Source organism: Rhodobacter sp., assembly GCA_020637515.1.
In the GTDB taxonomy this organism is placed as follows: Bacteria; Pseudomonadota; Alphaproteobacteria; order Rhodobacterales; family Rhodobacteraceae; genus Pararhodobacter.
In genome coordinates, this window is sequence record JACKKG010000001.1 from 2,991,443 (window position 1) to 3,106,165 (window position 114,723).

Annotated in this window: 105 protein-coding genes, 2 tRNA genes and 1 riboswitch (2 of these 108 only partly in view); of the genes, 40 read left to right on the forward strand and 67 right to left on the reverse strand. The window is 69.4% G+C overall.

Annotated elements, in window-relative coordinates; genetic code table 11:
- From H6900_14590 to H6900_14600, 3 genes are all read right to left on the reverse strand, one after another.
- Positions 1-1,464: the 5' portion of a phosphatidylserine/phosphatidylglycerophosphate/cardiolipin synthase family protein gene (locus H6900_14590; protein ID MCC0074509.1), read on the reverse strand. Its footprint begins 69 nt before the window's first position; the window shows 1,464 of its 1,533 coding nt (coding positions 1-1,464); the start codon lies at positions 1,462-1,464; the stop codon falls past the left edge of the window.
- The gene (locus H6900_14595; GenBank protein MCC0074510.1) at positions 1,461-2,180 is read right to left on the reverse strand and encodes an endonuclease/exonuclease/phosphatase family protein; all 720 of its coding nucleotides are present in this window, start codon (positions 2,178-2,180) and stop codon (positions 1,461-1,463) included. The genes H6900_14590 and H6900_14595 overlap by 4 nt, the downstream gene beginning before the upstream one ends.
- A gap of 72 nt (positions 2,181-2,252) precedes the next feature.
- Positions 2,253-4,034 carry an alpha/beta hydrolase gene (locus tag H6900_14600; GenBank protein ID MCC0074511.1) on the reverse strand — a complete coding sequence of 594 codons (1,782 nt, stop codon included), beginning with the start codon at positions 4,032-4,034 and terminating at the stop codon, positions 2,253-2,255.
- Positions 4,035-4,479: 445 nt separating this feature from the next.
- Between H6900_14600 and H6900_14605 the strand changes: the two genes are divergently transcribed.
- Positions 4,480-6,063 (forward strand): gamma-glutamyltransferase family protein, encoded by a 1,584-nt coding sequence (locus H6900_14605; GenBank protein MCC0074512.1) that lies wholly within the window; start codon positions 4,480-4,482, stop codon positions 6,061-6,063.
- Between the two features lie 103 nt (positions 6,064-6,166).
- On the opposite strand, the gene H6900_14610 is transcribed toward H6900_14605, so the two are convergent.
- Genes H6900_14610 through H6900_14620 form a run of 3 tightly spaced genes read right to left on the reverse strand, consistent with a single transcriptional unit; the run spans position 6,167 to position 8,453 of the window.
- The gene (locus H6900_14610) at positions 6,167-6,937 is read right to left on the reverse strand and encodes an ABC transporter permease (GenBank protein MCC0074513.1); all 771 of its coding nucleotides are present in this window, start codon (positions 6,935-6,937) and stop codon (positions 6,167-6,169) included.
- Entirely contained in the window at positions 6,937-7,683 is a 747-nt protein-coding gene (locus H6900_14615) for an ABC transporter permease subunit (protein MCC0074514.1), read from the reverse strand. Before H6900_14615 ends, H6900_14610 begins: the two co-directional genes overlap by 1 nt.
- Before the next feature lie 5 nt (positions 7,684-7,688).
- Complete coding sequence (locus H6900_14620) at positions 7,689-8,453, reverse strand: transporter substrate-binding domain-containing protein (GenBank protein MCC0074515.1); 765 nt, start codon at positions 8,451-8,453, stop codon at positions 7,689-7,691.
- Positions 8,454-8,593: 140 nt separating this feature from the next.
- Here H6900_14620 and H6900_14625 point away from each other — a divergent pair, with 140 nt between their 5' ends.
- From H6900_14625 to H6900_14640, 4 genes are read left to right on the forward strand one after another with little or no spacing between them, the layout of a single operon-like run.
- Positions 8,594-9,463, forward strand: coding sequence for an amidinotransferase (locus H6900_14625; GenBank protein MCC0074516.1), 870 nt, complete (start codon positions 8,594-8,596; stop codon positions 9,461-9,463).
- Positions 9,460-10,104 (forward strand): TetR family transcriptional regulator, encoded by a 645-nt coding sequence (locus H6900_14630; GenBank protein MCC0074517.1) that lies wholly within the window; start codon positions 9,460-9,462, stop codon positions 10,102-10,104. The genes H6900_14625 and H6900_14630 overlap by 4 nt, the downstream gene beginning before the upstream one ends.
- Position 10,105: 1 nt before the next feature.
- On the forward strand, positions 10,106-11,284 hold the full coding sequence (locus H6900_14635) for a pyridoxal phosphate-dependent aminotransferase (GenBank protein ID MCC0074518.1): 1,179 nt from the start codon (positions 10,106-10,108) through the stop codon (positions 11,282-11,284).
- Entirely contained in the window at positions 11,281-12,831 is a 1,551-nt protein-coding gene (locus H6900_14640) for a 5-guanidino-2-oxopentanoate decarboxylase (protein MCC0074519.1), read from the forward strand. Before H6900_14635 ends, H6900_14640 begins: the two co-directional genes overlap by 4 nt.
- A gap of 93 nt (positions 12,832-12,924) precedes the next feature.
- Here the strand turns inward: H6900_14640 and clpX are convergent, their stop codons facing one another.
- Together clpX and H6900_14650 are read right to left on the reverse strand one after the other, a co-directional pair.
- Entirely contained in the window at positions 12,925-14,205 is a 1,281-nt protein-coding gene (gene clpX / locus H6900_14645) for an ATP-dependent Clp protease ATP-binding subunit ClpX (protein ID MCC0074520.1), read from the reverse strand.
- 114 nt (positions 14,206-14,319) lie between these two features.
- Positions 14,320-14,946: an ATP-dependent Clp protease proteolytic subunit gene (locus H6900_14650; protein ID MCC0074521.1), complete on the reverse strand. Its 627-nt coding sequence runs from the start codon at positions 14,944-14,946 to the stop codon at positions 14,320-14,322.
- Between the two features lie 287 nt (positions 14,947-15,233).
- Here H6900_14650 and H6900_14655 point away from each other — a divergent pair, with 287 nt between their 5' ends.
- From H6900_14655 to H6900_14665, 3 genes are all read left to right on the forward strand, one after another.
- Positions 15,234-18,032 carry a molybdopterin-dependent oxidoreductase gene (locus tag H6900_14655; GenBank protein MCC0074522.1) on the forward strand — a complete coding sequence of 933 codons (2,799 nt, stop codon included), beginning with the start codon at positions 15,234-15,236 and terminating at the stop codon, positions 18,030-18,032.
- A gap of 79 nt (positions 18,033-18,111) precedes the next feature.
- Complete coding sequence (locus H6900_14660) at positions 18,112-18,858, forward strand: 4Fe-4S dicluster domain-containing protein (GenBank protein MCC0074523.1); 747 nt, start codon at positions 18,112-18,114, stop codon at positions 18,856-18,858.
- Position 18,859: 1 nt separating this feature from the next.
- A complete protein-coding gene (locus H6900_14665; GenBank protein ID MCC0074524.1) occupies positions 18,860-19,732 on the forward strand; it encodes a dimethyl sulfoxide reductase anchor subunit in 873 nt (290 codons plus the stop codon).
- Between the two features lie 96 nt (positions 19,733-19,828).
- Here the strand turns inward: H6900_14665 and H6900_14670 are convergent, their stop codons facing one another.
- The 6 genes from H6900_14670 to H6900_14695 all read right to left on the reverse strand — a co-directional run bounded on the left by H6900_14670 (position 19,829) and on the right by H6900_14695 (position 26,538).
- Positions 19,829-20,605, reverse strand: coding sequence for an enoyl-CoA hydratase/isomerase family protein (locus H6900_14670; GenBank protein ID MCC0074525.1), 777 nt, complete (start codon positions 20,603-20,605; stop codon positions 19,829-19,831).
- A gap of 70 nt (positions 20,606-20,675) precedes the next feature.
- Entirely contained in the window at positions 20,676-21,125 is a 450-nt protein-coding gene (locus H6900_14675) for a cytochrome c-type biogenesis protein CcmH (protein MCC0074526.1), read from the reverse strand.
- A gap of 5 nt (positions 21,126-21,130) precedes the next feature.
- A complete protein-coding gene (locus H6900_14680) occupies positions 21,131-23,107 on the reverse strand; it encodes a heme lyase CcmF/NrfE family subunit (GenBank protein ID MCC0074527.1) in 1,977 nt (658 codons plus the stop codon).
- 82 nt (positions 23,108-23,189) lie between these two features.
- Positions 23,190-24,317, reverse strand: coding sequence for a glycosyltransferase family 1 protein (locus H6900_14685; GenBank protein MCC0074528.1), 1,128 nt, complete (start codon positions 24,315-24,317; stop codon positions 23,190-23,192).
- Positions 24,298-25,941: a hypothetical protein gene (locus tag H6900_14690; protein ID MCC0074529.1), complete on the reverse strand. Its 1,644-nt coding sequence runs from the start codon at positions 25,939-25,941 to the stop codon at positions 24,298-24,300. Before H6900_14690 ends, H6900_14685 begins: the two co-directional genes overlap by 20 nt.
- 90 nt (positions 25,942-26,031) lie before the next feature.
- Entirely contained in the window at positions 26,032-26,538 is a 507-nt protein-coding gene (locus H6900_14695) for a flavin reductase family protein (GenBank protein MCC0074530.1), read from the reverse strand.
- Positions 26,539-26,712: 174 nt separating this feature from the next.
- On the opposite strand from H6900_14695, the gene H6900_14700 reads away from it, so the two are divergent.
- From H6900_14700 to preA, 3 genes are all read left to right on the forward strand, one after another.
- On the forward strand, positions 26,713-27,645 hold the full coding sequence (locus tag H6900_14700; GenBank protein MCC0074531.1) for a nucleoside hydrolase: 933 nt from the start codon (positions 26,713-26,715) through the stop codon (positions 27,643-27,645).
- Between the two features lie 214 nt (positions 27,646-27,859).
- On the forward strand, positions 27,860-29,203 hold the full coding sequence (locus H6900_14705; protein ID MCC0074532.1) for an NAD(P)-dependent oxidoreductase: 1,344 nt from the start codon (positions 27,860-27,862) through the stop codon (positions 29,201-29,203).
- 23 nt (positions 29,204-29,226) lie between these two features.
- A complete protein-coding gene (gene preA, locus H6900_14710) occupies positions 29,227-30,531 on the forward strand; it encodes an NAD-dependent dihydropyrimidine dehydrogenase subunit PreA (protein MCC0074533.1) in 1,305 nt (434 codons plus the stop codon).
- A 76-nt stretch (positions 30,532-30,607) separates the two neighbouring features.
- On the opposite strand, the gene H6900_14715 is transcribed toward preA, so the two are convergent.
- On the reverse strand, positions 30,608-31,066 hold the full coding sequence (locus H6900_14715) for a hypothetical protein (protein MCC0074534.1): 459 nt from the start codon (positions 31,064-31,066) through the stop codon (positions 30,608-30,610).
- Positions 31,063-31,647: a PAS and helix-turn-helix domain-containing protein gene (locus H6900_14720; GenBank protein MCC0074535.1), complete on the reverse strand. Its 585-nt coding sequence runs from the start codon at positions 31,645-31,647 to the stop codon at positions 31,063-31,065. The genes H6900_14715 and H6900_14720 overlap by 4 nt, the downstream gene beginning before the upstream one ends.
- Positions 31,648-31,699: 52 nt before the next feature.
- Here H6900_14720 and H6900_14725 point away from each other — a divergent pair, with 52 nt between their 5' ends.
- The 10 genes from H6900_14725 (at position 31,700) to H6900_14770 (ending at position 43,294) form a co-directional block, all read left to right on the forward strand.
- Complete coding sequence (locus H6900_14725; protein MCC0074536.1) at positions 31,700-33,013, forward strand: acetylornithine deacetylase/succinyl-diaminopimelate desuccinylase family protein; 1,314 nt, start codon at positions 31,700-31,702, stop codon at positions 33,011-33,013.
- 15 nt (positions 33,014-33,028) lie between these two features.
- The gene (locus H6900_14730) at positions 33,029-34,504 is read left to right on the forward strand and encodes an ABC transporter substrate-binding protein (GenBank protein MCC0074537.1); all 1,476 of its coding nucleotides are present in this window, start codon (positions 33,029-33,031) and stop codon (positions 34,502-34,504) included.
- A gap of 94 nt (positions 34,505-34,598) precedes the next feature.
- Entirely contained in the window at positions 34,599-35,546 is a 948-nt protein-coding gene (locus tag H6900_14735) for an ABC transporter permease (GenBank protein MCC0074538.1), read from the forward strand.
- Positions 35,547-35,548: 2 nt separating this feature from the next.
- Positions 35,549-36,364 carry an ABC transporter permease gene (locus H6900_14740; protein ID MCC0074539.1) on the forward strand — a complete coding sequence of 272 codons (816 nt, stop codon included), beginning with the start codon at positions 35,549-35,551 and terminating at the stop codon, positions 36,362-36,364.
- Positions 36,361-37,968, forward strand: coding sequence for an ABC transporter ATP-binding protein (locus H6900_14745; GenBank protein ID MCC0074540.1), 1,608 nt, complete (start codon positions 36,361-36,363; stop codon positions 37,966-37,968). Before H6900_14740 ends, H6900_14745 begins: the two co-directional genes overlap by 4 nt.
- Positions 37,958-39,406 carry an aldehyde dehydrogenase family protein gene (locus H6900_14750; GenBank protein ID MCC0074541.1) on the forward strand — a complete coding sequence of 483 codons (1,449 nt, stop codon included), beginning with the start codon at positions 37,958-37,960 and terminating at the stop codon, positions 39,404-39,406. The genes H6900_14745 and H6900_14750 overlap by 11 nt, the downstream gene beginning before the upstream one ends.
- Before the next feature lie 4 nt (positions 39,407-39,410).
- Positions 39,411-40,148, forward strand: coding sequence for a glucose 1-dehydrogenase (locus H6900_14755; GenBank protein MCC0074542.1), 738 nt, complete (start codon positions 39,411-39,413; stop codon positions 40,146-40,148).
- Entirely contained in the window at positions 40,132-41,148 is a 1,017-nt protein-coding gene (locus tag H6900_14760) for a P1 family peptidase (GenBank protein MCC0074543.1), read from the forward strand. The genes H6900_14755 and H6900_14760 overlap by 17 nt, the downstream gene beginning before the upstream one ends.
- Positions 41,148-41,951 carry an alpha/beta fold hydrolase gene (locus H6900_14765; protein MCC0074544.1) on the forward strand — a complete coding sequence of 268 codons (804 nt, stop codon included), beginning with the start codon at positions 41,148-41,150 and terminating at the stop codon, positions 41,949-41,951. The genes H6900_14760 and H6900_14765 overlap by 1 nt, the downstream gene beginning before the upstream one ends.
- Positions 41,948-43,294: a tetratricopeptide repeat protein gene (locus H6900_14770; GenBank protein ID MCC0074545.1), complete on the forward strand. Its 1,347-nt coding sequence runs from the start codon at positions 41,948-41,950 to the stop codon at positions 43,292-43,294. Before H6900_14765 ends, H6900_14770 begins: the two co-directional genes overlap by 4 nt.
- Positions 43,295-43,346: 52 nt before the next feature.
- Here the strand turns inward: H6900_14770 and H6900_14775 are convergent, their stop codons facing one another.
- Entirely contained in the window at positions 43,347-45,257 is a 1,911-nt protein-coding gene (locus H6900_14775; GenBank protein ID MCC0074546.1) for an FAD-dependent monooxygenase, read from the reverse strand.
- A gap of 156 nt (positions 45,258-45,413) precedes the next feature.
- Between H6900_14775 and H6900_14780 the strand changes: the two genes are divergently transcribed.
- Positions 45,414-45,845, forward strand: a complete 432-nt coding sequence (locus H6900_14780) for a MarR family transcriptional regulator (GenBank protein ID MCC0074547.1) — start codon at positions 45,414-45,416, stop codon at positions 45,843-45,845.
- Here the strand turns inward: H6900_14780 and H6900_14785 are convergent.
- The 20 genes from H6900_14785 to H6900_14880 all read right to left on the reverse strand — a co-directional run bounded on the left by H6900_14785 (position 45,832) and on the right by H6900_14880 (position 66,263).
- The gene (locus H6900_14785) at positions 45,832-46,188 is read right to left on the reverse strand and encodes a hypothetical protein (GenBank protein ID MCC0074548.1); all 357 of its coding nucleotides are present in this window, start codon (positions 46,186-46,188) and stop codon (positions 45,832-45,834) included. The two genes, H6900_14780 and H6900_14785, sit on opposite strands and share 14 nt — an antisense overlap.
- A gap of 47 nt (positions 46,189-46,235) precedes the next feature.
- Entirely contained in the window at positions 46,236-47,879 is a 1,644-nt protein-coding gene (recN, locus tag H6900_14790; protein ID MCC0074549.1) for a DNA repair protein RecN, read from the reverse strand.
- 23 nt (positions 47,880-47,902) lie between these two features.
- The gene (locus H6900_14795; protein MCC0074550.1) at positions 47,903-48,748 is read right to left on the reverse strand and encodes an outer membrane protein assembly factor BamD; all 846 of its coding nucleotides are present in this window, start codon (positions 48,746-48,748) and stop codon (positions 47,903-47,905) included.
- Positions 48,749-48,918: 170 nt separating this feature from the next.
- On the reverse strand, positions 48,919-49,845 hold the full coding sequence (locus H6900_14800; GenBank protein ID MCC0074551.1) for a UDP-3-O-acyl-N-acetylglucosamine deacetylase: 927 nt from the start codon (positions 49,843-49,845) through the stop codon (positions 48,919-48,921).
- A gap of 225 nt (positions 49,846-50,070) precedes the next feature.
- Complete coding sequence (gene ftsZ / locus H6900_14805; GenBank protein MCC0074552.1) at positions 50,071-51,849, reverse strand: cell division protein FtsZ; 1,779 nt, start codon at positions 51,847-51,849, stop codon at positions 50,071-50,073.
- A gap of 231 nt (positions 51,850-52,080) precedes the next feature.
- Positions 52,081-53,415, reverse strand: coding sequence for a cell division protein FtsA (ftsA, locus tag H6900_14810; GenBank protein MCC0074553.1), 1,335 nt, complete (start codon positions 53,413-53,415; stop codon positions 52,081-52,083).
- A complete protein-coding gene (locus H6900_14815; GenBank protein MCC0074554.1) occupies positions 53,415-54,326 on the reverse strand; it encodes a cell division protein FtsQ in 912 nt (303 codons plus the stop codon). Before H6900_14815 ends, ftsA begins: the two co-directional genes overlap by 1 nt.
- A 278-nt stretch (positions 54,327-54,604) precedes the next feature.
- A complete protein-coding gene (locus H6900_14820; GenBank protein MCC0074555.1) occupies positions 54,605-55,519 on the reverse strand; it encodes a D-alanine--D-alanine ligase in 915 nt (304 codons plus the stop codon).
- A gap of 84 nt (positions 55,520-55,603) precedes the next feature.
- Complete coding sequence (gene murB / locus H6900_14825) at positions 55,604-56,542, reverse strand: UDP-N-acetylmuramate dehydrogenase (protein ID MCC0074556.1); 939 nt, start codon at positions 56,540-56,542, stop codon at positions 55,604-55,606.
- Between the two features lie 103 nt (positions 56,543-56,645).
- Positions 56,646-58,049, reverse strand: a complete 1,404-nt coding sequence (locus H6900_14830; protein ID MCC0074557.1) for a UDP-N-acetylmuramate--L-alanine ligase — start codon at positions 58,047-58,049, stop codon at positions 56,646-56,648.
- 7 nt (positions 58,050-58,056) lie between these two features.
- Positions 58,057-59,169 carry a UDP-N-acetylglucosamine--N-acetylmuramyl-(pentapeptide) pyrophosphoryl-undecaprenol N-acetylglucosamine transferase gene (locus H6900_14835; GenBank protein MCC0074558.1) on the reverse strand — a complete coding sequence of 371 codons (1,113 nt, stop codon included), beginning with the start codon at positions 59,167-59,169 and terminating at the stop codon, positions 58,057-58,059.
- Complete coding sequence (locus tag H6900_14840) at positions 59,169-60,335, reverse strand: cell division protein FtsW (protein MCC0074559.1); 1,167 nt, start codon at positions 60,333-60,335, stop codon at positions 59,169-59,171. The genes H6900_14835 and H6900_14840 overlap by 1 nt, the downstream gene beginning before the upstream one ends.
- A 96-nt stretch (positions 60,336-60,431) precedes the next feature.
- Positions 60,432-61,337 (reverse strand): EamA family transporter RarD, encoded by a 906-nt coding sequence (gene rarD, locus H6900_14845; GenBank protein ID MCC0074560.1) that lies wholly within the window; start codon positions 61,335-61,337, stop codon positions 60,432-60,434.
- Between the two features lie 97 nt (positions 61,338-61,434).
- Entirely contained in the window at positions 61,435-62,823 is a 1,389-nt protein-coding gene (locus H6900_14850) for a UDP-N-acetylmuramoyl-L-alanine--D-glutamate ligase (GenBank protein ID MCC0074561.1), read from the reverse strand.
- 70 nt (positions 62,824-62,893) lie between these two features.
- Positions 62,894-62,970: transfer RNA gene (locus tag H6900_14855), tRNA-Asp, on the reverse strand.
- 91 nt (positions 62,971-63,061) lie between these two features.
- Positions 63,062-63,805 (reverse strand): gamma-glutamylcyclotransferase, encoded by a 744-nt coding sequence (locus H6900_14860; GenBank protein MCC0074562.1) that lies wholly within the window; start codon positions 63,803-63,805, stop codon positions 63,062-63,064.
- A gap of 87 nt (positions 63,806-63,892) precedes the next feature.
- Positions 63,893-63,969, reverse strand: a tRNA-Asp gene (locus H6900_14865).
- Between the two features lie 47 nt (positions 63,970-64,016).
- On the reverse strand, positions 64,017-64,760 hold the full coding sequence (gene pssA, locus H6900_14870) for a CDP-diacylglycerol--serine O-phosphatidyltransferase (GenBank protein ID MCC0074563.1): 744 nt from the start codon (positions 64,758-64,760) through the stop codon (positions 64,017-64,019).
- A 44-nt stretch (positions 64,761-64,804) separates the two neighbouring features.
- Positions 64,805-65,503, reverse strand: a complete 699-nt coding sequence (locus H6900_14875; protein ID MCC0074564.1) for a phosphatidylserine decarboxylase — start codon at positions 65,501-65,503, stop codon at positions 64,805-64,807.
- A gap of 163 nt (positions 65,504-65,666) precedes the next feature.
- Positions 65,667-66,263: a LysE family translocator gene (locus H6900_14880; protein MCC0074565.1), complete on the reverse strand. Its 597-nt coding sequence runs from the start codon at positions 66,261-66,263 to the stop codon at positions 65,667-65,669.
- A gap of 91 nt (positions 66,264-66,354) precedes the next feature.
- Between H6900_14880 and H6900_14885 the strand changes: the two genes are divergently transcribed.
- From H6900_14885 to H6900_14895, 3 genes are all read left to right on the forward strand, one after another.
- Positions 66,355-66,807: an Lrp/AsnC family transcriptional regulator gene (locus H6900_14885; GenBank protein MCC0074566.1), complete on the forward strand. Its 453-nt coding sequence runs from the start codon at positions 66,355-66,357 to the stop codon at positions 66,805-66,807.
- A 101-nt stretch (positions 66,808-66,908) separates the two neighbouring features.
- Positions 66,909-68,255, forward strand: a complete 1,347-nt coding sequence (gene aroA / locus H6900_14890) for a 3-phosphoshikimate 1-carboxyvinyltransferase (GenBank protein ID MCC0074567.1) — start codon at positions 66,909-66,911, stop codon at positions 68,253-68,255.
- A 1-nt stretch (position 68,256) separates the two neighbouring features.
- A complete protein-coding gene (locus H6900_14895; protein MCC0074568.1) occupies positions 68,257-68,763 on the forward strand; it encodes a hypothetical protein in 507 nt (168 codons plus the stop codon).
- A 71-nt stretch (positions 68,764-68,834) separates the two neighbouring features.
- On the opposite strand, the gene H6900_14900 is transcribed toward H6900_14895, so the two are convergent.
- Positions 68,835-69,800, reverse strand: coding sequence for an MBL fold metallo-hydrolase (locus tag H6900_14900; GenBank protein ID MCC0074569.1), 966 nt, complete (start codon positions 69,798-69,800; stop codon positions 68,835-68,837).
- Positions 69,801-69,894: 94 nt separating this feature from the next.
- Between H6900_14900 and H6900_14905 the strand changes: the two genes are divergently transcribed.
- Positions 69,895-70,497, forward strand: coding sequence for a (d)CMP kinase (locus H6900_14905; GenBank protein MCC0074570.1), 603 nt, complete (start codon positions 69,895-69,897; stop codon positions 70,495-70,497).
- Positions 70,498-70,651: 154 nt separating this feature from the next.
- Here H6900_14905 and rpoH read toward each other — a convergent pair whose 3' ends face one another.
- From rpoH to H6900_14920, 3 genes are all read right to left on the reverse strand, one after another.
- Positions 70,652-71,542: an RNA polymerase sigma factor RpoH gene (rpoH, locus tag H6900_14910; GenBank protein ID MCC0074571.1), complete on the reverse strand. Its 891-nt coding sequence runs from the start codon at positions 71,540-71,542 to the stop codon at positions 70,652-70,654.
- A gap of 97 nt (positions 71,543-71,639) precedes the next feature.
- A complete protein-coding gene (locus tag H6900_14915) occupies positions 71,640-73,091 on the reverse strand; it encodes a PLDc N-terminal domain-containing protein (protein MCC0074572.1) in 1,452 nt (483 codons plus the stop codon).
- Positions 73,092-73,094: 3 nt separating this feature from the next.
- Entirely contained in the window at positions 73,095-74,294 is a 1,200-nt protein-coding gene (locus H6900_14920) for a hypothetical protein (protein ID MCC0074573.1), read from the reverse strand.
- 115 nt (positions 74,295-74,409) lie between these two features.
- Here H6900_14920 and H6900_14925 point away from each other — a divergent pair, with 115 nt between their 5' ends.
- The 3 genes from H6900_14925 to H6900_14935 all read left to right on the forward strand — a co-directional run bounded on the left by H6900_14925 (position 74,410) and on the right by H6900_14935 (position 75,860).
- Positions 74,410-74,814, forward strand: a complete 405-nt coding sequence (locus H6900_14925) for a hypothetical protein (protein ID MCC0074574.1) — start codon at positions 74,410-74,412, stop codon at positions 74,812-74,814.
- A gap of 131 nt (positions 74,815-74,945) precedes the next feature.
- Positions 74,946-75,341, forward strand: a complete 396-nt coding sequence (locus tag H6900_14930) for a hypothetical protein (protein MCC0074575.1) — start codon at positions 74,946-74,948, stop codon at positions 75,339-75,341.
- 138 nt (positions 75,342-75,479) lie between these two features.
- Complete coding sequence (locus H6900_14935; protein MCC0074576.1) at positions 75,480-75,860, forward strand: hypothetical protein; 381 nt, start codon at positions 75,480-75,482, stop codon at positions 75,858-75,860.
- A 67-nt stretch (positions 75,861-75,927) separates the two neighbouring features.
- Here H6900_14935 and H6900_14940 read toward each other — a convergent pair whose 3' ends face one another.
- Positions 75,928-76,959 (reverse strand): RluA family pseudouridine synthase, encoded by a 1,032-nt coding sequence (locus H6900_14940; protein ID MCC0074577.1) that lies wholly within the window; start codon positions 76,957-76,959, stop codon positions 75,928-75,930.
- On the opposite strand from H6900_14940, the gene H6900_14945 reads away from it, so the two are divergent.
- On the forward strand, positions 76,958-77,263 hold the full coding sequence (locus tag H6900_14945; GenBank protein MCC0074578.1) for a hypothetical protein: 306 nt from the start codon (positions 76,958-76,960) through the stop codon (positions 77,261-77,263). The two genes, H6900_14940 and H6900_14945, sit on opposite strands and share 2 nt — an antisense overlap.
- Positions 77,264-77,353: 90 nt before the next feature.
- Here H6900_14945 and trmB read toward each other — a convergent pair whose 3' ends face one another.
- Positions 77,354-78,088 carry a tRNA (guanosine(46)-N7)-methyltransferase TrmB gene (trmB, locus tag H6900_14950; GenBank protein ID MCC0074579.1) on the reverse strand — a complete coding sequence of 245 codons (735 nt, stop codon included), beginning with the start codon at positions 78,086-78,088 and terminating at the stop codon, positions 77,354-77,356.
- Positions 78,089-78,315: 227 nt separating this feature from the next.
- On the opposite strand from trmB, the gene miaB reads away from it, so the two are divergent.
- From miaB to H6900_14990, 8 genes are all read left to right on the forward strand, one after another.
- A complete protein-coding gene (miaB, locus tag H6900_14955; protein ID MCC0074580.1) occupies positions 78,316-79,638 on the forward strand; it encodes a tRNA (N6-isopentenyl adenosine(37)-C2)-methylthiotransferase MiaB in 1,323 nt (440 codons plus the stop codon).
- A gap of 302 nt (positions 79,639-79,940) precedes the next feature.
- A complete protein-coding gene (locus tag H6900_14960; protein ID MCC0074581.1) occupies positions 79,941-80,465 on the forward strand; it encodes an OmpA family protein in 525 nt (174 codons plus the stop codon).
- A gap of 17 nt (positions 80,466-80,482) precedes the next feature.
- A complete protein-coding gene (locus H6900_14965) occupies positions 80,483-80,815 on the forward strand; it encodes a hypothetical protein (GenBank protein MCC0074582.1) in 333 nt (110 codons plus the stop codon).
- 271 nt (positions 80,816-81,086) lie between these two features.
- Positions 81,087-82,046, forward strand: a complete 960-nt coding sequence (locus tag H6900_14970; protein ID MCC0074583.1) for a PhoH family protein — start codon at positions 81,087-81,089, stop codon at positions 82,044-82,046.
- Positions 82,043-82,582 carry an rRNA maturation RNase YbeY gene (ybeY, locus tag H6900_14975; protein ID MCC0074584.1) on the forward strand — a complete coding sequence of 180 codons (540 nt, stop codon included), beginning with the start codon at positions 82,043-82,045 and terminating at the stop codon, positions 82,580-82,582. Before H6900_14970 ends, ybeY begins: the two co-directional genes overlap by 4 nt.
- A 19-nt stretch (positions 82,583-82,601) precedes the next feature.
- A complete protein-coding gene (locus tag H6900_14980; protein ID MCC0074585.1) occupies positions 82,602-83,507 on the forward strand; it encodes a CBS domain-containing protein in 906 nt (301 codons plus the stop codon).
- A 2-nt stretch (positions 83,508-83,509) separates the two neighbouring features.
- Positions 83,510-85,090 carry an apolipoprotein N-acyltransferase gene (gene lnt / locus H6900_14985; GenBank protein MCC0074586.1) on the forward strand — a complete coding sequence of 527 codons (1,581 nt, stop codon included), beginning with the start codon at positions 83,510-83,512 and terminating at the stop codon, positions 85,088-85,090.
- Between the two features lie 10 nt (positions 85,091-85,100).
- Positions 85,101-85,149: riboswitch (SAM riboswitch) on the forward strand.
- An 8-nt stretch (positions 85,150-85,157) separates the two neighbouring features.
- Positions 85,158-86,324, forward strand: coding sequence for a methionine adenosyltransferase (locus H6900_14990; GenBank protein MCC0074587.1), 1,167 nt, complete (start codon positions 85,158-85,160; stop codon positions 86,322-86,324).
- Between the two features lie 124 nt (positions 86,325-86,448).
- Here the strand turns inward: H6900_14990 and nagA are convergent, their stop codons facing one another.
- The 7 genes from nagA to H6900_15025 form a co-directional block, all read right to left on the reverse strand.
- Positions 86,449-87,600 (reverse strand): N-acetylglucosamine-6-phosphate deacetylase, encoded by a 1,152-nt coding sequence (nagA, locus tag H6900_14995; GenBank protein ID MCC0074588.1) that lies wholly within the window; start codon positions 87,598-87,600, stop codon positions 86,449-86,451.
- A gap of 57 nt (positions 87,601-87,657) precedes the next feature.
- Positions 87,658-88,359 carry an urea ABC transporter ATP-binding subunit UrtE gene (gene urtE / locus H6900_15000; GenBank protein ID MCC0074589.1) on the reverse strand — a complete coding sequence of 234 codons (702 nt, stop codon included), beginning with the start codon at positions 88,357-88,359 and terminating at the stop codon, positions 87,658-87,660.
- Position 88,360: 1 nt separating this feature from the next.
- A complete protein-coding gene (gene urtD / locus H6900_15005) occupies positions 88,361-89,131 on the reverse strand; it encodes an urea ABC transporter ATP-binding protein UrtD (protein MCC0074590.1) in 771 nt (256 codons plus the stop codon).
- Positions 89,128-90,189, reverse strand: a complete 1,062-nt coding sequence (gene urtC, locus H6900_15010; GenBank protein MCC0074591.1) for an urea ABC transporter permease subunit UrtC — start codon at positions 90,187-90,189, stop codon at positions 89,128-89,130. The genes urtD and urtC overlap by 4 nt, the downstream gene beginning before the upstream one ends.
- Before the next feature lie 3 nt (positions 90,190-90,192).
- Complete coding sequence (gene urtB / locus H6900_15015) at positions 90,193-91,845, reverse strand: urea ABC transporter permease subunit UrtB (protein ID MCC0074592.1); 1,653 nt, start codon at positions 91,843-91,845, stop codon at positions 90,193-90,195.
- Positions 91,846-91,908: 63 nt separating this feature from the next.
- The gene (gene urtA, locus H6900_15020; protein MCC0074593.1) at positions 91,909-93,183 is read right to left on the reverse strand and encodes an urea ABC transporter substrate-binding protein; all 1,275 of its coding nucleotides are present in this window, start codon (positions 93,181-93,183) and stop codon (positions 91,909-91,911) included.
- Between the two features lie 368 nt (positions 93,184-93,551).
- Entirely contained in the window at positions 93,552-94,121 is a 570-nt protein-coding gene (locus H6900_15025; GenBank protein ID MCC0074594.1) for a winged helix DNA-binding protein, read from the reverse strand.
- On the opposite strand from H6900_15025, the gene H6900_15030 reads away from it, so the two are divergent.
- Positions 94,099-97,713 carry a hydantoinase B/oxoprolinase family protein gene (locus tag H6900_15030; protein MCC0074595.1) on the forward strand — a complete coding sequence of 1,205 codons (3,615 nt, stop codon included), beginning with the start codon at positions 94,099-94,101 and terminating at the stop codon, positions 97,711-97,713. The two genes, H6900_15025 and H6900_15030, sit on opposite strands and share 23 nt — an antisense overlap.
- A gap of 135 nt (positions 97,714-97,848) precedes the next feature.
- Here H6900_15030 and H6900_15035 read toward each other — a convergent pair whose 3' ends face one another.
- From H6900_15035 to H6900_15105, 15 genes are all read right to left on the reverse strand, one after another.
- The gene (locus H6900_15035) at positions 97,849-98,664 is read right to left on the reverse strand and encodes a phosphate ABC transporter ATP-binding protein (protein ID MCC0074596.1); all 816 of its coding nucleotides are present in this window, start codon (positions 98,662-98,664) and stop codon (positions 97,849-97,851) included.
- A 1-nt stretch (position 98,665) separates the two neighbouring features.
- The gene (pstA, locus tag H6900_15040) at positions 98,666-100,039 is read right to left on the reverse strand and encodes a phosphate ABC transporter permease PstA (GenBank protein MCC0074597.1); all 1,374 of its coding nucleotides are present in this window, start codon (positions 100,037-100,039) and stop codon (positions 98,666-98,668) included.
- On the reverse strand, positions 100,036-101,400 hold the full coding sequence (gene pstC, locus H6900_15045) for a phosphate ABC transporter permease subunit PstC (protein ID MCC0074598.1): 1,365 nt from the start codon (positions 101,398-101,400) through the stop codon (positions 100,036-100,038). The genes pstA and pstC overlap by 4 nt, the downstream gene beginning before the upstream one ends.
- A 59-nt stretch (positions 101,401-101,459) precedes the next feature.
- Complete coding sequence (locus H6900_15050) at positions 101,460-102,458, reverse strand: substrate-binding domain-containing protein (GenBank protein ID MCC0074599.1); 999 nt, start codon at positions 102,456-102,458, stop codon at positions 101,460-101,462.
- Positions 102,459-102,645: 187 nt separating this feature from the next.
- Positions 102,646-103,566 carry a carbohydrate kinase gene (locus H6900_15055; GenBank protein MCC0074600.1) on the reverse strand — a complete coding sequence of 307 codons (921 nt, stop codon included), beginning with the start codon at positions 103,564-103,566 and terminating at the stop codon, positions 102,646-102,648.
- Between the two features lie 147 nt (positions 103,567-103,713).
- The gene (locus H6900_15060; GenBank protein MCC0074601.1) at positions 103,714-104,166 is read right to left on the reverse strand and encodes an SRPBCC domain-containing protein; all 453 of its coding nucleotides are present in this window, start codon (positions 104,164-104,166) and stop codon (positions 103,714-103,716) included.
- 125 nt (positions 104,167-104,291) lie between these two features.
- Positions 104,292-105,050, reverse strand: coding sequence for a squalene/phytoene synthase family protein (locus tag H6900_15065; protein MCC0074602.1), 759 nt, complete (start codon positions 105,048-105,050; stop codon positions 104,292-104,294).
- Positions 105,051-105,090: 40 nt separating this feature from the next.
- On the reverse strand, positions 105,091-106,077 hold the full coding sequence (locus tag H6900_15070) for an alpha/beta fold hydrolase (protein MCC0074603.1): 987 nt from the start codon (positions 106,075-106,077) through the stop codon (positions 105,091-105,093).
- Positions 106,078-106,140: 63 nt separating this feature from the next.
- A complete protein-coding gene (locus H6900_15075; protein MCC0074604.1) occupies positions 106,141-106,344 on the reverse strand; it encodes a helix-turn-helix transcriptional regulator in 204 nt (67 codons plus the stop codon).
- Complete coding sequence (locus H6900_15080; protein MCC0074605.1) at positions 106,341-106,742, reverse strand: hypothetical protein; 402 nt, start codon at positions 106,740-106,742, stop codon at positions 106,341-106,343. Before H6900_15080 ends, H6900_15075 begins: the two co-directional genes overlap by 4 nt.
- 57 nt (positions 106,743-106,799) lie before the next feature.
- Positions 106,800-108,422, reverse strand: coding sequence for a citramalate synthase (locus tag H6900_15085; GenBank protein ID MCC0074606.1), 1,623 nt, complete (start codon positions 108,420-108,422; stop codon positions 106,800-106,802).
- 138 nt (positions 108,423-108,560) lie between these two features.
- A complete protein-coding gene (locus H6900_15090) occupies positions 108,561-110,012 on the reverse strand; it encodes a cysteine--tRNA ligase (protein ID MCC0074607.1) in 1,452 nt (483 codons plus the stop codon).
- A gap of 138 nt (positions 110,013-110,150) precedes the next feature.
- Positions 110,151-111,107, reverse strand: coding sequence for a DMT family transporter (locus tag H6900_15095; GenBank protein ID MCC0074608.1), 957 nt, complete (start codon positions 111,105-111,107; stop codon positions 110,151-110,153).
- A gap of 80 nt (positions 111,108-111,187) precedes the next feature.
- Positions 111,188-111,541: a DUF5368 domain-containing protein gene (locus H6900_15100; GenBank protein MCC0074609.1), complete on the reverse strand. Its 354-nt coding sequence runs from the start codon at positions 111,539-111,541 to the stop codon at positions 111,188-111,190.
- Between the two features lie 12 nt (positions 111,542-111,553).
- A complete protein-coding gene (locus H6900_15105; protein ID MCC0074610.1) occupies positions 111,554-112,870 on the reverse strand; it encodes an NAD(P)/FAD-dependent oxidoreductase in 1,317 nt (438 codons plus the stop codon).
- A gap of 245 nt (positions 112,871-113,115) precedes the next feature.
- Between H6900_15105 and H6900_15110 the strand changes: the two genes are divergently transcribed.
- A complete protein-coding gene (locus tag H6900_15110; protein ID MCC0074611.1) occupies positions 113,116-113,598 on the forward strand; it encodes an Rrf2 family transcriptional regulator in 483 nt (160 codons plus the stop codon).
- A gap of 43 nt (positions 113,599-113,641) precedes the next feature.
- On the opposite strand, the gene H6900_15115 is transcribed toward H6900_15110, so the two are convergent.
- A complete protein-coding gene (locus H6900_15115; GenBank protein ID MCC0074612.1) occupies positions 113,642-114,250 on the reverse strand; it encodes a TIGR02281 family clan AA aspartic protease in 609 nt (202 codons plus the stop codon).
- A 72-nt stretch (positions 114,251-114,322) separates the two neighbouring features.
- A protein-coding gene (locus H6900_15120) for a MarC family protein (protein ID MCC0074613.1) crosses the window boundary here: on the reverse strand, positions 114,323-114,723 show its 3' portion. It continues 211 nt past the right edge of the window; only the last 401 of its 612 coding nucleotides appear in the window; its start codon lies beyond the right edge, outside the window — the gene reads right to left on this strand; the stop codon is at positions 114,323-114,325.

Below are 114,723 nucleotides of genomic sequence, written 5' to 3' on the forward strand. Positions count from 1 at the left end.
GGGTTCCAGGTGGGTCCGTTCGGCGGCACCGCGCGACCATTGCGGGCGGGTCCCGTCGAGACCGACCTCCCAGGCGCAGGCCGGGCGGGTCAGGTCGTTGAAGATCGCTTCGAGGTCGGCAACCAGCACGGGATCGGCAAAGGTGATGCCCAGTTCGGTGTTCAGAAAGGCCGAACGCAGGTCGAAGTTGAACGAGCCCACGAAGGCCCGGGCGCCATCGACCACGAAGGCCTTGGAATGCAGCATCCGGTCAGGCCCCTGATAGGTGGACACCTCGAAGATGCGCACGCCCTCGGCGAGCAGGCGCGCGCGGTACCAGCGATAGGCGCCGTAGACCAGCAGATTGTCGGCCAGTGCCAGCCCGTTGGTGACCACGTGCACCTGCACGCCGCGCCGTTGCAGGGCGATCAATGCGCGCAGCCCCTGCACGCCCGGCACGAAATACGGGGTCATGATGCGCAACTCGCGTTCGGCGGATTGCAGCAGTGGCAGCAAGGCCTCGGGCAGCCAGTCGGCGCGCCCGGTGCCCAGCGCCTTTTCCGGCGGGTCGCCCAGGAAGGCGAGCGACCCGGTCCAGCGCAGCCGGTCCAGGGCCAGGACCGTGTCCGCGGCCTGCATCGACGGCAGCGCCAGCACCTCCAGCCGCGCGCGAGTCTCGGGCGATCGCAAGAACCGCGCGAGCCGCGTGCGGAACCGCTTCAGCCGCGTGCGCTTGCCGGGCCAGAGGGTGCGGATCGGCAGCGCCACGTCGGAGTTCCAGAAGCGATCGAAGTGGGCCTCGGCCTGACGCAGCACGGGCCCCGCCAGCAGCGCATCGAGGTCGTCATAATCCACCCCGCGGCCCTGCCCGGCGAGGGCACCGAAATAGGCGTCGCCGACGTTGCGCCCGCCTGTCATGGCCAGCCGGCCGTCGGTGATCCATAGCTTGCCGTGCATCCGCCTGTTGTAGGGCAGCAGGGTCAGCACCATTTCCAGCCCGCGCAACAGCCCGCGGTCGCGGCGGCGGATCGGGTTGAACAAGCGCAGTTCGATCCGCGGGTGGCGATCCAGCGCGCGATAGACGGGATCGTGGTTCAACACGTTCACGTCATCGAGCAGCATGCGCACCCGCACGCCGCGATCGGCGGCGTCGAGCACCGCCTGCGCCAGCAACCGGCCGGACAGGTCGTCGTCCCAGATGTAATACAGCAGATCGAGGCTGCGCTCGGCCAGCCGCGCCATGGCGAGACGCAGGGCCAGGGCCTCGGTCTCGGCGGGGACCAGGCGGGCCCCCGAAAGGCCGGGATGCGCGGCCTCGGGTCCGTCGAGCAGGGCGTCCAGGGTGGTGTCCCCGGCGGGGGCGAGCGCCCGGGACGGCGCGCCGCGCCGCAGCTTGGCAAAGCGGCCGGCGGCAAAGAGCGCAGCCAGCGCCAGCGTGCCGGCCAGCGCCAGCGCCAGTGCCAGCCACAGGGGCCAGCCGCTCATGCCCCCAACCTGAGCCGGGCGCGCAGCGGAAGGTGGTCCGAGGCAAGCCGCGACAACGGCGTGTCATGCGGCGCCAGATCGCTGAGTTCCGCCAGGTTCGAGCCGATGATCCGGTCGAGCGGCAGCATCGGCCGGCGGGCCGGAAAGCTGGCCACCGCGCCGGCCCGGCTGACCGCGTCCAGCCCGTGTTTCAACGGCATCAGCGAACATCCGGGCCCGCGCCGCCATTCGTTCATGTCGCCCATCATCAAGGTCGGGCGCTCGGGGTCGATCTCGTCCGCGAGGCGGCGGGACTGCTGCCAACGCGAGGATTTGAGCAGGCCCAGATGCGCGCCGATCACGCGAATCGGCTGATCGCCGAACCGCAGATCGGCGACGATCGCGCCGCGCGGCTCCAGCCCGGGCAGGTCGATCAGGCGCACATCACCCACCTCGGCCCCGCGCGCCAGAATGAGGTTGCCGTGCCAGCCATGGGCCAGGTCGCCCTTTCGGTCGTGCAGGGGCACCGGCGTCAGGCCGGTCGCGTGGTGGACCTCGTCCAGGTCGAGCACGCCCTGACGGTCGCCAAAGCGCCGATCGACCTCTTGCAGGGCCACAAGATCGGCGCCCATCTCGCGCAACACGGCGATGATGCGGTGCGGGTCGCGGCGACGGTCCGCGCCGACGGCCTTGTGGATGTTGTAGGACCCGACGGTCAGTTGGGGGCGGTGCGGCATGGGGTCCTGTCGTTCGGCGGTTTCGGGGCGACTATAGGGCGTGCGCGCGGCCCGGGGCAATCCGTCCGCCCCTTAGGGCAGCAGACACGATCGCGCAAAGGCCGCGACCTCGGCCACAACCCGGTGAGGCTGGCTGTAGAGCAGAAGCTGACCCTCGCCCTCGATCTCGATCAGGCGGGCGCGTGGCCAGGATTGGGCGAACTGCTGCACGCTCTGGAAACTGACGACCGGGTCCAGCGTGCCGTGGATCAGCCGCATCGGATACTCGGCCGTGGCCATGAGTGCCGTCCAGTCGCGCGTCACATGCCAGGCATCGACGCGGAACGCCTGCTGGCCCTGCGCGACGGTATAGCGATAGCCGTCGGTGATCCGCCCGACCAGCCCCAGCCGGTCGGCCACCGCACGGTCCTGGCTGCCCTCGGCATAGAGCGGGGTCATGAACCGTTCGGCGTTGCGGCTGTCGATCTGGGCGATGCCCGCACGAAGCACCGCGGGCAACAGCGCCGGTGCGAAACGCGCGGTCAGGGCCATTGCGCGTTGCCGGGGGGTCATGGTGGCGAATTGTTCGATGCTCTTGATCGGCACGCAACCGGCAACGCCCACCATCCCGGCAATGGTCGTTTCCAGCCGCGCCGCCGCGGTATGCGCATAGACCGCGCCCGCCATGTGCCCCAGCGTGATCGCCCGTCGCACGCCCAGCCGCGCCAGCACCGCGGCCAGGTCCCGGGCAAAGACGTCGGGGGCCTCGCGGACCCGCGGATCGCGGTAGGAGCGGCCGAAATTCGCCCGCTCGGGGGCGATCAGCCGCAGCCCTTCGCGCATCAGATGCGGCGTGATCCCCTGCAAGGCGCCGTGCCCCTCGAGCATGCCATGCACGAAGACCACGGGCAGGCCGTCCTCGGGGCCCAGCAGCGTGACCGGCATCGACCGTCCGTCCCCGACATCGACGTTGATCTCGGCCCGGGCGTCGGCGCCGGCGCCGGCGTCGGCCTCGGGGTTGGGGCCGGCGCCGGCATCGGGCCCGTGCAGCATCAACACCGCGATCAGCCGCATCAGCTCGGACTGCCCGGCGGTGCGGGTCTTGGCAAAGACCGATTTGACCTGCGCCCGCAGGGTGTTCAGGGACCGGCCCGTGCGCGCGGCGATGGCGGGCAGATCGCCGCCCCGGGCCAGTTCGCGCACCAGTTCGGTTTCGCGCGGGGTCAGGCGAAAGCTTTCGACCAGCAGCCCCGCCAGCGCCGGCGTCCAGCCGATCGCCATCGGCCGCAGTTCGGCGACGAACCCGGCGCCGGCCGGGTCGCGTGCCGTCACCAGAGCCAGCAACCCGCCGCCCGGCAGATCGGCGCGCGGACCGCCGGATGCCTCGGCCAGGGACAGCACCGCAAAGCGCCCCGACGCCGGCGCGCGGCCCAGCAGGGTCAGGAACGCGGTGAACCGGGTGGCCGAATCGGGTTCCAGCGCGGCGCGGATGGTTTCCAGCGACAGCTCGTCAGCCCCGAACAGCGCCGCCACCTCAGACCCGGCATGCAGAATGCTGCCAGTCCGGTCCAGCCGGATCAGCGGGTCCTCGGCCATGGGCGCCAGCGGCACCACCGCGCCGCGCCCCATCCGTTCGAACAGCGCCAGCGCCCGGCGGAAATGCGTCTCGATCACCGGGTCGTCCACATGCCGCGAGGCCTGCCCCTCGGTCACGTGCAACTCGCCCAGCCGCCGCGCCGCCTGATCGACATAGTCGCCCCAGTCGGACATGAAACTGTCGAAATGCTCAGGGCGCAGCACGACCTCGTAGATGCTGCCGATCAGCCGCGCGCGATCCGTGTCCAGGGCTTGGTCGGGCGGAAAACCGTCGGTCATGGCATTCTCATCGTGCAAGGTGTTGGCACTTTGCCTCACATTCCGCGACTTGGCGAGGGAATTAACCCGAATGGGTGAAGCCGGGACCCGCGAATCCCTTCATTCTTGCCGCATTGAAGTAACCTTCTGTTTTCAGAAAGTCTTTACCGGCGGGTGGCGTGACGATCGCCAGCGAGCCGTCGCCATCGGAGGGGGTCAGACCTGGCCCCCTGCCCATGGCGGGGGTGAGTTCATCGCTGGGCGCACATCCGAGCGTCAAAGCCCGCCGGACGCCTTGCGCGGGCGTTCACGAAAGCCCGTCACGGGGCCGGGCCGTGCCCTGACGGGCGCGCCCGGTCCTTTGCCTGCCTTGTCCCGGTTCCCTCGGACTGGCCCGGATCGGATGGGGCCTTCCCTTTACCGGGCTCCGCACCCTATCCTGCGCCGCACACTCAGGAGGGGGCCGATGCGCGATTTCCAGAAACCTGGCCGTTCGGCGGTCTATGCGGACAACGGGATGGTGGCGACCTCGCACCCGCTGGCGGCGCAGACGGCGATCCGCCTGCTGCAAGACGGCGGCAACGCGGTGGACGCGGCGATCGGCGCCGCCGTGCTGCTGGGCCTGTGCGAGCCGCAGATGACCGGCCTCGGCGGCGATCTCTTCGCGCTGATCAAACCGGCGGGCGACGAACGCATCGTCGCGCTGAACGGCTCGGGGCGGGCCCCGGCGGCGCTGGATGTCGAGGCGATGCGCGCCCTCGGCCCCTCGGTCCCGGTCTACGGTGTCGAAGCCGTGACCCTGCCCGGCGCGGTCGATGCCTTTTGTCGGCTCAACGCCGACTGGGGGATGCTGGACCTCGCGCAGACGCTGGCCCCCGCCATCCACTATTTCGACGCCGGCGTTCCGGTCGCACCGCGCGTTGCGCGCGACTGGGCCGAGGCCGGGCACCTCCAGCACGAGGCCCGGCGCCACTTCCTGCCCGGCGGCACGGCGCCGCGCGCAGGCGACCGCTTCGCCCTGCCCGGCCAGGCCGAGGTTCTGCGCCGCATCGCACGGGACGGGCGCGCGGGCTTTTACGAGGGCGAGGTGGCCGAGGACATGGTCGCCACGCTGCAAGCTCTGGGCGGCGCCCATACGCTGGACGATTTCGCCGCCGTCGCCTGCGACTATTCCGAGCCGGTCAGCGGCCAGTATCGCGGGCATGAACTGATCGAGCACGCCCCCAACGGCCAGGGCGCGACGGCTCTTCTTCTGCTCAACATCCTGTCGCATTTCGACCTCGGCGCGATGGACCCGTTCGGCGCCGAACGCACCCACCTCGAGGCCGAGGCCACCCGCCTTGCCTATGACGCGCGCAACCGGTTCCTTGCGGATGCCGATCACGTCACCCGCCTGGCGCACATGCTGGCGCCGGACACCGCCGCGCGTCTGGCCGCCCTGATCGACATGGACCGCGCCATGGCTCAGGTGCAGCCGCTCAGCGAACAGGTGCACAAGGACACGATCTACATCACCGTCGTGGACCGCGACCGCATGGCGGTGTCACTGATCTACTCGGTGTTCCACAGCTTCGGCTCGGGGCTGGCTTCGGCGCGCTTCGGGATCGGTTTCCAGAACCGTGGCGCGGGCTTCACGCTGGAAACCGGCCACCCGAACGAGGCCGCGGGCGGCAAGCGGCCGATGCACACGATCATCCCCGGAATGCTGCGCCACGAGGGCAGGCTGACGATGCCCTTCGGGGTGATGGGGGGCGCCTACCAGCCCTGCGGACACGCGCGGCTGGTGTCGAACCTGGTGGACTACGGCCTCGGGCCGCAGGCCGCGATCGACGCGCCGCGCGCCTTTGCCGGGCTCTTTTCCGGCCAGGACGGGCTGGCGCTGGAAACCGGCTACGACAGCGGCACCTTTGCCGCCCTCGCGGCCAAGGGGCACCGGATGCGCTGGTCGGCCGAACCGCTGGGCGGCGCGCAGGCGATCACGCTCGATTCCCGCGGCGTGCTGATCGGCGCCTCGGACCCGCGCAAGGACGGGTGCGCGCTGGGCTACTGAGATCGCGCCCCCCCCTTCTTTGTGCCGGAAATATCCTCGGGGGTATCCAAAGGGGGTGGAAAACCCCCTTTGGCGGGGGGTGCGGGGGGCTGGCCCCCCGCCTTTACCCCAGCCCCCGCGCGAACCGCCGCTCCAGCCGGCGAAAGGCCAGCACGATCAACCCCGCAAAGACCAGATAGACCAGCGCCAGCAGGATCAGCGGCTCATAGATGATGAATGTGTCCTGCCGCACCCGGCTGGCCACCGCGTAGATCTCGATCACCGTGATCGTCGCGACCAGCGGGGTCGATTTCAGTTGCAGCACCGTCTCGCCGCCCAGCGTCGGCAGGACCCGCGCCAGCGCCTGCGGCAACCAGATGCGGCGGAACACGGCCAGCCGCGAGAACCCATAGGCCCGCGCCGCCTCGAGCTGGCCATGGGGCACCGAACGGAACGCCCCGCGCATCACCTCGCCCTCGTAGCCCGCATAGCTCAGCGACAGCGCCAACAAGGCATAGGGCCACGCCTGCCTGAGGATCGGCCATAGATCAGAGTGGCGGATCCAGGGATATTGCGGGAACAGGCTGCCCAGCCCGTAATAGATCAGCCAGATCTGCAACAACAGGGGCGTGCCCCGGATCAGCGTGCAGAACCAGCGCGCCGGCAGCGCCAGAACGCGCGGCCCGGCCGCCTGCGCCAGCCCCAGCGGCACGGCCAGCGCAAAACCGATCCCCGTGGACAGCACCAGCAGCCAGGTCGTGCGCCACAGCCCTTCGGCCCCCAGCGCCGCATAGCGCGGGATCCAGTCCCAGCGCAGCGCCACCGCCGCCCAGACGGCCAGCGCCAGCGCCAGCCCGATCAGCACCAGCCGGTGCGGTTGCAGCAGCGCCCGCATCAGGCGCGGGCCCCGGCGTGGCCGCGCCGGTAGCGGGCCTCGATCCAGCCGAAGACGCGGGCCGAAACCAGCGTCATGATGAGATAGAGCGCGCCGGCCGCCAGGAAAAAGGTGAAATACGCCCGGGTCGAACTGGCCGCCTGCCGGGTTTCAAGCGTCAGTTCGCTGAAGCCCACGATCGCCAGCAGCGCCGTGTCCTTGGTGGCGATGAGCCACAGGTTCGACAGGCCCGGCAGCGCCAGCGGCAGCATCGCCGGAACCGTCACGCGACGAAAGACCTGGACCGCGTTCATGCCATAGGCGCGCGCGGCTTCGATCTGCCCCCGGGGCACCGCCTGGATGGCGCCGCGCAGCACCTCGGTCGCATAGGCGCCCTGCACCACCCCCAGAACCCCGATCCCGGCGGCCAGGCCCGAGATTTCGACCGGCCGATACCCCAGCGCCCCGAGCGCCTGGTTCAACAGGTCGGTGCCGGCGTAATAGAGCAGCAGGATCAGGATCAGTTCGGGCACCGCGCGCACCACGGTCGTATAGACCGCCAGCAGGTCGCGCGTCACCGGCCCGCCGCCCAGCTTGCCCAGCGCGCCGGCGGTGCCGATCGCGCAGCCCAGCCCGAACGCCCCCAGCGCGATGATCAGCGAATTGGCCGCACCGCGCAGCAGATTGGCGCCCCACCCCGGCGGTGACAGCGACAAAAGCGCGGCCGAGGCTTCAAGCCCCGGCCACGCCTGGAACAGCCCGTCCAGCAAGGTCAGCCGCCGTAGATCGAGGTCGCGAAATAGCGCGACGTGATCTCTTCATAGGTGCCGTTCGCGAGAATCGCCGCGATCCCACGGTTGATGGCCTCGAGCGTGGCGGTGTCGCCCTTGCGCACCCCCGCGCCGATGCCGCGGCCCAGAATCGCCTCGTCCATCGCCACCGGCCCCAGCGACACGCAGCAGCCGCCCGCGTCCGAGGCCAGGAAAGGATCCATCGCCAGGCTGTCCGCCAGCGTCGCGTCGATCCGCCCCGAGGCCAGGTCCTGGTTTGCCTCGTCCTGGGTCTGATAGGTGCGGATCTCGGTCTGCCCCTCGAAATAGTGCTGCGCGTAGTCCTGGAAGATGGTCGAGACCTGGACCCCCAGAACGCGGCCGGCCAGCCCCTCGGGCGTGGCGCTCATGCCCATGTCTTTCTGCGCCACGACGACCACCGGGGTGTTGTAGTAGGGGTCAGAGAAATCAATGGTTTGCAGGCGGTCCTCGGTGATCGTCATCGACGCCATGATGACGTCGATCCGCCCCGAGACCAGCGCCGGGATGATGCCGTCCCAGGCGGTCGGCGTGATCTCGCAATCGACCGCGGCGGCGGCGCAGACGGCGTGGATGATGTCCACCTCCCAGCCGACCCACTGGCCCGCGGAATCGGGCGCCGCGAACGGCGGATACGGCTCGGCGGCGATGCCGACACGCAGCGGGTCCGCCAGGGCCGCCCCCGCCACCAAGGCCAGCACGGACGCCGTCACGAAGATTTTCCTCATCGTCTACTCCTGTCGTTGCGGCGCTGTTTGTCGCGCCTGTGGATCGCCCTTGCACCGTCCGTCGGCCCGGGCGAATGTCCTTGTAGAAGGCCAAAACCTGCGCAATTATTCAAGCGTATAATTACGCCGCGAGATCCCCCATGCCCCATGGCGCCGAAGACCGCTCGAAACCCCTGGCCCGCGTCCTCATGCGCGCCCCTGGCCCGGCAATGGCCGCCGCCGACCCCGGCGCCTGGCATTACGGCCCCGGCTTCGACCCGGCAAGGGCCGAAACCCAACACGCCGCACTTGCAGCCATCGTCGCCGCTTCGGGCGCGGAAATCCACTGGATTCCTTCGGTTGACGACGATTTGTCGGACGCGGTTTTCGTGCAGGACCCGTCCTTTGTCACCCGCGCCGGGGCGGTGGTGCTGAACATGGGCAAGCCCCTGCGGCGGCGCGAACCCGCGCTGCACCGCGCCACCTACGAGGCACTGGGCGTGCCGGTGCTGGGCCAACTGTCCGGCGACGCGACGGTCGAATCCGGGGATTGCGTCTGGATCGACCCCGACACGCTGGCGATCGGGCGCGGCGCGCGCACCAACCAGGCGGGAATCGACGCTGTCGCCGCCTTGCTGGCGCCCCATGGGATGCGCGTGCAGGCCTATGACCTGCCCTATTGGACCGGCCCCGAGGCCTGCCTGCACCTGATGTCGCTGATCTCGCCCCTGGGGCCGCGCATGGCGCTGATCCACGCGCCGCTGTTGCCCTATGCGCTGTGGGCAGAACTGACCGCGCGCGGCTGGACCTTGCTGCACGCCCCCGAGGACGAATTCACGGCCTCGAACGGGCTCAGCCTGAACGTCTTGATGCTGGCGCCGCAAGACGTGGTGATGGTGGACGGCTTTCCGCGCACGCGCGCCCTGATGGAGGCCCACGGCTGCCGTGTGCAGGTGTTCCAGGGGGACGCGCTGTGCATCGCCTGCGAGGGCGGGCCGACCTGTCTGACCCGACCGGTGCTGCGCGCATGAGCGGTGCGCAGACCGGCCCGGGGCGCAGGCCCTTTGTCCGCATCGGCGAGGAAGGCCGCCGCGCCGCCCTGATCGAGGCGACGCTGGACCTGATCGCCCAGGGCGGGCCCCAGGCCGCCACGGTGCGCGCCATCGCCCTGCGCGCGGGCGTCACGCCGGGATTGATCCGGCACTATTTCGCGACCAAGGAAGATCTGGTCGCGGCCGCGCACGAATCCCTCATGACCGGCCTGACCGAGGCCAGCGGCGCCACACTGGACGACCTGCCGGACGATCCCCTGGCGCGGCTGGCGGGCTTTCTGGCGGCCGCCGTCGGGCCACCGGTGACCGATTCGCGGGCGGTCGCGCTGTGGGCGGCCTCGATGCAGCTGGTGCCGCGCGACGCCGCGATGCGCGCGGTGCACGAGGCGACCTATCTGGCCTTTCGCGACCGGCTCGAAGGGTTGATCGCCGATGCGCTTGACGCGGCGGGGCGGGACACGGCCGACACCAGGGCGCTGGCGATCGCCGGCAACGCCCTGCTCGACGGGCTCTGGATCGAGGCCGGCGCCCTGCCCGACCATTTTCGCGATGGCGAAATGAAGGGGATTGCCATCAAGGCGTTCTCGCGTCTTCTTGAACTGGAATTGCCCGAGGATTGATATGAAATATGCCGCCGTGACCGAACAGCTTGCCGGGCTGGGGTCGGACAAGTGGACCCTGAGCCTGGCCGCGCGCAAACGGATCGACGCGGGCCAACCGGTCATCAACCTGACAATCGGCGAACCCGATGTGCCGACGCCCGACTGGCTGATCGACGCCGCCTGCGCCGCCATGCAGGCCGGGCGGACGGGCTATTCCAACGGGCGCGGCGAGCCGTCGTTGCTGTCCGCCCTGTCGCGCCGCTACACCGAACGCCTGGGCCGCGAGATCGGCCAGAACCGGTTCCTCTGCCTGCCCGGCACCCAGACGTCACTGTATCTGGTGCTGCGTGCCCTGTGCGAACCGGGCTGCGAGGTCATCCTGAGCGATCCGATGTATGCGACCTATGAGGGGCTGATCCGGGCCTCGGGGGCGATTCCGGTCGGGGTCCGGCTGCGCCCCGAGATGAGCTTTCGCCTGCAAGCCTCGGATATCGCGGAAAAGATCACCCCGGCGACGCGCGCAATCCTGATCAACACGCCGCACAATCCGACCGGCGCCATCCTGGGACCGGCCGAACTGGCGGCGATCGGCGCGCTGGCGCAGGCGCACGATCTGTGGATCGTCTCGGACGAGGTTTACGGCGATCTCACCCACGCCGGGCGGCCCTTCACCTCGGCCCTGGCCGATCCCGCGTTCGAAGATCGCACCGTGATCGCGGCGTCGATCTCGAAAAGTCACGCAGCGCCCGGATTTCGCTCGGGCTGGGTGGTCGGCCCGGTCGAATTCTGCACCCGCGCGCTGCCGTTGAGCGAGACGATGCTGTTCGGCTCGCAACCCTTCATCGCCGACATGACCGCGCAGGCTGTGCTGGCGCCGCCCACCCTGGCCCAGGGTATGGCCGCGCGCATGGCGAACCGGGCGCAGATCCTGTTCGACGCGCTTGACGGGGTCGCCGGCCTGAATGTCCACCGCCCCGAGGCCGGCATGTTCGCATTGCTTGACATTCGGACATTGTCTGACAATTCACTCGACTTCGCGCTGGACCTGCTCGACCGTACCGGGGTCGCGGCCATGCCGGGGGCGTCGTTCGGGCCGGCGCTGGAAGGCTGGCTGCGCATCGCGCTCAATGCCTCGGACGCCGACACGCACGAAGCCTGCCGCCGCATCCGCGCCCACGCCGAACGGAAAGCCGCATGAACACCGTCGCGCAAACCCTTGTGGATTGGCTGAAAATCCAAGGGGTCGAGGTGATCTTCGGGATCCCGGGCGTGCACACGATCGAACTGTATCGGGCGCTGGCCGGCGCCGGAATTCGTCACGTCACCCCCAGGCACGAGGCCGCCGCCGGCTTCATGGCCGACGGTTACGCGCGGATTTCGGGGCGCTTCGGCGTCGCGCTGGTCATCACCGGGCCCGGCGTTACCAACATCCTGACGCCGATGGCGCAGGCCCGCGCGGACAGCGTGCCGGTGCTGGTCATTTCCGGGGTCAACCGCCGCGACACGCTGGGCAAGGGGCTGGGGTATCTGCACGAACTGCCGGACCAGCGCGCCCTGACCCGCACCCTGGGCCCGGCCCTGCACCTGGAGGACCCGCAGGCGTTGCCCGGGCTTCTGGCCCATGCCGGACGGGCGTTGACCACCGGGCGGGGCGGCCCGGTGCATATCGAGGTTCCGCTGGATCTGATGGCGGCCAAGGCCCCGACAGCGGCCGCGCTGGCACATCCCGCGCCCGCCTTGCCCGATCCCGCCAAGGCCCGCGCCCGTTTGCGCGCCGCGCGGCGGCCGGTCATTCTGGCCGGCGGCGGATGCCGCCGCGCCGGGCCCGAACTTCAGTCCCTGGCCGAGGCCCTGGGCGCCCCCGTGATCCTGACGACCAACGCGCGCGGGCTGATGCATGGCCATCCCCTGACCGTTCCCGCCAGCCCCAGCCTGGGCCCCGTGAGCGATCTCATCCGGGGCTCGGATCAACTGCTTGTCGTCGGCTCTGAACTTGGCCCAACGGATTGTGACATGTATGGCAAGGGCGGGATGCCCGACCTGTCCGGCATGATCCGCATCGACATCGACGGCGCGCAGCTGGCGCGTTACCACGCGGCGCTGACCTTGCAGGCCGATGCTGCGGCGATCCTGCCCAAACTGGCCCCGCCGGCGCCTGCCCCCGGCGGCGCCGAGCGCGCGGCCGCGACCCGCGCCGCAGCCTTTGCCGCCCTCCCCGAGGTCTACCAGGCCGAGGTCCGGATGCTCGACGCCCTGCGTGCCGCGGCGCCGGGGGCGATCCTGGTCGGGGATTCCACGCAGACCGTCTACGCCGGCAACCTCTATTACGACCACGACCGGCCGGGCGGCTGGTTCAACGCCGCCACCGGCTACGGCGCGCTGGGATTCGGACCCTGTGCGGCGATCGGCGCCGCGCTTGCCGATCGCGACGCGCGCGTGCTGTGCCTGACCGGGGACGGCGGGCTGATGTTCCACCCGGGCGAATTGCGCACCGCGCTGGACGAGGGGCTGAACGTGACCTTTGTCGTCTTCAACAACAACGGCTATGGCGAGATCGCCGACGCGATGCGCGAGGCCGGCGTCGAGGTGATCGGCTGCACCCCCTCGGCCCCGGACATGGGGGCCTTGGCCGAGGCCATGGGCCTGCCCTTCATGCGCGGCACCGACGCCGACCTGCCGGCACTCGCGGGAGGGCTGAAAGGGCCCTGCGTGATCGAGATCCTGCGCCCCTCGGTGCGGCCCTGATTTGTCAGGCAATCGCAGCCGGACACCCTTTGCCGCCCCCTGAAACGCGAAACGCCCCGGAAATCCGGGGCGTTCTGCAATTCCGGTGGCCGTTCAGCCGGCCGAGGAGCTGGCGCCCTGCGGCTTGGCATCGGCGTAGATCATCAACGGATGCGTGCCCGAGGTGACCGCCTCTTCGTTGACGACGACCTCCTGCACGTTTTCCATGCCCGGCAGTTCGAACATGGTATCCAGCAGGATATCCTCCATGATCGACCGCAAGCCGCGCGCGCCGGTCTTGCGGGCGATCGCCCGGCGCGAGATGGCGCGCAGCGCATCGTCGGTAAAGGTCAGTTCCGCGCCCTCGATCTCGAACAGGCGCTGATACTGCTTGACCAGCGCGTTCTTGGGCTCGGTCAGGATGGTCACCAGGGCGTCTTCGTCCAGATCGGTCAGCGTCGCGATTACCGGCAGACGGCCGACGAATTCGGGGATCAGGCCGAATTTCAGCAGATCCTCGGGTTCGAGCTGTTGCAGCGCCTCGCCCACGGTGCGTTTGGATTCGTCCTTCACATCGGCGCCAAAGCCGATCGCCGTGCCCTTGTTGCGCTGGGAAATGATGCGTTCCAGCCCGGCAAAGGCCCCGCCGCAGATGAACAGGATGTTGGTCGTGTCCACTTGCAGGAATTCCTGCTGCGGATGCTTGCGACCGCCCTGCGGCGGCACGCTGGCGACCGTCCCCTCCATCAGCTTCAACAGCGCCTGCTGCACCCCCTCGCCCGACACGTCGCGGGTGATCGAGGGGTTGTCGGACTTGCGCGTGATCTTGTCCACCTCGTCGATATAGACGATGCCGCGCTGCGCGCGTTCGACGTTGTATTCCGACGCCTGCAACAGCTTGAGGATGATGTTTTCCACATCCTCGCCGACATAGCCGGCCTCGGTCAGCGTCGTCGCGTCGGCCATCGTGAAGGGCACGTCGAGGATCCGCGCCAGCGTCTGAGCCAGCAGGGTCTTGCCGCAGCCGGTCGGGCCGATCAGCAGGATGTTCGACTTGCTCAGCTCGATCTCGCCGCCCTTGCCGGCCTTGCCGGAAAAGCCCAACCGCTTGTAGTGGTTGTGCACCGCCACAGAGAGCACGCGCTTCGCACGCTCCTGGCCGATGACATAGTCGTCCAGCACCTTGCAGATATCGCGCGGCGAGGGCACGCCGTCGGTCGTCTTGAAGCCCGAGCCCTTCGTTTCTTCGCGGATGATGTCCATGCACAGCTCGACGCATTCGTCGCAGATGAACACGGTCGGGCCCGCGATCAGCTTGCGGACCTCGTGCTGGCTTTTGCCGCAAAAGGAACAATACAGCGTGTTCTTGCTGTCATTGCCGGAGGAATGAGCCATTCGACACCTCGTGCTCGTCGTCGGTTCGGGCCTTCTGACGGGCCATTTCGTCAAGGTTAGGCCAGCATGGGGGCGGGAACAATGGCAAAATTGCACCCGCCCGCCCTTGTGGGATCAGGCGTCCGCCGGGGTCTTGTCGCGGCTGCTGAAGATTTCGTCGATCAGGCCCCAATCCTTGGCGGCCTCGGGCGTCATGAAATTGTCGCGCTCCAACGCGGATTCGACCTTTTTCAAGGTCTGGCCGCAGTGTTTGACGTAGATCTGGTTCAGCCGTTCCTTGAGGTCCAGGATCTCGCGCGCATGGATCGAGATGTCGGTCGCCTGGCCCTGGAACCCGCCCGAGGGCTGGTGCACCATGATCCGGCTGTTGGGCAGCGAAAAGCGCATCCCCTTTTCGCCCGCCGCCAGCAGCAGCGAGCCCATCGAGGCCGCCTGCCCGATCACCATGGTCGAGACCTTGGGCCGGATATACTGCATGGTGTCGTAGATCGACAGGCCCGAGGTGACGACACCGCCGGGGCTGTTGATATACATCGAGATTTCCTTGGACGGATTCTCGGCCTCGAGGTGCAGCAACTGCGCCACGATCAGCGACGCCATGCCGTCATGCACAGGGCCGGTGACAAAGATGATCCGCTCCTTCAACAGGCGCGAGAAGATGTCATAGGCTCGTTCGCCGCGGCTGGTCTGTTCGACGACCATCGGCACAAGGTTCATGTAGGTTTCAATCGGATCGCGCATCGCTCGGGCCTCGTTGCTGGCGGTCTGTTGTCGTGTGTAGGCGGCAAGTCTTGACCAAGACTTAGCCTTCCGATCCCCCCCCCGCAAGGGGCGCAGCCCGGCAGCCTCTCACGGCCGGGTGACCCGCGGGGGTCGGCGGGTGTTCTGGCGCCATTGGACAGGCGGAATTGGCACTATGCCCCGGCGGCCGGGTGCTGTCAGTAGATGACTGTAGACATTCGAAGCAATAACATATTCCTTTATGTGCAGCCCTGCCACGCGACAGGGTGGCCCGAGGGGAGGAACTCATGCCGCGCCAGCCCGCGCCCGATCTGTCGCCGCGCGTCTCGGAGGAAGTCCGCCAGACGACGTGCTACATGTGCGCCTGCCGATGCGGCATCAACGTGCACCTCAAGGGCGGCAAGGTCGCCTATATCGAGGGCAACCGCGATCACCCGATCAACAAGGGCGTGCTTTGCGCCAAGGGGTCGGCGGGGATCATGCAACACCTCAGCCCGGCGCGGCTGCGCAAGCCCCTGAAGCGGGTCGGACCGCGCGGTTCGGGCGACTTCGTCGAGATTTCCTGGGACGAGGCGCTGGCCACCGCGACCGCCTGGCTGAAGCCCCTGCGCGAGACGGCGCCCGAAAAACTGGCCTTCTTCACCGGCCGCGACCAGTCGCAAAGCTTCACCGGCTGGTGGGCGCAAAGCTACGGCACCCCCAATTACGCCGCGCATGGCGGATTCTGTTCGGTGAACATGGCCGCCGCCGGGATCTATACGATGGGCGGCGCGTTCTGGGAATTCGGCCAGCCCGATTGGGACCGCACGAAGCTGTTCATGATCTTCGGCGTGGCCGAGGATCACGATTCCAACCCCATCAAGATGGGCCTGGGCAAGCTGAAGGCGCGTGGCGCGCGCGTGATCGCCGTGAACCCGGTGCGCACGGGCTACAACGCCGTCGCCGACGATTGGCTGGCGGTCACGCCCGGCACCGACGGGTTGCTGATCCTGGCGCTGATCCACGAATTGTTCCGTCTGGGCAAGATCGACCTGGATTACCTGATCCGCTACACCAACGCCCCTTATCTGGTGAACGCCGAGGAGGGGGCCGAAAAGGGCCTGTTCCTGCGCGATGCGACCGGCACGCCGCTGGTGGTGGACCGGCGCACCGGCCAGCCCGCGTGCTGGAACGCCGACGGGGTGCAGCCCGATCCCGCCGCCGACTGTAACGGCCACAAGACCGTGCTGCGGCTGATGGCGGAACGCTACCTGGACCCCGCCCACGCGCCCGAGGCTGTCGCCGACCGCTGCGGCATCCCCGCCGCGCGCATCCGCGCCGTGGCGGCCGAACTGGCCCGCGTCGCGTTCGAGGAAGAGATCGTCCTGAACCAGCCCTGGACCGATTTCCGTGGCCAGCGGCACGAAACCATGGTGGGCCGTCCTGTCAGCTTCCACGCGATGCGCGGCATCAGCGCGCATTCCAACGGCTTCCAGACCTGCCGCGCGCTGCATGTGCTGCAAATCCTTCTGGGCTCGGTCGAAACGCCCGGCGGCTACCGCTTCAAGCCGCCCTACCCCAAGGCCGTGGAAACCCACCCCAAGCCGCACGCCGGCGTGACCCCGGGCCAGCCGCTGGACGGGCCGCACCTGGGCTATCCCCTGGGGCCCGAGCACCTGCTGGTCAACGCGGACAACTCTGCCAAACGCATCGACAAGGCCTTTACCTGGGACAACCCGATGTCGGCGCATGGCATGATGCACATGGTCATCGCCAATGCCCACGCCGGCGATCCCTACAAGATCGACACGTTGTTCCTGTATATGGCCAACATGGCCTGGAACTCGACCATGAACACGTCCGAGGTGATGCAGATGCTCACCGATACGGACGAGAGCGGCACCTACGTGATCCCGCGCATCATCTATTCCGACAGCTATTCGTCGGAAATGGTGGCCTTTGCCGATCTGGTGCTGCCTGACACCACCTATCTGGAACGCCACGACTGCATCTCGATCCTGGATCGCCCGATCGGCGAACCCGACAGCATGAACGACGCCATCCGCTGGCCGGTGGTCGAACCCGACCGCGACGTGCGCGGCTTCCAGTCCGTGCTGCTGGACCTGGGCGTGCGGCTGGGTCTGCCCGGCATGGTGAACGACGACGGCACGGCGCGCTATCGGGACTATGCCGATTACATGGTGCGCCACGAACGCCGCCCGGGCATCGGGCCGCTGGCCGGCTGGCGTGGCAACGGCGACGGCATCGGCCGGGGCGAGCCGAACCCCGAGCAGTTGCAACGCTACATCGACAACGGCGGCTTCTTCACGTCCCATATCCCCGAAGGCGCGCAGTTCTTCAAACCCTGGAACCAGGGCTATCAGGACTGGGCGGTGTCGCGCGGCCTGTTCGACAAACCGGCGCCCTATCTGTTCAGCCTGTATTCCGAACCGCTGCGCCGCTTCCAGCTGGCGGCCGAAGGCCACGGCGAGCGCCAGCCGCCCGAGCGCCTGCGCGCGCGCATCAAACAGACCCTGGACCCGCTGCCGGTCTGGTACGAACCCTTCGAGGACACGATGGTCAGCCCTGAGGCCTTCCCGCTTCACGCGCTCACCCAGCGGCCGGCGGCGATGTATCATTCCTGGGGCACGCAGAACGCCTGGCTGCGGCAGATCCACGGCATGAACCCGCTCTATGTGCCGCGCAAGGTCTGGGAACAACACGCCTTTTCCGAGGGCGACTGGGCCTGGCTCACCTCGGCCCATGGGCGCATCAAGGTGCCCGTCGCGCGCATGGACGCGCTCAACGACAACACCGTCTGGACCTGGAACGCCATCGGCAAGCGGCGCGGCGCCTGGGCGCTCAGCCCCGACGCGCCCGAGGCCGAAAAGGGCTTCTTGCTGAATCACCTCATCTCGGAACTGCTGCCCGATCGCGGCGATGGCCACCGCTGGTCCAATTCCGACCCGGTGACGGGCCAGGCCGCCTGGTTCGACCTGCGCGTGCGCATCGAAAAGGCCCCGCCCGGCCCGCCGTCCGAGCCCGCGCATCCCGCGCAGGCATCGCCCGTGGGGCAAGGCCCCGCCACCCTCGCCCGCCATTCCTGAGGCGCCCGGCCATGCCCCATCGCCCCACGCCCCCGCACAACCCGGCCCCCAATGGCGACACGGCCCGAAAGGCGCGCCCATGACCACGCTGCCCGCACAGACCGAACGCAAGCTCGGCCTTGTCATCGACCTGGATACCTGCGTCGGCTGCCACGCCTGCGTGGTGTCCTGCAAGGGCTGGAACACCGAAAATTACGGCGCGCCGCTGTCCGATACCGACCCCTACGGCAAGGACCCGGTCGGCACCTTCCTGAACCGCGTGCACGCCTATGAGGTCACGCCCCAGGACAACGCGCCCTTCACCGTCCATTTCCCCAAGTCGTGCCTGCATTGCGAGGACGCGCCCTGTGTCACCGTCTGCCCCACCGGCGCCAGCTACAAGCGCACCGAGGACGGGATCGTGCTGGTCAACGAGGACGCCTGCATCGGCTGCGGCCTGTGCGCCTGGGCCTGCCCCTACGGCGCGCGGGAACTGGATGCCCTGGCGGGCGTGATGAAGAAATGCACGCTCTGCGTGGATCGCATCTACAACGACACCCTGCCTCAGGAAGACCGGGTCCCCGCCTGCGTCCGCACCTGCCCCGCCGGCGCACGCCATTTCGGCGATTTCGCCGACCCCGATAGCACGGTGTCGCAGCTTTCGCGCGAACGCGGCGGGATCGAACTGATGCCCGAACTCGGCACCAGGCCCGTCAACCGCTACCTGCCGCCCCGGCCCCGCGACACGCTGCAAGGCTGCGCCGACCCGGCCCCCGCCACCGATCCCTCGACCGAGGGGCTGACCGGCTTCCTCGGCTGGATCGACCGGACGCTCGCGAGGTTCTGACATGTATCCCGCCCCCTCGATCATCGTCTTCACCACGCTTTCGGGCCTGGGTTTCGGCCTGCTGGCCTTTCTCGGTGCGGGGGTCATCCTGCCCACCGGCCTGGCGGCCTTTGTCTGGTTCGCCCTCGGCTATGCGCTCGCGCTCGTCGGGCTGGTGGCCTCGGCGTTTCACCTGGGCCACCCCGAACGCGCGCTCCGGGCCTTCACCCAATGGCGCACCAGCTGGCTCTCGCGCGAGGCGGTGCTGTCAACCCTGGCGCTGCTGGCCATCGCCCCGCACGCCGCGGGCCTGGTGTTCTGGGCCACGCCCGTGCCCGTGGCGGGCGCGATCGGCGCGGCGCTGTGCCTGGTGACCGTCTTCGCCACCTCGATGATCTACGCGCAACTCAAGACCGTGCCGCGCTGGAACCACTGGAGCACGCCGGTCCTGTTCCTGCTGGCCGCGCTGACCGGCGGCGCGCTGCTCACCGGGTCGGGCTACACGGCGCAGATGCTGCTCGCCTGGCTGGCCGTGGCGATGGTGCTGCACTGGCTGATCGGGGACGGCCAGTTCGCGCGCCGGGGTACCACGCTGGGCACCGCGACCGGCCTCGGCCCGCTGGGCCGCGTGCGCCAACTCGAACCGCCGCACACCGGCGGCAACTACCTGCTCAAGGAAATGGCCTATGTCGTGGCCCGCCGCCACAGCCGCGTGCTGCGGGTGATCGCGCTGACGCTGGCCTGCGTGCTGCCGTCGATCCTGCTGTGGACCGCGCCCTATTCCCTGCCCGCGCTGGCGCTCGCCGTCGTGCTGCACCTCGCCGGCATGGTGACGCAACGCTGGCTCTTTTTCGCCGAGGCCGAACACACCGTCGCCCTCTACTACCGGGGCTGAGCGCGCGCTTCTTTGTGCCGGAAATATCCTCGGGGGTTTCTCAAGGGGGTGGAAAACCCCCTTGAGGCGGGGGTGCGGGGGCGGCAGCCCCCGCTGCTACCGGCCCTCGAACCTGGCCGGACGCTTCTCAAGGAACGCCATCACCCCCTCGCGAAAGTCGCGCGTCGCGCCCATCTCTTCTTGCAGCCGCGCCTCGACATCGAGCTGCGCGTCCAGGTCGTTCACCATGCTGGCCCTGAGCGCGCGCTTGACCGCGCCGTAAGCCAGCGTCGGCCCCTTGGCCAGTTGCGCGGCGCGCGCGCGCCAGTGGGCGGCGAACTCCGCGTCGGGCACACTGGCCCAGATCAGGCCCGCGCGCGCCGCCTCGTCGGCCGGAACGGGTTCGGCGAACAGCGCCTGGCCCATCGCCCGCGCGAACCCGGTCAGGCGCGGCAACCAGTAGGTGCCGCCCGCGTCGGGGATCAGGCCGATGCGGGTAAAGGCTTGCAGGAACACCGCCGATTGCGTGGCGATCACCACGTCCGCCGCCAGGGCCAGGTTCGCCCCCGCCCCCGCCGCGGCGCCGTTGACGGCGGCGATGACCGGCACCGGGCAGTCGTAGATCGCGCGCAGCATGGGCTCGTATTCCTCGCGCAAGATGCGGCCCAGGTCGATCTCGCTGACCGCCGCGCCGTCGCCCAGATCCTGACCCGAGCAGAACGCCCGCCCCGCTCCGGTCAGCACCACCACCCGCATCCGCGCGCCCAGGTCGCGCACCGCGGCGGTGATCTCGGCCCGCATCTGGGCGTTGAGCGCGTTCATCAGCGTCGGACGGTTCATCGTGATGACGCCGACACCGTCGTCCTCGGTGATGGTCAGGGTCTTGTAGATCATGGCACGCTCCCTCGCGGTTTGCCGCCAGACTAGCCGTCTCGCGCCCCCGAGGCAAAGCCGCAACCTTGCGTCACTCGCCGAGGATTTCCTTGAGCCGCGCTTCTTCCTCGGGGCTGAGCCCGGCGTCGCGGCTGGCGGCCCTGCGCCGACGCGCCGCGGCCAGGGCGACCCCCAGGGCCAGCAGCAGCAGCACCGGCCCCGCCGCCCACAGGATCAGGTTCGACCCGGTGGCGCGCGGCTCCAGCAGGATATACTCGCCGAACCGGTCCACCATGTATTGAACGGCCTGGTCGTTCGTGTCGCCCGCCAGCAGGCGCTCGCGCACCATCAGCCGGATGTCGCGGGCGATGTCGGCGTTGGAATCGTCAACGCTTTCGTTGCGGCAGACGACGCAGCGCAGCCCCTCGGTGATGACCCGCGCCCGCGCTTCCAGCGCCGGATCGGACAACATCTCGTCAGGCTGCACGGCCAGCGCCGGGACCGACCAGACCAGCGCCAGGATCAGCAGCAGGACCCGCATCGCCCTCACTCCGCCGGGGTGGCCAGCGGCGCGGCGGCGCGACGCGCCCCCGCCGCCATGCGATACCGCCGGTCGCTGAGCGAAACCACGCCCCCCAGCGCCATGATGAGCACGCCCAGCCACAGGCAACTGGCGAAGGGCTTGACATAGGTTCTCAGCGCCCAGCCGCCCCCGTCCTGCGGATCGCCCAGCGCGATATAGATGTCGCGGGTCAGCGCATAGTCGATCGCGGCCTCGGTCGTGGGCATGCCGGCGGCGGGATAGACCCGCTTTTCGGGCGCCAGCTCGGCCACCAACTGGCCGTCGCGCTCGATCGTCACATGACCCATCGAGGAAATGTAGTTCGGCCCCTGCACGCGCTCGACCCCGGTCAGGGTGACGGTGTAGCCGTCATGCACGAAGCTTTCGCCGATCTGCGCGACGCGGATATCCTCGGTCGACCAGCCCAGCACCGCCGAGACGGCAAAGATCGTGACCCCCAGCCCGGCATGGGCCAGCGCCTTGCCCCAGTCCGCGCGCGGCAGCCGGGTGATGCGCGCCAGGCGCGCGCCGATCCCCTGCCGGCCGCTGCGCTGCCAAAGGTCCGCCAGCGCCCCGATCACCAGCCAGGTCCCCAGCGCCACGCCCACCGGCGCCAGCACCGAGCGGCCCGTTTGCACCGTGAACGCCAGCGCCCCCAGCGCCACCGCCAGCACCGCGACACCCCACATCGCGCGCAGCGCCCGGCCCAGGTTGCCGCGTTTCCACGGGATGACCGCGCCCACCGGCAGCACCACGGCCAACGCCACCATGAAGGGCGTAAAGGCCGCGTCGAAGAAGGGCGCGCCCACCGACAGCACGCGGCCAAAGGCCAGTTCGCTGACCAGCGGCCACATCGTGCCGGTGAACACCACCAACGCGGCCACGGCAAGCAGCACGTTGTTCAGCACCAGCGCCGATTCGCGGCTGACCAGGGCGAAGACGCCCTTGGCCTCGAGCGCGGCACCGCGCAGCGCGAAGAGCGTCAGTGCGCCGCCGACGAAGACGGCGAAAATCAACAGGATGAACACACCGCGTTCGGGGTCCGAGGCAAACGCATGGACCGAGGTGATGACGCCCGATCGCACGATGAACGTGCCCATCAGCGAAAAGCCGAATCCCAGGATCGACAACAGGATGGTCCAGGCCTTCAGCGTCTCGCGCTTTTCCACCACGATCGCGGAATGCAGCAGCGCGGTGGCGAACAGCCAGGGCATGAAGCTGGCGTTCTCGACCGGGTCCCAGAACCAGAACCCGCCCCAGCCCAACTCGTAATAGGCCCACCACGATCCCAGCCCGATGCCGATGGTCAAAAAGATCCAGGCGGCCAGCGTCCAGGGGCGCACCCAGCGGCCCCAGGCGGCATCGACCTTGCCCTCGATCAGGGCGGCGACGGCAAAACTGAACGCCATGCTCAGCCCGACATAGCCCAGATACAGGAACGGCGGGTGGAACGCGAGGCCCGGGTCCTGCAACAGCGGGTTCAGGTCATGCCCGTCGAAGGGCGCCATGTCCGTGCGCAGGAACGGGTTCGAAGTGAAGATCATGAACGCCATGAAGGCCGCCCCGATCGAGGCCTGCACCCCCAGCACCCGCGCTTGCAGGCTGGCCGGAAGATTGCCCCCGAACCAGGCCGCGCAGGCCCCGAACAGCGACAGGATCAGCACCCACAGCAAAAGCGAGCCCTCGTGATTCCCCCAGACGCCGGAAATCTTGTAGAGCAGCGGTTTCAGCGAATGCGAGTTGTTGATCACCAGCAGGACCGAAAAGTCCGAGGTCACGAACGCATAAGTGAGCGCGCCGAAGCTCAGCGCGATCAGCACGAATTGCAGGCCGGCCATGGGATTGGCGGCGGCCATCCAGTCGGCCCAGCCCCGGTGCGCGCCGTAGAGCGGCACGACGGTTTGCAGGATCGACAGGCCAAAGGCCAGGATGAGGGCGAAATGTCCGAGTTCTACGATCATGCCCGTTGCTATACCGCGCCCCGCCCGCCCCGCAAAGCACGAAGCCGTCACAAACCTGCGACAGGGTGCCCCGGGGGCCGCCCTAGGTCAGGACGCGCGCCATGCCCCTGGCGAACGCATCCGACGCCAGCCAGTCATGCAGCGCCTCGAACGCCTGGCGGGCCAGCTTTTCGCGCAGGTCCGCGTCCGCCAGAAGCCGGCGCACCACAGCCTCGAAATCGGACAGGTCCCAGGCCACCGGCGCATAGGTTTCCCAGGGGATGAAGATGTCGGGTGTGGTTTCGACATGGGCCATGTCGGGCTTGACCAGCACCGCGCCGGCCAGCACCGATTCATAGTCGCGCCAGCAGACCTCGCCATAGCCGAAGGGCGAAAAGGCCAGTTTCGAGCGCGCCATCTCGGCCATGAATCGCGGCAGCGGCAACCCTTCGCCCTGCGGCACGGCCAGATCGGACAGGGGCGCAAGCGCGGCCTCGGCCTCGGCGCGCATGGCCTGATACCAGGGCGTGCCCTTGACGGCGAATCGCGCGTGCAGGTCCAGCGGGCGCGGCCCCTGCGGGCGGTGGCCCAGCAGGCCGGGCAAGAGGTTGGGCGCGGTCGCAAAGGACGCGCCCAGCACCACCTTGTCCAGGAATCCCGGGGGGATGGCAAAGCACTGCTCGGGCGCGGTGATGCCGAATCGGCGGTTGTAGTGATCCGTCAGATTGGTGTCGCCGCGCGTCGGGCGGCCATAGGCCGAACGATCGCGCAGCAGGTTCTTCTTGACGTAGAGATCGACGAACGGGTCCATCCGCGCGGCGTTGCGCAGATCGGTCGGCGCGAACCAGTCGAAACAGACCAGCCGCGCGCCCGGGTTCCAGTCGCGCAGGCGCTCGATCAGCCGGTGCAGGTCGGCATCGGGCAGGTCGAACGGCGTCTGAAAGCCGACGACGTCCGCGCCCGTGGCCACCGGCCGCGCGCCGCGCAGCACGGAACCGAGGTCCGCCTCGCGCACCTCGGCGCCGTAGAGGCGGCGCAGGTCTTCGGCGTAGTGATGGAAGGGGAAGATCTGGCTTTGCGGGATGCGCTCGGGCTGGGTGACCAGCAGAAGCTTGCAATCGGCACCGGAAAAGCGCCGGCTCAGGGCGCGGCCGCGCAGTCCCTCGGCCCGGCGCCTGCGGGCAAACAGGCGCAGGCGATTGCCGACAGCATCAAGCCCCGCGATGGACATCGGTCACGACTCTCTCTCCTTTCGGCGCGGCCCGGCGCAGGCGGGCCTCCAGCGCCATGAGACGCCGGGCTTCCTGTGCAGACATGCCCTCGACGAACGCGTGATGCAACCTGTAGATGTCCGCCGGGCCCCGCCGCAGGGGCGACGCCTGGGTCGCCGCGCGCACCCCTTGCAGCGCGCCGCCGGGACCGGCCATCGCGGCGACCCGCAAGGTGTCCAGGATGTTGGCCAGCCGGTGCGCGCGCAGCCGGGGCAGCGGCTGGTTGCGGAACCCCTCGGCAAAGGGGATGTCGGCATAGGCGGGAAAGGCGCGGGCGATGGCGTCGTCGTGCAGCCGCTGGTCGCAGGTGACCGACCAGGGCAAGGACAGGCCCAGGGCGACGAAATCAGGGTCCAGATAGGGGCTGTCCACCATCGCCGCGCCCCCCAGCACGGCGGTGCCGGTAAAGGCGATCTCGCGCCGCGTTCGGTGCCAGAACCAGAAGGCCTGATAGGGATCCGGCCAGTCCGCATAGGCGCGGATCTCGCGCGCCATGCGGTCCGTCGCGGCCTCGTCCAGATCGGGGGAATAGAGCGGCCCGGCGCAGCCGCTGTGACCGTGCCGGTTGTTGACCCGTGCGTGCCCGTCCATCAGCGCGCGCGCGATGCCTTCGAAATCGTCGCGCCCGGCGCGCTCCATGAAACCGGCCGCGTCGTCGTCGGGATTGGTCAGGATGTCGCCACCGATCCCGTCCAGCGCGGCATAGGCGCTGCCGGTCAGGAAATCATGCGTCGGCATCATCTGCGCGTGTTCGTCCGCGCAAAGCTGGGTCATCAGCAGCCCGCGCAGGCTGTCGCGCAACCGAAAGCGCGGGGCGCCCATCACGCGGTGGGTGACGCCGGTGCGGGCCGCGACGGCGCGGGCGGCCTGAACCTCGGCGTTGAGGACGTGGCCGCCGTGGTGAAAGGTCAGCGCGGTGTCGGGCAACCGCCCCTGGTGGGCCATCTCCAGCAAGATGTGCCGCGAATCCCGCCCGCCCGACAGCGGCAGCGCGATCGGGCCGTCCCAGCTGTCCAGAAAGCGGCGGATCGCCGCGCGCGGCAGCTCGATGAAGCCCTCGACCGCGGCCTCGCGGCTGATGTCCAGCGTGCGCGGGGCGGGGGTGTGGTCCTCGACCGTGGCGTGACCCGCGCGCCAGGTCAGGCGCCCGCCCGGGGGCAGCACGCGGATATGGCGAAACGGGGTGTCGTTGCCGACGAGATTGCCGAACCGGTGAAAGACCGCCAGCGCCACGGGGTCGGGCGCGGGATCGGCGCCCGCCGCCAGCAATTGCAGGATCGAAGGCGACACCCCCACCTGCGCGCCCTTGATGTAGACGAACAGCTGGAGGAACCCCAGCGGATCGACCCCGGCGGTCAGCGTCTCGCCGTCCCAGGACCATTCCCCCCAGGCGCCGCGCGGGCGCAGGTCCCCCGGCACCCGGCGCCGGTGGCCGACGAACCCCTGCGCAACGCCGCTCAGCCCCCCCTGCCCGTCGATGAACAGATAGGGCGTCGCGTCGCCATCCGCGATCCAGGGCCGCGATTCGAGCGCCGGCTCGCCCAGACCGGCGCCGCCGGCCGCCGAGGTTCCGATGTCTTTCACTGCCACTGTCCCCGCTCTGTGGTTGCGGCCTTCGTGCCCCGGGCCGGCTTTCGCAAAGGGTAGCCGCGCCCCCGGCCACGGGCAAGCCGCTCAATCATGGAAGCCGCCGAAATGCCCGCCGTGAAAGACCAGCGGGGCGCCCTTGCGGTGCCGGACGGCCAGCACCCGGCCTACGACGATGGCGTGATCGCCGCCCTGGTGGACCGCCTCGCGGGCGCATTCGAACACCGCCAGGCAGCCGGGCAGCACCGGCACGCCCTGCGCCGAGAACGCCACCCCGGGCAGGTCGAAACCCTGCGCATGACGGGAGAAATGCGCCGCCAGGTCGCGCTGCGCGGCGGCCAGCACGTGAACGGCGAAATGCGGCGCCGCGACCAGATCGTCAAAGCGCCGCGACGCGCGCGCGGGCGACCACAGCACCAGCGGCGGGTCCAGTGACACCGAGGCGAAACTGTTCGCCGTGATCCCCAGGGGGCCCTGCGCGCCCGGGGCGGTGACCACCGTCACGCCGGTCGCAAAGGCGCCCAGCGCGTCGCGAAAGGCGCGGCTGTTGGCGGCGTCGGGAACAAAGTCGGCGGGTTCGGTCGGTTCGGTCATGCCACGCGCGCGTTGAAGGGTCACTCGGGCCGTCCTTAGCCCGATTTCGGCCCCGGCTACCAGCGAAAGCCGGCCATTTTGCGGCGCGCGGCGCGATTGCGGCGGGCTGTTGCGGGCGGCTCGACAAGGCCGCGGGAAAGCACTAGCGTCGCGGTTTTTCCGACCGGAGCGCGCATGTCTCGCAAGATCATCATCGATACCGATCCAGGTCAGGACGACGCCGTGGCGATCCTGCTGGCGCTGGCCTCGCCCGAGCTGGAGGTGCTGGGACTCACCTGCGTGGCCGGGAACGTGCCGCTGGCGCTGACCCAGACCAACGCGCGCAAGGTCTGCGAACTGGCCGGGCGGCGCGACATCAAGGTCCATGCCGGCTGCGACCGGCCGCTGACCCGCCGGCTGATCACCGCCGAACATGTGCACGGCAAGACCGGGCTGGACGGGATCGACCTGCCGGCGCCGACGATGCCCTTGCAACCGCAACACGCAGTCGATTTCCTGATCGACACGCTGCGCGCCGAAGCCCCCGGCAGCGTCACGCTGGTGCCGATCGGCCCGCTGACCAACATCGCCATGGCGATGCGCAAGGCCCCCGACATCGTCGCGCGCATCGGCGAAATCGTCCTGATGGGCGGCGCCTATTTCGAGGTCGGCAACATCACCCCCGCGGCCGAGTTCAACATCCACGTGGACCCGGAAGCGGCGGCGATCGTGTTCTCCTCGGGCTGTCCGCTGGTGGTGATGCCGCTCGATGTGACGCACAAGGCGCTGACCACCCGCCCCCGGATCGAGGCCTTCCGTGCGCTGGGTTCGATCGGCCGGGTCGTCGCCAGCTGGACGGATTTCTTCGAGCGTTTCGACATGGAGAAATACGGCAGCGAGGGCGCGCCGCTGCACGACCCCTGCACGATCGCCTATCTGCTGGAGCCTGCATTGTTCACCGGGCGCCGGATCAATGTGGAGATCGAGACCGGCAGCGCGCTGACGCTGGGCATGACCGTCGCCGACTGGTGGCGGGTGAGCGGCCGGGCGCCGAACGCGCTGTTCATGGGCGATATCGATGCCGAGGGGTTCTATGCCTTGCTGACCGAGCGGCTGGGGCGGCTCTAGGCGGCGGGGGGCTGCCGCCCCCCGCCCCCCCCCGCTTCAAGGGGGGCACGCCCCCCTTGAAAATCCCCGTGCGTATTTCAGACAAGATGATGGGGCCCGGCGCCGCTTTTCCGGGCGCGCGTGGTTATTTTCGGTCTTCTCGTTTTTTATCAGTTGATAAAATTTGGAACCGTGGCACTCTGGGGAAAAACACCAGCCAACCCGGAGGTAGCCCGTGGCCCATTCCCCGCAGACCGGCGGCATCGTCGCCGCGCGTCTGGACAGCGCCGAGATCGCGGCGCATTTCGACGATCTCTACCCGATGCTGGACGATCACGAGGCGCGCGTCGCCGCCGATCGCTGCTATTTCTGCCATGACGCGCCCTGCATCACCGCCTGTCCGACGGACATCGACATTCCGCTGTTCATCCGCCAGATCCAGGCCGGGATGCCCGATGCGGCGGCGCGCACCATCCTGGCGCAGAACATCCTGGGCGGCATGTGTGCCCGGGTCTGCCCCACCGAAACGCTGTGCGAAAGCGTCTGTGTGCGCGAGGTGGCCGAGGGGGCGCCGGTCGAGATCGGCCGCTTGCAGCGGTATGCGACGGACGGTTTGCTGCTGGCGAACGACCATCCCTTTGTCCGGGCACCCGAAACCGGCAAGCGGGTGGCGGTGGTCGGCGCGGGTCCGGCGGGTCTGGCCTGCGCGCATCGTCTGGCGATGCTGGGGCACCAGGTGGTGCTGCATGACGCGCGCGCAAAGCCCGGCGGGCTCAACGAATACGGGATTGCGGCCTACAAGGCGGCGAACGGCATCGCGCAGGCCGAGGTGGACTGGCTGCTGCGCATCGGCGGGATCGAGGTCAGGACCGGCTCGGCCCTGGGCGAGGCGGTGACGCTGGAGGCGCTGATCGCCGGGCATGACGCGGTGTTCCTGGGCCTGGGCCTGGCCGGCGTGAACGCGCTGCGCATTCCGGGCGAGGATCTGCCCGGGGTGCGCGACGCGGTCGATTTCATCGCCGAACTGCGGCAGAGCGAGGACCTGTCCACCCTGCCCATCGGGCGCCACGTGGTGGTCATAGGCGGCGGCATGACCGCGATCGACGCCGCGGTTCAGTCGCGGCTGCTGGGCGCCGAGCACGTGAGCCTGGTCTACCGGCGCGACCGCGGCGCGATGGCGGCCTCGGACTATGAGATCAGCCATGCCGCGACCGAGGGCGTCACCGTCCTGACCAACGCGATGCCGGTCGCCGTGCTGGGCACCGGCGCGGTCGAGGCGGTCGAATTCGCCTATACCCGGTCGGGCCCCGGGGGGCTGGAAACGACCGGCGAGACCTTCACGCTCAAGGCCGACCAGGTCTTCAAGGCGATCGGCCAGACGTTGCGCGGTCAACCCGGTTCGATCGACATCCGGGGCGGCAAGATCGTCATCGACGACGCGGGCCGCACCTCGGTTGCGGGGGTCTGGGCTGGCGGCGATTGTGCCACCGGGGGCGAGGACCTGACGGTCACCGCCGTCGCTCAGGGCCGCGACGCGGCGATGAGCATTCATGCGACCTTGACGGGGGCCGCGGGCTGACCCCGCGCGATGGAGCTGAACACATGGCAAATCTGACTTCCACTTTCGTCGGCATCACCTCGCCCAACCCGTTCTGGCTGGCCTCGGCCCCGCCCACGGACAAGGAATACAACGTCCGCCGCGCCTTTCAGGCCGGTTGGGGCGGCGTGGTCTGGAAAACGCTGGGCGAGGCCGGGCCGCCCGTCGTCAACGTGAACGGGCCGCGCTATGGCGCGATCTGGGGCGCCGACCGGCGGCTTCTGGGTTTGAACAACATCGAGCTCATCACCGACCGCCCGCTCGAGGTGAACCTGCGCGAGATGAAGGCGGTCAAGCGCGACTACCCGGACCGCGCGCTGATCGCCTCGCTCATGGTGCCCTGCGTCGAGGAGGCGTGGAAGGCGATCCTGCCGCTGGTCGAGGACACCGGCGCCGACGGGATCGAGCTGAACTGCGGCTGCCCGCACGGCATGTCCGAGCGCGGAATGGGCGCGGCCGTCGGCCAGAACCCGGACCTGATCGAACGGATCACGCGCTGGTGCAAGCAGACCACCCGGATGCCGGTGATCGTCAAGCTGACGCCGAACATCACCGATGTCCGCCTGCCCGCGCGCGCGGCGCTGGCGGGGGGCGCGGATGCGGTCAGCCTGATCAACACCATCAACTCGATCACCTCGGTCGATCTGGACGATTTCGCGCCCGAGCCGACCATCGACGGCAAGGGCACGCACGGCGGCTATTGCGGCCCGGCGGTCAAGCCGATCGCGCTGAACATGGTGGCCGAGATCGCCCGCGACCCGGCCACCGCCCACCTGCCGATCAGCGGTATCGGCGGGGTCACCACCTGGCGCGACGCGGCCGAGTTCCTGTCGCTGGGCGCCGGTAACGTCCAGGTCTGCACGGCGGCCATGACCTATGGTTTCGGCATCATCAAGGAACTGACAGCCGGCCTGTCGCTGTGGATGGACCGCAAGGGGTTCACCGCGGTCGAACAGATCACCGGGCGCGCAGTGCCGAATGTCACCGACTGGCAGCGGCTGAACCTGAACTACGTCACCAAGGCCCGGATCGACCCCGACGCCTGCATCGGCTGCGGGCGCTGTTATGCGGCCTGCGAGGACACCTCGCACCAGGCGATCTGGCAAAAGCCGGACCGCGTGTTCGAGGTGAACGACGCCGAATGCGTCGCCTGCAACCTGTGCGTCAATGTCTGCCCGGTCGAACGCTGCATTACGATGGAGCGGCTCGCCCCCGGGGTCGAGGACGCGCGCACCGGCCGAACGGTCGAGGCCACGCCCGCCGACTGGACCACCCACCCCAACAACCCGATGGCCCGCGCGGCCGAATGACAGGGTTTCCTGACGGGCGGCCGCGGCCGCCCGGCGTGACTGGACCGGCGCGTCGCTCCCTGCGCGCCGGTCTTTTTCAGCGCCGGACATGGCCTGCCGCGGCCACGCGACCGCCGGGCGCGTAGCAGATCAGCAGCGAATCCCAATCGACGCCGAACCCGCCGCACATGCCCAGCATCACCTGATCGCAATCGGCGTGGCGGGTGCCGCGCAGGATTTGCGGGCCCCGGGCATCGGGCGCGCCCAGCAGCGCGCGCACGCCGTCCCGGTCCAGGCCGCCCGGCGACAGGTGGCGGTCGATCAGGTCCGCGACCATCGGCCCCCGCGGGCAGGCGGCGCGGCGCAGGGCGCAGTCGGGGTCGCTTTCCCCGCCGCAGTGCCAGACCGCTTGCCAGCGCCCGGGATCGAAGGCCACCCCCCGAAAGGGCGCCACGGCGACCGCATAGGCCAGCGCCGCGTAGGCGCCACCGGCCAGCACGACCGCCAGGCCCAGCGCAGTGCCGAGCCAATAGGCGAGGGTCCAGATCCGGGTCATGCGCGGTCCTGTCCGGGATGGCCGCGACCGCCCAGCAGCCCCAGCACATCCGCCGCGCGGCGCACGTCGAAGCGTTTGATCAGCCGGCCGCGCACGTCGTCCACGGTGCGCACGCTCAGTCCCAGACGCGCCGCGATTTCCTTGCTGGTCAGGCGCCGGTTCATCAGTTCCAGAACCTGCCGCTCGCGCTTGGACAGGCTGACCGGCCCACCATCGTGAATGCGCGCAAAGCTCATGACGATGCGGTCCAGCGGGGCCTCGGGGACCAGGGTGCTGGCGCGAAAGCGGCACCACAGCGAATGCCCCGCGCGGTGACGCACCAGCCGCTCGTCGGTGTATTCGCCGGTTTCGCGCAGCGGCGTCAGGCCAATGTCGCGAATGCCCTCGAATTCCTCGTCCGAGCCATAGAAGATGCGGAACGACTGCCCCACCAGCTCCTCGATCCGGTAGCCCAGAAGCCGCGCGAAGGTCTGGTTGCAACTGCGGATCATCCGCCGTTCGGTCATGACCAGCGCGATCGGGGCGCCGTGAAAGGCCATCAGCGCAAGGTCGCGGGCGGATTCGGGTGATTCGGGGCTCATGCCGTAATAATACGGTCTTGATACCGTATTTGTCTCGGGCCAAGGTGCGGGGATGGACCACAGAACCGCCCTTTCCGACCGCCGCGCCGCCGCGCTTTCCGCCGCCCTCTCGGACCGGCGCGAGGATCTGATCGCGCTGACGCAGGACCTGATCCGCATCCCCACACTCAACCCCCCCGGCGAGAATTACCGCGAAATCTGCGATTACCTCGACCGGCGGCTCAGGGGCTCGGGGTTCCAGACGCAGATGATTCGCGCCCACGGCACGCCCGGCGACTGCGAGGCCTATCCGCGCTGGAACGTCGTCGCCCGCCGCGAGGGGACAGGTCCCGGCGACTGCGTGCATTTCACCAGCCATATCGACGTGGTCGAGGTCGGCGCGGGCTGGACGGTGGACCCGTTCGGTGGGCTGTTGCGCGACGGCAAGATCTATGGCCGGGGATCGTGCGACATGAAGGGCGGGCTCGCGGCCTCGATCATCGCCGCCGAGGCCTTCATGGCGACCTTTCCCGATTTCGCCGGCGCGATCGAGATTTCGGGCACCGCCGACGAGGAATCGGGCGGTTATGGCGGCGTGGCCTATCTGGCGGAACAGGGGTTCTTCTCGCCGCAGAGGGTGCAGCACGTCATCATCCCCGAGCCCCTGCAAAAGGACCGCGTGTGCCTGGGCCATCGCGGCGGCTGGTGGGCCGAGATCGAAACCTTTGGCGAGATCGCCCACGGCTCGATGCCGTTTCTGGGCGATTGCGCGGTGCGCCACATGGGCGCGGTTCTGAGCACGTTCGAGGAAAAGCTGTTCCCCGCCATGGCCGCGCGGCGCACCGACATGCCCGTGGTGCCCGAGGGGGCGCGCTCTTCGACGATGAACATCAATTCGATCCATGGCGGCCAGCCCGAACAGGCACCCGGATCGACCGCGCTGCCGTCGCATTGCGTGCCCGACAGTTGCCGCATCGTGGTGGACCGCCGCTATCTGGTCGAGGAATCGCTGGACGGCGTGCGCGACGAAATCATCGGCCTGCTTGAGGGGCTGAAGCGCGACCGCCCGCGTTTCGACTATGCGGTGCGCGAGCTGAACCACGTGGTGCCGACGATGACCGACCGCGACGCGCCGGTCGCGCGCACCGTCGCCGAGGCGATCCATGCGGTGATGGGCAAGGAGGCCGAATTCGTGGCCTCGCCCGGCAGCTACGACCAGAAGCACATCGACCGGATCGGCAAACTGAAGAACTGCGTGGCCTATGGCCCCGGTTTGCTGGAGCTGGCGCATAAACCCGATGAATATGTCGGCGTTGACGATATGATGGACAGCGCGGCGGTCATGGCGCGCAGCCTGACGGCGCTTCTGTTGCCTGAGACGGAATAACAGGGAGAAAAGAGTATGAGCAAACTGACAACATTCCTGCTGGCGGGGTCCACGGCGCTGTTCGCGACGGCGGCCTTTGCCCAGCACCCGCACCTGAACGTGGCGATGCAGCTCGAGCCGCCGAACCTGGACCCGACGGCGGGGGCCGCGCAGGCCATCGATTCGGTGGTCTATTCGAACATCTTCGAGGGGCTGACCCGGTTCATGTCCGACGGCTCGGTCGTGCCGGGCCTGGCGGAAAGCTGGGACATTTCCGACGACGGGCTGGTCTATACCTTTCACCTGCATTCGGGTGTGACCTTCCACGACGGCACGACGATGGACGCCGAGGATGTCAAGTTCTCGCTGGACCGCGCCCGCGCCGACGACAGCACCAACGCGCAGAAGGGCCTCTTTGCCTCGATCGCGGATGTGTCGGTGATCGACCCCTTGACGGTGCGCATCACGCTGAGCGCGCCGAACGGATCGCTGCTGTTCAACCTGGCCTGGGGTGACGCGGTGATCGTCGCGCCCGAAAGCATCGGCGAGGCCGCGACGCACCCGGTCGGAACCGGCGCGTTCATGTTCCAGGACTGGGTGCAGGGCGATCACATCGACATCACCCGCAACCCCAACTACTGGGGCACGCCGGCGACGCTCGAATCCGCGACCTTCCGCTTCATCGCGGACCCGACGGCGGCCTTTGCCGCGCTGATGGCCGAGGACGTCGATGTCTTCGTCGGCTACCCCGCGCCCGAAAACCTGCCGCAATTCGAGGCCGACCCCCGCTTCCAGGTGCTGGTGGGCAACACCGAGGGCGAAACCATCCTGGCGATGAACAACGGCCGCGAGCCGTTCAACAACCGCCTGGTGCGCGAGGCCGTGGCCCACGCGATCGACCGCCAGGCGATCATCGACGGTGCCATGTATGGCATGGGCACGCCGATCGGCACGCATTTCGCGCCCCACAACCCCGACTATGTGGACCTGACCGCGCTGTCGAACTATGATCCCGAACGCTCGCGCCAGTTGCTGGCCGAGGCCGGCTATCCCGACGGGTTCACCACCGTGATGACCCTGCCCCCGCCCTCGTATGCGCGGCGCGGCGGCGAGATCATCGCCGCGCAACTGCGCGCGGTGGGCATCCAGACGGAAATCCAGAACCAGGAATGGGCGCAGTGGCTGGAAACCACCTTCCGCGGCCACGACTTCGGTCTGACCATCGTCAGCCACACGGAACCGATGGACATCGGCATCTATGCGAACCCGGATTACTATTTCCAGTATGACAACCCCGAGTTCCAGGCCCTGATGGCCACGCTGAACCAGACGACCGACCCGGCCGAACGCACCGCGTTGCTGCAACACGCCCAGCGCATCATCGCCGAGGATTACGTCAACGCCTATCTCTTTGAACTGGCGGTGCCGACCGTGGCGCGTGCCGGAATCGAGGGGCTGTGGCGCAACCAGCCGACCGCCGCCATCGACCTGACCGCCGTTTCCTGGCCGTAACCGCGACCCCGGGACGCCCGGCCCGCGCGGGCCCGGGCGTCCCACCCGTGCCGGCCGCCGCGCCGGATGTTGCCTTGATGGGAGTCGCCTTGCGATGATCCGTTACACGATCGGTCGCGTGACCTCGCTTTTCCTCAGCCTCGTCGTCGCCTCGATGGTGATCTTCGCCGTGGTCGAGGTCGTGCCGGGCGATCCCGCCGCCTACATGCTGGGGGTCAACGCCCGCCCCGACACGATCGCCGCGCTGCGCACCGAGCTGGGGCTCGACATGTCGCCGCCCGAACGCTACCTGAGCTGGACTTCGGGGATGCTGCGGGGCGATTTCGGCACCTCGTATACCTATCGCACCCCGGTCACGCGGATGATCCTGGACCGCATCGTGGTCTCGCTGCCGCTGGCCATCCTGGCGCTGGCGCTGACCGTGGCGATCGCCTTTCCCGCCGGCATCTACGCCGCCAGCCGCCGCGGAAAGCTGGGCGACATGGGCGTCATGGGCGCGACGCAACTGGGCGTCGCCGTGCCGAATTTCTGGTTCGCGATGATCCTGGTGCTGATCTTTGCCGTCAAGCTGCGCTGGGTCTCGGCCGGTGGGTTCCCGGGCTGGGGCAACGGCGTCTTGCCGGGGCTGAAGGCGCTGATCCTGCCCGCCATCGCGCTGGCGCTGCCGCAGGCGGCGATCCTGGCGCGGGTCATGCGCTCGTCGTTGCTGGACATGCTGGGCGAAGATTTCATCCGCACCGCCCGCGCCAAGGGGTTGACCCGCCGCCAGGCGCTTTGGCGCCACGCCGTGCGCAACGCGCTGATCCCGGTGCTGACCATCATCGGGCTGCAATTCTCGTTCCTGCTGGCGGGGGGGATCGTGATCGAGCAGATCTTCTTCCTGCCCGGGCTGGGGCGGCTGATCTTTCAGGCGATCTCGGCGCGTGACCTGATCGTGGTGGAAAGCGTGGTCATGCTGCTGGTGGCGCTGGTCATCATCGTCAATTTCGCCGTCGATCTGGCCTATGCGGCCGTCGATCCGCGCCTGAGGGTCCGCGCATGAGACTGCCCCGCAGCCTGATCCTGGGCGCCCTGCTGACCGCGCTGTTCCTGGGCGGCGCGCTCTTGTCCTTTCTGTGGACACCCTACGACATCGAACTGCTGTCGATCCCCAGCCGCCTGCAACCGCCCGGCGCCGCGCATTGGCTGGGCACCGACCAGTTGGGCCGCGACATCCTGTCGATGATCATGATGGGCGCGCGCACCTCGATCGCGGTGGCACTGTTGGCGGTCGGCATCGGCATGGGGCTGGGCATCCCGCTGGGCCTGACGGCGGCGGCGCGGCGCGGCTCGCTGCTGGACGAGGTGATCATGCGCGGCAACGACCTGATCTTCGCCTTTCCCAGCCTGGTGATCGCGATCCTCATCACCGCCGTCTTTGGCGCCGGAGCGATGAACGCGATCATCGCCATCGGCATCTTCAACATCCCGGTCTTTGCCCGCCTGACGCGCGGTGCGGCGCTCAGCTACTGGTCGCGGGACTTCATCCTGGCGGCGCGGGTGGCGGGAAAATCGCCGGCGCGGATCTCGGTCGAACATATCCTGCCCAACATCGCCAATCTGATGATCGTGCAGGGCACCATCCAGTTCTCGCTGGGCATCCTGGCCGAGGCCGCGCTCAGCTACATCGGCCTGGGCGCGCAGCCGCCCACCGCCAGCTGGGGCCGGATGCTGGCCGATGCGCAGACGCTGGCCAGCATTGCGCCCCATGTGGCGCTGGTGCCCGGGCTGGCCATCGTGCTGATGGTGTTGGGGCTGAACCTGATGGGCGACGGTCTGCGCGACCTGCTCGACCCGCGCATCCGGGTGGACCGCACATGAGCCTGCTCAGCATTCGCGACCTGTCGCTGTCGATCGGCCAGTTCGACATCCTGCACGACGTCTCGCTGGACGTGGCCCCCGGCGAGATCGTCGCCATCACCGGCGAGAGCGGCTCGGGCAAGTCGATGACGGCGCTGGCCACCATGGGCCTGCTGCCCGGCGCCGCGCGCACGCGCGGGCAAATCGCGCTGGACGGGCGCAATCTTCTGGACCTGACCGAGGCGCAGATGTGCGCGGTCCGTGGCGCACGCATCGGCATGGTGTTCCAGGAGCCCATGACCGCGCTGAACCCGGTGCGCACGATCGGCGACCAGGTGGCCGAGACGATCCTCCAGCACGAGCGCGTCTCGCGCGCCGAAGCCCTGGCGCGCGCGCGCGCCATGCTGAACCGGGTCGGCCTGCCCGAAGACCGCTTTCCCCTGTCGCGCTATCCGCACGAACTGTCGGGCGGCCAGCGCCAGCGGGTGGTGATCGCCATGGCCATCGCCCTGCGCCCGGCGCTGCTGATCGCGGACGAACCGACGACGGCGCTGGACGTGACCACGCAGGCGCGCATTCTCGACCTGCTGAAGGGGCTGACGCAGGACTTTGGCATGGGGCTGATGATGATCACCCATGACCTTGCGGTGGTCGCCGGCATGGCCGACCGCATCGTCGTCATGCAAAACGGCCGGGTGGTCGAGACGGGTGAAACCCGGCACCTGTTCCGGCACATGCAGCACCCCTATACGCGGGCGCTGTTCGCGGCCTCGGCGCATCGCGTCGATCTGCCCCCGGCCCCGCCGCCCGCGCCGCTGCTGGTGGTGCGCGACGTGGTGCGCAGCTATGCCCGCCCGCGCCGCGCGCTGTTCGGTCCCCGCCCCGTGACCCGCGCCGTCGATGGCGTCAGCTTCACGCTGAACCGCGGCGAACGGCTGGGGCTGGTGGGGGAATCCGGCTGCGGCAAGTCCACGCTGACGCGGGCGCTGCTGGGGCTGGAACCCGTGCAGGAGGGCGAGATCCTGCTCGATGGTGCGCCGGTCTGGGCGGGGACCCACCCCAATCTGGCGGTGCGGCGCAAGATGCAGGTGGTGTTTCAGGACCCCTACGGCAGTTTCAACCCGCGTCACCGGGTGCGCCGGCTGGTCACCGAGCCCTTTCACCTGCTGGCCGATCCCCCCCGGGGCCCCGCGCGCGAGGCCCGGATCGCCGACGCCCTGACCGCCGTGGGCCTGAAGCCCGCCGATGCCGACCGCTTCATCCACGAATTCTCGGGCGGTCAGCGCCAGCGCATTGCCATCGCCCGCGCGCTGATCAACGACCCGGCGCTGATCGTCTTCGACGAGGCCGTGTCGGCGCTCGATGTGTCGGTTCGGGCGCAGTGCCTGGACCTGCTGGCCGACCTGTGCCGCGCGCGGCCGCTCAGCTACCTGTTCATCAGCCATGACCTGAGCGTGGTGCGCACGATCACCGACCGGGTGATGGTCATGCAGGCGGGCCGGATCGTCGAACAGGGCCCGACCGAGCAGGTCTTCAACGACCCGCAACACCCCTATACGCGCTCGCTTCTGGCGGCCGCGCCCAGGCTTCCCGACCTCAACAAGAAGACCGCCGATGCCCCTTGAGAGTTTTGCCGTGCCCGCCGCCAGCCATCTGATCGGCGGCACCTGGATCGCCGGACGCGACACGCTGGCGCTGACCGATCCCTCGACCGCCGAGACCCTGACCACCCTCGCCCGGGGCCGCGAGCCCGAGGTGGACGCCGCCGTCGCCGCGGCCCATGCGGCGCGCGCGGGCGCCTGGGGCCGGATGACCGCGCTGGAACGCGGCCGCATCCTGACCCGGCTGGGGCAACTGGTGCTGAGCCGGGTGGACGACCTGGCGCGGCTCGAGGCCCGCGATGTCGGCAAACCCCTGACCCAGGCGCGCGCCGATGCCGTCGCGCTGGTGCGCTACATGGAATTCTATGGCGGCGCCGCCGACAAGATCACCGGCGAGACGATCCCCTATCTGGACGGCTATACCGTCTACACGCTGCGCGAACCGCATGGCGTGACCGGGCATATCATCCCCTGGAACTATCCGATGCAGATCATCGGCCGGTCGGTCGGCGCGGCATTGGCGATGGGCAACGCCTGCGTGCTGAAACCGGCCGAGGAAGCCTGCCTGACCGCGCTGGCCTTTGCCGCGCTGGCGCTCGAGGCGGGCCTGCCGGCCGGGGCGCTCAACGTCGTGACCGGCCTGGGGGCCGAGGCCGGCGCGGCGCTGGCGGGCCACCCGGGCATTCAGCATGTCTCGTTCACCGGCTCTGTCGGGGTCGGCGCGCTGATCCAGGCGGCGGCGGCGCGGAACGTGGTGCCGGTCACGCTGGAACTGGGGGGCAAGTCGCCGCAACTGGTGTTCGACGACGCCGATCTGGACCGCGCCCTGCCCTTTCTGGTCAACGCCGGCATCCAGAACGCGGGGCAGACCTGCTCGGCCTCGTCGCGTATCCTGGTGCAGCGCGGCATCTATGACGAGGTGCGCGCGCGCATGGCGCAGGAATACGGCAAGCTGACCGTGGGGCCGGCGCTGAGCGATCCGCGGGTCGGTCCGCTGATCTCGGCCCGGCAAAAGGGCATCGTGCAGGGCTACCTGACGCAAGGCGCCGACCTGGCCATCGCCGCCGAAGGCGTCCTGACGCCCGAGGCCGGCAACGCCGGTCACTACGTCCGCCCGACCCTGTTCGCCGAGGTGCCCTCGGACCACGTCCTGGCGCAGCAGGAGATTTTCGGCCCCGTGCAGGTGCTGATCCCCTTCGAGGACGAGGCCGACGCGCTCAGGATCGCCAACGGCACCGACTACGGGCTGGTGGCCTCGGTCTGGACGGCCGACGGCGGCCGGCAGTTCCGACTGGCCCGGGCGCTGCACGCGGGGCAGGTCTTCGTCAACAATTACGGCGCGGGGGGCGGGGTCGAGCTGCCCTTCGGCGGGGTCGGAAAATCCGGCCACGGACGCGAAAAGGGCTTCGAGGCGCTCTACGGCTTTTCGCAGCTCAAGACAGTGGCAACCTGGCACGGGTGAGAACATGAGACTGAAGGACAAGATCGCGATCGTCACCGGCGCGGGGTCGGGCTTTGGCGCGGGCATTGCGCGCAAATTCGCCGCCGAGGGCGCGCGCGTCGTGGTCGCCGACATCAACGCCGACGCCGCCCGGGCCGTCGCGCGCGAGATCGGCGGCACCGCGGCCACCTGCAACGTCGCCGACCGCGCGCAGGTCGAAGCCCTGCGCGACACGGCGCTGGCGCTGGGGCCGGTGGACATTCTGGTCAACAATGCCGGCGTCACCCATCTGCCCGCCGCGACCGAGGACGTCTCCGAGGCCGATTTCGACCGCATCGTCGCCGTCAACATGAAGGCGGTGTTCCACACCACGCAGGTTTTCGTGCCCGGGTTCAAGGCGCGGCGCACGGGGGCAATCCTGAACATCGCCTCGACCGCCGGGGTTTCGCCGCGCCCGCGGCTGAGCTGGTATAACGCCTCGAAGGGTTGGCTCATCACCGCGACCCGCTCGCTGGCGGTGGAACTGGCACCCTCGGGCGTGCGGGTGAACGCGCTCAATCCGGTGGCGGGCGAGACCCCGCTGTTGAAATCCTTCATGGGCGAGGACACGCCCGAGGTGCGCGCCAAATTCCTGTCCACGATCCCGCTGGGCCGGTTTTCGACCCCTGAGGACATGGGCAACGCCGCCTGTTTCCTGTGCTCGGACGAGGCGTCGATGATCACGGGCGTCGCCATGGAGGTTGACGGTGGCCGCTGCATATAGGCCCGGCCCGCGCAACGCGATCACCGACGTCGCCGGGCTGCGCGTCGGCAATGCGCAGGACGCGGCGCTGAAATCGGGCGTCACGGTGCTGACCGCCGACGCCCCCTTTACCGCCGGCGTGCAGGTCATGGGCGGCGCCCCCGGCACCCGCGAGACCGACCTGCTGGCGCCCGACAAATCCGTCGCCGCAGTGGATGCGCTGGTGCTGTCGGGGGGCTCGGCCTATGGGCTCGATGCGTGTTCGGGGGTGATGGACGGGCTCAGGGCGCAGGGGCGCGGCCTGCGGCTGGGCGGGGCGCTGATCCCGCTGGTGCCCGGCGCGATCCTGTTCGACCTGCTGAACGGCGGCGCCAAGGACTGGGCCGAAAACCCCTATCGCGCGCTGGGCCGCGCGGCGCTGGCGGCGGCGGGGCCCGATTTCGCGCAGGGCAGCGCCGGGGCCGGCACCGGCGCGCTGGCCGCGAATGAAAAGGGTGGGCTCGGCTCGGCCTCGCTGGTGATCGGCGGCGGCGTCACGGTGGGGGCGCTGGTCGCCGCCAACCCGGTCGGCAGCGTCACCACACCGAATGGCCATTTCTGGGCCGCGCCCTTCGAGATCGGCGACGAATTCGGCGCGCGGGGCGTGGACCCCGCGGCGGGGCTCTGCGCGCCGCTCGAATCGGCCAAGGCGCGCGCGCTGTTCGGCCGCACCCCGGCCGAGCGCGCCAACACCACCATTGCCATTGTCGCCACCGACCGCGCGCTGACCAAGGCCCAATGCCACCGGCTGGCGGTGGCGGCGCATGACGGCATCGCCCGCGCGATCGTGCCCGCCCATACCCCGGGCGACGGCGATCTGGTCTTTGCCCTGACCACAGGCGCCGGCGCACCCGCCAGCGACGGCGAACTGGCCGAGATCGGCCACGCCGCCGCGCTGTGCCTGTCGCGCGCCATCGCCCGCGCCGTCTACGCGGCCACACCCGCGCCCGGCGATCTTCTGCCCTGCACCCGGAGCCCGTGATGCCGGATCTGCCCCTCGCCGATGTGTCCCTGCACTATGAGATCGACGGCCACGGCCCGCCGCTGATGCTGATCGCGGGCACCGCGTCGGACAGCGCCAGCTGGGCCCCGCTGGTCGAACCGCTGGCCCGGCGCTTTACCGTGATCCGCCCCGACAACCGCAGCACCGGGCGCACCAGGCCCCTGGACGCGCCCCTGTCGCTGGCCCATTGGGCCGGCGACGCGGTCGCGCTGGCGCGGCATCTGGATCGCGGCCCGGTGGCCGTGGCCGGGCATTCGCTGGGGGGCATGATCGCCATGCAGATGGCCGCACAGGCGCCCGAGACGGTGTCGAAACTGGTGCTGCTGGCCAGCGCGCCGGTGGACCAGCCGCGCAATGGCGCCCTGTTCGACCTGATGCTGCGCCTCAGGGCGCCGGGAATGGCGCCCGACCTGTGGCTGCGCGCCTTTCTGCCCTGGCTATTCCACCCGCGCTTTTTCGCGGTGCCGGGACAGCTCGAGGCTGCGATTGCCCAGTCGCTGGCCTATCCCCATGCCCAGGGCGCGGACGCCATGGCGGCGCAGGTCGCGGCGCTTCACGCGGCACGGCCGGCCGATCTGGTGGCGCGCCTGCGGTGTCCGACGCTGGCGCTGCTGGCCGACCAGGACCTTCTGATCCCGCCCGAGGCCGCGCGCCGGGCGCTGGCCGGGGTGCCCGACCTGCGGGTCGAGACCATCGCCGACAGCGGGCATTCGGTGCATTGGGACGCGCCCGACTCGGTTCTGGCCGCGCTCGTCCCGTTTCTGAGTGGAGCTGACGCATGACAACCGATTGCCTGGGCAACCCGATCACCGATACGGACCCCGCGCTGGTCCGTGGCATCGACGATTTCATCGAAGGGTTCCTGGCCTATCAGACCCGCGCCGTGACAATCCTCGAGCGGATCGAGAGCCACCCGGACTCGTGCCTGGGCAATGCCTATGCCGGGTTTCTCTACATGTTCCTTGAATCGCCGCAGGCCCCGGCGCTGGCCCGCCCCTTTGCCGAACGGGCGCTGGCTGGCGCCGGCTTGCCGCGCGAACGGGCCAACGCCCAGGTGCTGGCCGCCTGGGTCGCGGGCGACATCCCGCGCGCGATCCGGCTTGCCGAGGAGGCGGTGCGGCAATGGCCCGGGGACCTCGCGCTGCTCAAGCTGGGGCAATACCACCTGTTCAACCTGGGCGACGCCGCCGGGATGCTGCGCATGGCGCTGCACGCGCTGCCACAAGGACAGGATGCGCCCTGGCTGCACGGCATGATCGCCTTCGGCTATGAGCAATGCCACCTGCTGGACCAGGCCGAAGCCGCCGCCCGCCGCGCGTTGCAGATCGTCCCGTCTGACCCCTGGGCCCATCACGCGCTGGCCCATGTCATGCTGACCCAGGGCCGCGTGGACGAAGGCATCGCCTTTCTCGAATCCGTCTCGGGGTCGTGGCAGGGGCTCAACTCGTTCATGGTGACGCACAACTGGTGGCACCTGGCGCTGTTCTATCTGAGCCGCGACCGGGGGGCCGATGTGCTGGCGCTCTATGACACCCGGATCTGGGGTCTGGAAAAGGACTATTCGCAAGATCAGGTCGGCGCCGTGTCGCTGCTGGCGCGCCTGGAGTTCGCCGGCGTCGATGTCGGCGTTCGCTGGCACGATGTCGCCGAACATGTCGCGCGGCGCGGCGCGGACACCACCGCGCCCTTCCTGACCCTGCAATACCTCTATGCGCTGGAACGTGCCCGCCGCCCCGAGGCCGCCCGGCTGATGCAGGCGATCGCCGCGCGGGCCGAGGCCCCGTCCCATGACCGGACCGCCTGGGCCGAGGTCGCCCTGCCCGCCGCGCAGGGCATCGCCGCCCATGCGCGGGGGGACAGCGCCCTGGCCGCGCGCCTGCTGGGGCGCGCCCTGCCCCGGATGCGCGAAATCGGCGGTTCGCACGCGCAGCGCGATTTCTTCGAGCAGATCCACCTCGACGCGCTGATCCGCGCCGGGGACTGGTCGGCCGCGCAACAGGTGCTGGAACTGCGCCGCGTGCACGACCCCGACGGCATCCCCCTGAACCGCCAACTCGCGCAGGTCTATGACGCCGCCGGCCTGCCGGCCGAGGCCGCCCGGGCCCGCGCGCGCCTGCCCGCCTGACCCGGGACCGGCGGCGCCAGCCCCGCCACGGGGACCGGCGCCGCCCGTTCGCTCAGGCGGTGGCGGGACGCAGGAAGCCCGCAAAGAACGCCGACAGCTCGTCCCGGGCCGAAAGCGGCAGGACATGCGCGACATACTGGTCGGGCCGCACGATCACCAGGCAGCCCTGCGCCTTGTCGATGCCGCGCCGGGCAAAGATGTCCTCGCCGCGCTTGGGGTCGATGCAGAACACCTTTTCATAGTCGCACAGCCCGTATTTCCCCTTGTGCGGGCGCAACAGCGACGGCATCGCGCCATATTCGAGATCGCGGAACCCGTGCTGGAACACCGCGCGCAGGTCGATCACCGCGTCGGGGTCGTCGCTGGCCCGCGTATGCCTTCGCACGGGCGAGGTCGGGTCCCGCTCGAGGTGGTTGCAAAGCGCGTCGATGGCGCCGCCCGCCTGCCCGGTGTCGCCCGCGGGCGCAAAGGCGAACAGCCGCCAGCGGGCGTCGGCCTCGACCGTGTGGCCCAGTTCCATCGGCTTGGCGTCCGCCAGTCGGATCACCGGGGCGGAATGGAACCGCTTGCCGATCTCGAACCCGGGCGCCAACGCCTGATGCGTGGCGGTGCCGGTCAGGGCCGAGGGCTCGTAACGGATCGTCAAGCCGCAGGTAAAGGGCAGATTGCGCACAAAGGTCTGCGCCACGACCGGCATGTCGCCGGCGACATCGTCATGCGACTTTGCCCCGACGACGCGGGCCCATTCGTGGTCGAAATCGACCAGCCCCTTAGCCGCCGCGCGGCGTTCGGCGGAATAGCTGTGCAAAAGCGCGGCGTCGGCGCGGCCGGTCAGCACCGCGATCAGCTTCCAGCCCAGGTTGAACGTGTCGCCCATGGACACGTTCATGCCTTGCCCGGCCTTGGGGCTGTGGGTGTGACAGGCGTCACCCGCCAGCATCACGCGCGGCGTGCGGGTCGCAACCTGATCGGCCGGCACATCGTCGAACTTGTCGGTCAGGCGATGGCCGACCTCGTAGATCGACCACCAGACGACCTCTTTGACGTCAAAGGCGAAGGGGGCAAAGATGCGCCGGGCCTTGTCGATGATATTCGTCTCGTCCATGCCGCGGTCGGCGGCGCGCTCGTCCTCGCCCAGGCGGTCCAGTTCGACATAGAGCCGCACCAGGTAGCCGCCCTCGCGCGGCAGCACCATGAGCGTGCCCTCGCTGGCCGAACGCACGAAGGATTTCATCCGCCAGTCGGGGAATTCGGTCACCGCCAGCACATCCATCACCCCCCAGGCGTGATGCGCCGCGTCGCCGTGCAGCGCGCCGCCGATCGCCGAGCGCACCGCGCTGCGCGCGCCGTCGCAGCCGATGACATAGCGCGCGCGCACCGTCTCGGTCTGCCCCTCGCGGCCGGGCGCGGTATGTTCCAGCGTCACGGTGACCGGGTGGTCGGCGGCCTGCGGGTCCACCACCAGCGTCTTCACCCGCAACCCGTAGTCGGGCACCAGCCGGGTCGGCCCGTTGCGCATCAGGTCAAGATACATGTCATGCACCCGCGCCTGGTTGATCAGCACATGCGGCATTTCCGAGGTGTCGTCGGGCACGTCCTGGACCCGGGCCGCGCGCTGAATGCCCCCCTTGTCGGCCGGCGTCCAGAAGGTCGTCTCGTTGATCCAGACCGACTCGCGCTTGATCTTCTCGGCAAAGCCGAACGCCTGGAACATCTCCATCGAGCGGACCGAAATGCCGTCCGCCTGCCCCTTGACCATCGGCTCCAGCTTGGGTTCCACCAGCATGGTGCGGATCGTCGGAACCTGCGCCAGTTGCGCGGCCAGGCACAGGCCCGCCGGCCCCGAACCCGCGATCAGCACATCCACCGTGTCGGGCAGACCGTTCGTGCGGTCATGCGCGCCCGGCGCCGCGGCGTGGACATCGGGATCGCCGCCCCGGAATCCGTTCAGATGGAATTGCATGGAAGTCCCCTCTTTCGCTCGACCGGCACGCGGCCGTCGCGGTATTGGTAACTATACTTACCAAATTGCGTCAACGAAAAAGTATGTATGCTTCCTATTTTCCGCAAAGGCCTGTAGTCTGGGCCGAACCGCGATGCCCGCCGACCCGAGGACCGCATGGAAGCCTATGAAATGGCCGGCCACCTGATTCGCCGGTTGCAGCAGATCTCGACCCAGGTGTTTACCACCCGAGCGCGCGAGGCCGGGTTCGACCTGACCTCGGTGCAATTCGCGGCCATGGATGCGATTCGCGAAAGACCCGGCATCGACCAGGCCGGTGTCGCGGCCATGATCGCCTATGACAAGGCCACCATCGGCGGGGTCATCGACCGGCTGGTCGCCAAGGGGCTGGTGGCGCGCAGCGTCAGCGAACGCGACCGCCGCGCGCGCGAGGTGCGGCTGACCGACGCCGGCCAAGCCTGTTTCGACGCGCTTCTGCCGATCGTGCGCACGCTGCAAGACGACATCCTGGCGCCGCTGGCCCCCGAAGAGCGCCGCCGCTTCCTGAACCTGGCGCGCAAGCTGATCGACGGCGCTACAGCGTCATGATCCGCGCGCTGGCGGTGTCGTAGGCAAAGGAACAGCGCACATCCAGGCTTTGCCCGCCGCGGCTGACGTTCAGCATGACGTCGCGCGACACGGCGATGCCGGCGTCGTTGACAACCTCACGCGTGCCGGTCACGCCGCGCACGTCGAACCCGGCGTCGCGCCCGGCGGCCATACAGGCGCTTTCGGCCAGGCTGGTCGAGGGCGCCGCCGGCCCGGCCGCCGGCGAGGACGTGCCGCCCCAACCAGTGCGCGGCGCGCCGGGGCGATAATCGGGAATATCAAGACAGCCCGTCAGCGCGACACAGCTTGCAAGGGCAGCAAGGGCAAGGGTTTTTCTGCTCACGTCGGCCTCTTCCGCTGGGGGCCGGGGTCCGTGCCCGGCCGCCCGTCTCACGCGCCGATCAGCGCGCGCGCGGCACCGCGCGCCGCTTCGGTTATCGTATCACCCGAGATCATGCGCGCAATCTCGTCGATGCGCGCGTCGGCGGAAAGCGGCATCACATGGCTGAGCGTCGTTCCGTCGATCACCCGCTTTTCGACCCGCCAGTGATGTGCGCCCAGCGCGGCGACCTGCGGCGAATGGGTGACGACAAGCACCTGCGCATCCTGCGCCAGCGCCCGCAACCGGCGGCCCACGGCATCCGCCGTCGCGCCGCCCACGCCGCGGTCGATTTCGTCAAAGATCAGCGTCAGGCCGGATTGCCCGCCGGTCAGGCAGACCTTCAGCGCCAGCAGAAACCGCGACAATTCCCCGCCCGAGGCGATCCGGTTCAGCGGTCCTGCCGGGGCGCCGGGGTTGGTTGCGACCTCGAAAGTGGCGGAATCGGCGCCTTCGGGGCCCGGTTCGGCGGGCGCGAGCACGGTCTGGAACACCGCGCGCTCCATCTTCAGGGGCGCGAGTTCGGCGGCCATCGCCGCGTCCAGCCGGCCCGCGGCCTCGGTCCGCACGGCGGTCAGCGTGGCGCAGGCGGCGTCAAAGGCAGCCTGCGCCGCGGACTCGGCCTGGGCCAGCTTCGCCAGTCCCTGGTCGCCCGCGTCCAGCGTTTCCAACCGCTCGCGCAGGCCGGCGGCGTGGGTGCCCAGATCGTCGGGCAGCACGCCATGCTTGCGCGCCAGTCCGCGCAGGGCAAAGAGCCGTTCCTCGACCTGCTCCAGAACGGCCGGGTCGGTATCCAACGCGTCGAGACAGCCTTCGACCGCCGATTGCGCGTCGGCCATCTCCGAGATCGCGCGGCCCAGGGCCTCGATCGCGCCGTCGAGCCGCCCTTCGACACCCTCGGCCGCGTCTTCGAGCCACCGCAGCGCGTCCAGCATGAGCCGCTCGGCCCCGTCGTCGCCCAGCGCCTGCGCGGCCCGCTGCACGTCGCCCTTCAGGCGCACCGCCGCCTGCATCAGGCGCCGGCGCTGGTCCAGCTCGGCCTCTTCGCCCGGCTGGGGGTCCAGCAGATCCAGTTCCTTGACCGCGTGGCGCAGAAAATCTTCCTCGGCGCGCAGGGCGTCCAGCCGGTCGGCGGCGGTGGCGCAGGCGCGGCGGGCGTCGGACAGCGCGCGCCAGGCGGCCCGCACCGGGCCCGTGTCGGCGCCCGCATAGGCGTCCAGCAACTGGCGGTGACCGCGCGGGTTCAACAGGCCCCGGTCGTCGTGCTGGCCGTGCAGTTCGACCAGCGTGTCCGACAGCGCGCGCAGGACCTCGCCCGAGGCCCGGCGGTCGTTGATCCAGGCGGTCTTGCGCCCCTCGGCGGTGTTGACGCGGCGCAGGATCACCTCGTCGTCGCAGCCGATCCCGGCCTCGGCCAGCACGGCCCGGCCCGGGTGGTCCGCATCCAGTTCGAACACCGCCTCGACCTCGCCCTGCTGGGCGCCCTGGCGCACCAGATCGGCGCGCCCGCGCCACCCCAGCACGAATCCCAGCGAATCCAGCAAGATCGACTTGCCCGCACCGGTTTCTCCGGTCAGCACGTTCAGGCCCGGCCGGAACACCAGGTCCAGCCGGTCGATCAGCAGCATGTCCCGGATTGCCAGGCTGCGCAGCATTCCGCCCGCCTCCCCCCCCAGGGTCAGAGCCACTCGCCGCGCACGGTCCGGCGATAGACCTCGCGGATCCAGCTTTCGCCGGCCGCGTCGGTGGTCAGCCCGGCGTCGGTCAGCAGGCGATAGCTGTCCTCGTAGAACGGACTCGAGCGGAAGTTGTGGCCCAGGATCGCACCCGCCGTCTGCGCCTCGTCGCGCAAACCGAGCGCCAGATAGCATTCCACCAACCGGTGCAGGGCCTCGGGCGTCTGGGTGGTGGTCTGATACTGTTCGACCACGGCGCGGAACCGGTTGATCGCCGCCGCATAGTTGCGGCGCGCCAGGTAATAGCGCCCGATCTCCATCTCCTTGGCCGCCAGGCGGTCAAAGGCCAGATCGAATTTCAGCACCGCCGAACGCGCGTATTCGGTGTTCGGATAGGTTTCGATCACATAGCGCAGATGTTGCAGCGCCTGAAAGGTCAGGCCCTGGTCGCGGCCGACATCCTCGATCTGGTCGTAATAGGTCAGCGCCACGATATAAGCCGCCCATGCCGCATCGGGGTCGCCCGGATACTGGTCCAGGAACCGCTGCGCGGCGGCGCGGGCCTCGTCATACTTGCCCTCGCGGTGCAGCGCATAGGCCTGCATGACGATCGAGCGGCGCGCCCAGTCGGTATAGGGGTAGAGCCGCTCGACTTCGCGGAAATAATGCAGCGAATCCTCGGCGCGGCGGCTGTTTTCCAGCACGTATTCCCCACGCTGGAAGATCTGCTCGGCGGTGTAGCCATCCAGGGATTCGCCATCGGCGTTGTTGCGGTTGCACGCGGCGAGGCTCAGCACCACCGCCCCCGACATCGCCAGCACCGCGAGTTTGCGCCCGATACCGCTCATGTCGTAATCCATCCTTCGACCACCACCCCGGAGGCGCGTGCCATGGCGCGCGCGACGAATCCCTCAACGTCACCCGCCCGGGGTGCTGAAGGGTCTGGTAGCACAGTTGCCGGGGACACGCAAAACGCCATTGCGCGGAAAATCGCCATGGACCGAACCCCGCGCCGGGGTCAGGCGGCTGGCGCCAGATCCTCGGCGCAGACACCCGCGCCGGGAAGCGAATGCGCCTGTTCGCCGTCCACAGTGACCCAATCCCAGGCCTGCGGATCGGCCAGCAGCGCGCGTACCAGGCGGCCGGTCAGCGTATGGCCCGCCCGGTGGCCGACGTAGCGGCCCAGGATCGGCGCGCCGGCCACCGCCAGGTCACCCATCGCATCGAGCATCTTGTGCCGCACCGGCTCGTTGGCGCGGCGCAACCCGCCGGGGCTGAGGACATCCGGCCCCGCGACCACCACGGCGTTCTCATAGGTGCCGCCCAGCGCGAGGCCGTTCTCGCGCATGAAATCCACGTCCGCCTGCCGGCAGAAGGTGCGGCAATCGCTGAGTTCGCGCACAAACGTGCCGTTGCACAGTTCGAGTTCGAGCTGCTGGTGGCCGATCGCCGCATCGGGAAAGTCGATCTCGAAGGCGATGGACAGCCGGTCCGCGGGTTCAAGCCGCGCCCAGGCCTCGCCCATCCGGACCTCGACCGGGCGCAGAACCCGGATCGCGCGCAGCGGCGCCCCCAATGAGCGGGTGCCGACCGCGACGAACGCCGCAACGAAGGGCCGCGCGGAGCCATCGAGGATCGGAACCTCGGGCCCGTCCAGTTCGATGCGCGCATTGTGGATGCCGCACCCCGCCAGCGCCGCCATCAGGTGTTCGATGGTCGAGACGGTGACGCCCTCGGCGTTGCCGATCCGCGTGCAGAGCGTGGCCTCGATCAGGGCGGCCGGTTCGACCGCGACGCGGCGGCCCGCCAGGGGGCCGCCCAGGTCCGTGCGATCGAACACGATGCCGGTATCGGCCGCGGCCGGGTGCACGCACAGGTGCACCGGCTCGCCCGAATGAAGCGCGACGCCGTCGAAACGAACACTGGCCTTGAGCGTGGTCTGCACGAGCAGTCCCCAAACTGTTTCTCTGTTCACAGTTTCTTTAGAAACCGTGACCGCAATGCTCAAGTCACGCTTTGTAACACGATGTAACAGTGCGGCCGGGGCTGCGCGGGTTCTTGCTCATGGCCGGGACCACAGCGCCAAACCCATGGATTCAAAACGGAAAGAACCGGCTTTCGCCGGTTCTTCCAGGTTTTTCGCAGCTGCGAAGTGATACCGTTTCGCGCCTCAGTTCGCCTGCCGGCGCAGAAACGCCGGGATTTCGATCTGCTCGTGCGAGGCGCGGTGCTGGGGCTCGTCGTCATAGGCCTGCACCGAGGGTTGCGGGCGCGCGTGGCGCGGCTGGGCCTCGGCGGCGTGGCCACCCGACATGCGGTTGATGAGCGACCCCAGGCCGAACCGGCCGCGCTCGGCCTGTTGCTGGGGCGCCGACGGGTGGTGCTGCACCGGCTGCTGCACCGGCTGGGGTGCGGGCTGCGGCGCGTATTGCGGGCGGCGAACCACGGACTCGGGCTCTTTCATCACGGCTTGGCGCAGGCGTTCCAGCGTCTCGGGCGAGGGCTGGCCGGTCGCGCGGTTCGGACGCGGGGCGGTATAGGCGGCCTCGGGCGCGGGGGCGGCAACGGGTTGCGGCGCCGCCGGACGCTTCAGCACGACCGTCGGGCGGGGCGCATGGGCGTCCTCGCCCAGGACATCTTCAAGGAAGAAATCGTCCTGCACGGGCTGCGGCGCGGGCGCCTGGGCGGCGGGCGCCTCATAGGCGCGCTGGTCAAAGCGCGGCTCGTGGCGCGGCTCGTGGCGCGGCTCCGGGCGGAACTCGTGACGCGGCTCCGGGGCGGCCTCGAACCGGGGCTCGGCGCGCATCGGCTCGCGCGGGGCCTCGCGCACGGGCTCGGCATAGGCGGCCGGCGCATAGTCATAGTCGGGCGCATCCTCGACCTGGGCATAGACCTCGTCGCGGGGGGCTTCCTCGATCGTCAGCGGGGCCTCGGCCACCAGCGGTTCGGCCAGGCGGCGGCGCGGCACGTCGGCGACATGGGCGCCGGCTTCGATCCCGGTGGCGACGACCGAAACGCGGATCATGCCCTCCATCTCGGGGTCCATGGTCGAGCCGACGATGATGTTCGCCTCGGGGTCCACCTTGTTGCGGATCAGGTTCGCGGCCTCGTCCAGTTCGAACAGCGTCAGGTCATGCCCGCCGGTGATGTTGATGAGCACACCCTTGGCGCCATTGAGGCTGATTTCGTCCAGCAGCGGGTTGGCGATGGCCTTTTCGGCGGCCTTGAGGGCGCGATCTTCGCCCGACGCCTCGCCGGTGCCCATCATGGCCTTGCCCATCTCGTCCATCACCGCACGCACATCGGCGAAGTCGAGGTTGATCATGCCGGGGCGGACCATCAGGTCGGTGACACCCTTGACGCCCTGATAGAGCACGTCATCGGCCATCGTGAAGGCCTCGGTCGCGGTGGTGCGCTCGTTGGCCAGACGGAACAGGTTCTGGTTCGGAATGATGATGAGGGTATCGACGACCTTTTGCAGCGCCTCGACCCCCTCTTCGGCCTGGCGCATCCGCTTGGCGCCCTCGAACGCAAAGGGCTTGGTCACGACGCCGACGGTCAGCACACCCAACTCGCGGGCGGCCTGGGCGATGATCGGCGCAGCGCCGGTGCCGGTGCCGCCCCCCATGCCGGCGGTGATGAAGCACATATGCGCGCCCGCCAGGTGATCCATGATCTGGTCGAGCGTTTCCTCGGCGGCGGCGGCGCCCACGGCGGGACGGGCACCCGCGCCCAGGCCCTCGGTCGCCTGCACGCCCAACTGGATGCGGGCCGGGGCCTTGGACTGCTGGAGCGCCTGCGCGTCCGTATTGGCGACCACGAAATCGACGCCTTCGAGATTCTGCTCGATCATGTTGTTGACGGCGTTGCCGCCAGCACCCCCCACACCGAACACGGTGATCCTGGGGGTGAGATCCTTCTTCTCGGTCGCGATGAAATTGAGTGCCATTGCCTGTCCGCCTGTATGATTGCCGGTCATCCGGTCTGGTTTGCTCGGGTCGTCATCCGGTCTTGGGTGATTTGCCAGATTTGACGACGATCTTAACCCGGCCTCGAGTCGCCGTCATCAAAAAAACGAATCACCGAGGCCGAGTTTTGGCGATATATCGCCCTCTTTTCCGTCCCTTCGCCGGATCTGGCCCCTTGACCCGACAGGTTGCGATGCCGCGCGACCGCGCGCTTACCAGTTGTCGCGGAACCACTTCATCGCGCGTTTCAGCGGCTTTGCCGCAAAGCGTTGGGCGGGAATATCGAAATCCCACCATTCATCCTGCGGGTGGGCGGCGTATTGGCACAGGCCGACGATCGCGGCGTAATCGGGCCCGGTGGCGGCCTGCGGAAGGCCCGGCACGCGGATCGGGCGGCCCAGGCGCACCTGCTGGCCCAGGATGCGCGCCGCCAACCCGTCCAGACCGGGGATCTGGCTGGAGCCGCCGGTCAACACGATCTGCTGGCTGGGCAGATGGTCGAACCCGGCCACGTCGAGCCGCGCGCGCACCTCTTCGAGGATCTCCTCGACGCGCGGGCGCATGATGCCGATCAATTCCGAGCGCGTGACCGTGCGGCGATCCTTGTCCCAGTCGCCGCTTTCGCCGCCGATCTCGATCTGCTGGCGGTCGTCCTGCCCCGTGGCCTGCACCCCGCCATAGAAGGTCTTCAGCCGTTCGGCGGTCGAATAGGGGATCTTGAGCAGCTTGGCGATGTCCCCGGTGACGTGGTCGCCGCCCAGCCTGAGGGTGTCGGCATAGATCATGTGGCGCTTGATGAAGATCGACAGCGTGGTTGTGCCGCCGCCCATGTCGATCGCGGCGGCGCCCAGCTCCTGCTCGTCCTCGACCAAGGCGGCGCGACCGGCGACATAGGGGGCGGCGGCCAGGCCCGCCACCTCGACATCGCAGCGTTTCAGGCAATGCACCAGGTTCTGCACGACATCGGTATCGACGCTGAGCAGGTGCATGTCGCACCCCAGCCGCTGCCCGGCCTGCCCGCGCGGATCGGCCAGACCCGAGCGGTGGTCGAGCAGGAAATTGACCGGCTGGGCGTGCAGCACCTCGCGCCCGGGGCCGATGTCGGGCGCGTCGCAACTGTCCAGCACGCGGGCAATGTCATGCTCGTTCACGCGGTCGGATTCGATCTCGACCGTGCCTTCCAGCCCGTAGCTGCGCACTTCGCCGCCCGAAAAGGTCAAGATCGCATGATCGACGCGCGTCTGCGCCATCTTCTGCGCGTTCTGCAACGCGGTGCGCACGGCGCGCTCGGTCTCGCGCATGGCGGCGATCTCGCCAAAGCGGACGCCGCGCGAACACGTCGTGCCGGCACCGATCACCCGAAACGCCGCCTGCCCCGCCATCGAGCCCACGCCCGACCCCTCGCGCGGGCCATCCGAGACGCCGAATTTCAGGATCAGGCAGGCCACCTTGAAGGTGCCGATGTCCATCACCGCGATGACACCGCGCTGCATCGCCTGCCGGCGCAGGTTCCGCATGGCCCTTTGCGACTGGTAAAGATCGGTCATCAGTTCACGGCTCCGGTTTGCATGGTTCGGTTGCGGGTCAGCTCGGACATGGCGTCGGCGGTCAGGCGCAGGGTCGGACGCGCGGGATTGCGCATGTCCACCGCCACCACGTCGCGCGACAGAAGCTGCTGCGCGCTGTCCAGCGCCACGACCCGTTCGAGCGCGCCCAACGCGCCCTCGGCCGGCAGCAGAATGCGTTGGCCGCGGTCCAGGACCATGTCCCAGCGGCGCTGGCCGACCCGAACCAACCCGCGCAGCCGCGGGTGCAGCGGGCCTGCGGCGGCCCACAGCAGGCGGGCCTCGGCGATCTCGTCGGGGGCGCCCTCGCCGGCGATCAACGGCAGGTCGGGGCGCGCGGCGCGGGTGGCAAGCCGGGCGACGCGGTGGCCGGTCGCATCGACCAGGTCCAGCCCGACCCCGTTGCGCCAGATCATCACCGGCACGCGTTCCTCGATGCGCACCTCAAGCACCCCGCCCGAGCGGACCTGCAACCAGGCGCGTTCGACCGCGTCCAGGGCCTCGGCGGTCTGGCGCAAATGGGCAAGGTCCAGGTCCCAGGTCGAGACCGGGAAGGTCACGCCAAGGATGCGCGCCACGCCTTCGGCCACCTCGGGCGAGCGCGATTGCACGTCGATCGCGGTCACCTGGAACATCGGCTGCTGCTTGATCCAGTCCTGCGCCTGATCCACAACGCCGCCCAGCGCCGCGCGATTGTCCTCGCGCGCAAGCCAGCCACCGGCCAGCCCGGCCATCAGCAACAGCGGCAGGCCCACGCGCACGAAATGGCGCACCGTGGGCGTCAGCCACAGCCGGTTCATCCGATAGGCCAGGCGGCTGGGCGACGGATCGCGCGCGCGGTTCGGGGTGCGCGCGGGGGAAACCGGCTGCGCGGGGATCTCGGCCCAGTCCATGGCCGCGACCGTGGCCACGGCGGGCGGCAACTGCGGCTCGACCGGGGTGGGCCGCGGGGATGCGGCGGCGGCAGGCTGCTGTTCGACCTCGGGTTCCGGCAGCGGCGGCCAGGCGCGGGCCGGCATCTCGACCGGCCAGCGCGCGGCGATCGGCAGTTCGGCATCGGGTGGCGTGCCGGCGCTGACGGTGGGGGGCATCCCCTCGACCGGGTCGGGCCAGTTCCATTGCGACCGCCCCTGCGACGGCGTCGGCGCCCGGCGCGTCGCGGTGTCCCGGGTCAGCGTTGACACGAGGCATCCTCCACCAGCCAGCGGCACAGCGCGGGAAAGGAAATCCCGCAATGCGCCGCCTGTTCCGGGCTGAGCGAGGTGGGCGTCATGCCCGGCTGCGTGTTGGTTTCCAGCAGCACCAGCCCGTCCAGGCCGCGCGTCTCGTCCCACCGGAAATCGGTGCGGCTGAGGCCGCGGCACCCCAGCGCCCGGTGCGCCCTGAGCGCATGGTCGAGACAGGCATCGCGGATCGCGTCGGGGATCTCGGCCGGGATCACATGCCGCGATCCGCCTGCCTTGTATTTGGCGTCGTAATCGTACCAGCCGTCGGTCAGGATGTCGGTCACGGTCAGCGCCCGGTCGCCCAGCACGCTGGCGGTCATCTCGCGGCCGGGCGCATAGGCTTCGACCATCACCACATCGGGCATGGCGTCGTCCAGCGCGGGCGGGCCGTTGTTCTCGGCCTGGACCAGCCAGACACCGACCGACGAACCCTCGTTGTAGGGTTTCACCACATAGGGCGGCGCCATGACGTGGCGCGCGCGCACCTCGGCCTTGGCGGCCAGCAGGCTGGGAACCACCGGCAGGCCGGCGTCGCGGTAGACCTGCTTGGTGCGCTCCTTGTCCATGGCCAGCGCCGACGCCAGCACGCCCGAATGGGTATAGGGAATGCCCAGCCACTCCAGCAGCCCCTGGACGCAGCCATCCTCGCCCCAGCGGCCGTGCAACGCGTTGAAGGCCACGTCCGGCTTCAGCGCCACCAGACGCTCCGCCAGATCGCGGCCCGCATCGACCTCGACCACCGTGTAACCGGCCTCCCGCAGCGCGGCGGCGCACATGCGCCCCGAGGACAGGGACACCTCGCGCTCGGCCGAGATGCCACCCATCAAAACCGCCACTGTGGGGGCTGCCCTGCTCGACATGCCCACCAACTCTGCCTCATCGGGGCTTTGTGCCCCTGTCTTGTTAGAACCCCGGTCGCCCCGGGACACGGGTCTTTGGCCCGCTCAGTCCTGCGACGCGGTGGATTCACCGACGCGCATGATCTCCCATTCTAGCGAAATCCCGCTGTTTTGGAACACCCTATTTCGCACCGCCTCGCCCAGCGATTCGAGGTCCGCCGCCGAGGCGCCGCCGGTGTTGACCATGAAATTCGCGTGCATCGGCGACATCTGCGCGCCGCCGACCCGCGCGCCGCGCATTCCCGCGGCGTCGATCAACGCCCAGGCTTTCAACTCGTGCGTGTCGTCTGCGCGCCCGGTGCTGGAAAACCCGGCCGGATTGCGAAAGGTCGAACCCGCGCTGCGCTCCTTCGTGGGCTGCGTCGCGTCACGCTTGGCAAGCTGCTCCTCCATCCGCGCGGCCAGCGCGGCGGGGTCGCCCGCGGGCGCGCGAAACGTGGCGGCGACGATGACCCAACCCTCGGGCAGATCGGACTGACGATAGCGCAAGGCCAGTTCGGCGGCCGACATGTCGCGCACCACCCCGTGCCGCGTCACGACCCGCACCGTTTCCAGATGGTCCGCGACATACTGCCCATAGCAGCCCGCGTTCATCCGCACGGCGCCGCCGATACTGCCCGGTATGGTGCGCAGAAAGGTCAGGTCGCGCCCCGCCTCGGCCGCCTTGCGCGCGACATGCGCGTCCAGCGCGGCGGCCCCCGCGATGACCCGTTCGCCGGCGATCTCGATCCCGTTAAAACCCCGCCCCAGCCGGATCACAACCGCCCGAAGCCCCCCGTCGCGCACGATCAGGTTCGATCCGAGGCCCATCGGGAACACGTCCACCCCGGGATCCAACGCCGCCAGGAACGCCACGAGATCGGCCTCGTCCGCAGGCTGGAACAGCCAGTCCGCGGGGCCGCCCACGCGCAGCCAGGTCAACCCGTCCAGGGGCCGGTCCGCCGTCAGCGTGCCGCGCACCGCTATCTCCTCAACCCGCGCCATCGCGTCCCTTTCCTCATGCCGCCAACACCCCGGCGGGGATTTTCAAGGGGGGCGCGCCCCCCTTGAAGCGGGGGTGCGGGGGCGGCAGCCCCCGCCCGCCCCGTCACCCCAGCCGGGCCGGCAGGGCCTGCGCCCAGGCCGAAATCGTCCCCGCACCCAGACAGACCACCATGTCGCCCGGGCGGGCCTCGGCCCGGACCAGGGCCGCCAGATCCTCCTCGCACCGCAGCGCATGCGCCGACGGGTGCCCCCCCGCTGCGATCGCCGCCACCAGGTGGTCGCGATCGGCGCCCTGGATCGAGTCCTCGCCCGCCGCATAGACCTCGGCGATGGCGACCACGTCGGCGCCCTGGAAACAGGCCGCAAACTGATCGAACAGCGCCGCCAGACGCGTGTAGCGATGCGGCTGATGCACCGCGATCACCCTGCCTTGCCCGCCCAGCGCCTGGCGCGCGGCCTTGAGGACCGCGGCGATCTCGACCGGATGGTGGCCGTAGTCGTCGATGATCGTGACACCGTTCACCTCGCCCACCCGACTAAAGCGCCGGCCGACGCCCTGGAACCCGGCCAGCGCGGCCCGAACCTGGTCGTCCGTCATGCCCAGATGCAGCCCCACCGCCACCGCCGACAACGCGTTCGAAACGTTGTGCTCGCCGGGCATCGGCAAGGTCAGACTTTCAATTTTTCGACATTGTCCGCGCCAATTCACGGCGACATCGAAACATGCCTTGCCCTTTTCATACCTCAGCCCCTCGGCCTGGATCTGCGCCCCGGCACCGAAACCAAAGGTCACCACCGGACGGTCATGCACCGTGGCGGCCAGCGCCGCCACCTCGGGGTGATCGCTGCACAGCACCGCCAGCCCGTAGAACGGCACGCCCTGCACGAAGCGGCGAAACCCGTCCTTCAGCGCCTCGAAACTGCCCCAATGGTCCATGTGTTCGGGGTCAATGTTGGTGACCACGGCGACCTGCGTCGGCATCAGGTTGAACGATCCGTCGCTTTCGTCGGCCTCGACCACCATCCAGGACCCCGTGCCGGCCTTGGCGTTCGATCCATAGGCGTGGATCACCCCGCCATTGACCACGCCGGGATCGAATCCGCCGGCCTCCAGCATCGCCGCCATCAGCGTCGTCGTCGTCGTCTTGCCATGGGTGCCGGCGATCGAGATCGTGCGCCTGAGCCGCATGAGTTCGGCCAGCATCTCGACCCGGCGCACCACGGGCAAGCCCAGGCGGCGCGCCTCGGCCATCTCGGGGTTCGCGGCCTTGATCGCGGTCGAGGCAACGACCACCGCCGCCCCCGCGACATGCGCGGCCGCGTGCCCGACATGCACCGTCGCGCCCAACCGCGCCAGCCGTTCGGTGATCGCCGAACCCCTGGCATCCGAACCCTGGACCGTGAACCCCTCGTCCAGCAGCATTTCGGCGATGCCGGACATGCCGATGCCGCCGATGCCGATGAAATGGATCGGGCCCAGGCCCGGCGGAAGCAGTGTGCGCGTCATGAGCCCCTCAATGCGTCGGTGGGCCGGCCAGGCGTTCGGCCAGATCGGCCAGTCGCGCGGCGGCATCGGGAATGCCCTGGGCGGTCGCGGCCACCGCCATGCGCGTCGCGGCCGCGGGATGGGTCAGGATCGCGGCCACGGTTTCGGCCAACGCCTCGGGGGTGAAGGCGCTTTCGGGGATCAGCGCCGCCGCCTCGGCCTCGACCAGACCGCGGGCATTGGCGGTCTGCTCGTCGCGCAGGGCCGCCGCATAGGGCACCAGAACCGCCGGCCGGCCGATCACCGTCAGGTCCGCCACCGTCGAGGCCCCCGCGCGCGCGATGACCAGCTGTGCCTCGGAAAAGCGGCGCGGGATGTCATCGAAAAAGGGCGCGATCTCGGCCGGGACGCCGGCGGCCTCATAGGTCGCGGCCACGCGCGACAGGTCCTCGGGGCGGGCCTGCTGGGCCACGCGCAAATGCCGGCGCACGCCGTCCGGCAGGGCGCAAAGCGCCGCCGGCACCACGTCGGACAGCACCCGCGCGCCCTGCGATCCGCCGATGATGACCACGCTCATCGGGTAGTCGCCCGGCGCGATATAGGGCGAGGCCGCGCGCTCGCGCACCGCGGCGCGCACCGGATTGCCGATATGCACCCCGGTGACCCCGGCGGGCAAGGTGGTGGGCCAGGTGCCGCAGGCCACGGCCGAAACGCGGCGCGCAAAGACCTCGTTCACGCGACCCAGGACGCCGTTCTGTTCGTGGATCAGACGCGGGATGCGCAGCGCCCAGGCCGCGCCAAGTGCCGGAATCGACGGGTAGCCGCCGAACCCCGCCACCACGGCGGGGCGGTCCATGGCCATCTGCACCACGGCCTTGACGGTGCCCCCCAGGATCCGGAACGGCACCGCCAGTTTCGCCAGCACGCCGCCGCGCGCGAACGTCGCCGAACCGACCACCCGCCGCGTGACCGCCGGCGGAAAGCCGCCCGCATAGCGCGCACCGCGCGCGTCGGTGGACAGCACCACCCGCCACCCGCGCGCCAGCATTTCCTCGGCCAGGGCCTGCGCCGGAAACATGTGCCCGCCCGTGCCCCCGGCGGCGATCACCGCCAACGGAGGTTTGCGTGCCGTCGAAGCCATTACCGCCCCCGTGAGTGCAAGAGTTCGCCGATTTCACCCTGTGGACGCGAGCGCGTCAAGGCCAGCAGCATGCCCACCATCAACCCCATCGCCAGCAGCGAGGACCCGCCCTGGCTGATGAAGGGCAGCGTCATGCCCTTGGCCGGCAGCAGCCGCGCCGCCACGCCGATGTTGATCATCGCCTGCGCCGAGACCATCGCCACCAGCCCGGTGCCCGCCAGACGGATGAACGGGTCGCGTTCGCGCGACAGCCGCGACAGCGCGCGCAGGCAGATCACCGCGTAAAGCATCAGGATGAAGGCGACCAGGATGAAGCCGTATTCCTCGGCCGCGACGGCGATGACGAAATCGGTGTGGGCGTCGGGCAGTTGCCATTTCACCTGCCCCTCGCCCACGCCCAGGCCGAACAGGCCGCCCTCCTGGATGGCCGAGGTCGCGTAGCCAAGTTGCGAGCGGGCGTCGAGTTCGGGCGACAGGAAGGCGTCGATCCGCCGGGCAAAGTGTTCGGACGCGTTGTAGGCGACAACCCCCCCCGCGACCGCCGTGCCGGCCAGGCCGACGATCAGCAGGAAGGGCGCGCCGGCGACGAAATACATCGCCCCCCAGCCGAACAGCACCAGGACCGACTGGCCGAAATCCGGCTGGATGACCAACAGCGCGACCGTCGCCAGCGTGATCCCCAGCGAGATCAGCTTGCCCGGCGGGCCATTCAGGTCCTGCCCCGCCGCCATCAACCAGCCCGCCGTCACCGCCAGGCAGGGCTTCACGAATTCCGAGGGCTGGACGCTGGTGAACCCCAGGCTCAGCCAGCGCGTCGCGCCCTTGCCGAAATCGGTGCCGATCACCGGCAGCGCCAGCAGCGTCAGGAAACCGACGCCAAAGCCCAGAACCGCCCAGCGCCGGATCGTCTCGGGCGAGCGCATGGAGACGAACAGCATCACCGTGACCGACAGCATCGCATAGGCGGTGTGGCGTTCGAAATAATAGAAGGCCGGCATATGGTTGCGTGAGGCCAGCGGCGGCGAGGACGCCAGCGCCAGCAATAGCCCCACACCGACCAGCAGCAGGACCGAGGAGATCGTCCAGCGATCGACCGTCCGCCACCAACGCGACAGCACCGGCTCCCCGCGTTGTGCAGGGATGGTGCCATGAACCATTTCCGTCATGGGTTTATGCTCGTTCTGCCTCGACCGGCCCGTTTTCCGGGTCTCGCCCCCACGATAGCGGGAATGCGCCCCCAAGGCCAGAAGTTTGCGCGCCGTTCAGCGGCGGCGGCGCAGCAGATCGACGGAATAGAGCGCCAGCGCGGCCCAGATCAGCGGAAAGGCGATGCGTTTGCCGCCGTCGAAGGATTCGCCGAAAACCAGCACCGCGCAGAGGAACACAAAGGTCGGCGCGATGTATTGCATCAGCGCGATCGTGGTCAGCCGCAGCCGCTTCGCGCCGTTTGCGTAAAGCATCAGCGGCACCGCCGTGACCACGCCCGCGCCGACCAGCAACGCCGTCCTTGCGGTCCCCTCGTGCCCAAAGGCCAACTGCCCCTGCGACCAGAGCCAGGCCAGATAGCCCGAGGCGAAGGGCAGCAGCAGCAGCACCTCGAGCGTGAAGCCCTGATTGGGGCCGATCGGCAGCGCGCGCTTGAACAGCGCGTAGAAACCCCAGCTGATGGTCAGCCCCAACGACAGCAGCGGCAGGGTCCCGGCCTCCCACGTCAGCACCGCGACCGCCAGCCCCGCCAACCCGACCGAGGCCCATTGCGGCGCCGTCAGCCGTTCGCGCAGAAACACCGCGCCCAGAAAGACCGAGAACAGCGGGTTGATGTAATAGCCCAGCGCCGCGTCCATCACCCGGTTCGACTGGATCGCATACAGGTAGATGCCCCAGTTGATCGACACCAGCGCCGCCGTCAGACCCGCCATCGCCAGCATCCGCGGCGCGGTGATCGCGCGGCGCAGGTCCTGCGTGCGGCCCAGCGCAACCAGCACCGCCAGCGCGATCGGCACCGACCAGAACACGCGATGCGCCAACACCTCGAGCAAGGGAACGCTGTTCAGAAGATGCAGATAGAGGGGCAGCGCGCCCCAGATCAGATAGGCCGCCAGCGCCAGCAGGAACCCCGTGCGGCTGTCACCCTCGTGTGCCTGTCCGCTTTCGGCCTCGCGCGCCATGGACCGTCCCTTTCGATTGACGGCTCGGCTTACCCTGCGCGACGGTCCTGCACAAGTGCAGCACCTCGGGCTGTCCGCGTGGCGGGGCCAGGCCGGCTCAGGCGTCGATCAGTGCGCGCACCAGGGCCGCAAAGTGTTCGCCGCGCTTCTCGAAATCGGGATACTGGTCAAAGGACGCGGCCGCCGGCGCCAGCAGCACGACCTCGCCCGGCTCGGCCTCGGCGGCGGCGCGCGCCACGGCGCGGTCCATGGTTTCGCAGATTTCATAGGGCGTCTGGCCCAGTTGCAGGGCGAATTCGCGCGCCGAATGGCCGATCAGATAGGCCTTGCGCACCGCGCCAAGATGCGGGGCCAGCGCGGCGATGCCGCCGTCTTTGCCCAGACCGCCGGCGATCCAGCGCAGCCGGGCAAAGGCCTGCAACGCCTTTGCCGCCGAATCGACGTTGGTCGCCTTGGAATCGTTGACAAACGTGACGCCGTTCCGCTCGCCGATCAACTGGCTGCGGTGGGGCAAGCCCTGGAAACTGGCCAGGCCGGATTCGATCTGGCGCGGCGCCAGACCCAGCGCGCGCACCGCCGCGTAGGCGGCGCAGGCGTTCTGGTGATTGTGCGCGCCGGGCAGCCCGGCCATGGGTCGCAGGTCGATCGAGGCCACCTGCCGCCCGCCGCGCCATTCCGCCAGGAAGCCCTTGCGCGCAAAGACCGACCAGCCCGTCCCGGACAGCTTTTGCCCCGAGGAGACGCGGATCACGCGCAGATCGTCGCCCCCCTCGCCCAGTTGCATCGCCAGATAGCGGCCTTCGGGTTCGTCCACACCGATCACGGCGCGCGCGGGCGCGCCCTCGGTGAACAGCCGCCGCTTGGCCGCGAAATAGCCGCCCATGCCCGCGTGGCGGTCCAGATGGTCGGGGCTGAGGTTGGTGAAGACCGCCACATCGGGCGCGAGTCGCCGGGCCAGGTCGGTCTGGTAGCTGCTCAGTTCCAGCACCACGACGCCATCCTCGCCGGGCAGATCGACCGACAGCACGCCCGTTCCGATGTTGCCCGCCATCACCGCCGGGCGGCCGGCCTGGGTCAGCAGATGGGTAATCAACGCGGTGGTGGTGGATTTGCCGTTCGAGCCGGTGACGCAGACGACCTTGGGCGCCTCCTCGTTGCCGGCGAGCGCCTGAAAGAACAGCCCGATATCGTTGTCCACCGGAACCCCGGCGGCCGTCGCGGCGCCGATCACGGGGTGCGGCGCGGGATAGAGATGCGGAATGCCGGGCGAGGTGATGAGCGCCGCAAGGCCCTCGATCGCGCCTTGCCGGGCCAGATCGACCGGGATGAAGCCGGCGGTCTCGGCCTTGGCGCGTCCCTCGGGGCTGTCGTCCCAGGCGCAGACCTCGGCCCCGCCCGCGCGCAGCGCCTCGCAGGTCGCCAGACCCGAGCGGCCCAGGCCCAGAACACCGACCCTGAGGCCCCGATACCCTTCGACCGCGATCATGGAATCCCCCGAAAATCAACGCCCTGCGCAGCGTATCGCAGCCAGTCCGGATGGGGAAGAGGGAGAGAGATGGCGCGGTTGACGGGGCTCGAACCCGCGACCCCCGGCGTGACAGGCCGGTACTCTAACCAACTGAGCTACAACCGCGCGTGGGGGGTCAGATAGGGGAAGCACCGGAGGGCGTCAAGCGGGAAATCGCCGCCATTCGCCGCCTTTGCCGCACGCACCGGGTCGGCCGCTATCGCCCGTCCTGGCACTCGCCGCCCCCCGCGTGACCCCGGACCGCCGCGACCAGACGGGCGACATAGGCGTCCTCGATCCCCAGCACGCGCAATTGCCGGTCGATCCCGTCCAGGTATTCCGCGTTCGTGCCCAGCATCCCCCGCGCCGTGGCGATCATCCGCGCCTGATCCGCGACCGCGATCCCGGGCCGGATCTTGTCTTGCGTGCGGTCGGCGACAAAGCCCAGCGCCTCGATCGGGCCCTGGTCCGTGTCCAGCGCCAGCCAGGCGGGGCGATAGGCCGGGGCAATCATCTCGCGGCGGAACAGCACGAAGGTTTCGTGGTCCCGCCGGTCCGCGGGGATGCGGAACGCCAACCCCTCGCACCAGCCGCCGGCGTCGAGGGCCAGCATCAGGCCCGGGGATTGCGGGCTGCCCCGCGCCCCTTCGTCCCACAGGCAGAAGCTGCGGCTGAAGCCGTCGCAGCGCGCCTTGCGCACCTCGTGAAACTCGACCGACGGGTCCCACATCAACGAACCATAGGCAAAGACCCAAAGATCGCCCGCATCGCGCCCGGCAAGAAAGGCGCGCCGCGCCGCCTCGCGTTCGGCGCTGGGGGTGCGCCAATCGGCGGGCATTCCCGCCGCCACCATGCGCGCATCCATCTGCGCCAGGTCCAGATCGCGAAACACCGATTGCGCGGCCGGCAGGATCTTTCCACGCAACGCGGGCTGGTGGCGGAACGGGTCTGGCTGGGTCACGGGCGGGGTCTCCTGCGGTGACGGGGGCGTGCCCGGACAGGGCGCTGGAACGCAAAAAGCCCCCGGTATCGGGGGCTTTCTGACAAGTGGCGCGGTTGACGGGGCTCGAACCCGCGACCCCCGGCGTGACAGGCCGGTACTCTAACCAACTGAGCTACAACCGCGTTGAGGGCAGGCAATAGCCTCGCCCCGGGGCGAGGTCAAGCGCCTTTCACGCAAGTTTCCGTCGCTCGACCCAGGCGCCCCATCCCAGCACCGCCAGATAGGACAGATCGACCAGCGCCAGCACCGTCCAGGGCTTGGTCGCCATCGCGCCGGCGAAAACCGCCACCCCCAGCAGCACCCAGATCGCCCGGTTGCGCGGCACCCGCCACGCCTTGGGCGACGGTGTCGGCAGGCGCGAGATCATCAACAGCCCGATCGCCCCCATGTAGAGCGCCACCAGCACCGGCCAGTTGCGCGTCTCGACCCAACCGGCCAGCGCCAAAAACACCGGCAGCAGGCCCAGCATGGCCCCGGCAGGCGCGGGCACCCCGACGAAATGCACCCGGCCGGGCGGAGGCGGCGCGTTGCGGTTCACGTTGAACCGCGCCAGCCGCAGACAGGCGCAGATCACGAAGACCAGCACGAACAGCCAGCCCATGCCCGGCAGGTCGCGCAGCACGAAATGGTAGACGAAAATCCCCGGCGCCACGCCGAAACACACGAAATCGCTGAGCGAATCGAGTTCCGCGCCAAAATGGCTGGCGGCGTTCAGCTTGCGCGCCAGCAGGCCGTCCATACCGTCCATGATCGCCGCCAGGATGACCAGCGCGGCGGCGGTCTGGTAATACTCGTCCAGCGTATAGCGAATCGAGGTGAGCCCCGCACACAGCCCCAGCAGCGTCACCAGGTTGGGAATCAGTTGCACCAGCGGCAGGCTGCGACGGTCGCCCGATTCGGCCTGGCCGTCCATGTCCCCGGCCTCGGGCAGCGGGTCCAGGTCGTCCTCGGGGTCCATCAGCGCACCTCGGCGGTGCGGGCGGGCTCGTCCGCGGCGAGATCCGCCAAAACGGTTTCCCCCGCGACCATGGTCTGCCCCAACGCCACCATCGGCACCACGCCGGGCGGCAGATAGACATCGAGCCGCGAACCGAAGCGGATCATGCCGAACCGTTCGCCGGTCTCCAGCACCGCACCCGGCTTGACCTCGCAGACGATGCGCCGCGCCACCAGGCCGGCGATCTGCACCACCGCGATCTGCCGCCCGTCGGCCATCCGCACGGCCAGCGAGTTGCGCTCGTTGTCAACGCTTGCCTTGTCGAGCGAGGCGTTCAGGAACTTGCCCGGCCGGTAGCTGACGGCCGTGATCTCGCCCGAGATGGGCAGCCGGTTCACATGGCAATTGAAGACGTTCATGAACACGCTGACGCGGGTCAGGGCCTCGGGGCCCAGGCCCAGTTCGGCGGGCGGAACGGCGGGCTCGATCAGCGAGATGACGCCATCCGCCGGGCTCACGATCAGCCCCTCGCGCTGGGGGGTGTAGCGGTCGGGATCGCGAAAGAAGTAATAGCACCAGACCGTCAGCACCACCCCCACCCAGCCCAGCGGCTGCCAGATGAGGAACAACACCAGCGTCACGGCAGCGAAAATGCCGATGAAGGGATAGCCCTCGCGGTGGACGGGCTTGATCACGGTCGAAAGCATCGAGTCGGACATCGGTCATCCTGTTCTGGTCATAGCGAGCCTATAGACCAGAACCGCACCGAGGCAAAGCATCCCCGCACGCCGAGCGCCCGCGCCGCGCCGCCCCCTCTTTGTGCCCCAAATATCCCGGGGGGTGAGGCCGCAAGGCCGAGGGGGGCAGCGCCCCCCTGCCCGCTCACCCCACAAGCACCGGCCAGAGCGTGGCGACCAGCAGCGCCGCCATCACCCCGTTGAACAGCCGCAGCCGCGCGGGGTCGCGCAGCCAGCCGCGCAGCGCCGTGCCCAGCATCGCCCAGCTCGACACGCAGGGCAGGTTGACCGCGCCAAAGACCCCCGCGACCAGCGACACCGACTGCCAGTCCGCCCCGGGCGCATAGAGCGTCATTGCCGTCAGCGCCATGGTCCAGGCCTTGGGGTTGACCCACTGGAACGCCGCCGCCTGGACCAGCGTCATCGGGCGGCCCGTGGCCGGCGCGGCGGCCGAGGGCGGCGCGGCATGGGCGATCTTCCACGCCAGCCACAGAAGATAGACGACCGAAACCACGGTCAGCGCCTGCCGGGCGGGTGGCCAGGCGGTGAACAGCCCGGCCAGCCCCAGACCGACGATCGCCGTCATCCCCGTAAAGCCCAGCGCGATTCCCAGCATGTGCGGAACCGTGCGGCGAAACCCGAAATTCACCCCCGACGCCAGCAACATCAGGTTGTTGGGCCCCGGCGTCACCGACGAGACAAAGGCATAGAGGATCAGCGCGAACAGCAGATCGTGGGGCATCGGGAACCTCGGAATTGGACGCGCAATCCTATGCCGTCACGGCGAGAATTTTGTTGTTATCATGCGGTCTGGAACGCTAGGATTGCAATCCATGATCGATTCCGACCGTATCAACGCGCATATATTGCGAGTTCTGTCCAGCGAGGGGCGGATCTCGAACCTCGATCTGGCGGAACGGGTCGGGCTGTCGCCCTCGGCCTGCCTGCGCCGGGTGCAGGACCTCGAGCGGCGCGGCGCGATCCGGGGCTACCGCGCGGTGCTGGACCCCCGGCACCGGGGCGTCGGCTTTGTCGCCTATGTGACCGTGGGGCTGAGCCAGCACACCAAGGCCGCGCAAGAGGGGTTCGAACGCGCCATGCACCGCGCCCCGCAGGTGCGCGAATGCCACAACATCACCGGCGCGGTCGAATACCTGCTCAGGGTCGAAGTCGCGGATCTGGCGGCCTACAAGCACTTCCACACCGAGGTCCTGGGCACCCTGCCCCAGGTCGCGGCGATCACGACCTATGTCGTCATGGGCTCGCCCAAGGACGAGCGCGCCTGACCGCGGCGCCCGGCGCTCGGCCGCGCGCGGGCACGCTTCGACGATGGACCCCGGACCGGCGCTGCGCTATTCAGCGCAACAGTCCAGCCGCCGAGGTCCCCATGTCCGCCCATGCCGAACCGATCCCGATGACCGCCCGCCGCGCGCCGCCCCTGCGCGGCATCGCCCAGGTGCCCGGCGACAAGTCGATCAGCCATCGCGCGCTGATCCTGGGCGCGCTATCCGTGGGCGAAACGCGGATTACCGGCCTGCTCGAGGGCCAGGACGTGCTCGACACGGCCGCCGCGATGCGCGCTTTCGGCGCCACCCTCACCCGCGACGCGCCCGGATCATGGCGCGTCCAGGGTGTCGGCGTGGGCGGTTTCGCGGAACCCGCGCAGGTGATCGATTGCGGCAATTCGGGAACCGGCGTGCGGCTGATCATGGGGGCGATGGCGACGACGCCGATCACCGCCACCTTCACCGGCGACGCCAGCCTGAACAAGCGGCCGATGAGCCGCGTCACCGATCCCCTGGCGTTGTTCGGCGCGCAGGCGCATGGCCGCCGCGGCGGCCGGCTGCCGATGACCCTGATCGGCGCGGCCGACCCGGTGCCCGTGCATTACAGCCTGCCGATGCCCTCGGCGCAGGTGAAATCGGCGGTGCTGCTGGCGGGGTTGAACGCGCCCGGCCAGACCGTGGTGATCGAACCCGAGGCCACGCGCGACCATACCGAGCGGATGCTGCGCGGGTTCGGCGCCTCGGTGACGGTCGAGGACAGCCCCGAGGGCCGGGTCATCACCCTGACCGGCCAGCCCGAACTGACCGGCCAGCACGTCGCCGTGCCGCGCGACCCGTCCTCGGCCGCGTTCCCGGTCTGTGCCGCGCTGCTGGTGCCCGGCTCGGACATCCTGGTGCCGGGCGTCAGCCGCAACCCCACCCGCGACGGTCTCTATGTCACGCTGCTGGACATGGGCGCCGACATCACCTTTGAAAACCCGCGCGAGGAAGGCGGCGAACCCGTCGCGGACCTGCGCGTGCGCCACGCGCCCGGGCTGCGCGGGGTCGAGACCCCGCCCGAACGCGCGGCCTCGATGATCGACGAATTCCCGATCCTTGCCGTCGTTGCTGCATTTGCGCAGGGCCCCACGATCATGCGCGGGGTCAAGGAGTTGCGTGTCAAGGAAAGCGACCGGATCGATGCCATGGCGCGCGGCCTCGAAGCCTGCGGCGTGCGGATCGAGGAGGACGCGGACACGCTGATCGTGCACGGCGCCGACAGCGTGCGGGGGGGCGCGACCGTGGAAAGCCGGCTGGACCACCGGATCGCCATGGCGTTCCTGGTGCTGGGCCTGGCCAGCGAGGCCCCCGTCACGGTCGATGACGCCAGCCCCATCGCCACCTCGTTCCCGCTGTTCGAGGGGCTGATGACCGGCCTCGGCGCCAGCCTGAACCGCGCGACCCGCTGAGATGCGCGGCAATCCGACACGGCTGGTGTCCTGGGGGCTGCCGCTGCTGACGGCGGCGGTCTACGCGGTGCTGGTGCTGCACTTCGGCCGCCAGCTGATCGCCGAGGCGCAGGGGCAGTTGCCGTTCGACCTGCGCGCCTGGGGCTATTCGCTGAACGCGACGCGCGACTATCTGCGCGCCCTCTCGCCCGCGGGCTACCAGCTGGCGGCGGGGCCGATCCTGTGGACCGACACGCTGTTTCCGGCGCTGTTGGGCCTGACCCTGGCCTGGTGGATGCGCCCTTATCGCGGCGCCTTCGGCATGGTCTGCGTGCTGGCCGCGATGGTCTATGTCGCGCTGGACTGGGGCGAGAACTGGGCCGTTCAGCGAATTCTGTTCGCCGGGCCCGACTGGCTGAACCCCGCCGACGCCGCCCGGGCGAGCGCCTTTACCCAGGGCAAGTTCGCGGCGCTGGCGCTGGCACTGGTTCTGGCTGCCCGACAAGGATGGCGCCGGCACCGCGGCTGAGGCCGGGGCCAAGGGGGTTTTCCACCCCCTTGGAACCCCCGAGGATATTTCCGGCACAAAGAAGGGGCGGGTCAGGCGGGAATGGCCCAGCTTTCGCCCGGGGCCAGGGCGCGGAAGCGGTCCGGTGCGATGCCGCGCGCCGCGCGCGCCTGGGCCAGCGCATCGAGCGGCGCCTCGCGCCCCTCGTCCGTCAGCTGGAAGGTGCCCCAGTGGTGTCCGATGCCCCAGCGCGCGCCGGACATCGCAAAGCCTTGCAGGGCTTCGTCGGGGTCCTGGTGCTGGGCGCGCATGAACCAGCGCGGCGCATAGGCGCCGATCGGCAGGATGGCCGCGCGCAGCGCCCCGTGGCGCGCGGCGAGGCCGCGATAGGGCCGCCCCTGGTCAAAACCCGTGTCGCCGATGTGCAGCACCTTGCCCGCGGGTCCGGCGACGACAAAGGCCGCCCACAGCGCCATCGAGCGGTCCCGCGTGCCGCGCGCCGACCAGTGGTGGCAGGGCTCGAAGGTCACGGTCAGCGGGCCGAGCGTCACCGCGTCGCCCCAGTCGCCGGTGCGTACGCGCAGTCCCCGCAGCAGTGCATCGTTGCCCAGGGGCGTGATGACCAACGGGTCATGCGCCTGCGCCAGCCGCCTGAGCGTCGCCCGGTCGAGATGGTCGTAATGATTGTGGCTGAGCAGCACCGCGTCGATGGGGGGCAGATCCTGAAACCGGATACCCGGGTCGATCACCCGTCGCGGTCCCGCAAACCGCAGGGGCGAAGCGCGATCCGACCAGACGGGGTCGGTCAGCACGTTCATGCCCGCCATCTGGATCAGCAGCGTCGCGTGGCCGACCATGGTCACGACGAGATCCGCGACCCTGGCCTGGGGACGGGCGGGCCGGGGCGGCGGCAGGCGGCGTGGCCAGCGCGCGCGTTCGGCCGACATCTGCCATCGCAGCATGTCGCGAAACCCGTTCGGCGGCGCGCCGCCGGGATTGAAGAACCGGGTGCCATCGAAATGGTCGCTGACCGGGCCCTGATAGTAGGGATTGCGCATGGGGCCTCCTGACGCCTCATATCGTCACGGGCGGGCGGGGCTTTCAACCCCGCGACCGCTGCGATAGGAAAACACGAGACGAAAGGGGCGCGCGATGATCTTCACGGTGGCGGTGGACGGGCCGGCGGCGGCGGGCAAGGGCACGATCGGGCGGGCGCTCGCCGACCGCTTCGGCCTGGCGCATCTCGATACCGGGTTGCTGTACCGCGCGGTCGGCGCCCGGGGGGGGGACCCGGTGGTGGCGGCGCAAAGCCTGACCCCCGCGGACCTGGCCCGCGACGACCTGCGCACCCTGGCCGCGGGCGAGGCCGCCAGCAGGGTCGCCGCGATCCCCGCGGTGCGCGCCGCCCTGACCCGCTTTCAACGCGAGTTCGCCCGCCGCGACGGTGGCGCGGTGCTGGACGGGCGCGATATCGGCACGGTGATCTGCCCCGAGGCCGAGGTGAAACTCTTCGTGACCGCCTCGCCCGAGGTTCGCGCCCACCGCCGCTGGCTCGAGGTCGGAGGCGACCAGGAGCAGGTCCTGGCCGAGGTCAGGGCCCGCGACCTGCGCGACACCAGCCGCGCCGACGCCCCCCTGAAGGCGGCCGGGGACGCGGTGACGCTCGACACCACGATGCTGTCGATTGACGACGCCGTCCAGCGCGCCGCGGATCTGGTCCGCGCGCGTCTCGCCCGCGCCCGCGCCCGGCCCTGAAGCGCAAAAAGGGCGCTCTGGCGGCGCCCCTTTCCCGTGCCCGACACACGCACGGGGATTTTCAAGGGGGGCGTGCCCCCCTTGAAGCGGGGGGTTCGGGGGGCGGCAGCCCCCCGACGCCCTCGGGACACTCCAAACCACCCTCAGCGGCGGCTCAGACCGACACCATGCCCTTCTCGACCGCGATCTCGCGCATCCGGTCTTGCAACTTCTCGAACGCGCGCACCTCGATCTGCCGGATCCTCTCGCGCGAGACACCGTATTTCGCGCTCAGATCCTCCAGCGTGACCGCCGGTTCCGCCAGGCGGCGTTCGGTCAGGATGTCGCGCTCGCGCTCGTTCAGAACCTCCATCGCCTCCATCAGCATCGCCTGGCGTGCCTCGAACTCGTCGCGCTCGGCATAGGCGGTCGCCTGGTCGGCGTCCTCGTCCTCGAGCCAGTCCTGCCAGCTCGACGACCCCTCCTCGCCGCCCACCGTCACGTTGAGCGACGCGTCGGACCCCGCCAGACGGCGGTTCATATCGACCACTTCCTGCTCGCTGACGCTCAGGTCAGCGGCCAGTTTCCGGACGTTTTCGGGGCGCAGGTCGCCCTCCTCGATGGCGCCGATCCGCGCCTTGGCCTTGCGCAGGTTGAAGAACAGCTTCTTCTGCGCGCTGGTGGTTCCCAGTTTCACCATCGACCACGACCGCAGGATGTATTCCTGGATCGAGGCCCGGATCCACCACATGGCATAGGTCGCCAGCCGGAACCCCTTTTCCGGATCGAACCGCTTGACGGCCTGCATCAGACCGACATTCGCCTCCGAGATCACCTCGGCCTGGGGCAGGCCATAGCCGCGGTAGCCCATGGCGATCTTGGCCGCCAGCCGCAGGTGGCTGGTGACCAGCTTGTGCGCCGCGCCGGTGTCCTGACGGTCCACCCAGCGTTTGGCCAGCATGTATTCCTCTTCGGGCTCCAGCAGCGGAAAGCGCCGGATTTCCTGAAGATAGCGGTTCAACCCCTGTTCGGGGCTGGGGGCGGGCAGGTTGGCGTAACTCGTCACCGGGCTCACTCCTTTCAGTCTCAAGGATTGCACGCAGGGATCTGCGGAATCCGTCGATATCGGTATGTAAGGGCTCTGCCCGGGGTTTCAACGGGGTTTACAGCACCGGGCTGATCGTCGCGGCCAGATTGTGCAGCAAACGCCGCGGCAGCGACCAGCGCGCGACGGCCGCCGCGTCGATCGCGTCGCTCTGGGCGATGTAGCGCGCCTGCCGGTCGCGGATCGCCCGGGTGGTCGCGGCATCGCTGAGCAGCAGGTTGTTCTCGAAGTTCAGCTCGAAACTGCGCCGGTCCAGGTTGGCCGACCCGATCAGCGTCCACTGCCCGTCCACGGTGAGCGTCTTGGCGTGCAGCAGCCCCTTGCGGAACTCCATCACCCGCACCCCGTCGCGCAGGAGCCCGCGGTAATAGGCCCGGCTGGCCCAACCGACAAAGCGCGAATCGTTGCGCGCGGGCAGGATCAGCGTCACCGCGACACCGCGCAGCGCGGCCGAGCGCAACTGCTCGTCCAGCGCCATCGTCGGCACGAAATACGGGGTCGAGATCACCACCTCGTGGCGCGCGGCGGCCAGGGCCAGGATCGCCACATCGGGCACGGCGTTCGCGGCGAAGCCGGGCCCCGAGCCGAACACCAGCCCGGGAAACCCGTCCTCGCCCTGCCCCGCCGGCCCCGGCGCCGCTACCGGAACCGCAAGCAGGGCCGACAGGTCCTCGCCGGTATGCGCCGCCCAGTCCGAGACGAACAATTGCTGGGTCTGCCAGGCCACCGGGCCCTCGACCCGCAAGAGGATGTCCACCCAGGGCGCGAAGCGCGCCTTGATGGCAAAGGCGGGATCGGCGCAGTTGCGGCTGCCGACATGGACGACGCGGCCGTCGATGACGAACAGCTTGCGGTGGTTGCGGATGTCGATGCGGCCCAGCAGCAGCCTGAGCGCCGACCAGCGCGTGCTGAACGCAACCCCCGTGCGCACCCCCGCGCCCCGCAGCGCCCGCCAGGTCGCGCTGCGCAGAAACCGGCGCGAGCCCAGCCCGTCCACCATGCAGCGCACCGCCACCCCGCGGCCGGCCGCGCGCGTCGCGGCCGCGGCCAGGGCCCGCCCCGTGGTATCGTCGAGCCAGATATAGACCAGGATGTGCACGCTTTCGGTCGCGGCGTCGATATCCGCGATCAGCGCGTCCATGGCGTCGTCCGCGCCTTCGGCCAGCGTGGCCCGATTGCCGCCAAGCGGCGCGAACCCGTTGACCGAGGCCGCCCTGTCAAAGGCCGCGCGGCCGCGGTCGGGAACGCGCGCGGTTTCGGCGCCGGGCGGCATGGTCGGCAAGACGGCGCGCAGCTTGCGCAGGCGCGCCAGCACGCGGCGGCCCGGGTTCACCTCGCCCAGCAGCAGATACAGGATCACGCCCAGCCCGGGCACCGCCAGAATCACCAGCAACCAGGCCAGCCGCGAGGCCGGCTCTCTCTCGGGGCGGGTCAGCGCGCGCACCAGCACCGCCAGTTGCAGCACATAGTGCAGCGCGAACGACAGCAACCAGGCGGCGGTCGGCTCCATCCGTCAGACCGGCTGATACAGCACACCCTCGCGCACCAGACGCCGTGCCAGAACCGCCTGCCCGTCCTCGTCAAGGTCGCAGTCCAGCTCGCCCACGACAAAGCCCGGCCCCTTGAGCGCGGCTCTCAGCGCGCCCTCGGCATGGGCGGGGAAGCTGATGTCGGTGCCATAGACGGACAGCACCACCGTATCGTCCTGCCGCGCGATGGCGCTGATCAGATGCGGCCGCAACGCGACGCGCGTGCCCACCGCCACCCCGTCCGAGGCGACGTGTTGCAGGAACTGCCCGGGCAACACCGGCACCCGGCGGTCGCGGAACTCGGCCGCGAACCCGTCGAGCACGGCGTCAGGGTCGATCGCCTGCGCGGCGCGGGTCAGAAGGTCGCGGAACGTCTGGCGCGCTTGCGTGCGGTCGAAACCGTCGTTGGCAAAGCCGGGCGGCACGGCACGGCGCAGCGCCGGGTCGGTCAGCGCCAGTTGCGAGACGGCCTCGACCACCAGATCCACCCAGCGCGGCGTCAGCAGGCCGGTGGTGATGTGCAGGGACATCTCGTCGGTGGCGCGCGCGTCATGCACCACGCCGCGCGGGCAATACAGCAGGTCGCCCGCGTTCAGCACGAATTCGTCGATCACCGCGCCGGGGGTGAACCCCTCGGGCTTGAACGCCTGCGAGCGTAGCGGCAGCTCCAGCGGCGAGTCGTAGATGCGCCACAGCTTCGATCCGTGGCATTGCAGCACGATCACGTCGTGGCTGTCGTAGTGCGTCTTGAACCCCTGGGCCTCGGCCGGGGTGAAGTAGATGTTGGTTTGCAGGTCGCAGCTGAACACCGTCTCGAGCGCGCGGCAATAGGCGGTCAGGCGGGGCAGCATCCGGTGCAGCGCGGGCAGGATGATCGTCGCCCCGGCTTCGAACTGCTGCGCCACGCGCGCCGGGTCGATCCACCCCGAGGCCTGCGCGTAATCCGCGACCGGCACGGGTTGGCCGGTGTTGACCATCTGCACCTCTTCGGTGGACAGCATCACGCTGGTCAGCACCTGGTCGATATCGGCCAGGGACAGCAGGTCGCGGTAATAATCGCGATCCTCGCGGCGGATGACGAGGTGGCGCTTTTCGAAATACTCGTCAAAGAAAACCTGGGGCGTGACCGGGGCAATCGCCCGGGTGAAATCGGTGACAGGGCTTGCCGGAATGGAATCTTTCATGTCAAATCTCCTTTTGACGTCGCGTCGGGATCGGGCCTTTGGCGAATCCCCCCGCGGCGCGGTGCTGTGCGCGTAAATTTCGTTCAGATTGGACAGGATTGGGAGATACGTTGCAATGGCTGACGAAACGAAAAAAGGCCGAAAGACCCTGACCGAAGACGCCATCACCTCGCGGCGCGGGATGGGGCGCAGGGCCCTGCTGCTGGGCGCGCTGGGCGGAGGCGCGGCGCTGGCGACCGCCGGGATGGCGACGCGGGCGCAGGCCCTGACCGACAGCGATTCGGGCAGTGGCGCGGACCCTGCGGGTCAGGGCCGGGGCACGGGGCTGACGGATTCCGACAGCGGCAGCAACGCCGACCAGGCCGGAAACGGCCGTGGCACCTACGCGATCACCGACCAGGACAGCGGCGCCAATGCCGATCCGGCGGGGCGTGGGCGCGGTCCCGGCGGTGTGCGCACGGGCATCACCGACACCGACAGCGGCAGCAGCGCCGACCAGGCCGGTTACGGCCGCGGTTGAGCGCGAAAAAGCAAGCGTTCGGGCCAGGTTACCGGCCCGCAACGCCCCTGCTGCGAGGGAAAAACGCTTGACGAGGGCGTTCTCGCACCGCAAGACTTCGCAGTATTGTTCAAACCATTGAGACGAGATCCATGTCAGACAAATCCAAAAACAGAAAATCGCTTTCCGAAACCGACATCACCACCAAGCGTGGCATCGGCCGCCGCGCGCTGCTTTTGGGCGCCTTTGGCGGGGCCGGCGTGATGGCCGCGACGGCCGCCAGCGCGGTCAGCGATTCCGACAGCGGCTCGAACGCGGACCCGGCCGGCCGGGGATATACCGGCGTCACCGACAGCGACGGCGGCGCATATGCCGACCGCGCGGGCCATGGCCGCGGCACCGTCCGGCGCAGCGTGACCGACGCCGACAACGGCAACATCACCGATCGCGCCGGCTATGGCCGGGGTCGGGGCGGCGTGCGCACCGGCATCACCGATGCCGACAGCGGCAACCAGACCGACCGCGCCGGCTACGGCCGCGGACGCTGAGACCGGGCCACTTCGACCGATCCCTTGCGAACGCGGGCCCCGGGGCCCGCGTTTCGCTTCGCGGACCGGCGGCTTGACGGGAGGCGACCGCACGTCGCAGACTGAAACGGGCATTCAATTCAGGAAAGCATTTCCCGCATGGCCAATTCCCCCAAAAAGACCACCCTCACCGACACCGAAGTCCAGAGCCGCCGCGGCGGGCTGGGCCGCAGGGCCTTTCTGCTGGGCGCCTTTGGCGGCAGCACCGCGCTGGCGGGTTGCGTGACGACCAGCATCACCGATTCCGACACCGGCCGTTACGCCGATCCCGCCGGCGGCGGCCGGGGCAGCGTGGGGCTCACCGATTCCGATTCCGGCCGCTACGCCGACCCGGCCGGCCGGGGCCGCGGCGCCCAGGGGATCACCGATTCCGACACCGGCCGTTACGCCGATCCGGTCGGTCGCGGTCGCGGCCGCAATTGCACCGATGCCGACGGCGGCGCCTATGCCGATCCGGTCGGCCGCGGCCGGCGCTGCTGACGACAGGTCCGCCTGACCCAGCGCCCGGGGGCGGTTCGGCGCCCAGGGCGCGTCAAGCCGTGGCGGATCAGCCGCCCAGCACCGCCAGAAGCGCCGCGAAATCGTCGGGCAACGCCGAGACGAAATCCAGTCGCGCGCCCGTCACCGGGTGGGTGAAACCCAGAACCGCCGCGTGCAGGGCCTGACGCGGAAAGGCCGCGACGGCCTCGGCCGCGCCAGGCGGCAGGGCGGTTGCCGAAACCTTGCGCCGGCCCCCATAGACCGTGTCCCCCACCAACCCGTGCCCGGCATGGGCCATGTGCACCCGGATCTGATGCGTGCGCCCGGTTTCCAGACGGCACTCGACCAGCGCCAGTTGCGGCGGTCGGCCAAAGGGCTGAAGGACCCGCGCGCGCGTCACCGCGTGCCGGCCTTTGTCGAAGTAGACCGCCTGTTTCTGGCGGTCGTGGCGGTGGCGGTCCAGACGGGTCGTCACCTTGATGATCCCGCCGGGTTCGAAGCTGACCCCCTTCACCCCCTTCAGGCGCGGGTCGCCCGGATCGGGAAGCCCGTGAACCAACGCCTGGTAGAGGCGGTCCACTGAATGATCCTCGAACTGCCGGGCCAGCCCGTGATGCGCGCGGTCGGTCTTGGCCACCACCAGCAGACCCGAGGTATCCTTGTCGATACGGTGCACGATCCCCGGCCGTCTGGCGCCGCCGATCCCGGACAGGCTGTCGCCGCAATGATGCAACAGCGCATTCACCAGCGTGCCGTCGGGCGTGCCGGGCGCGGGGTGCACCACCATGCCGGCGGGCTTGTCGATGACGATCAGATCGGCGTCCTCATGCAGCACGCGCAAGGGGATGGCCTGCGGGCGCGCCTCGAGGTCCTGCGCCTCGGCCAGGGTGATGGCGATCACATCGCCCTCGGCCACGCGGGTCTTGGTTTCGGTCAGCGCCACCCCGTCGCGGCAGACCGCCCCTTCGGCGATCAGCCGGGCCAGACGCGAACGCGACAGCGCGGCCTCCTCTGGCACATCGCGGGCCAGTGCCTTATCAAGACGGTCGGGCGGGTTCGCGCCGATGACAACCTCGATGGCGAAGGACGCATCCTCCATGTCTGACGATGACGACAAAGCACCCCTCCCGCCCGATCTGCGGTTCCTGAAAATCCTGGTGGGCACGCTCGCGGGCGTGATGATCCTGGGGCTTGTAACCATCGTCGGACTGCTTGTCACGCGGCTGGGAACGATCGCGCCCCTGCCACGCCTGCCCGACGGCACGGTGCTGCCCGACGGGGCCCAGGTCGCCGCGGTGACCTTTGCGCGCGACTGGCTGGTGGTGGTGACGACGGCCGACGAGGTGCTGTTCTACGCGCCCGAAGGCGGTGCGCCGGTGCGCCGCGTGACCCTGGGCCGCTAACAGCGGGGGGCCAGCCCCCCGCACCCCCCGCCAAAGGGGGTTTTCCACCCCCTTTGGATACCCCCGAGGATATTTCCGGCACAAAGACCGTCAGGGTTTGCGGAAGGTCATGTAGCGCGGCGCCCGGCCCTCGCGCAGGGCTTTCTGTTCGTAGCGGGTGGACAGCCAGTCCGGCCAGGCCTCGGTCGAATTCGAGGTCAGCACGAAGCCCGCCCCCGGCACTTCCTCGAGCGTCTGTCGGGCGTAGTCGGGAATATCGGTCGCGACACGGAATTCGGCGCCCGGCGCACAAGCGCGGAACAGCGGTTCGAGATGGTCTTGCGTCACGAAGCGGCGCCGGTGGTGGCGCGCCTTGGGCCAGGGATCGGGATAATTGAGGAACACCTTCTCAAGCCGCCCCTCAGGCAACACATCGAACAGGTCGCGCGCATCGCCGGGATGCAGGCGCAGGTTCGTGCAGGGCGTCTCGCGCAGTTGATACAACGCCATCGCCACGCCGTTCACGAACGGCTCGCAGCCGATCAACCGCACCCCGGGGTAGCGCGCGGCCATGTGCACCAGATGCTCGCCGCCGCCAAAGCCGATCTCCAGCCACCAGGGCCCGGCGCCCGGCAGCGCGGCGTCGAGGTCCAGCACCCGCCGGTCGGGGTTCTCGTCGATCGAGACATCGCGCAGGCGCAGTCCGGGCAGGTCCTCGACAAGATAGGCCTTCTGCGCCGGGCGCAGGGTCTTGCCATGCACCCGGCCATAAAAGTTGCGATGCGTGCGCAGGGCCGCCAGGGCGGGATGCGGGGGCAGGTCGGGCTTGGGGGTCTGGTCGCTCATGGCCCGCCGCCATAGCGATCCGGGCCCCGACAGGCAAGCCTTCTCACCTTGTCGCAAGAACGCACGGGAGGGTCCAGGGAGGGGGCGTGCCTCCTCCCTGGGCAGGGGGTGCGGGGGGCGGCAGCCCCCCGCCGCCGCCCCGGGCCGCCACCCAGATGCCGCGCGCCGCCGTTGAAGACCCGGGCATTCCGCGCTATCTGACCCCCATTCGCAACAGGACCTGCCCCATGACCCAGCCGCGCAAGCTCTTCATCAAGACCTACGGCTGCCAGATGAACGTCTACGACAGCGAGCGCATGGCCGAGGCACTGGGCGCTTCGGGCTATGTCCAGACCGACCGCGCCGAAGACGCCGACATGATCTTGCTGAACACCTGCCATATCCGCGAAAAGGCCGCGGAAAAGGTCTATTCCGAACTTGGCCGCCTGCGCCCGCTGAAGGACGCGAACCCCGATCTCAGGATCGGCATCGCCGGTTGCGTCGCCCAGGCCGAGGGGGCGGAAATCCTGAAGCGCGCGCCCGTGGTGGACCTGGTCGTCGGCCCCCAGACCTATCACCGCCTGCCCGCGATGGAAGCCGCCGTCCGGGCTGGCGCCCGCCCCGTGGACACCGATTTCCCCGAGGAAGACAAATTCGAGCACCTGCCCCGGGGCCCGCGCGCGCGCCGCGGCCCGACGGCCTTCCTGACCGTGCAGGAAGGCTGCGACAAGTTCTGCGCTTTCTGCGTCGTGCCCTATACCCGCGGTGCCGAGGTCAGCCGCCCGGCCGAGCGCCTGCTGCGCGAGGCGCGCGACCTGGTGGACCGGGGCGTGCGCGAGATCACGCTGCTGGGCCAGAACGTCAACGGCTACCATGGCGCGGGAACCGACGGCGCCGACTGGTCGCTGGCCCGGCTGGTGCGCGCGCTGGCCGAGATCCCCGACCTGTGGCGCATCCGCTACACCACCAGCCACCCCAACGACATGTCCGACGACCTGATCGCCGCCCATGCCGAGGTGGACAAGCTCATGCCCTACCTGCACCTGCCGGTGCAGTCGGGCTCGGACCGGGTGCTCAAGGCGATGAACCGCAAGCATACCGCCGACGCCTATCTGCGCCTGATCGAGCGGCTGCGCGCGGCGCGCCCCGACCTGGCACTGTCGGGCGATTTCATCGTCGGTTTCCCGGGCGAGACCGAGCGCGATTTCGAGGACACGCTCGCGCTGGTGCGGGCCGTGGGCTACCATTCGGCCTTCAGCTTCAAATATTCGGCCCGCCCCGGCACCCCCGCCGCCGAACGCCCGGTGCTGCCCGAGGCCGCGCTGGACGACCGGCTGCACCGCTTGCAAGCCCTCATCACCACCCAGCAGCGTGCCGCGCAAGAGGCGATGGTCGGCCGCGAGGTGCAGGTGCTGGTCGAGAAACCCGGCCGCCTGCCCGGCCAGTGGGTGGGCAAATCCGAGCACCTGCACGCCGTCCACGCCACCGGCCCCGGGCTGGAACGCGGCCGCCTGGCGCGGGTCAGAATCACCGCCAGCGCGCCCAACTCGCTGGCGGGCATCGCGGTCTGAATTCCGGCCCCGATTCCCGGCAGCGGGCCGCGGGCGCCGGGCCGCCGGCGCGAAACCGCGTGCTGCTTGTGCCACGGCGCACGGAAAACGCTAGGAATTGTAACAGGCTGGTGGGAATCGCCCTTCCAAACCCGTGTCGATTTGCTAAGGTTTCCGTCATGGTAGGCAGTGTCCCGCCTCAGGTCCCTCTGCTCGGGGCTTGATCGTGGTCGCGGGGCCTGCCAGGGGGTAACAAAAAAAGGACAAAGGCTGTGGGTCACTTGTTTTCCAAAGCCGTCCGGCTGATTGCCGGCGCCGCTGCCATGGCGCTGTTGCTGACCGGCCTGACAACGACCGACGCTATGGCGCAACGCCAGCGCACCATTGTCGGCGAACGCTACGTGCCGACCATCTGGATCGACCCGGACGGGTGCGAACACTGGGTCATCGACAACGGGATCGAGGGCTACATGACGCCCAACCGCACCCCGGACGGCCGCCCGGTCTGCCACCGCACCAACGTCTGCCTGACGGAAAGCACCGACACGCTGTTCGCGACCGGCAGCCATCAATTGCGCGCCGGCGCAGAGGAGCGCCTGCGCAACTTCTTCGCCCACAACAACTCGACCGCCTTCGTGGTCTATGGTCACACCGATCCGCGCGGTGGGTTCGAATACAACATGAACCTGTCCGAGAACCGCGCGCGCGTGGTCGCCAACGTGGCGATCTCGACCGGCGCCCGGGTGGCCACGGTTCGCGGCTTCGGCCCGATGTATCCGGTCGCGTCGAACAATACCGCCGCCGGGATGCAGCAGAACCGCCGCGTCGAAGTTCTGTGCGTTCAGTGAGCCCGGGGAGAGATAGCATGAAAACCACGAAACTCATCCTGCTCGGTGTCGCGGCCCTGGGGCTTTCGGCCTGTGTCAGTTCGACCGGCGGCAGCGGCAACAACGAGGCCGGCTTCATCGAAGTGAACCCCGCCGACAACACCTCGGACCGTCACCTGGGCGTGCAGAACCACCTGTCGAACATGCGTGACGCGGGCATCTGGGTCGATCCGCAGGGCTGCGACCATTGGATGATCGACGAGGGCGTCGAGGGCTACATGTCGGCCCGCCTGGACCCCTACGGCAACCCGGTCTGCTCGGGCATCGCGCCGCCCACAGTGGCCGTGGGCCGCTACCGCCGCGGCACCTGAGTCCCGGCACCCCAGCCTGTCGCAAGCGGCCCCCAACCCCGGGGGCCGTTTCGCATTGGGCGCTAGATGTCGCATTTCTGCATCGTTTTGCCCCTATCACTGGCGGTATCGCCGACGCGAATCGCCGCAGGCGCGATCTGTGCTTGCAGCGGGCCCGCGCGCTTGGCACCCTGAACCCCATCCGGGACACGCGCCGCGTCCCCCCATCCAGCAGGAGCGCCTATTGGGCATCAGCGCCTTGACCCCCCCGCCCGCCACCGCCGCGGATCCGATGCAGACCCTGCTCGAATTCGCCGACAACCGATTGCTGGTCGATCTGTGTGGGGAATACGACCGCAACCTGGTCAAGCTGGAAACCGAACTGGGCGTGCAGATCCTGCACCGGGGCAACCAACTGCGCATCATGGGTGAATCCGCGGCCCGCGCCCGCGCCGCCGACACGTTGAAATCGCTCTATGCGCGGCTTTCCGACGGCAAGCCGGTCGAAGCCGGCGACGTGGATGGCGCGTTGCGCCTGTCGCAAGGAGATGAGGGGGAACGCCAGTTGGAAATGTTCCGCACCGGACAGGTGGAAATCCGCACCCGCAAGAAGATCGTCGCGCCGCGCACCAAGGCGCAGCAGGATTACGCCCGCGCGCTGTTCGACAAGGAGCTGAACTTCGGCATCGGCCCCGCCGGCACCGGAAAGACCTATATCGCCGTCGCCGCCGCCGTGCATTTCTTTGCCGAGGGGCATGTGGACCGCATCATCCTGTCGCGTCCCGCCGTCGAGGCGGGCGAGAAACTGGGCTATCTGCCCGGCGACATGAAGGAAAAGGTCGATCCCTACATGCAGCCGCTCTATGACGCGCTGAACGATTTCCTGCCGGCCAAGCAGTTGCCAAAGCTGATCGAGGAACGCCGCATCGAGATCGCGCCCCTGGCCTTCATGCGGGGCCGCACGCTGGCCAACGCCTTTGTCGTGCTGGACGAGGCCCAGAACGCGACCGAGTTGCAGATGAAGATGTTCCTGACCCGTCTGGGCGAGGGGTCGCGCATGGCGATCACCGGCGACCGCAGCCAGGTGGACCTGCCGCGCGGTCAGGGCTCGGGCCTGATCGCGGCGGAACGCATCCTTCAGGGCGTGCCCGGCATTGGCTTCAGCTATTTTACCTCGGCCGATGTGGTGCGCCACCCGCTGGTCGCCCGCGTGATCGAGGCCTGGGACCGGCACGCGCCCTCGCAAGTATGACCCTGTCGCTGGACATCAACCCCGAGGACCCGCGCTGGGGCGATCTCGAGCCGCTGGCGCGCCCCGCGCTGGAGGTCGCGCTGCGTCATCTGGGCCATGACCCGGCGCGGTTCGAGGTCAGCGTGCTGGCCTGCGACGACGCGCGCATCCGGGCGCTGAACGCCGAGTTTCGCGGCAAGGACGCGCCGACCAACGTGCTGTCCTGGCCCGCCTGGGACCTGTCGCCCGAGACGCAAGGCGCCCTGCCCCTTCCGCCCGAACCCGGCACCCCCGAGGACCCCGAGCCCCTGGGCGACATCGCGCTGGCCTGGGAAACCTGCCAGCGCGAAGCCGCCGATCAGGCCAAGACCACGACGGATCATGTGACTCATCTTCTCGTTCATTCCCTGTTACATCTGTTGGGATACGATCACGAAACCGACGAAGATGCCGTCCTGATGGAGAAAACCGAGATCGCGGTGCTTGCGCAACTGGGTATCGCGAACCCATATGAGGACGACACCGGCCAACCCCTCGGGGTGGCCCGGGTGGATTGATGCAGCCAGGAAAGGCCCCATGACCGATACGCACACGGGTCCGGCGACGACGGCGGACCCTGCCGACGACCCGGACCAGAGTCCCGACGGCTCGCAACCCCGGGGCCTGTTTGGGCGCCTGTTCGACGCCCTCTCCCCGACCGAGGCCCAGGCCCAGGCCGAATCCCCCTTGTCCGACGCCATGCGTCAGGTGCTTCCCGGGCTGGCCAACCTGCGCCGCCTGCGGGTCGAGGATGTCGCGATCCCCAAGGCCGAGATCGTCGCCGTGCCGCGCGACATCGCCCGCGCCGACCTGATCGAGGTGTTCCGCGATTCCGGCTTTTCGCGCATTCCCGTCTACAACGAGACGCTGGACAAGCCGATGGGCCTGCTGCTGCTCAAGGATCTGGTGCTGCGCCAGGGATTTGACCTGAACAAGGGCGACCCCGATGTGGTGCCCATGCTGCGCCCGCTGCTGTTCGTGCCGCCCTCGATGCCGCTGGTCGTGCTGTTGCAGAAAATGCAGACCGAACGCACGCATATGGCGCTGGTGATCGACGAATACGGCGGGGTCGAGGGGTTGGTCACGATCGAGGACCTGCTGGAACAGGTGGTCGGCCAGATCGACGACGAACACGACACCGCCGACGAGCACCCCTGGACCGAGGAAAGCCTCGGGGTCTGGCTGATGCAGGCGCGCGCCATGCTCGACGACATCCGCGAGGCGCTGGGGATCGACCTGCGCGAAGCGGTGGACGACGAGGACGTGGACACGCTGGGCGGGCTGGTCTTTCTGCTGGCGGGCCGGGTGCCCGCGCGCGGCGAGGTGATCGCCCATCCCGCCGGCCACGAGATCGAGGTGCTGGATGCCGATCCCCGCCGCGTGAAGCGCCTGCGCCTGCGCCGGGCGGGCAGCGGCGGCACCCCGGACCCGACCGCCCCCTGACCATGCAGGCCCCCCGCCCAGCCCCGCGACGGCGCGCCGCGCTGATCCGACTGGGCGCCGCCGCCGCGCCCGGGCTGCTGGCGGCCTTTGGCCAGGCGCCCTGGGGGCTTTGGCCGCTGACGCTGCTGGGACTGGCCGGTGTCGCGCTGCTGGCGGCGACCGCCACCACGGCGCGGCAGGCCTTTGGCCGGGTCTGGCTGGCGGGCGGCGTGCATTTCGCCGTGGTCCTGGCCTGGATCGTCGATCCCTTCCTGGTCGATGCCGCGCGGGACGGATGGATGGCGCCCTTTGCGCTGCTTCTCATGGCGGGCGGCATGGGGCTGTTCTGGGCGCTGGCGGCGGCGCTCGCGCAGCAGGCCGCGCGACCGGGCGTGCGCCGCGTCTGGGCCTTTGCCCTGGCGATGCTGGCGTTCGAGGATCTGCGCGGTGTGCTGCTGACGGGCTTTCCCTGGGCGCTGTCCGGGCACATCTGGATCGGCACGCCGCCCGACCAGATCGCCGCCCTGGCCGGGGCGCTGGGGCTGAGCGCGCTGACGCTGGGTCTGTCGGCGGCGCTGGCCACGGGCGGGCTGTGGGCGCAGCGCCGCGCGCCGCGCCGCGCCGCGCTGGGGATGGGCGCGGCGGTGCTGGCGCTGCTGGCGGCCTGGGGCTGGGGCGCGGCGCGCCTCGCCACCCCCCTGCCCGCCGGCCCGGGCCTGACCCTGCGGCTGGTGCAGGCCAATGTGCCGCAAGACCAGAAATGGGACCCCGATCTCATGGACGGGTTCTTTCGCCGCCATCTGGCGCTGTCGGCCGCGCCCGCCGAAACCCGCCCCGATCTGGTGATCTGGCCCGAATCGGCCGCGCCTTTTTACCTGGATCGCCCCGGAAACGGATTGCGCATGGCGGCCGAGGCCGCCGGCGCGCCGCTGGTCCTGGGCCTGGACCGGCGCGCCCCGGACGCCCGGGGCATCCGGCGTTATTACAACGCGCTGGCGGTGGTGGACGCGCAGGGCGAGCCGGTCGCGGTCTACGACAAGCACCACCTGGTGCCGTTCGGGGAATACATGCCGGTGCTGGGCGCCTGGGCGGCGGACCGGGGGTGGTCGGGCCTCGCGGCGCAGGCCCTGGCGGGCTACACGCCCGGGCCCGGGCCCAGAGTGCTGGATCTGGGGCCCGCCGGCCGGGTGCTGCCGCTGATCTGCTACGAGGCGGTCTTTCCGCGCGATCTGCGCACCCCGGAGCGGCCCGACTGGATCTTGCAACTGACGAATGACGCCTGGTTCGGCACCCACATCGGCCCGTTCCAGCATTTCGCGCAAGCGCGCCTCAGGGCGATCGAGACCGGGCTGCCGCTGGTGCGCGCCGCGAACACCGGCATTTCCGCTGTGGTGGATGCGCGCGGGCGCGTCGCGGCCCGCCTGGATCTGGACACGATGGGCGTGCTGGACGCGCCGCTGCCGGGCGCGCTGCCCGCCCCCCCCTATGCGGCGCTGGGCGACGGGCCCTGGCACGGGCTGCTCTTGAGCGGAGTGTTGCTGCTGGGACTCGGTGCGGCCCTGCGGCGGCGCAAAGCGATTGACGCGCCCCGCACAACCGGATAGCGCCTTGGCAATCCCGTCACAACGGCTTCCTGGCGTGACGTTCGAACATCAATGGAGCACAACACCCATGAGCCGACAGAATTACGTCTTCACCTCGGAATCCGTGTCCGAGGGTCACCCCGACAAGGTCTGCGACCGGATCTCGGATGCCGTCCTCGACGCCCTGATCGCCGAGGAACCCAACGCCCGCGTCGCCTGCGAGACCTTCGCCACCTCGTCGATGGTCGTGATCGGCGGTGAAGTCGGCCTGTCCAACGCCGAACGGCTGAAGGACTACATGGGCCGCATCCCGCAGATCGCCCGCGACTGCATCAAGGATATCGGCTACGAGCAGGAAAAGTTCCACTGGAACACCTGCCATGTGCTGAACTTCCTGCACGAACAATCGGCCCATATCGCCCAGGGCGTGGACCGGGACGGCGCGGGCGACCAGGGGATCATGTTCGGGTATGCCGTGGACGAAACGCCCGAGCTGATGCCGGCGCCGATCCAGTATGCCCACGCGATCCTGCGCCGGCTGGCCGAGGTGCGCAAATCGGGCGCCGAACCGACCCTGCGCCCCGATGCCAAGTCGCAGCTTTCGGTGCGCTATGTGGACGGCAAGCCGGTCGAGGTGACCTCGATCGTGCTGTCCACGCAGCACGCGCTGGAAAGCCAGACCTCGGACGACATCCGCGCGATCGTCGAGCCCTATATCCGCGAGGTGCTGCCCTCGGGGTGGATCACCGACAAGACCGAATGGTGGGTGAACCCGACCGGCACCTTCGTGATCGGCGGCCCGGATGGCGACGCGGGCCTGACCGGGCGCAAGATCATCGTCGATACCTATGGCGGCGCTGCCCCCCATGGCGGCGGCGCGTTCTCAGGCAAGGACCCGACCAAGGTGGACCGCTCGGCCGCCTATGCGGCGCGCTACCTGGCGAAGAACGTGGTCGCGGCCGGCCTGGCGAAACGCTGCACGCTGCAGATTTCCTACGCCATCGGCGTGGCCAAGCCGCTGTCGATCTATGTCGACACCCACGGCACGGGCGTCGTTCCGGACGAGGTCATCGAACAGGCGGTCTCGCGCAGCATGGACCTGACCCCGCGCGGCATCCGCACCCATCTGGGGCTGAACCGGCCGATCTATGCGCGGACCTCGGCCTATGGCCATTTCGGCCGCGCGCCCGAGGCCGACGGCGGGTTCTCGTGGGAAAAGACGGACCTGGCCGACGTGCTGAAGAAGGCCGTCTGAGGGAACGGCGGGGGATTTCGCCCTCGGGCGGAAGGCCGCTGGCCTTCAACCCTCGGGCGACCCGGGCGCGCGCTGACGCGCGCGCCGAAGGGGGGCTGTCAGCCCCCCTCTTTGCTGCGCAAATTCACCCCCCGAGGATATTTCCGGCACAAAGAGGTATGGGCGTGGCGCCCCGCCACGCGGCCTGGAGTCGCCCGTCAACGGACAGGTGCACCAGATCGGCCCGGCTGCCCGGTGTCAGCGCCCCCCGGTCGTCGAGACCGAGGAGCCGCGCGGGGTGGCGGGTCATCATCGCCAGGGCGGCGGCCGGGGCGAGGCCGGCCTCGGCAATCATCCAGCGCAGCGCCTGCGGCAAGCTGACATCCGCGCCCGCCAGCGTGCCGTCGGCCAGCGTGAGGCGCCCGTCGCGGCGCAGGATCGCCCGACCGTTCAGCGTGAAGCGGTCGAGGTCGGTCCCGGCGACGGCCATCGCGTCGGTGACGGCAAAGAGCCGGGTTCCGGCCAGGCGTGCGGCCAGGCGAAAGGCGGTCGGCGCGACATGGACCCCGTCCGCGATGATGCCGAGCGCCGCCGTGCTGTCGAGGGCGGCGCCGACCAGCCCCGGAGCGCGGTGCCCGAGGGGGGACATGGCGTTGTAGAGATGGGTCACGGCGCGGGCGCCGGCCGCCAGCGCCTGTCGCGCCGCGCCCTCGGTGCAGTCGCTGTGGCCGAGGCTGACCACCGCCCCGGCGCGCGTCAGCGCGGCGATCTGGGCCGGGGTCGCGGCCTCAGGGGCGAGGGTCACGAGGAGCGAGGGCAGGTCCCGGGCGGCACGGCTGAGCAAGGCGAGATCCGCGTCCTCCATCGGGCGGATCAGGGCCGGGTCATGTGCGCCCTTGCGGCGGGGATCGAGGTGCGGCCCCTCGAGGTGCAGGCCCAGGAAGCCGGGCAAGCCCCTGCGGGCGGCGCGCCGGCCCGCGTCGATCACAGCCTGCGTGGTCGCGCGGTCGGCGGTGATGAGCGTGGGCAACAGCCCCGTGGTGCCCAGTCCCGCGTGCGCGGCGCAGATCGTCGCCAGGTCACGATCGGGATCGCCCTGGCCCAGCAGCGCCCCGCCGCCGCCGTTGACCTGAAGATCGAGGAAACCGGGCGCCAGGATCCCGCCCCCCAGATCGGTGCCCTCGCCCGTATCGGGGATCAGGCCGGCGACGCGGCCGTCCTCGATCGCCAGCGCCAGGCCGTCGTCGTGCAGCGTCTCGCCGTCGAATATCCGCGCCCCGCGCCAGACCTGCCGCATATCGGTGCCTCCTGCCTGCGGCCCAGAAAACCACAGCGCGGGCGCGGGGGAAAGCGGTCAGACGGTCAGCCAGCGGCGCAGCGTGGCCTCGTTCGCGGCGATGTCGGCGCGCGTGCCGGACATCACGGCCTCGCCCCGTTCGAGGATCACGTAGCAATCGGCCAGCGCCTTGGCAAAGTCGAAATACTGTTCGACCAGCACCACGGCCATGCCGGACTGGTCGCGCAGATAGGCGATGGCGCGGCCGATGTCCTTGATGATCGAGGGCTGGATGCCCTCGGTCGGTTCGTCCAGCACCAGAAGACGCGGTTGCATCACCATCGCCCGGCCAATGGCCAGTTGCTGTTGCTGGCCACCGGACAGATCGCCGCCACGCCGGTTCATCATCTGCAAGAGCACCGGGAACAGTTCGAACACCGCGTCCGGTATGCGCCGCGCCCCGCGTGGCAGGGTGGCAAACGCGGTCTCGAGGTTCTCGCGCACGCTGAGCAGCGGAAAGATCTCGCGGCCCTGGGGGACATAGGCGATGCCCCGGCGCGCGCGCTCGGGCGCGGACAGCCGGCCGATCTCTTCGCCCTGCCAGCGGATCGTCCCGCCCGAGATCGGGTGCCGCCCCGTGATGGCCCGCAAGAGCGAGGTCTTGCCGACGCCATTGCGGCCCAGGACGGCGGTGATCTGCCCTTTTTCAGCGGTCAGCGCGATGCCTTTGAGGGCCTGCGCGGCGCCGTAATGCAGGGTCAGGTCAGAGAGTTCCAGCATGTCAGCGCCCCAGATACACGTCGATCACATCCGCCCGCGCCGACACATGGTCCAGCGACCCCTCGGCCAGCACCGCACCCTGGTGCAGCACCGTCACCCGGCAGTTCAGCGCGCGCACGAAGTCCATGTCGTGTTCGACCACGATCACCGTGCGTTCGCCCGCGATCGAGGTCAGCAGCGCGGCGGTTTCCATGGTCTCGGCGTCCGTCATGCCGGCGGCCGGTTCATCGACCAGCAGCAGGGCCGGGTCCTGCGCCAGCAACATGCCGATCTCAAGCCATTGCTTCTGCCCGTGGCTGAGGCCCGAGGCCGGGTCGTGGCGACGGGGCGTCAGGCGGATGCGGTCCAGCAGGGCGGTGACGCGGATTTCCTCGGCGTGCGAGGTCCGGTGCCTGAGCGTGGCGAACACGCCGCGCGGCGCCTTCAGTGCCAGGCGGATGTTGTCCTCGACGCTGTGGGTTTCGAACACGGTGGGCTTCTGGAACTTGCGCCCGATGCCCAGCCGCGCGACGCTGGCCTCGTCCAGGCGGGTGAGATCGGTGTCGCCGTTCCATAACACCACGCCGGCGTCGGGGCGGGTCTTGCCGGTAATGATGTCCATCATCGTCGTCTTGCCGGCGCCGTTCGGGCCGATGATCGCGCGCAACTCGCCCTTGTGCACGGCCAGCGACAGGCCGTTGATCGCCTTGAACCCGTCGAAACTGCGGCTGACCCCGTCGAGGTAAAGCTGCGCGGGCGCCGTGGCGGCGCCGATGACCGGGGCGGCGGTCATGCCGGCATCCCGGACCGCCGGGACGGACGCAGCCGGGACGCCAGGCCCATCAAGCCGTCCGGCAACACCAGCGTCACCAGGATGAAGAGCCCGCCCAGCGCGAACAGCCACAGGTCGGGAAAGGTCGCTGTCAGCCAGCTTTTCAGCGCCACCACGACCAGAGCGCCCAGCGCGGCGCCGACCAGCGTGCCGCGCCCGCCCAGCGCCACCCAGACGACGATCTCGATCGAGTTCGCGGGCGCGAATTCACCCGGGTTGATGATCCCGACCTGCGGCACGTAAAGCGCCCCCGCCAGTCCCGCCATCATCGCCGAGACGGTGAACACGAAGACCGAGAACCCCTCGACCCGGTAGCCCAGAAAGCGGGTGCGGCTTTCGGCGTCGCGCACCGCGATCAGCACCTTGCCCGCCTTCGAGGTGACGATGGCGCGCGCCAGAAGCAGGCCGGCGGCCAATGCCAGCGCGCTCAGTCCGAACAGCGCCAGGCGCGTCGCCGGGGCTGACAGCGACCAGCCCAGCACGTCGCGAAAGTCGGTCAGACCGTTGTTGCCGCCAAAGCCCATCTCGTTGCGAAAAAAGGCCAGCAGCAGGGCGTAGGTCAGCGCCTGGGTGATGATCGACAGATAGACCCCGGAAACCCGGCTGCGGAACGCGAACCAGCCAAAGACAAAGGCCAACAGGCCGGGCACGGCCAGCGCCATGACGGCGGCATAGGGAAAGCTGTCGAACCCCCACCAGAACCAGGGCAGGCGGTCGTAGCCCAGGAAAACCATGAAATCGGGCAGGTCCGGGTTGGCATAGACGCCCCGCGCGCCGATCTCGCGCATCAGGTGCATGCCCATCGCGTAGCCGCCCAGCGCGAAGAACGCGCCGTGCCCCAGCGACAGGATGCCGGCATAGCCCCAGCACAGGTCCAGCGCCACGGCGAGCAGCGCATAGCACAGGTATTTGCCCATCAGCGGGATCATGTGCGCGGGCAACACCAAGGGCGCCGCCAGGGTGGCCAGGGCCAGAGCGGCCAGCAACAGCGCGGTCGGTCGGTCGATCAGACGGGTCATGGCTCAGCCCTCGGCGGCGCGACCGCGCTGCGGGAACAGGCCGCGCGGTCGTTTCTGGATGAACAGGATGATGAAGATCAGGATCAGGATCTTGCCCAGCACCGCCCCGGCCCAGGGTTCCAGCACCTTGTTGGCGATCCCCAGCCCCATCGCGGCCGCCAGTGTGCCCCACAGATTGCCGACTCCGCCGAAGACCACCACCAGGAAGCTGTCGATGATGTAGCCCTGCCCCAGATTCGGCGACACGTTGTCAATCTGGCTGAGCGCGACCCCCGCCAGACCGGCGATCCCGGTCCCCAGGCCAAAGGTCAGCGCATCGACGCGGCTGGTGCGAATGCCCAGATTGGCGGCCATGGCGCGGTTCTGCGTCACCGCGCGCATCCGCAGGCCAAGCGCGGAGTGCCGCATCAGCACGAGCAGCCCGCCAAACACCGCCAGCGCGAAGACGACGATCGCCAGCCGCGCCCCGGTGAGGGTCATCTCGCCCAGTTGCCAGGCGCCCGACATCCAGTCCGGCGTGCCGACCTCGCGGTTGGTCGGGCCAAAGAGGCTGCGCACCCCCTGTTGCAGGATCAGGCTGACGCCCCAGGTCGCCAGCAGCGTCTCCAGGGGTCGGCCATAGAGGTGGCGCACGATGCCGCGTTCGATGGCCACCCCGACCGCGCCCACCAGCAGAAAGGCCAGCGGCACCGCGATGGCAAGGGACCAGCCGAACAGATGCGGCGCGTGGGTGCGGATCACCTCTTGCACGGCATAGGTGGTATAGGCGCCCAGCATCACCATCTCGCCATGGGCCAGGTTGATGACGCCCATCACGCCAAAGGTGATCGCCAGGCCGATCGCGGCCAGCAGCAGCACCGAGCCCAGCGAGATCCCGAACCACAGCGTCTGGGCCTGCGCCCAGGCAGCCTGGCGGGCCTCGGCGCGTTCGAGGGCGCGGATCGCGGCCTCGGCAAGCGCGGGGTCGGGATCGGCGCGGTAGGCGTTCAGCGCGGCCTGCACGCTCAGCGCCGGGGCCGAGGACAGCGCCGCAACCGCCGCCAGGCGCCGTGGCGCGGGCGCGTCCGAGGCCAGCACCGCCGCCGCATGGGCCCAGCCCAGCGCCTGACGCAATGCGGGGATCTGCTCGGCCTCCATCGCCTGGGCAAGGGCGTCGATCTGGTCGGGATCGGGGCTTCGCAGGGCGGCCTCGGCAGCGGCCCGACGGCGCGCGGGGTCCGGATCGGCCAGCGTCAGCACCCCCAGCGCGGTGCGGATGTCGCGCCGCAAGCCGTTGTTCACGCGGATCGCCGTGGTCGCGCGTCCGCCGGCCGGGCCCAGGTCCTCGCCGCTGAGCGGATCGACCGCCCGCCGCGCGTCGGTGACACGCACCACCCGGCCATCGCTGGCGCGCACCTCGAGCGTGCGCGCCAGCAGCGCGTCGAGCACGGCCGCCGCCCGCGAATCGCCCGTGCGCCCGATCTGCGCCACCACCTCGGCCCGGTCGGCGAAATCGCCCAGCGCCAGGCGCGGCACCAGATCGTCCAGACTCTGACCGGCAGCGAGACCTGGCATCAGGGCCAGGACAAGCGCCAGGATTGAGGCCAGGACATGACCCAGCAGTTGGGCCCGAGCTGGGGCCCGAGCTGGGGCCGGGCTAGGCGACAGAAGGCGCATGGAGGCTCCGCGTCGGAAAGGAAAAAAGGGGGGGCGGAAGAGGGACACCCCCCCCGCGGCGGATTATTCGGAACCGCCGCAAGTTCCTGTTTCAACGTTGAAATTGCCGCACGACAGGGGCGAGCGCCAATCGGCGATCAGGCTGGCCGATTCCGGCAGATAATCCGACCACTCATCGCCCAGCACCAGACCCGTGGTTTCCCAGACCACATCGAATTGCCCGTCGGCCTGGATCTCGCCGATCAGCACGGGTTTGGTGATGTGGTGGTTCGCCCCCATCGCGCTGATGCCGCCGGTCAGGTTCGGCACGGCGACGCCGACCATCGCGTCGATGACCGCGTCGGTATCGGTGGTGCCTGCCGCCTCGACCGCCTGCACCCACATGTTGAAGCCGATATAGTGGGCCTCCATCGGGTCGTTGGTGACGCGCGCGTCATTGCCGGTATAGGCGTGCCAGGCCTCGATGAAGGCCTGGTTTTCCGGCGTATCGACCGATTCGAAATAGTTCCATGCGGCCAGGTGGCCAACCAGCGGCGCCGTGTCGATGCCGGCGAGTTCCTCTTCGCCGACCGAGAAGGCGATGACGGGGATGTCCTCGGCGGTGATGCCTTGCGCGGCGAGTTCGTTGTAGAAGGGCACGTTGGCGTCGCCGTTGATCGTGCTGACCACCGCCGCGCGCCGGCCGGTCGAACCAAAGGCCGAAATCTCGCGGACGATGGTCTGCCAGTCACTGTGGCCAAAGGGCGTGTAGTTGACGATGATGTCCTCGGGCGCGACGCCGCGCGACAACAGGTAGGCTTCGAGGATCTGGTTGGTGGTGCGCGGATAGACGTAGTCGGTGCCCGCAAGATAGAAGCGTTCGACGCCTTCGACATCCATCAGGTAGTCGATTGCCGGGATCGCCTGCTGGTTCGGCGCGGCGCCCGTGTAGAACACGTTGCGCTGCGATTCCTGGCCCTCGTACTGAACCGGGTAGAAAAGGATCGAGTTCAGCTCTTCGAACACCGGCAGAACCGATTTGCGGCTGACCGAGGTCCAGCAGCCGAACACCGCCGCAACCCCGTCGCCGGCGATCAGTTCGCGCGCGAGTTCGGCAAAGCGCGGCCAGTCCGAGGCCGGATCGACCACCACCGCCTCGAGGGGGCGGCCCAGCACGCCGCCGCGCGCGTTCTGCTGTTCGATCAGCATCAGCATGGCGTCGCGCAGCGTGGTTTCCGAGATCGCCATCGTGCCCGACAGCGAGTGCAGGATGCCGATGCGGATCGGCTCGACGTCCTCGGCCAGCGCGCCGGTGGCGAGACTGGCGCAAAGCGCGGTGGTCAGCAGCAGTTTGGTCATGGGTCCCTGATCCTGTTGTGCCCCCGGATCGCTGTCCGGGCGGCTGTCTTGTTCGGCGCGCCCGGTCGAGGGGCGCAGATCGAGGCTATTTCTGCGGCGCGGAAAATCTCAGGCGGAAATGTTTGCAGGCGCGGCAAGAACATGGCCGCGCGGGAAAATTGGGCGCGCCGAGGGGCGTTCGCGGCGAAATCGGGCGGAACGTGCAGGGATCGTCGGGGGGGGGAATCAGGGCGGCGCGCGCGAAGGGCAGGCGGACGGGTGGGAGGCGGTGGCGGGGGGCCAGCCCCCCGCACCCCCCGCTCAGGGGGGATCACGATCCCCCCTGAGAACCCCCCGTGCGTATTTCGGACAAGATGATGGGGCGGCGGTCAGCGGGCGGCGGCGCTGCGGGCGGCCTGGTCGTAGCTGCCGGACAGCGCCCTGAGGAGGCCTGCGAGGCGGCTCAGGTCGTCCTGGACCAGGGGCACGCCGGGCAGCAACAGGGCGGCGCGCAGCGTTGCGTAGTGCTGGCAGAGCGCGGCGCCCCGGGCGGTGATGGCAACGGTCTTTTCCTTGCCCTTGCGCCCGGTTCGCACCAGTCCCTGGGAGGCCAGCTTGCGGATCGCGTAGTTTGCCAGGTGCGTGTCCCCGATGTTCAGCACGAGGCACAGGTCGGCCAGCGATTTCGGCCGGTCGCGATGCGCCACCTGGTGCAGGATCAGCACCTCGAGCGGGGACATCTGCGCCCCCGCGGCCGCCATGCAGCGCACCATCCAGCGCTGAAACGCGTGATTGGCCATGGTCAGCGCGAATTCCAGTTCGCTCAGCGCGGGCAAGGCGCTGTCGGCCAGGTGGGCAGAGCTGACGATGGGGCCCAGGGGATCGGTCATGCGAGATTCCTTGACTCGATGCTGACAATTTGTCAACGAAATGTCGATGAATGCAGGAGCGCGGCGCATGTGGGATTTCTGGATCGACCGGGGCGGCACCTTTACGGACGTCGTGGGCCGCGACCCGGCGGGCGCGTTGCATCCGCTCAAGCTGTTGTCCGAGAACCCCGGTGTCTACGAGGACGCCGCGATCGAGGGCATCCGCCGCCTTTTGGGGGGGGCGATCGACCCGGCGCGCATCGGCACGGTCAAGATGGGCACCACGGTCGCCACCAATGCCTTGCTCGAGCGCAAGGGCGACCGCGTCGCGCTGGTCATCACCCGGGGGTTCCGCGATGCGTTGCGCATTGCCTATCAGGCGCGCCCCGAGATCTTTGCCAAGGAGATCGTTCTGCCGGAGCAGCTGTATGAGCGGGTGGTCGAGGTGGACGAGCGCCTGCGGGCCGACGGCAGCGTCGAGACGCCGCTGGCCCCGGCGACCGCGGCGCTGGAGGCGCTGCGCGCGCAGGGATTCGACGCGCTGGCCATCGTGCTGATGCACGCCTGGAAGAACCCCGCGCATGAGCAGGCGTTGGCCGCCGAAGCGCGGCGGCTGGGCTTTTCGCAGGTGTCCGTCAGCCACGAGGTCAGCCCGCTCATCAAGCTGGTGGGGCGCGGCGACACGACGGTGGTCGATGCCTATCTCAGCCCGATCCTGCGCCGCTATGTCGCGCGGGTTGCCGGTGCCCTGGGCGCGACACCGCCAGGGCAGCCGGGACCGACGCTGCAATTCATGATGTCCTCGGGCGGGATGACCGCGGCCGAGGCGTTCCAGGGCAAGGACGCGATCCTGTCGGGGCCGGCGGGCGGCGTTGTCGGCATGGTGCAGACCGCGCGGCTGGCCGGGCATGACCGGGTGATCGGCTTCGACATGGGCGGCACCTCGACTGATGTCGCGCATTGCGCCGGCAGCTACGAGCGCGCCTTTGACACCGAGGTCGCAGGCGTGCGCATCCGCGCGCCGATGATGCGCATCCATACCGTCGCGGCCGGGGGCGGCTCGATCCTGCATGCCGAACCGGGGCGCTTCCGGGTGGGGCCGGACAGCGCCGGGGCCGACCCGGGGCCTGCGTGCTACCGGCGTGGCGGGCCGCTGACGGTGACGGATGCGAACGTGATGCTGGGCAAGCTGAATCCGCGGTTCTTTCCGGCAATCTTTGGCCCGGGCCAGGACCAGCCGCTGGACCGCGACACGGTGGTCGCCCGCTTCGCCGCCATCGCCGAGACCGAGGGCAAGGCGCCCGAGGAGGTAGCCGAGGGGTTTCTGCGCATCGCCGTCGAGAACATGGCCAACGCGGTCAAGAAGATCTCGGTCCAGCGCGGCTATGACGTGACGCGCTACCTGCTGAATTCCTTTGGCGGCGCGGGCGGGCAGCACGCGTGCCTGGTGGCCGACGCGCTGGGCATGGAGCGGGTGCTGATCCATCCGCTCTCGGGGCTGCTCTCGGCCTATGGGATCGGTCTGGCGACGGTGTCGTCAAGCCGCCAGCAGGCGCTGCTGGAACCCCTGACCGAAGACGCGCGCGGGGCCGTCGAGGCGCTGATCGCGACGCTGCGCGACCTGGTGGCGGCCGATATGGCGGCGCAGGGCGTGCCCGCAGAGGCCGTCGCCTGGCAGCCGGTCCTGATGCTGCGGTATGCGGGCACCGATACCGCCCTGCCGGTGCCCTTCGACGGATCGCTCGATACCGCGCGCGCGCGGTTCGAGGCCGCGCACAAGGCGCAGTTCGGCTTCCTACAATCCGGGCGCGAAATCACCATCGAGGCGATCGACCTGCAAGCCGAGGACGCGCGCCCGCAGACCGGGACCGAGGCGACCCGGGCAGAGACCCCCGGCACGCCCGACGCGGATGCCGAGGTGACGATGTTCTCGGGCGGGGCCTGGCATCGGGCGGGGGTGTTCCTGCGCGCCTCGCTGTCCCCCGGGGCCAGCGTGACGGGCCCGGCGCTGATCATCGAGCCGAACCAGACGGTGGTCGTCGAACCTGGCTGGCGGGCCGAACTGACCGGGCGCAACCATATCGTCATGACGCGCCACCAGAAGGCCGCGCGCGCCCAGGTCGTGGGCGCCGATCAGGCGGACCCGATCCTGCTCGAGGTGTTCAACAACCTCTTCATGAACATCGCCGAACAGATGGGGCTGGCGTTGCAGAATACCGCGCATTCGGTCAACATCAAGGAACGGCTGGATTTTTCCTGCGCCGTGTTCGATGCGACCGGTGCGCTGGTGGCCAATGCGCCGCACATGCCGGTGCATCTGGGGTCGATGGACCGCAGCGTGGAAACGGTGATCCGCCAGAACCCCGACATTCGCCCCGGCCAGGTCTATGCGCTGAACGCGCCCTATAACGGCGGCACCCATCTGCCCGACATCACCGTGGTGTCACCGGTGTTCGACGATGCCGGCGCGCGCGTGCTGTTCTGGGTCGCCGCGCGCGGCCATCACGCCGATGTCGGCGGCACCGCGCCCGGGTCGATGACGCCGCTCGCCACCACGGTCGAGGAAGAGGGTGTGCTGATCGACAACTTCCTGTTGGTGGACGAGACGGGATTTCGCGAAACGGCCTTGCGCGCCCTGCTGCGCGATCACCCCTATCCCGTGCGCAACGTCGATCAGAACATCGCCGATCTGAAGGCTCAGGTCGCCGCCAACGAACGCGGTGCAGCCGAGTTGCGCCGCATGGTGCAGGACTTCGGTCTGGGCGTGGTCGAGGCCTACATGCGCCACGTGCAGGACAACGCCGCCGAGGAGGTGCGCCGCCTGCTGGGGCGGCTCGACGATTGCGCCTATCGCTACGAGACCGACACCGGGCAGGTGATCCAGGTGGCGATCCGCGTGGACCGCGACGCGCGCGAGGCCACCGTCGATTTCACGGGCACGTCCGAGGCGCGGGCAAACAACTTCAACGCCCCCGAACCCGTGACCCGCGCCGCCGTGCTCTACGTCTTCCGGGTGATGGTCGAAGCGCCGATCCCGATGAACGCCGGCTGCCTCAGGCCGATCCGCATCATCGTCCCCGAGGGGTGCATGTTGGCGCCGCGCTATCCCCGCGCGGTCGTCGCCGGCAATGTCGAAACCTCGCAACACGTCACCAACGCGCTGTTCGGCGCGCTGGGGGCCATGGCGAACAGCCAGGGGACGATGAACAACCTGACCTTTGGCAACGCGACCTATCAGTATTACGAGACGCTGTGCTCGGGCGCGCCGGCCGGGGTGATGAACGACGGGCGCGGCTTCAACGGCACCTCGGGCGTGCATGTGCACATGACCAACTCGCGCCTGACCGACCCCGAGATCCTGGAACTGCGCTTTCCCGTGCTTCTCGAAGCGTTCGGCCTGCGCGCGGGTTCGGGCGGGCGCGGACGCTGGTCGGCGGGCGACGGCACCACGCGCACGATCCGCTTCCTCGAACGGATGGATTGCGCGATCCTGTCGTCCCACCGCAACCGCGCGCCGCAGGGCCTGGCGGGTGGCGGTGCGGGCCAGGTCGGCCAGACGCTGGTGCGGCGCGCCGACGGCCGCGTCGAGACACTGGCCGCCTGCGCGCAAGTGGTGCTGGACCCGGGCGAGGCGGTCAGCGTGATCACACCGACGGCGGGGGGATATGGCACACCCGACTAGACGCGGCCGCCCGGTCCCGCGCCGTCTTTGCGCCCGAAATATCCCGGGGGGTGTGGGGGGCAGCGCCCCCCACCGGATCGCCCGAGGGCTGGAGGCTGGAAGCCTCCCGGCCGAGGGCGAAACCGCCCCTCGCCCTCAGCCGATGCGGCCGGTGATATAGGCCTCGGTCTGCTTTTCACGCGGGTTGACGAAGATCTGCTCTGTCTCGCCATATTCGATCAGCTTGCCCAGGTGGAAGAACGCGGTCTTCTGGCTGACGCGGGCCGCCTGTTGCATCGAATGGGTGACGATGACGATGGTGTAGTGCTCTTTCAACTCGTGGATCAGGTCCTCGACCACCGCCGTCGCGATCGGGTCCAGCGCCGAGCAGGGCTCGTCCATCAAGATCACCTCGGGTCCGGTGGCGATGGCGCGCGCGATGCACAGCCGCTGCTGCTGGCCGCCCGACAACCCCGTGCCCGGCGCATCGAGCCGGTCCGCGACTTCTTTCCACAGGCCCGCCTTCTGCAACGCGCTCTCGACCAGCGCGTCGGTCTCGGCCTTGCCCCGGACCAGGCCATGGATGCGCGGGCCGTAGGCGATGTTGTCGTAAATCGACTTGGGGAACGGGTTCGGTTTCTGGAACACCATGCCGACACGGGCGCGCAGTTCCACCACATCCAGCGCGGGGTCGTGGATGTCCTCGCCGTCGATGGTGATCGTGCCGCCGACGCGGCACCCCTCGATCGTGTCGTTCATCCGGTTGAAGCAGCGCAAAAAGGTGGACTTGCCACAGCCCGACGGCCCGATGAAGGCCGTGACCGCGCGTTCCGGGATGTCGATGGTGACATCGAAGATCGCCTGTTTCGGGCCGTAATGCACCGTCACGTCGCGCGCCTGGATCCGGTTGGCGCGGTCGTCGCCCGTTTGCGCGGGGGCGGTGGGGCGGATGGTCTTCAGGGGCGCGCTCATGTCAGGCTTTCCTTTCCAGGCGGCCGCGCAGCCAGATGGCCAGCGCGTTCAGCACGATCATCAGACCCAGCAGGACGATGATCGCGGCAAAGGTGCGGGGTTCGAAGAAGTTGCGGTTCTCGTTGCCCTGCCACAGGTAGATCTGCACCGGCAGCGCCGCCGATTGTTCGAGCGGCGTGGCGGGGATGTTCGCGACAAAGGCGTTCATGCCGATCAGCAGCAGCGGCGCGGTTTCCCCCAGCGCCTGCGCCACGCCCAGGATCGAGGCCGTCAGGATCCCCGGAAAGGTCACCGGCAGGACGTGGTGGAACACCATCTGCGTGCGCGACGCGCCGATCCCCAGCGCCGCCTGCCTGAGCGACGGCGGCACGGCGCGCAGGGACGAACGGGTGGCGATGATGATCGTCGGCAGCGTCATCAGCGTCAGCACCATGCCCCCGACCAGCGGCGCCGACAGCGGCAGGTGGAAGATGTTGATGAAAACCGCCGCCCCCAACAGGCCGAACACGATCGACGGCACCGCCGCAAGGTTGTTGATGTTCACCTCGATCAGGTCGGTAAACCGGTTCCGCGGGGCGAATTCCTCCAGGTAGATCGCGCTGGCGACACCGATCGGCACCGCCAGCACGATCACCACCAGCATCATGTAGAGCGAGCCGACAAAGGCCCCCGCCAGCCCCGCCGAGGCCGGCGACGACCGGCTGTCCACATTGGTGAAGATATGCCAGGCAAAGGCGCGGTGCACCGCCCCCCGGGCCATCAGCGCGTCGATCCAGTCGCGCGCCGGGCGGCTCAGTTGCTGACGCGCGTCGGGCAGGTCGCGGCTGATGCGGCCCTGCGCCCAGTTGTCACCGTCGGCCGACAGCAGCATCCGCACCGGCACGCTCTGGCCGATCAACCCGGGATCGTCGGCCACCATGTCGCGCAGCACGAAGCGCATGCCCGAATCGATCACCGACACCGCGGCGCGGTCGTCGATGGCGATCCCGGGCGCGGACGCCTGCACCGCGGCCACGATCAGCCGGTTCCAGTTCACCATCGCCAGGCGCCGCTGCCACGCCAGCATCGCGGCGCGGAACTCGGCGTCGGACTGATCGGTGGCCTGCACGGGGCGATCGGGCACGCGGACCACGGCCGGGTCAAAGGTGACCTCGGCGTCGAGCGTGTATTGCCAGAACGCCGGCAGGCCGTGCGACAGGATGTTGGCGAACAGCACCGCGACAAAGGCCATGGCCGCCATCGCCGCCCCCAGGCCCAGCAGCCGGAACCGTGCCTCGGCGCGGTTGCGGCGGGTGAGCGAGCGGCGGATCTGGGCGCGGCGGCGCGCGTTCTCGTCGGGGCCGGAACCGGCGGGCGCGGTGTCGATCACGGTCATTCGTATTGCTCCCGGTATTTCCGAACGATGGCCAACGCGCCGACGTTCAGCGCCAGCGTCAGCACGAACAGCGTGAGCCCCAGCGCAAAAGCCACCAGCGACTGCGGCGAGGCAAAGTCGCTGTCGCCCGTCAACGCCGCCACGATGGTAACCGTGAAGCTCGAGCTCGGCTCGGCCGGGTTGAAGCGCAGCACCGGCGCATTGCCGGCCGCCAGCACCACGATCATCGTTTCGCCGATGGCACGGCTGACCGCCAGCAGGATCGCGCCGACGATGCCGGGCAGCGCGGCGGGCACGATCACGTTGCGGATGGTTTCCGACTTGGTCGCCCCCAGCCCCAGCGAGCCGTCGCGCATGGCGCGCGGCACCTGGCGGATGATGTCATCGCTGAGCGAACTGATGAAGGGAATGATCATGATCCCCATCACGATCCCCGCCGTCAGCGCCGAGGTTGCGTTGACGTCCAGCCCCACCGACGCCCCGACGCCGTGCAGGAACGGCCCGACCGAGACCAGCGCAAAAAAGCCGTAGACGATGGTCGGGATGCCGGCCAGGACCTCGACCGCCGGTTTCACGACATTGCGCAACCGGGGCGAGGCGTATTGCGTCAGCCACACCGCCGTCATCAGACCGACAGGGATCGCCACCAGCATGGCGATGGTGGCAATCATCAGCGTGCCGACCAGCAGCGGCAGCATCCCGTAGCCGCCGGTCGCGGCGTTCGAGGTGGTGGAATAGCGCGGGTTCCAGACCGTGCCAAAGAAGAACTCGGCCGGCGAAACAAAGGAGAAAAAGCGCAGCGTCTCGAAGATCAGCGAAACGACGATGCCCAGCGTGGTGAAGATCGCGATGACCGAACACAGGATCAGCGCCAGCTTGATGACCGCCTCGACCTGGTTGCGCGCGCGGGTGCGCACGCTCAGGCGGGCCCGGGCAAGGACCAGCCCGCCGATCGCAAGGATCGCGCCCAGCGCCACCGCGCCCAGCATCACCGTCTGGCGAAACGCGGCCAGCGCCTGGCCGGCCGGGGTTTCCCAATCGGCCAGATCGCCGGCGACGCCGAACCCCGTCGCCAGCGCGTCCACGCGCTGCGCCGCGACGACACGGTCGGGACCGGCGGCGATGTCGGCCGGGATCAGGCTGTCCACATACCACGCATCGAGCCACCCCGAGGCCAGGCCCCAGACAAGCAGCACCAGCAACAGCGGGATCGTCGCCCACAGCGCGACCAGCGCGCCATGGTATTGCGGCCGGCTGTGCAGGCGACCGGTCCGGGCCAGGCCCAGGCTGCGGCCCAGGCCCACGCGATAGGCGATGGCCAGCACCGCCAGAACCAGGGCTGTGATCGCGAGGCTGTTCATGCGGGTGCCTTTTCGATACGAAAAAGCGGCGCCCCGGACGGGGCGCCGCCAGGATCGGTTTACTGCCCGACGCTCACGCCATTTTCAAAATTCGCCAGGACCTGGGCGATTTCGTCCGCCGGGGCGGGGATCAGGCCGGCAGTTTCCAGACGACCGCCGAGACCCGCCATCGCATCCGACAGGAAGAATTCGGTGTATTCGACCAGGCCGGGGATGACACCGATGTGCTCGCCCTTGACGTAGAAGAACAGCGGGCGCGAGACCGGGTATTCGCCGGTTGCGACGCTTTCCAGCGAGGGCGTGACGCCCGACATGGTGGCGACGCGCAGGGTGTCGGTGTTCTGTTCGTAGAACGACAGGCCGAACACGCCGACGGTGTCCGCGTCCGAATTCAGGCGCGCCAGGGTCTCGGTATAGTCGCCGGCGATCTCGACGACATTGTCCTGACGCAGCGCCAGGCAGGTGTCGCCTTCGGCGTCGTCGCCCAGAACCGCATGGCAGCCGGCCTCGATCACGCGCTGCTCGAACACTTCACGGGTGCCGTGGTTCGAGGCCGGGATCGCCATCATGATGCGCTGGTCGGGCAGCGAGGGGTCGATGTCGCGCCAGGTCGTCGGCAACGCGGTGCCTTCGGGCTGGTTGGCGCCGATGGCGCGGTAGACCAACTCGGGCGTCAGGGCGAATTCCGGGCCCGACAGGCGCGAGGCAAAGACGATACCGTCATAGCCGATGCGGATTTCGCGGATGTCGTTCACGCCGTTCGCGTGGCAGGCTTCGATTTCCGAGGCCTTGATCGGACGCGAGGCATCGGCGATGTCGATCGTGTTCGGACCCACGCCTTCGCAGAACTGGCGCAGGCCGCCACCGGTGCCGCCCGACGAAACCACCGGGGTTTCGAATTCCGGGAACGCCTGGCCGAATTCCTCGGCCACGATCGAGGCAAAAGGCAGAACCGTCGAGGAGCCGGCGATCTGGATGTTGGTGCGGGTCTGGGCAAAGGCCGGCGCGGCGAGCGCGGCGGTCAGGGCGACGACGCTGAGCGTGGTCTTGGCGGTCATGGAACAACTCCTGGCTTTCCGTCTGGCCGCCCCCTCGGCGACCCTGGCGCTTCTCTAGGCGCGGTCGATGACGGGTTTGCTACGCTTTTGTAACAGTTTTGCGAAAGCGGCCCTGCCCCGATCCAGGGGACCGGCAAAAACCCGTGCCATGGGGCCGGCGGACCGCCTCAGGGTTGCAAATCGCCGGTCAGGCCAGTTCGTGCGCCCGGGGCGGGTTCGCCCCGGCCCGGCCGACGGTGATCGCGGCAGCGGCGATTCCCCGGCGCAGCGCGCCGCGCAGGACCGATTCGCCTAGCCCATGGACCGCCCCCGGGACCAGGGCGCCCGCCGCGTGCAGGCTGGCCAGCACACCCGCATTGAACGTATCGCCCGCGCCCACCGTGTCATGGACCCGCACGGCGGGCGCGCGTTCGCACCACGCCCCCGCCCTGGTGCGCGCTGTCGCCCCCGCCGCGCCCTCGGTGACCAGGACCAGCGCCGTGCCCCGGGCGATCAGCCCCGCCGTGAAGGCGGCGCCATCGCCTGGCGCCAGCCAGTCCAGATCCTCGTCCGACAGTTTCACGATATCGGCGGCGCCCAGCATCCGTGCGAGCCGCGCGCGATACGCCGCCGCGTCGCGGATCGCCGCGGGCCGGATGTTGGCGTCGATCATCGTCACGCTTCGCCCCGCCTCGCGCCGCATCAGCGTCTCGAAGGCGTCGCCGCAGGGCTCCATCGCCAACGAGATCCCGCCCAGCAACAGGCAATCCGCGTCCACCCTGGCGGGCAGATCGGCGGCGGTCAGCATCCGGTCCGCCGTGCCGGCATCGTAAAAGGCATAACGCGGCGCGCCGTGCGACAGATCCACGAAGGCCAGCGTGCAGGGGCGCGGGGTCGTGACGCACAAAGACAGGTCCACCCCGGCGTCCGTCAGCGCGTCGCGCAGCCGACCGGCCAGGAAATCGGTGCCAAGACCTGACAAAAGGCCGGTCGGAACCCCCAACCGCCCCAAGGCGACGGCAGTGTTCAGCGCCGCACCGCCCGGGCGCGGCTCAAGGAGCAGGCCTTGCGGCAGGGCGTGGGGCACCATGTCGATCAGCGCCTCGCCGCAGCACAGCACCGCGACCATCTCAACGGCCCTTGCGCGGCGGGGACGGACAGCGGGCTGGTGGGGTCATGACGGCGCCTTGCGGTGTTCGGGTCCCAGGGTCGCGCGGTCGCCGCGCGCGCCCCGACGCTGCCACAAAGGGCCGCGCCGCGCCAGCCCGGCGCGGGATCAGACCGCGATGCCCGTCAGGTGCTGCCGCAGCGCCTGGTCCAGGATGTCCCGCCACAGGGCGCGAAAGCGCGAGCTCTGATCCTCGGTCACGGGGCCGATGGCCTGATGCAGCAGCACCAGCCGGGTGCCCGCGCCCTCGGGCTCGAGGTCGAAATAGACGCGCCCCGCGACCACGCCGCGCACCCCGAACCAGCCCTGCAAATACAGCCGCCGCCCCGTTTCAAGCATGTCGATCCGGCCCCAGATTGCCCCGGACGGACCCGCCGATTCGGTGAAATCCGCCCCCAGCACCGCCGGCAGGGTCAACCGGCTGTTTGGCCCCAGCAGGCGCGCCGAGGCCGGCCACCACCGATCCACCTGCCCTGTCAGAGCCTCGAACAGCGCCATCGCGGACGCGTCGAAGAGATACTCCTGCCGGATGTTCAGACCCGGAACCCCATGTCCGATCACGGACGCCTCCCTTGGAGAATTTCAGGGAAAACAGAGATCACAGCGAAACCACACGCCTGCCCGTCCTGCGGCCAAGTGTCACAAAGTTGGTAATCCGCAGTGACGTCAGGGTCAACCACGCGGACTTAAGGACCGGTTACCACGCACCATAGCAAACTGCCACGCCGGCGGAATTCGGATTGCGGCAAGCCGACCTCGGGCACCGCCCCGGGGTTGGCCCGCGCCTGCGCCAGCAGCGACCGCGTCCGCCAGGCGCCCAGCAGCGCCGCGCGCGGCAGGCGCTGGGGCGCCTGGCGGGCCTGCGATAGCCGTTGCAACCCCTCGACCGCCAGCGCGGCGATGGCCGTGGGCGCGGGATCGGGCAGCGGCTGGCGCCCGGCCGCCACCAACGCGGGCACGGCCGCCAGGTAATTCGCCAGCGCCTGCGCGCTGCCGACGGCCCGTGCCCCGGAACCCGCCACCCCGCCCAGCGCCTGCACCGTCGCCTCCATCAGCGCGCCGCCGGTGCCGTCGAGATAGGCCCACAGCGCCGCCGGATCGCCAAAGGGGCGCCGGGTGCCCAGCTCGGCCTCGCGCGCGTCGATCATCCGCGCCAGCGGCGCGGTGGTCAGGGGGGTTTCGGCGATCACCTGGCGCAGGGGGCCTGCGACCGCGTGCGGGGCCGGGTCCTCGCCGGCGACCACGTCGCGCCAGAATTGCAAGCGCATCTGCGCCAGCATCGGTTCCCGGGTCACCCAGGGAATGCGCGCCAGTTCGAGGTTGAAGGCCGCCAGCGTGAACAGCGCCCCGCGCGCCCGGACCGGCGCGGCCATCGCCGCCAGGAAACGGTCGGGGTCACCCCGTTCGACAAGGGCGGCGCAGGTGTTGATCGCGGCAAGATCCATGCCTGCGGCATAGCGCGGCGCGACCATGGGCGCCAGCCCCTCAACCCGGTTGCAGGAAGCGCAGGATCCGCGTCAGCGTTTCGGGATCGTCCACCACCGACAGGTGGCTGGCGTCGGTCAGCGCATAGGTGCCGTTCGCGGTCAGCGCGGCAAAGGTCGGCTCGTAGGCCTCGGCCCGAAAGGCCTCGTCGGCGCGCCCGGCCAGCAGCAGGAAGGGCGGCAGCGCGGCGACATCGGCGCGCCAGTCGCGGCGCGGCGCATACGAGGTGTTCAGCCGGTAGCTGTAGGCCCGGGTCGCCGTCAGGCCCAGCGGACCGTCAAGCACGCTGTCAGGAAAGCGGAACTGGATCACCGTCAGCCCGTTCAGCGCCCGGATGCCGACCGCGTTCAACATGCTCAGCCCGATCACGCGCCGCACCAGAACCCGCGCCCAGCCGCCCGAATCGGGCCGGGCGGTCGGCGCGTCGTGCTGCACGAACGGCGCCAGCAGGATCGCGCGGTCGATCCGCGCCCCGTGCGCCCCGCCGGCAAGACGAATCGCCAGCCCGCCGCCCGAGGAATGCCCCAGCACCACCACCCGTTGCCCCGGCGCCGCCTGATCGGCGATCAGGTCGGCGATATCGTCCTCGAACTGGCCCAGATAGTCGATGTCGCCGCGCCGCGCGGGCGCCGGGCCGTGGCCGCGCAGGTCGGGGGCGATCACGTCGATCCCCCGCTGCGCCAGCGCCGCACCGAGGCCGGCGTATTGGGCGCCGTGCCAGCCCGACCCGTGCAGCGCCACCACCAGGGGCGCGCCCGCCTGCCCGCTGTCCCAGCGCCGATAGCCCAGGCTGGCGCCGTCGCGGGCGGTGTATTGGCGCAGCGGCACCGATGCGGTCGGGCCGCCCAGACGGGTGAAATCCAGCCCGTCCCCTTCGGCGCGCAGATCGGGAACCGGGCGCTGACTGGCGATCAGGCCCAGGGCGATCCCGGCCGGGATTGCCACGAAAAGCGCCGCGGACAGCGCGAATTTTGCCCAAAGGGTCATGTGTTTTCTCCCGGGTTCGGAATGGGTTTGGCGCGGTCGCGCCTGGCATCGAGGCGGCGGATCTCAGGGCCCCTCCAGTTCGAAGAGGTCGTGCACGCTGACCCCCAGCACCTGCGCCAGCATCAGCGCCAGCGTGGTCGAGGGCACGAAAATGCGGTTCTCGATGGTGTTGATGGTCTTGCGGCTGACGCCCGCGGCCCGGGCAAGATCGGCCTGCGTAAGCCCGGCGCGCTTGCGGTATTCGGCCAGGTGGACGATCAGGCTCATGCCAGTCTCAGGTCGTGCCAGACAAAGAGCAGAAGAAACGCCGCCCCCATCAGGCAACCCTGCGCGGCGTAGGCGGTCGCCCAGCCCACCGCCCCGGTCGCGGCGGCAAAGCCCAACGCGGCGAACAGCGCCAGCGACAGCCAATAGGCCTGGCCCTGCGCCCGCCCCCAGACGGCGCGGAACAACTCGTCCGCCGCCGCGCGCGCCGCCGAACGCCCTGCCGCGACCGACGCCAGCGCGATCGCCCCCCCTGAGGCCAGCCCCAGCGCCGAAGGCCAATACCACGCCACCGGATCGGGCCGCCCCATCGCCAGCGCCGCCACCGCATAGGCCAGGCAGCCCAACCCCGTGAGCCCCAGCAGGACCGCGCGCAGGCGGCTGATCGTTTCGGATTGCATGACGGCCCCTATTGTAACCCTCGGGTTACATACAGGGCCCGCAAGGTAACGTCAAGGTTACATGGCCGCCGGCACGCCGTCGCGGATCAGTTTCCAGGTGATCGCGTCCAGCAATGCGCTGAACGAGGCATCGACGATGTTGGCGCTGACCCCCACCGTGGACCAACGCCGCCCCTGCCCGTCCTCGCTGTCGATGATGACGCGGGTCACGGCCTCGGTCCCGCCCTGGGTGATCCGAACCTTGAAATCCACCAGTTTCATGTCGTCGATACTGGCCTGATAGGGCCCCAGATCCTTGCCCAGGGCCTTGGACAGGGCGTTGACCGGGCCGCGGTCAGTGCCGGTCTCGTCCATGCTCTCGCTCACGGACAGCACCTTCTGGTCGCCGATCTTCACCACCACGACGGCCTCGGAGACGCTGACCATGCGGTCGTAGCGATTCTTGCGCCGCTCGACCGTGACGCGGTAGCGCTTGACCTCGAAGAACCGCGGCAGCAGGCCCAGTTCGTCGCGCGCCAGCAGCTCGAAACTGGCCTGCGCCCCGTCATAGGCATAGCCCTGATCCTCGCGCGCCTTCACCACGTCCAGGATGCGCGCCAACGCCGGGTCGCCCGGTGCGACCGCGATCCCGGCCGCGGCCAGCCGCGCGCGCAGGTTCGACTGCCCGGCCTGGTTCGACATCGGGATGACGCGGCTGTTGCCGACCAGCGCGGGGTCGATGTGTTCGTAGGTCGAGGGATCCTTGAGGATCGCGCTGGCATGAAGCCCGGCCTTGTGGGCAAAGGCCGAGGCCCCGACATAGGGTGCCGAGCGCAGCGGCACACGGTTCAGGATGTCGTCGAGTTGGCGCGAAAGCTTGACCAGCCCGGCCAGCGCGTCGGCGGTGACGCCGGTGTCGAAGCGCGCGGCATAGGGGGGCTTGAGCAGCAAGGTGGGGATCAGCGTGGTCAGATTGGCGTTGCCGCAGCGTTCACCCAGGCCGTTCAAGGTGCCCTGGATCTGCCGCACGCCCGCGTCCACCGCGGCCAGCGATGCCGCGACCGCGTTGCCCGTGTCGTCGTGGCAGTGGATCCCCAGCCGATCGCCGGGGATGCCGGCCGCGATAACCGCCGCCACGATGCGGCCGACCTCGTCGGGCAAGGTGCCGCCGTTGGTGTCGCACAACACCACCCAGCGGGCGCCGGCGTCGTGCGCGGCCCACAGGCACTCCAGCGCATAGGCAGGATTGGCCTTGTATCCGTCGAAGAAATGTTCGGCGTCGAACAGCGCCTCGCGCCCCAGGGCGACCATATGCGCGACCGAGTCGCGGATCGCGTCGCGGTTTTCGGCCAGGGTGATGCCCAGCGCGGTGGTGACGTGGAAGTCATGCGTCTTGCCCACCAGGCAGACCGCCGGCGTGCCCGCGTTCATCACCCCCGCCAAGACGTCGTCGTTGGCCGCCGATCGCCCGGCGCGCTTGGTCATGCCGAACGCGGTGAACGTGGCCCGGGTCCGGGGCCGGGTTTCGAAGAATTCGCTGTCGGTGGGGTTGGCGCCGGGCCAGCCGCCCTCGATGTAATCGACGCCCAGCGCGTCCAGCGCCTGCGCGATCGCCACCTTTTCGGCGGTGGAAAACTGCACGCCCTGCGTCTGCTGACCGTCGCGCAGCGTGGTGTCGTAAAGGAAAAGCCGCTCACGCATCGCATCGCTCCCAGGACCCGCGTAGGGTGCGTGCTAGCACGCACCTTACCCCACGCCCGTCAAATTGCTCGAAAAACGCGCCGGGGGTGCACGCGCGAAAACGCCCGGCCCGCCCCCCCCACGGCCCCCCTGCCAGAGTCATCCCAACCCCTCCAGCTTTGCCGCGTCGAACCCGGGCCCAGGCACCAGTTCGACCCCGGATTTCGACATCCGCACCTCGACCCCGGCGGCGATCAGGGCCGTCTTCAGCGCATCGACCGGGGCGAAATCCCTGGTCTCCATCGCCGCTGCGCGAAGCCTTGCAAGCTGCGCGGACCAGGCGGAAAGATCCGGTCCCGTTTCGACCCAGGCCCCCATTTCTGGCAGAAGCAATCCGACGATGTTCGCCGACGCAAGGAATTCCCCCTCGATCTCGTCCGCCGTGCGGACAAGATCCTTCACACCCTGCGCTTCCCAGGCCCGGTGTTGCGCCAGATCGGCCGCCATATGAGACAGCCAAAACGGCACCTTTCCCGTGTTCAGATCGTCACACAGGTCGGCCAGCAACTCGGGGCTCGGTTCTGTCGGCGCGACGCCCGTCAGCAGGGCCCTCCACTTGCGCAACTGGGATTGCGCTTGCTCGGCCTTTTCCGCCGTCCAGTCCATCGGCTTGCGGTAATGCGTGGACAGCATGACGAAGCGGATCACCTCGCCGGGATGGCCCTGCTCCAGCAATTCGCGCACGGTGAAGAAATTGCCCAGCGATTTGGACATCTTCCTGCCCTCGACCAGCAGCATCTCGTTGTGCATCCACACGCGGGCGAAATCGGACCCGGGATGCGCGCAGCAGCTTTGCGCGATCTCGTTCTCGTGGTGGGGGAATTGCAGGTCCAGCCCGCCGCCGTGGATGTCGAAGCTTGCGCCCAGCAGCTCAAAGGACATGGCCGAGCATTCGATGTGCCAGCCCGGCCTTCCGCGTCCCCAGGGGCTGTCCCAGCCCGGCAGATTGGCGTCCGAGGGTTTCCACAGCACGAAATCCATCGGGTCGCGCTTGAAGGGTGCGACCTCGACCCGGGCGCCGGCGATCATGTCATCGACCGAGCGGCCCGAAAGCCGACCGTAGGCTGGAAAGCTGCGCACGTCGAACAGCACATGGCCGGCGACGGCATAGGCGTGGCCACGGTCGATCAGCGTCTGGATCATGGCGATCATCGCGCCGATATAGTCGGTCGCGCGTGGCTCGTCCGTCGGGCGCAGGGCCCCCAGCGCGTCCATATCGGCGTGATACCAGGCGATCGTTTCCTCGGTCCGCTGGCGGATCAGATCCTCGAGCGTGCCGGGGGCGCCGGCGTCCTTGCGGGCCTGGGCGGCGGCGTTGATCTTGTCATCCACATCGGTGAAATTGCGCACATAGCGCACGGCATCCGCACCATAGACATGGCGCAGCAGGCGGAACAGCACGTCGAACACCAGCACCGGCCGGGCGTTGCCCAAGTGCGCGCGGTCGTAGACCGTGGGGCCGCAGACATACATCCGCACGTCCCGCGCATCGAGGGGGGAAAAGTCCTCCTTCGCGCGCGTGCGGGTGTTGAACAGCCGGATCGTGGTCATGCCTTCTCTCCTCTGCACGGCACCGACGAGCCCCTCGCCCGCGAGGTGGCATCCGTGTTTTCCGAGGGAAAAGACAGCGCCCCGCGCGAGCCCAGGCTCAGCGGGTAATGCAGCAGCAAATGATGGTGCACAGCGTTGTCATGGCGCTGGCCTAGCACCATCGGCCAGACCGCGCAAGCGGGCAGAGGCGAGGCGCCTTGTATGCAGTTCGGCAAAGGTCATGCCCAGCCCGCCGGCGACGATGATCGCAGCGCCCGAGGCGCTGACCCAGTCCGGCCAGATGCCAAAGGCCAGGATGTCGTAGACCGCCGCCCAGATCAGCGTGGCATACCAGAAGGGCGCGACGAAGCTGACATCGGCCAGCCGGTTCGCGGTCAGCAACAGGATCTGCGCCGTGACCATGACGCTGCCCATGGCGACCAGCAGCAGCCAGACCGCCCAGCCCTGCGGCCAGTGGAACACGGGCGCCGCCAGCACGCAGCCGATCACCGCGCCCATGGTGTTGTTGATGAGCATCGTGCGCCCCGGCGGCTCGGTCGTCGCCAGGCGCTTGATGGCGATGGCTTCCAGCCCCATCGAGGCCGCCGCCCCCAGGGCGAAGAACGCCGCCGGCTGGATCACCCCTGCCCCAGGCCTGAGCAGCACCAGCGCCCCCACCAGCGCGACCGAGGCCGCCACCCAGCGCGCCGCCGCGACCCGCTCGCCCAACAGCAGCGCGGCGAACAGCATCGTCGCCACCGGCGAGACGAATCCCAGCGCGCTGGCGTCGGCCAGCGGCATCCGCGCGGCGGCGGTGAACATCAGGAATCCGCCCAGCCAGCCCAACGCCGTGCGGATCGTGTGGACGCCCCAGGCCGGCGGGCGGGCGCCGCCCGGGGGCTCGACCCAGGCGGGCCGGCCCGAGGCGCGGCGCAGGCCCAGCGTCAGCGCCACCGTCAGCGCACCAAAGACGAACCGCGCCTGACTGGTCATCGCCGCCGGGATCGCCTCGCCCAGGGCGCCGTTTCCCAGGGCCTTGGCGAACAGCGTCGTGGCAGCCACCAGAAGGGTGCAGCCCAACATCAGCAGCACGGCGGCAAGGGTCGGGGATCGCATTCAGGGGCTCCGGCACGGGGATGCCAAAGCGTAGACGTTTCACAGGCGAAACACCAGTGCCGCGATCCGCGCAGCGCCGGTCACTCGCGTTCGGGGCCACGCATCAGCGACTGCACGACATAGACCAGGATCGCGAAACCGACCGCACCGACGCCCGCGATGCCCAGCAGCACCAGCACGTCGATGGGTCCGCCCATGTCGGCCAGGCTGGACGACGTGATCGCCAGCACGAACCACACCGCCGCGACCGCGCCCACGGGCATCGACAGTTGCGCCAGCAGGAACTTGCGCATCGACATCTTGCGGTCGCGGATCAGCACATGGACGTAAAGCGCGGTGATCGCGGCGGCGACCAGCACCATGGCCCAGAACACGCCCGCGCCGAACATCTCTTCCCAGACGGCGATCAGGGTGGCGAATGTCAGGTCCTTCATGATCGTCGCTCCTCAGGCCAGGCCACGCAGCATGGCGTTGTAGGTGGGTTTCAGGGCGATTTCCTTCATCAGCCAGGAAATCCACAGCTCTTCCAGCGGGGCGATGATCCCCGGGAAGGACGGGGTGAGGTTGTCGTTGTAATCGAACTCGACCAGCATCGCGCGGCCGATCCGGGTGATCATCGGGCACGAGGTGTAACCGTTGAACCGCGCCGTCCCCTCGCGGCCCTGGATCTCGGCCACCAGGTGGTCCTCGACCACGGGTTGATGCCATTTCGCGCTGGCGGCGGTCTTGCCCTTGGGCACGCCCAGAATGTCGCCGACGCCAAAGATTTCGGGGTAGCGCAGATGGCGCAGCGTTTCGCGGTCCACCTCGATCCAGCCCTGATCCAGCCAGCGGTCGCCCCAGCTGAGGCCGGCCTCGCGGATCACGGACGGGGCACGCTGCGGGGGAATCACGTTGATGAAGTCATAGTCGGTCTGCACGTCGCCCTCGGGCGTGGCATAGGTCGCGACGCGGCGCTGCGCGTCGATCGCCGTCAGCACATGATCGTAGCGTTTCTCGATACCGCGTTCGTCGAACAGTTGGCGCACCTTGTGGTGCACGATCGGCAGGCCGAACAGCGCCTGGTTCTGCGCGTTGTAGACGATCTGCACGCGCTCGCGGTTGCCCTTGCGGCGGGCGATGTCCTCGGCCAGGAAGGTGATCTTGAGGGGCGCACCGGCGCATTTCATCTCGGTGGCCGGGCGTCCGAACAGCCCGACCCCGCCCTGATCGGTAAAGCGGTCCAGCGCGCGCCAGCTCAGTTCCGCATATTCGGGCCCGGCGTAATGCGCCGACACCCCGTTCTGGCCCACCTGGTCCAGCGAGAACCCCTCGATCGCGTCCCAGTCCAGGCTGAGGCCGGTGGCGACAATCAGGTAATCGTAATCGACGACCTGCCCGCCGGTGGTGGTGATGCGCTTGCGCTCGGGGTCCAGCGCGGCGGCGTATTCGGGCACCCAGGTGACGCCCTGCGGCAGCCAGTCGGCGGTCTGGCTGATCGAATAGCGCGCCGATTTCAACCCGGCGGCGATCAGCGTGAACCCCGGCTGATACCAATGCTGCTGGCGCCCGTCCACGATGGTGATGGTCGCCCCTTCCAGCCGGTTCGCCAGCCGGTTGGCGATGGCCGTGCCACCCGCGCCCGCGCCCAGGATCGCGATCCGGGCCGTGGTCCGCACCCTTTCGGCCTGCACCGCCCCCCCCGAGGCCGCCAGCGCCGCGCCGCCCGCCGCCAACCCCAGGAACCCGCGCCGCGACGCGGCCAGTTCGAGCACTCGTGTCATGGTTCCACCCACCCTTTACATTCCGTATTTCGAATGTGTATTTGACGGCCGCCGCCGCATTTGGAAAGCCCTGTCGCGCCCCCTGCGACACCCTGTCGCCGCCGTGGGGGCCCAAATCGGCAGTATCGCCGCCCCGGGGGCCGAAAAACTTGATCTCAATCAAGGCGGCCGGGGCGCGCAAAGGTAACCCTGCAACGCATGAATTCGGGCAAACGCGCCCCCACCCCTTTTCCCGGAGGCCACTCATGCGCCTGACAACCCGCACCAATCTTGCCCTGCGCACCCTGATGGTCTGCGCCGTCAACCCGGACCGCATCATACGCAAGAGCGATGTCGCCGGGGCCATCAACGCGTCGGAAAATCATCTGGCGCAGGTGGTCAACCAGTTGGGACAGGCGGGGTTCATCAACACCCTGCGCGGACGCCATGGCGGCTTTACCCTGGCCCGCCCGGCCGAAGAGATCAGCGTCGGCGCGGTGTTTCGCGCGTTCGAGGCCGAACTGCCGTTCATGGAGTGCATGACCAGCGAGAACACCTGCCCGCTGAAAGGCACCTGCCGCATGTCGGGCCATCTGCTGCGCGCGGTCGAGGCCTTCTATGCGTCGCTCGACCCGGTGATGCTGAACGAACTGACCGCCTGCAACGACGGACTCGAGGCGATCCTGGCGATGGACGAGGCGGCCCGGGCCTCGGCCGCGCGCCGCTGCCGCGAGCGCGAGGCCGCCTGATGGCAGCTCCCCTGACTTCTGGCCGGTCGGGCCGGAAGTCGGGCTAGAAATGGATCGTCAGCCGGTCTCGGGTGATCTCGATCCGCTGGAACCGTTCCAGGAACCCCATGCCCAGCAGCGAGGCGTGCAGCGCCCCCTCGTTCACCAGCGCCGGCACGTCGCGGGCCATGTGCCCCTCAAGCATCACCTGCGGCAGGCTCACCCGCGCCGTGCGCGTGACGCCGTTCGCGGTGCTGGCGACGCCGCCCCAGCGCAGGCTGCCCGCCCCATAGCCCAGCCGCGCCGCGTCTTCCTGTGTCAGCACCAGATCGGTGGCGCCGGTGTCCACGATGAAGCGCACCGGCTGGGCCCGCCCGTTCGCCCCGATGATCTGCAAATCCAGATGGAACTGCCCGTCGAACGCACGCCTGAGAACGACGGCGCTGTCGCCGTTGGCCTCGACCGCGACCATCGCGCCACGGCTGCCGGTCCACAGCTCGTAAGCGGCGGCGACGCCCGTGAACAACAGCCCCCACAGCACCAGATTGCGCAGGCTCGTGGCGATCCGACCGCGCGAGGCAACCAGCGCATAGGACCCCACGGCGACCAGCAGGATAAGCAGATAGACCAGCCGCATCGTCTGATCGGCGGTGAGGGTCTCGGGCCAGGACATGGGCGCTCCTTTCCGCTCCGGATGTAGGGGGTGCGGCGGCGCCGTCAAAGGGCGCGAATGGTCACATCCCGGTCAGATCACCCCGGCCCCTCGGGCCCCGTTCAGCACGAACTGGACCGACATGGCCGCCAGCAGCATCCCCAGCAGGCGGCTGACGACCATCGTGCCGGTCTCGCCCAGCGCGCGCTCCAGCGGCGTCGCCACCAGAAACAGCACGAAGACGATCGCCAGCACCCCCAGCATGACCGCGTGCATCGCCACGACGCCCTCCCAGCTTTGGGTCTGACCGACCAGCAAGATCATCGACGCCATCGCCCCGGGACCGGCGATCAGGGGCATCGCCAGCGGAAAGACCGACGGGTCGGGCACCCGCCCCGCATGCCCCGACCGGCGCTGGGTGCGGCGTTCGAACAGCATGTCCAGCGCGGTCAGGAAAAGCAGGATCCCGCCCGCGATCTGAAACGCCGGCATGG

Coding starts and splice junctions, on each gene's coding strand:
- H6900_14840 (MCC0074559.1), bottom strand. CDS start 60,335: ATGACGGAAATGGTTCATGGCACCATCCCTGCACAACGCGGGGAGCCG.
- H6900_15110 (MCC0074611.1), top strand. CDS start 113,116: ATGCGCCTGACAACCCGCACCAATCTTGCCCTGCGCACCCTGATGGTC.
- H6900_14700 (MCC0074531.1), top strand. CDS start 26,713: ATGTCTCGCAAGATCATCATCGATACCGATCCAGGTCAGGACGACGCC.
- ftsZ (MCC0074552.1), bottom strand. CDS start 51,849: ATGGCACTCAATTTCATCGCGACCGAGAAGAAGGATCTCACCCCCAGG.
- nagA (MCC0074588.1), bottom strand. CDS start 87,600: ATGCGGCAGGTCTGGCGCGGGGCGCGGATATTCGACGGCGAGACGCTG.
- urtD (MCC0074590.1), bottom strand. CDS start 89,131: ATGACCGCCGCCCCGGTCATCGGCGCCGCCACGGCGCCCGCGCAGCTT.
- H6900_15085 (MCC0074606.1), bottom strand. CDS start 108,422: ATGCGTGAGCGGCTTTTCCTTTACGACACCACGCTGCGCGACGGTCAG.
- H6900_14680 (MCC0074527.1), bottom strand. CDS start 23,107: ATGATCGTAGAACTCGGACATTTCGCCCTCATCCTGGCCTTTGGCCTG.
- miaB (MCC0074580.1), top strand. CDS start 78,316: ATGACCCAGCCGCGCAAGCTCTTCATCAAGACCTACGGCTGCCAGATG.
- H6900_15050 (MCC0074599.1), bottom strand. CDS start 102,458: ATGACCGCCAAGACCACGCTCAGCGTCGTCGCCCTGACCGCCGCGCTC.
- H6900_14765 (MCC0074544.1), top strand. CDS start 41,148: ATGCCGGATCTGCCCCTCGCCGATGTGTCCCTGCACTATGAGATCGAC.
- H6900_14875 (MCC0074564.1), bottom strand. CDS start 65,503: ATGTCCGACTCGATGCTTTCGACCGTGATCAAGCCCGTCCACCGCGAG.
- H6900_14625 (MCC0074516.1), top strand. CDS start 8,594: ATGCCCCATGGCGCCGAAGACCGCTCGAAACCCCTGGCCCGCGTCCTC.
- H6900_14945 (MCC0074578.1), top strand. CDS start 76,958: ATGTCTGACGATGACGACAAAGCACCCCTCCCGCCCGATCTGCGGTTC.
- H6900_15080 (MCC0074605.1), bottom strand. CDS start 106,742: ATGCAATCCGAAACGATCAGCCGCCTGCGCGCGGTCCTGCTGGGGCTC.
- H6900_14635 (MCC0074518.1), top strand. CDS start 10,106: ATGAAATATGCCGCCGTGACCGAACAGCTTGCCGGGCTGGGGTCGGAC.
- pstC (MCC0074598.1), bottom strand. CDS start 101,400: ATGAACAGCCTCGCGATCACAGCCCTGGTTCTGGCGGTGCTGGCCATC.
- urtE (MCC0074589.1), bottom strand. CDS start 88,359: ATGCTGGAACTCTCTGACCTGACCCTGCATTACGGCGCCGCGCAGGCC.
- H6900_15075 (MCC0074604.1), bottom strand. CDS start 106,344: ATGAGCCTGATCGTCCACCTGGCCGAATACCGCAAGCGCGCCGGGCTT.
- aroA (MCC0074567.1), top strand. CDS start 66,909: ATGTCCGCCCATGCCGAACCGATCCCGATGACCGCCCGCCGCGCGCCG.
- ftsA (MCC0074553.1), bottom strand. CDS start 53,415: ATGACCGATCTTTACCAGTCGCAAAGGGCCATGCGGAACCTGCGCCGG.
- H6900_14730 (MCC0074537.1), top strand. CDS start 33,029: ATGAGCAAACTGACAACATTCCTGCTGGCGGGGTCCACGGCGCTGTTC.
- H6900_14990 (MCC0074587.1), top strand. CDS start 85,158: ATGAGCCGACAGAATTACGTCTTCACCTCGGAATCCGTGTCCGAGGGT.
- H6900_15025 (MCC0074594.1), bottom strand. CDS start 94,121: ATGCGCCGCGCTCCTGCATTCATCGACATTTCGTTGACAAATTGTCAG.
- H6900_14925 (MCC0074574.1), top strand. CDS start 74,410: ATGGCTGACGAAACGAAAAAAGGCCGAAAGACCCTGACCGAAGACGCC.
- H6900_14775 (MCC0074546.1), bottom strand. CDS start 45,257: ATGCAATTCCATCTGAACGGATTCCGGGGCGGCGATCCCGATGTCCAC.
- H6900_14795 (MCC0074550.1), bottom strand. CDS start 48,748: ATGAGCGGTATCGGGCGCAAACTCGCGGTGCTGGCGATGTCGGGGGCG.
- rarD (MCC0074560.1), bottom strand. CDS start 61,337: ATGGCGCGCGAGGCCGAAAGCGGACAGGCACACGAGGGTGACAGCCGC.
- H6900_15115 (MCC0074612.1), bottom strand. CDS start 114,250: ATGTCCTGGCCCGAGACCCTCACCGCCGATCAGACGATGCGGCTGGTC.
- H6900_14835 (MCC0074558.1), bottom strand. CDS start 59,169: ATGGCTTCGACGGCACGCAAACCTCCGTTGGCGGTGATCGCCGCCGGG.
- H6900_14895 (MCC0074568.1), top strand. CDS start 68,257: ATGCGCGGCAATCCGACACGGCTGGTGTCCTGGGGGCTGCCGCTGCTG.
- recN (MCC0074549.1), bottom strand. CDS start 47,879: ATGCTGCGCAGCCTGGCAATCCGGGACATGCTGCTGATCGACCGGCTG.
- H6900_14715 (MCC0074534.1), bottom strand. CDS start 31,066: ATGACCCGGATCTGGACCCTCGCCTATTGGCTCGGCACTGCGCTGGGC.
- H6900_14720 (MCC0074535.1), bottom strand. CDS start 31,647: ATGAGCCCCGAATCACCCGAATCCGCCCGCGACCTTGCGCTGATGGCC.
- H6900_15100 (MCC0074609.1), bottom strand. CDS start 111,541: ATGAAGGACCTGACATTCGCCACCCTGATCGCCGTCTGGGAAGAGATG.
- H6900_14965 (MCC0074582.1), top strand. CDS start 80,483: ATGAAAACCACGAAACTCATCCTGCTCGGTGTCGCGGCCCTGGGGCTT.
- H6900_14940 (MCC0074577.1), bottom strand. CDS start 76,959: ATGGAGGATGCGTCCTTCGCCATCGAGGTTGTCATCGGCGCGAACCCG.
- clpX (MCC0074520.1), bottom strand. CDS start 14,205: ATGGCTCATTCCTCCGGCAATGACAGCAAGAACACGCTGTATTGTTCC.
- H6900_14920 (MCC0074573.1), bottom strand. CDS start 74,294: ATGAAAGATTCCATTCCGGCAAGCCCTGTCACCGATTTCACCCGGGCG.
- H6900_14980 (MCC0074585.1), top strand. CDS start 82,602: ATGACCGATACGCACACGGGTCCGGCGACGACGGCGGACCCTGCCGAC.
- lnt (MCC0074586.1), top strand. CDS start 83,510: ATGCAGGCCCCCCGCCCAGCCCCGCGACGGCGCGCCGCGCTGATCCGA.
- H6900_14900 (MCC0074569.1), bottom strand. CDS start 69,800: ATGCGCAATCCCTACTATCAGGGCCCGGTCAGCGACCATTTCGATGGC.
- H6900_14610 (MCC0074513.1), bottom strand. CDS start 6,937: ATGCGGGCGCTGCTGCAACCGCACCGGCTGGTGCTGATCGGGCTGGCG.
- H6900_14915 (MCC0074572.1), bottom strand. CDS start 73,091: ATGGAGCCGACCGCCGCCTGGTTGCTGTCGTTCGCGCTGCACTATGTG.
- H6900_15065 (MCC0074602.1), bottom strand. CDS start 105,050: ATGGATCTTGCCGCGATCAACACCTGCGCCGCCCTTGTCGAACGGGGT.
- H6900_14605 (MCC0074512.1), top strand. CDS start 4,480: ATGCGCGATTTCCAGAAACCTGGCCGTTCGGCGGTCTATGCGGACAAC.
- H6900_15070 (MCC0074603.1), bottom strand. CDS start 106,077: ATGACCCTTTGGGCAAAATTCGCGCTGTCCGCGGCGCTTTTCGTGGCA.
- pssA (MCC0074563.1), bottom strand. CDS start 64,760: ATGGACGGCCAGGCCGAATCGGGCGACCGTCGCAGCCTGCCGCTGGTG.
- H6900_14905 (MCC0074570.1), top strand. CDS start 69,895: ATGATCTTCACGGTGGCGGTGGACGGGCCGGCGGCGGCGGGCAAGGGC.
- H6900_14640 (MCC0074519.1), top strand. CDS start 11,281: ATGAACACCGTCGCGCAAACCCTTGTGGATTGGCTGAAAATCCAAGGG.
- H6900_14830 (MCC0074557.1), bottom strand. CDS start 58,049: ATGACGCGCACACTGCTTCCGCCGGGCCTGGGCCCGATCCATTTCATC.
- H6900_14655 (MCC0074522.1), top strand. CDS start 15,234: ATGCCGCGCCAGCCCGCGCCCGATCTGTCGCCGCGCGTCTCGGAGGAA.
- ybeY (MCC0074584.1), top strand. CDS start 82,043: ATGACCCTGTCGCTGGACATCAACCCCGAGGACCCGCGCTGGGGCGAT.
- H6900_14660 (MCC0074523.1), top strand. CDS start 18,112: ATGACCACGCTGCCCGCACAGACCGAACGCAAGCTCGGCCTTGTCATC.
- H6900_14595 (MCC0074510.1), bottom strand. CDS start 2,180: ATGCCGCACCGCCCCCAACTGACCGTCGGGTCCTACAACATCCACAAG.
- H6900_14770 (MCC0074545.1), top strand. CDS start 41,948: ATGACAACCGATTGCCTGGGCAACCCGATCACCGATACGGACCCCGCG.
- trmB (MCC0074579.1), bottom strand. CDS start 78,088: ATGAGCGACCAGACCCCCAAGCCCGACCTGCCCCCGCATCCCGCCCTG.
- H6900_14675 (MCC0074526.1), bottom strand. CDS start 21,125: ATGCGGGTCCTGCTGCTGATCCTGGCGCTGGTCTGGTCGGTCCCGGCG.
- H6900_15090 (MCC0074607.1), bottom strand. CDS start 110,012: ATGACCACGATCCGGCTGTTCAACACCCGCACGCGCGCGAAGGAGGAC.
- urtC (MCC0074591.1), bottom strand. CDS start 90,189: ATGACCCGTCTGATCGACCGACCGACCGCGCTGTTGCTGGCCGCTCTG.
- H6900_14820 (MCC0074555.1), bottom strand. CDS start 55,519: ATGTCGAGCAGGGCAGCCCCCACAGTGGCGGTTTTGATGGGTGGCATC.
- H6900_14935 (MCC0074576.1), top strand. CDS start 75,480: ATGGCCAATTCCCCCAAAAAGACCACCCTCACCGACACCGAAGTCCAG.
- H6900_14600 (MCC0074511.1), bottom strand. CDS start 4,034: ATGACCGACGGTTTTCCGCCCGACCAAGCCCTGGACACGGATCGCGCG.
- H6900_14670 (MCC0074525.1), bottom strand. CDS start 20,605: ATGATCTACAAGACCCTGACCATCACCGAGGACGACGGTGTCGGCGTC.
- H6900_14725 (MCC0074536.1), top strand. CDS start 31,700: ATGGACCACAGAACCGCCCTTTCCGACCGCCGCGCCGCCGCGCTTTCC.
- H6900_14630 (MCC0074517.1), top strand. CDS start 9,460: ATGAGCGGTGCGCAGACCGGCCCGGGGCGCAGGCCCTTTGTCCGCATC.
- H6900_14665 (MCC0074524.1), top strand. CDS start 18,860: ATGTATCCCGCCCCCTCGATCATCGTCTTCACCACGCTTTCGGGCCTG.
- H6900_15035 (MCC0074596.1), bottom strand. CDS start 98,664: ATGAGCGCGCCCCTGAAGACCATCCGCCCCACCGCCCCCGCGCAAACG.
- H6900_15030 (MCC0074595.1), top strand. CDS start 94,099: ATGAATGCAGGAGCGCGGCGCATGTGGGATTTCTGGATCGACCGGGGC.
- murB (MCC0074556.1), bottom strand. CDS start 56,542: ATGGCGCGGGTTGAGGAGATAGCGGTGCGCGGCACGCTGACGGCGGAC.
- H6900_14745 (MCC0074540.1), top strand. CDS start 36,361: ATGAGCCTGCTCAGCATTCGCGACCTGTCGCTGTCGATCGGCCAGTTC.
- H6900_14885 (MCC0074566.1), top strand. CDS start 66,355: ATGATCGATTCCGACCGTATCAACGCGCATATATTGCGAGTTCTGTCC.
- urtB (MCC0074592.1), bottom strand. CDS start 91,845: ATGCGCCTTCTGTCGCCTAGCCCGGCCCCAGCTCGGGCCCCAGCTCGG.
- H6900_14685 (MCC0074528.1), bottom strand. CDS start 24,317: ATGTCCATCGCGGGGCTTGATGCTGTCGGCAATCGCCTGCGCCTGTTT.
- H6900_14735 (MCC0074538.1), top strand. CDS start 34,599: ATGATCCGTTACACGATCGGTCGCGTGACCTCGCTTTTCCTCAGCCTC.
- H6900_14650 (MCC0074521.1), bottom strand. CDS start 14,946: ATGCGCGATCCGATTGAAACCTACATGAACCTTGTGCCGATGGTCGTC.
- preA (MCC0074533.1), top strand. CDS start 29,227: ATGGCAAATCTGACTTCCACTTTCGTCGGCATCACCTCGCCCAACCCG.
- H6900_15095 (MCC0074608.1), bottom strand. CDS start 111,107: ATGCGATCCCCGACCCTTGCCGCCGTGCTGCTGATGTTGGGCTGCACC.
- urtA (MCC0074593.1), bottom strand. CDS start 93,183: ATGACCAAACTGCTGCTGACCACCGCGCTTTGCGCCAGTCTCGCCACC.
- H6900_14970 (MCC0074583.1), top strand. CDS start 81,087: ATGCAGACCCTGCTCGAATTCGCCGACAACCGATTGCTGGTCGATCTG.
- H6900_15055 (MCC0074600.1), bottom strand. CDS start 103,566: ATGGTCGCGGTGCTGTGCTGCGGCGAGGCGCTGATCGACATGGTGCCC.
- H6900_14620 (MCC0074515.1), bottom strand. CDS start 8,453: ATGAGGAAAATCTTCGTGACGGCGTCCGTGCTGGCCTTGGTGGCGGGG.
- H6900_14960 (MCC0074581.1), top strand. CDS start 79,941: ATGGCGCTGTTGCTGACCGGCCTGACAACGACCGACGCTATGGCGCAA.
- H6900_14815 (MCC0074554.1), bottom strand. CDS start 54,326: ATGGACTGGGCCGAGATCCCCGCGCAGCCGGTTTCCCCCGCGCGCACC.
- pstA (MCC0074597.1), bottom strand. CDS start 100,039: ATGACCGTGATCGACACCGCGCCCGCCGGTTCCGGCCCCGACGAGAAC.
- H6900_14695 (MCC0074530.1), bottom strand. CDS start 26,538: ATGACCGAACCGACCGAACCCGCCGACTTTGTTCCCGACGCCGCCAAC.
- H6900_14755 (MCC0074542.1), top strand. CDS start 39,411: ATGAGACTGAAGGACAAGATCGCGATCGTCACCGGCGCGGGGTCGGGC.
- H6900_14930 (MCC0074575.1), top strand. CDS start 74,946: ATGTCAGACAAATCCAAAAACAGAAAATCGCTTTCCGAAACCGACATC.
- H6900_14850 (MCC0074561.1), bottom strand. CDS start 62,823: ATGATCGCGGTCGAAGGGTATCGGGGCCTCAGGGTCGGTGTTCTGGGC.
- H6900_14780 (MCC0074547.1), top strand. CDS start 45,414: ATGGAAGCCTATGAAATGGCCGGCCACCTGATTCGCCGGTTGCAGCAG.
- H6900_14750 (MCC0074541.1), top strand. CDS start 37,958: ATGCCCCTTGAGAGTTTTGCCGTGCCCGCCGCCAGCCATCTGATCGGC.
- H6900_15105 (MCC0074610.1), bottom strand. CDS start 112,870: ATGACACGAGTGCTCGAACTGGCCGCGTCGCGGCGCGGGTTCCTGGGG.
- H6900_14880 (MCC0074565.1), bottom strand. CDS start 66,263: ATGCCCCACGATCTGCTGTTCGCGCTGATCCTCTATGCCTTTGTCTCG.